This is a genomic window from Kovacikia sp. CALU 1929, from assembly GCF_056784235.1.
Window position 1 is genome coordinate 1 of sequence record NZ_JBXBCF010000090.1, and the last position, 115,343, is coordinate 115,343.

101 protein-coding genes and 1 tRNA gene (1 of these 102 running past the window's edge) are annotated in these 115,343 nt (G+C 49.8%); 45 read left to right on the plus strand and 57 right to left on the minus strand.

The genetic code is table 11. From position 1 onward, the window contains the following. Positions 1 to 269: 269 nt before the first annotated feature. From AC1S52_RS24485 to AC1S52_RS24500, 4 genes are all read right to left on the minus strand, one after another. Entirely contained in the window at positions 270 to 590 is a 321-nt protein-coding gene (locus AC1S52_RS24485; protein WP_482031657.1) for a hypothetical protein, read from the minus strand. A gap of 2 nt (positions 591 to 592) precedes the next feature. Beyond that, entirely contained in the window at positions 593 to 856 is a 264-nt protein-coding gene (locus tag AC1S52_RS24490) for a hypothetical protein (protein WP_482031658.1), read from the minus strand. 180 nt (positions 857 to 1,036) lie between these two features. Then, positions 1,037 to 1,648, minus strand: a complete 612-nt coding sequence (locus tag AC1S52_RS24495) for a cysteine dioxygenase family protein (RefSeq protein WP_482031659.1) — start codon at positions 1,646 to 1,648, stop codon at positions 1,037 to 1,039. 20 nt (positions 1,649 to 1,668) lie between these two features. Beyond that, positions 1,669 to 2,175 (minus strand): hypothetical protein, encoded by a 507-nt coding sequence (locus AC1S52_RS24500; protein ID WP_482031660.1) that lies wholly within the window; start codon positions 2,173 to 2,175, stop codon positions 1,669 to 1,671. A gap of 668 nt (positions 2,176 to 2,843) precedes the next feature. Here AC1S52_RS24500 and AC1S52_RS24505 point away from each other — a divergent pair. Further along, positions 2,844 to 4,451 carry a helix-turn-helix domain-containing protein gene (locus AC1S52_RS24505; protein WP_482031661.1) on the plus strand — a complete coding sequence of 536 codons (1,608 nt, stop codon included), beginning with the start codon at positions 2,844 to 2,846 and terminating at the stop codon, positions 4,449 to 4,451. Positions 4,452 to 4,496: 45 nt separating this feature from the next. Here the strand turns inward: AC1S52_RS24505 and AC1S52_RS24510 are convergent, their stop codons facing one another. Then, positions 4,497 to 5,411 carry a ParB/RepB/Spo0J family partition protein gene (locus AC1S52_RS24510; RefSeq protein WP_482031662.1) on the minus strand — a complete coding sequence of 305 codons (915 nt, stop codon included), beginning with the start codon at positions 5,409 to 5,411 and terminating at the stop codon, positions 4,497 to 4,499. A gap of 1,241 nt (positions 5,412 to 6,652) precedes the next feature. On the opposite strand from AC1S52_RS24510, the gene AC1S52_RS24515 reads away from it, so the two are divergent. Further along, positions 6,653 to 8,104: a helix-turn-helix domain-containing protein gene (locus tag AC1S52_RS24515; protein ID WP_482031663.1), complete on the plus strand. Its 1,452-nt coding sequence runs from the start codon at positions 6,653 to 6,655 to the stop codon at positions 8,102 to 8,104. A gap of 123 nt (positions 8,105 to 8,227) precedes the next feature. Here the strand turns inward: AC1S52_RS24515 and AC1S52_RS24520 are convergent, their stop codons facing one another. The 3 genes from AC1S52_RS24520 to ptsP all read right to left on the minus strand — a co-directional run bounded on the left by AC1S52_RS24520 (position 8,228) and on the right by ptsP (position 13,785). Beyond that, the gene (locus tag AC1S52_RS24520; RefSeq protein ID WP_482031664.1) at positions 8,228 to 10,042 is read right to left on the minus strand and encodes a PTS fructose-like transporter subunit IIB; all 1,815 of its coding nucleotides are present in this window, start codon (positions 10,040 to 10,042) and stop codon (positions 8,228 to 8,230) included. A gap of 314 nt (positions 10,043 to 10,356) precedes the next feature. After that, positions 10,357 to 11,295 carry a 1-phosphofructokinase gene (gene pfkB, locus AC1S52_RS24525; protein ID WP_482031665.1) on the minus strand — a complete coding sequence of 313 codons (939 nt, stop codon included), beginning with the start codon at positions 11,293 to 11,295 and terminating at the stop codon, positions 10,357 to 10,359. A 36-nt stretch (positions 11,296 to 11,331) separates the two neighbouring features. After that, positions 11,332 to 13,785 (minus strand): phosphoenolpyruvate--protein phosphotransferase, encoded by a 2,454-nt coding sequence (gene ptsP, locus AC1S52_RS24530; protein WP_482031666.1) that lies wholly within the window; start codon positions 13,783 to 13,785, stop codon positions 11,332 to 11,334. 605 nt (positions 13,786 to 14,390) lie between these two features. Between ptsP and ppsA the strand changes: the two genes are divergently transcribed. Both ppsA and AC1S52_RS24540 read left to right on the plus strand, forming a co-directional pair. Then, positions 14,391 to 16,910 carry a phosphoenolpyruvate synthase gene (ppsA, locus tag AC1S52_RS24535; protein ID WP_482031667.1) on the plus strand — a complete coding sequence of 840 codons (2,520 nt, stop codon included), beginning with the start codon at positions 14,391 to 14,393 and terminating at the stop codon, positions 16,908 to 16,910. Between the two features lie 187 nt (positions 16,911 to 17,097). Continuing rightward, positions 17,098 to 18,471: a tryptophanase gene (locus tag AC1S52_RS24540; protein WP_482031668.1), complete on the plus strand. Its 1,374-nt coding sequence runs from the start codon at positions 17,098 to 17,100 to the stop codon at positions 18,469 to 18,471. A gap of 203 nt (positions 18,472 to 18,674) precedes the next feature. Here AC1S52_RS24540 and AC1S52_RS24545 read toward each other — a convergent pair whose 3' ends face one another. The 7 genes from AC1S52_RS24545 to AC1S52_RS24575 all read right to left on the minus strand — a co-directional run bounded on the left by AC1S52_RS24545 (position 18,675) and on the right by AC1S52_RS24575 (position 24,166). Further along, positions 18,675 to 19,286 (minus strand): antibiotic biosynthesis monooxygenase, encoded by a 612-nt coding sequence (locus AC1S52_RS24545; protein WP_482031669.1) that lies wholly within the window; start codon positions 19,284 to 19,286, stop codon positions 18,675 to 18,677. 135 nt (positions 19,287 to 19,421) lie between these two features. After that, positions 19,422 to 19,727, minus strand: a complete 306-nt coding sequence (locus AC1S52_RS24550) for a hypothetical protein (protein ID WP_482031670.1) — start codon at positions 19,725 to 19,727, stop codon at positions 19,422 to 19,424. A 238-nt stretch (positions 19,728 to 19,965) separates the two neighbouring features. Continuing rightward, a complete protein-coding gene (locus AC1S52_RS24555) occupies positions 19,966 to 20,613 on the minus strand; it encodes a hypothetical protein (RefSeq protein ID WP_482031671.1) in 648 nt (215 codons plus the stop codon). Then, positions 20,610 to 20,969, minus strand: a complete 360-nt coding sequence (locus AC1S52_RS24560) for a hypothetical protein (RefSeq protein ID WP_482031672.1) — start codon at positions 20,967 to 20,969, stop codon at positions 20,610 to 20,612. Before AC1S52_RS24560 ends, AC1S52_RS24555 begins: the two co-directional genes overlap by 4 nt. Before the next feature lie 144 nt (positions 20,970 to 21,113). Continuing rightward, complete coding sequence (locus AC1S52_RS24565) at positions 21,114 to 22,481, minus strand: DUF4760 domain-containing protein (protein ID WP_482031673.1); 1,368 nt, start codon at positions 22,479 to 22,481, stop codon at positions 21,114 to 21,116. Between the two features lie 1,119 nt (positions 22,482 to 23,600). Beyond that, entirely contained in the window at positions 23,601 to 23,738 is a 138-nt protein-coding gene (locus AC1S52_RS24570; RefSeq protein ID WP_482031674.1) for a hypothetical protein, read from the minus strand. Between the two features lie 20 nt (positions 23,739 to 23,758). After that, entirely contained in the window at positions 23,759 to 24,166 is a 408-nt protein-coding gene (locus AC1S52_RS24575) for a Uma2 family endonuclease (protein ID WP_482031675.1), read from the minus strand. 611 nt (positions 24,167 to 24,777) lie between these two features. On the opposite strand from AC1S52_RS24575, the gene pheT reads away from it, so the two are divergent. Beyond that, on the plus strand, positions 24,778 to 27,216 hold the full coding sequence (pheT, locus tag AC1S52_RS24580) for a phenylalanine--tRNA ligase subunit beta (RefSeq protein WP_482031676.1): 2,439 nt from the start codon (positions 24,778 to 24,780) through the stop codon (positions 27,214 to 27,216). A 760-nt stretch (positions 27,217 to 27,976) separates the two neighbouring features. On the opposite strand, the gene AC1S52_RS24585 is transcribed toward pheT, so the two are convergent. The 8 genes from AC1S52_RS24585 to AC1S52_RS24620 form a co-directional block, all read right to left on the minus strand. Beyond that, on the minus strand, positions 27,977 to 29,101 hold the full coding sequence (locus AC1S52_RS24585; protein WP_482031677.1) for a tetratricopeptide repeat protein: 1,125 nt from the start codon (positions 29,099 to 29,101) through the stop codon (positions 27,977 to 27,979). A 68-nt stretch (positions 29,102 to 29,169) separates the two neighbouring features. Next, complete coding sequence (locus AC1S52_RS24590) at positions 29,170 to 30,504, minus strand: SH3 domain-containing protein (protein WP_482031678.1); 1,335 nt, start codon at positions 30,502 to 30,504, stop codon at positions 29,170 to 29,172. A gap of 48 nt (positions 30,505 to 30,552) precedes the next feature. Next, positions 30,553 to 30,927, minus strand: coding sequence for a phage holin family protein (locus AC1S52_RS24595; RefSeq protein WP_482031679.1), 375 nt, complete (start codon positions 30,925 to 30,927; stop codon positions 30,553 to 30,555). Positions 30,928 to 31,060: 133 nt separating this feature from the next. After that, entirely contained in the window at positions 31,061 to 32,836 is a 1,776-nt protein-coding gene (locus AC1S52_RS24600; RefSeq protein WP_482031680.1) for an adenylate/guanylate cyclase domain-containing protein, read from the minus strand. 189 nt (positions 32,837 to 33,025) lie between these two features. Further along, positions 33,026 to 34,264, minus strand: a complete 1,239-nt coding sequence (locus tag AC1S52_RS24605; RefSeq protein WP_482031681.1) for an HD domain-containing protein — start codon at positions 34,262 to 34,264, stop codon at positions 33,026 to 33,028. Further along, entirely contained in the window at positions 34,254 to 35,513 is a 1,260-nt protein-coding gene (ctpA, locus tag AC1S52_RS24610) for a carboxyl-terminal processing protease CtpA (protein ID WP_482031682.1), read from the minus strand. Before ctpA ends, AC1S52_RS24605 begins: the two co-directional genes overlap by 11 nt. Positions 35,514 to 35,764: 251 nt before the next feature. After that, the gene (locus tag AC1S52_RS24615) at positions 35,765 to 36,337 is read right to left on the minus strand and encodes a GNAT family N-acetyltransferase (RefSeq protein WP_482031683.1); all 573 of its coding nucleotides are present in this window, start codon (positions 36,335 to 36,337) and stop codon (positions 35,765 to 35,767) included. Next, complete coding sequence (locus AC1S52_RS24620; RefSeq protein ID WP_482031684.1) at positions 36,337 to 37,503, minus strand: pyridoxal phosphate-dependent aminotransferase; 1,167 nt, start codon at positions 37,501 to 37,503, stop codon at positions 36,337 to 36,339. The genes AC1S52_RS24615 and AC1S52_RS24620 overlap by 1 nt, the downstream gene beginning before the upstream one ends. Positions 37,504 to 37,649: 146 nt before the next feature. Here AC1S52_RS24620 and AC1S52_RS24625 point away from each other — a divergent pair, with 146 nt between their 5' ends. Beyond that, entirely contained in the window at positions 37,650 to 38,318 is a 669-nt protein-coding gene (locus AC1S52_RS24625) for an SDR family oxidoreductase (RefSeq protein WP_482031685.1), read from the plus strand. Here the strand turns inward: AC1S52_RS24625 and AC1S52_RS24630 are convergent. Then, on the minus strand, positions 38,305 to 38,805 hold the full coding sequence (locus AC1S52_RS24630; RefSeq protein ID WP_482031686.1) for a hypothetical protein: 501 nt from the start codon (positions 38,803 to 38,805) through the stop codon (positions 38,305 to 38,307). The genes AC1S52_RS24625 and AC1S52_RS24630 overlap by 14 nt on opposite strands. Positions 38,806 to 38,973: 168 nt before the next feature. On the opposite strand from AC1S52_RS24630, the gene petN reads away from it, so the two are divergent. From petN to AC1S52_RS24645, 3 genes are all read left to right on the plus strand, one after another. Continuing rightward, positions 38,974 to 39,063: a cytochrome b6-f complex subunit PetN gene (petN, locus tag AC1S52_RS24635; protein ID WP_482031847.1), complete on the plus strand. Its 90-nt coding sequence runs from the start codon at positions 38,974 to 38,976 to the stop codon at positions 39,061 to 39,063. A gap of 17 nt (positions 39,064 to 39,080) precedes the next feature. After that, positions 39,081 to 39,254 (plus strand): hypothetical protein, encoded by a 174-nt coding sequence (locus AC1S52_RS24640; protein ID WP_482031687.1) that lies wholly within the window; start codon positions 39,081 to 39,083, stop codon positions 39,252 to 39,254. A gap of 275 nt (positions 39,255 to 39,529) precedes the next feature. Beyond that, positions 39,530 to 40,000 (plus strand): hypothetical protein, encoded by a 471-nt coding sequence (locus tag AC1S52_RS24645; protein WP_482031688.1) that lies wholly within the window; start codon positions 39,530 to 39,532, stop codon positions 39,998 to 40,000. Between the two features lies 1 nt (position 40,001). Here AC1S52_RS24645 and AC1S52_RS24650 read toward each other — a convergent pair whose 3' ends face one another. After that, a complete protein-coding gene (locus AC1S52_RS24650; RefSeq protein WP_482031689.1) occupies positions 40,002 to 40,364 on the minus strand; it encodes a Lin0512 family protein in 363 nt (120 codons plus the stop codon). A 308-nt stretch (positions 40,365 to 40,672) separates the two neighbouring features. On the opposite strand from AC1S52_RS24650, the gene fba reads away from it, so the two are divergent. Next, positions 40,673 to 41,752 carry a class II fructose-bisphosphate aldolase gene (gene fba / locus AC1S52_RS24655; protein WP_482031690.1) on the plus strand — a complete coding sequence of 360 codons (1,080 nt, stop codon included), beginning with the start codon at positions 40,673 to 40,675 and terminating at the stop codon, positions 41,750 to 41,752. Between the two features lie 268 nt (positions 41,753 to 42,020). After that, on the plus strand, positions 42,021 to 42,587 hold the full coding sequence (locus AC1S52_RS24660; RefSeq protein WP_482031691.1) for a pyridoxamine 5'-phosphate oxidase family protein: 567 nt from the start codon (positions 42,021 to 42,023) through the stop codon (positions 42,585 to 42,587). A 150-nt stretch (positions 42,588 to 42,737) separates the two neighbouring features. Here AC1S52_RS24660 and AC1S52_RS24665 read toward each other — a convergent pair whose 3' ends face one another. Next, positions 42,738 to 43,004 carry a hypothetical protein gene (locus AC1S52_RS24665; protein ID WP_482031692.1) on the minus strand — a complete coding sequence of 89 codons (267 nt, stop codon included), beginning with the start codon at positions 43,002 to 43,004 and terminating at the stop codon, positions 42,738 to 42,740. A 328-nt stretch (positions 43,005 to 43,332) separates the two neighbouring features. Here AC1S52_RS24665 and AC1S52_RS24670 point away from each other — a divergent pair, with 328 nt between their 5' ends. Beyond that, positions 43,333 to 44,325, plus strand: coding sequence for an aromatic ring-hydroxylating dioxygenase subunit alpha (locus AC1S52_RS24670; RefSeq protein ID WP_482031693.1), 993 nt, complete (start codon positions 43,333 to 43,335; stop codon positions 44,323 to 44,325). 243 nt (positions 44,326 to 44,568) lie between these two features. Here the strand turns inward: AC1S52_RS24670 and AC1S52_RS24675 are convergent, their stop codons facing one another. Together AC1S52_RS24675 and AC1S52_RS24680 are read right to left on the minus strand one after the other, a co-directional pair. Further along, on the minus strand, positions 44,569 to 45,108 hold the full coding sequence (locus tag AC1S52_RS24675; RefSeq protein WP_482031694.1) for a PPC domain-containing DNA-binding protein: 540 nt from the start codon (positions 45,106 to 45,108) through the stop codon (positions 44,569 to 44,571). Beyond that, positions 45,056 to 45,604, minus strand: coding sequence for a TetR/AcrR family transcriptional regulator (locus AC1S52_RS24680; RefSeq protein ID WP_482031695.1), 549 nt, complete (start codon positions 45,602 to 45,604; stop codon positions 45,056 to 45,058). The genes AC1S52_RS24675 and AC1S52_RS24680 overlap by 53 nt, the downstream gene beginning before the upstream one ends. Positions 45,605 to 45,649: 45 nt before the next feature. Here AC1S52_RS24680 and AC1S52_RS24685 point away from each other — a divergent pair, with 45 nt between their 5' ends. Beyond that, positions 45,650 to 46,099 carry a DUF5367 domain-containing protein gene (locus tag AC1S52_RS24685; RefSeq protein WP_482031696.1) on the plus strand — a complete coding sequence of 150 codons (450 nt, stop codon included), beginning with the start codon at positions 45,650 to 45,652 and terminating at the stop codon, positions 46,097 to 46,099. A gap of 617 nt (positions 46,100 to 46,716) precedes the next feature. Then, entirely contained in the window at positions 46,717 to 47,679 is a 963-nt protein-coding gene (nadA, locus tag AC1S52_RS24690; protein WP_482031697.1) for a quinolinate synthase NadA, read from the plus strand. Here nadA and AC1S52_RS24695 read toward each other — a convergent pair. Beyond that, positions 47,676 to 48,851 (minus strand): glycosyltransferase family 4 protein, encoded by a 1,176-nt coding sequence (locus tag AC1S52_RS24695; protein WP_482031698.1) that lies wholly within the window; start codon positions 48,849 to 48,851, stop codon positions 47,676 to 47,678. The two genes, nadA and AC1S52_RS24695, sit on opposite strands and share 4 nt — an antisense overlap. Positions 48,852 to 48,861: 10 nt before the next feature. Here AC1S52_RS24695 and AC1S52_RS24700 point away from each other — a divergent pair, with 10 nt between their 5' ends. Then, entirely contained in the window at positions 48,862 to 49,821 is a 960-nt protein-coding gene (locus AC1S52_RS24700; RefSeq protein ID WP_482031699.1) for a glycosyltransferase family 2 protein, read from the plus strand. Positions 49,822 to 50,334: 513 nt separating this feature from the next. Here the strand turns inward: AC1S52_RS24700 and AC1S52_RS24705 are convergent. From AC1S52_RS24705 to AC1S52_RS24730, 6 genes are all read right to left on the minus strand, one after another. Further along, positions 50,335 to 51,591, minus strand: coding sequence for a PAS domain-containing sensor histidine kinase (locus tag AC1S52_RS24705; RefSeq protein ID WP_482031700.1), 1,257 nt, complete (start codon positions 51,589 to 51,591; stop codon positions 50,335 to 50,337). Positions 51,592 to 51,837: 246 nt separating this feature from the next. Continuing rightward, positions 51,838 to 52,230, minus strand: coding sequence for a response regulator (locus tag AC1S52_RS24710; RefSeq protein WP_482031701.1), 393 nt, complete (start codon positions 52,228 to 52,230; stop codon positions 51,838 to 51,840). 121 nt (positions 52,231 to 52,351) lie between these two features. Beyond that, the gene (locus AC1S52_RS24715; RefSeq protein WP_482031702.1) at positions 52,352 to 52,729 is read right to left on the minus strand and encodes a response regulator; all 378 of its coding nucleotides are present in this window, start codon (positions 52,727 to 52,729) and stop codon (positions 52,352 to 52,354) included. 89 nt (positions 52,730 to 52,818) lie between these two features. Further along, on the minus strand, positions 52,819 to 54,798 hold the full coding sequence (locus AC1S52_RS24720) for a PAS domain S-box protein (protein ID WP_482031703.1): 1,980 nt from the start codon (positions 54,796 to 54,798) through the stop codon (positions 52,819 to 52,821). Further along, positions 54,795 to 56,729, minus strand: coding sequence for a response regulator (locus AC1S52_RS24725; protein ID WP_482031704.1), 1,935 nt, complete (start codon positions 56,727 to 56,729; stop codon positions 54,795 to 54,797). The genes AC1S52_RS24720 and AC1S52_RS24725 overlap by 4 nt, the downstream gene beginning before the upstream one ends. A 166-nt stretch (positions 56,730 to 56,895) precedes the next feature. Next, positions 56,896 to 57,033, minus strand: a complete 138-nt coding sequence (locus AC1S52_RS24730) for a hypothetical protein (RefSeq protein ID WP_482031705.1) — start codon at positions 57,031 to 57,033, stop codon at positions 56,896 to 56,898. A 52-nt stretch (positions 57,034 to 57,085) separates the two neighbouring features. Here AC1S52_RS24730 and AC1S52_RS24735 point away from each other — a divergent pair, with 52 nt between their 5' ends. Next, positions 57,086 to 58,813: a GAF domain-containing protein gene (locus tag AC1S52_RS24735; protein ID WP_482031706.1), complete on the plus strand. Its 1,728-nt coding sequence runs from the start codon at positions 57,086 to 57,088 to the stop codon at positions 58,811 to 58,813. On the opposite strand, the gene AC1S52_RS24740 is transcribed toward AC1S52_RS24735, so the two are convergent. Next, complete coding sequence (locus AC1S52_RS24740) at positions 58,786 to 59,079, minus strand: hypothetical protein (RefSeq protein ID WP_482031707.1); 294 nt, start codon at positions 59,077 to 59,079, stop codon at positions 58,786 to 58,788. The two genes, AC1S52_RS24735 and AC1S52_RS24740, sit on opposite strands and share 28 nt — an antisense overlap. 212 nt (positions 59,080 to 59,291) lie before the next feature. Between AC1S52_RS24740 and ilvD the strand changes: the two genes are divergently transcribed. Then, positions 59,292 to 60,980 carry a dihydroxy-acid dehydratase gene (ilvD, locus tag AC1S52_RS24745; RefSeq protein ID WP_482031708.1) on the plus strand — a complete coding sequence of 563 codons (1,689 nt, stop codon included), beginning with the start codon at positions 59,292 to 59,294 and terminating at the stop codon, positions 60,978 to 60,980. A gap of 118 nt (positions 60,981 to 61,098) precedes the next feature. Here the strand turns inward: ilvD and AC1S52_RS24750 are convergent, their stop codons facing one another. The 6 genes from AC1S52_RS24750 to AC1S52_RS24775 form a co-directional block, all read right to left on the minus strand. Next, on the minus strand, positions 61,099 to 63,396 hold the full coding sequence (locus AC1S52_RS24750) for a hybrid sensor histidine kinase/response regulator (protein ID WP_482031709.1): 2,298 nt from the start codon (positions 63,394 to 63,396) through the stop codon (positions 61,099 to 61,101). Positions 63,397 to 63,405: 9 nt separating this feature from the next. Then, positions 63,406 to 63,849, minus strand: coding sequence for a response regulator (locus tag AC1S52_RS24755; protein WP_482031710.1), 444 nt, complete (start codon positions 63,847 to 63,849; stop codon positions 63,406 to 63,408). 34 nt (positions 63,850 to 63,883) lie between these two features. Further along, positions 63,884 to 68,155 (minus strand): PAS domain S-box protein, encoded by a 4,272-nt coding sequence (locus AC1S52_RS24760; RefSeq protein WP_482031711.1) that lies wholly within the window; start codon positions 68,153 to 68,155, stop codon positions 63,884 to 63,886. A gap of 136 nt (positions 68,156 to 68,291) precedes the next feature. Further along, a complete protein-coding gene (locus tag AC1S52_RS24765) occupies positions 68,292 to 69,554 on the minus strand; it encodes a HetZ-related protein (protein WP_482031712.1) in 1,263 nt (420 codons plus the stop codon). A gap of 99 nt (positions 69,555 to 69,653) precedes the next feature. Continuing rightward, positions 69,654 to 69,794: a hypothetical protein gene (locus tag AC1S52_RS24770; RefSeq protein ID WP_482031713.1), complete on the minus strand. Its 141-nt coding sequence runs from the start codon at positions 69,792 to 69,794 to the stop codon at positions 69,654 to 69,656. A gap of 31 nt (positions 69,795 to 69,825) precedes the next feature. Continuing rightward, positions 69,826 to 70,497 (minus strand): L-threonylcarbamoyladenylate synthase, encoded by a 672-nt coding sequence (locus AC1S52_RS24775; protein ID WP_482031714.1) that lies wholly within the window; start codon positions 70,495 to 70,497, stop codon positions 69,826 to 69,828. 280 nt (positions 70,498 to 70,777) lie between these two features. On the opposite strand from AC1S52_RS24775, the gene larC reads away from it, so the two are divergent. After that, positions 70,778 to 72,280 carry a nickel pincer cofactor biosynthesis protein LarC gene (gene larC / locus AC1S52_RS24780; protein WP_482031715.1) on the plus strand — a complete coding sequence of 501 codons (1,503 nt, stop codon included), beginning with the start codon at positions 70,778 to 70,780 and terminating at the stop codon, positions 72,278 to 72,280. 104 nt (positions 72,281 to 72,384) lie between these two features. Here the strand turns inward: larC and AC1S52_RS24785 are convergent, their stop codons facing one another. Both AC1S52_RS24785 and pyrE read right to left on the minus strand, forming a co-directional pair. Further along, complete coding sequence (locus AC1S52_RS24785; protein ID WP_482031848.1) at positions 72,385 to 72,525, minus strand: DUF2887 domain-containing protein; 141 nt, start codon at positions 72,523 to 72,525, stop codon at positions 72,385 to 72,387. 191 nt (positions 72,526 to 72,716) lie between these two features. Continuing rightward, positions 72,717 to 73,349 (minus strand): orotate phosphoribosyltransferase, encoded by a 633-nt coding sequence (gene pyrE, locus AC1S52_RS24790; protein ID WP_482031716.1) that lies wholly within the window; start codon positions 73,347 to 73,349, stop codon positions 72,717 to 72,719. A gap of 158 nt (positions 73,350 to 73,507) precedes the next feature. On the opposite strand from pyrE, the gene AC1S52_RS24795 reads away from it, so the two are divergent. Further along, positions 73,508 to 74,053 (plus strand): hypothetical protein, encoded by a 546-nt coding sequence (locus tag AC1S52_RS24795; RefSeq protein ID WP_482031717.1) that lies wholly within the window; start codon positions 73,508 to 73,510, stop codon positions 74,051 to 74,053. A gap of 26 nt (positions 74,054 to 74,079) precedes the next feature. On the opposite strand, the gene AC1S52_RS24800 is transcribed toward AC1S52_RS24795, so the two are convergent. Then, a tRNA-Ile gene (locus AC1S52_RS24800) sits at positions 74,080 to 74,152 on the minus strand. Between the two features lie 314 nt (positions 74,153 to 74,466). Between AC1S52_RS24800 and AC1S52_RS24805 the strand changes: the two genes are divergently transcribed. After that, a complete protein-coding gene (locus AC1S52_RS24805; RefSeq protein ID WP_482031718.1) occupies positions 74,467 to 75,126 on the plus strand; it encodes a hypothetical protein in 660 nt (219 codons plus the stop codon). A 50-nt stretch (positions 75,127 to 75,176) separates the two neighbouring features. After that, positions 75,177 to 76,658: a hemolysin family protein gene (locus tag AC1S52_RS24810; RefSeq protein WP_482031719.1), complete on the plus strand. Its 1,482-nt coding sequence runs from the start codon at positions 75,177 to 75,179 to the stop codon at positions 76,656 to 76,658. A gap of 50 nt (positions 76,659 to 76,708) precedes the next feature. Here AC1S52_RS24810 and AC1S52_RS24815 read toward each other — a convergent pair whose 3' ends face one another. The 3 genes from AC1S52_RS24815 to mtnA all read right to left on the minus strand — a co-directional run bounded on the left by AC1S52_RS24815 (position 76,709) and on the right by mtnA (position 81,380). Next, positions 76,709 to 77,977 (minus strand): MFS transporter, encoded by a 1,269-nt coding sequence (locus AC1S52_RS24815; RefSeq protein WP_482031720.1) that lies wholly within the window; start codon positions 77,975 to 77,977, stop codon positions 76,709 to 76,711. Between the two features lie 274 nt (positions 77,978 to 78,251). Next, positions 78,252 to 80,165, minus strand: a complete 1,914-nt coding sequence (gene mnmG / locus AC1S52_RS24820; protein WP_482031721.1) for a tRNA uridine-5-carboxymethylaminomethyl(34) synthesis enzyme MnmG — start codon at positions 80,163 to 80,165, stop codon at positions 78,252 to 78,254. 78 nt (positions 80,166 to 80,243) lie between these two features. Next, positions 80,244 to 81,380, minus strand: coding sequence for an S-methyl-5-thioribose-1-phosphate isomerase (gene mtnA, locus AC1S52_RS24825; protein ID WP_482031722.1), 1,137 nt, complete (start codon positions 81,378 to 81,380; stop codon positions 80,244 to 80,246). Between the two features lie 226 nt (positions 81,381 to 81,606). Here mtnA and deoC point away from each other — a divergent pair, with 226 nt between their 5' ends. The 6 genes from deoC to AC1S52_RS24855 all read left to right on the plus strand — a co-directional run bounded on the left by deoC (position 81,607) and on the right by AC1S52_RS24855 (position 90,434). Next, positions 81,607 to 82,290, plus strand: a complete 684-nt coding sequence (gene deoC, locus AC1S52_RS24830; protein WP_482031723.1) for a deoxyribose-phosphate aldolase — start codon at positions 81,607 to 81,609, stop codon at positions 82,288 to 82,290. A gap of 211 nt (positions 82,291 to 82,501) precedes the next feature. Continuing rightward, positions 82,502 to 83,503, plus strand: coding sequence for a DNA repair protein RecO (recO, locus tag AC1S52_RS24835; protein ID WP_482031724.1), 1,002 nt, complete (start codon positions 82,502 to 82,504; stop codon positions 83,501 to 83,503). Positions 83,504 to 83,506: 3 nt separating this feature from the next. After that, a complete protein-coding gene (locus AC1S52_RS24840) occupies positions 83,507 to 85,252 on the plus strand; it encodes an MFS transporter (RefSeq protein WP_482031725.1) in 1,746 nt (581 codons plus the stop codon). 254 nt (positions 85,253 to 85,506) lie between these two features. Beyond that, positions 85,507 to 86,655 carry a glycosyltransferase family 4 protein gene (locus tag AC1S52_RS24845; protein ID WP_482031726.1) on the plus strand — a complete coding sequence of 383 codons (1,149 nt, stop codon included), beginning with the start codon at positions 85,507 to 85,509 and terminating at the stop codon, positions 86,653 to 86,655. 254 nt (positions 86,656 to 86,909) lie between these two features. After that, positions 86,910 to 88,334 carry an amidase gene (locus AC1S52_RS24850; RefSeq protein WP_482031727.1) on the plus strand — a complete coding sequence of 475 codons (1,425 nt, stop codon included), beginning with the start codon at positions 86,910 to 86,912 and terminating at the stop codon, positions 88,332 to 88,334. Between the two features lie 243 nt (positions 88,335 to 88,577). Next, positions 88,578 to 90,434: an iron uptake porin gene (locus AC1S52_RS24855; protein WP_482031728.1), complete on the plus strand. Its 1,857-nt coding sequence runs from the start codon at positions 88,578 to 88,580 to the stop codon at positions 90,432 to 90,434. A gap of 713 nt (positions 90,435 to 91,147) precedes the next feature. Here AC1S52_RS24855 and AC1S52_RS24860 read toward each other — a convergent pair. Next, positions 91,148 to 91,804: a hypothetical protein gene (locus tag AC1S52_RS24860; protein ID WP_482031729.1), complete on the minus strand. Its 657-nt coding sequence runs from the start codon at positions 91,802 to 91,804 to the stop codon at positions 91,148 to 91,150. 278 nt (positions 91,805 to 92,082) lie between these two features. Here AC1S52_RS24860 and AC1S52_RS24865 point away from each other — a divergent pair, with 278 nt between their 5' ends. The 8 genes from AC1S52_RS24865 to ftsE all read left to right on the plus strand — a co-directional run bounded on the left by AC1S52_RS24865 (position 92,083) and on the right by ftsE (position 99,618). Next, positions 92,083 to 92,373 carry a hypothetical protein gene (locus AC1S52_RS24865; RefSeq protein WP_482031730.1) on the plus strand — a complete coding sequence of 97 codons (291 nt, stop codon included), beginning with the start codon at positions 92,083 to 92,085 and terminating at the stop codon, positions 92,371 to 92,373. 271 nt (positions 92,374 to 92,644) lie between these two features. After that, entirely contained in the window at positions 92,645 to 92,878 is a 234-nt protein-coding gene (locus AC1S52_RS24870; RefSeq protein WP_482031731.1) for a Nif11-like leader peptide family natural product precursor, read from the plus strand. A gap of 200 nt (positions 92,879 to 93,078) precedes the next feature. Beyond that, positions 93,079 to 95,040: a S9 family peptidase gene (locus AC1S52_RS24875; protein WP_482031732.1), complete on the plus strand. Its 1,962-nt coding sequence runs from the start codon at positions 93,079 to 93,081 to the stop codon at positions 95,038 to 95,040. A 331-nt stretch (positions 95,041 to 95,371) separates the two neighbouring features. Further along, on the plus strand, positions 95,372 to 95,962 hold the full coding sequence (locus tag AC1S52_RS24880) for a rhomboid family intramembrane serine protease (protein ID WP_482031733.1): 591 nt from the start codon (positions 95,372 to 95,374) through the stop codon (positions 95,960 to 95,962). Positions 95,963 to 96,069: 107 nt separating this feature from the next. Beyond that, the gene (locus tag AC1S52_RS24885; protein WP_482031734.1) at positions 96,070 to 96,888 is read left to right on the plus strand and encodes an NAD-dependent epimerase/dehydratase family protein; all 819 of its coding nucleotides are present in this window, start codon (positions 96,070 to 96,072) and stop codon (positions 96,886 to 96,888) included. 80 nt (positions 96,889 to 96,968) lie between these two features. Continuing rightward, positions 96,969 to 97,919, plus strand: a complete 951-nt coding sequence (gene bioB, locus AC1S52_RS24890) for a biotin synthase BioB (protein ID WP_482031735.1) — start codon at positions 96,969 to 96,971, stop codon at positions 97,917 to 97,919. 93 nt (positions 97,920 to 98,012) lie between these two features. After that, positions 98,013 to 98,789, plus strand: a complete 777-nt coding sequence (locus AC1S52_RS24895) for a WecB/TagA/CpsF family glycosyltransferase (protein WP_482031736.1) — start codon at positions 98,013 to 98,015, stop codon at positions 98,787 to 98,789. Between the two features lie 94 nt (positions 98,790 to 98,883). Beyond that, entirely contained in the window at positions 98,884 to 99,618 is a 735-nt protein-coding gene (gene ftsE / locus AC1S52_RS24900; RefSeq protein WP_482031737.1) for a cell division ATP-binding protein FtsE, read from the plus strand. 8 nt (positions 99,619 to 99,626) lie between these two features. On the opposite strand, the gene AC1S52_RS24905 is transcribed toward ftsE, so the two are convergent. After that, complete coding sequence (locus tag AC1S52_RS24905; protein WP_482031738.1) at positions 99,627 to 100,601, minus strand: retropepsin-like aspartic protease family protein; 975 nt, start codon at positions 100,599 to 100,601, stop codon at positions 99,627 to 99,629. 637 nt (positions 100,602 to 101,238) lie between these two features. Between AC1S52_RS24905 and AC1S52_RS24910 the strand changes: the two genes are divergently transcribed. The 5 genes from AC1S52_RS24910 (at position 101,239) to AC1S52_RS24930 (ending at position 104,159) form a co-directional block, all read left to right on the plus strand. After that, a complete protein-coding gene (locus AC1S52_RS24910; RefSeq protein WP_482031739.1) occupies positions 101,239 to 101,511 on the plus strand; it encodes a BrnT family toxin in 273 nt (90 codons plus the stop codon). 7 nt (positions 101,512 to 101,518) lie between these two features. Then, positions 101,519 to 102,217, plus strand: a complete 699-nt coding sequence (locus AC1S52_RS24915) for a hypothetical protein (protein ID WP_482031740.1) — start codon at positions 101,519 to 101,521, stop codon at positions 102,215 to 102,217. A 45-nt stretch (positions 102,218 to 102,262) separates the two neighbouring features. After that, positions 102,263 to 103,129, plus strand: a complete 867-nt coding sequence (locus tag AC1S52_RS24920; RefSeq protein WP_482031741.1) for an SEC-C domain-containing protein — start codon at positions 102,263 to 102,265, stop codon at positions 103,127 to 103,129. A 218-nt stretch (positions 103,130 to 103,347) separates the two neighbouring features. Then, entirely contained in the window at positions 103,348 to 103,821 is a 474-nt protein-coding gene (locus AC1S52_RS24925; protein WP_482031742.1) for a putative toxin-antitoxin system toxin component, PIN family, read from the plus strand. Beyond that, a complete protein-coding gene (locus AC1S52_RS24930; RefSeq protein WP_482031743.1) occupies positions 103,818 to 104,159 on the plus strand; it encodes a YlcI/YnfO family protein in 342 nt (113 codons plus the stop codon). Before AC1S52_RS24925 ends, AC1S52_RS24930 begins: the two co-directional genes overlap by 4 nt. A gap of 238 nt (positions 104,160 to 104,397) precedes the next feature. Here AC1S52_RS24930 and AC1S52_RS24935 read toward each other — a convergent pair whose 3' ends face one another. Then, positions 104,398 to 104,883, minus strand: coding sequence for a molybdenum cofactor biosynthesis protein MoaE (locus AC1S52_RS24935; protein ID WP_482031744.1), 486 nt, complete (start codon positions 104,881 to 104,883; stop codon positions 104,398 to 104,400). A gap of 36 nt (positions 104,884 to 104,919) precedes the next feature. Here AC1S52_RS24935 and AC1S52_RS24940 point away from each other — a divergent pair, with 36 nt between their 5' ends. After that, complete coding sequence (locus AC1S52_RS24940) at positions 104,920 to 105,054, plus strand: hypothetical protein (RefSeq protein WP_482031745.1); 135 nt, start codon at positions 104,920 to 104,922, stop codon at positions 105,052 to 105,054. A gap of 38 nt (positions 105,055 to 105,092) precedes the next feature. Beyond that, on the plus strand, positions 105,093 to 105,881 hold the full coding sequence (locus AC1S52_RS24945; RefSeq protein WP_482031746.1) for a YdcF family protein: 789 nt from the start codon (positions 105,093 to 105,095) through the stop codon (positions 105,879 to 105,881). 32 nt (positions 105,882 to 105,913) lie between these two features. Here the strand turns inward: AC1S52_RS24945 and AC1S52_RS24950 are convergent, their stop codons facing one another. Both AC1S52_RS24950 and AC1S52_RS24955 read right to left on the minus strand, forming a co-directional pair. Then, complete coding sequence (locus tag AC1S52_RS24950; RefSeq protein ID WP_482031747.1) at positions 105,914 to 106,660, minus strand: class I SAM-dependent methyltransferase; 747 nt, start codon at positions 106,658 to 106,660, stop codon at positions 105,914 to 105,916. Between the two features lie 114 nt (positions 106,661 to 106,774). Continuing rightward, complete coding sequence (locus AC1S52_RS24955) at positions 106,775 to 106,954, minus strand: hypothetical protein (protein WP_482031748.1); 180 nt, start codon at positions 106,952 to 106,954, stop codon at positions 106,775 to 106,777. A gap of 672 nt (positions 106,955 to 107,626) precedes the next feature. Here AC1S52_RS24955 and AC1S52_RS24960 point away from each other — a divergent pair. Continuing rightward, on the plus strand, positions 107,627 to 110,152 hold the full coding sequence (locus AC1S52_RS24960) for a sugar phosphate nucleotidyltransferase (RefSeq protein ID WP_482031849.1): 2,526 nt from the start codon (positions 107,627 to 107,629) through the stop codon (positions 110,150 to 110,152). A 14-nt stretch (positions 110,153 to 110,166) separates the two neighbouring features. Here AC1S52_RS24960 and AC1S52_RS24965 read toward each other — a convergent pair whose 3' ends face one another. From AC1S52_RS24965 to AC1S52_RS24980, 4 genes are all read right to left on the minus strand, one after another. After that, complete coding sequence (locus AC1S52_RS24965) at positions 110,167 to 110,979, minus strand: tetratricopeptide repeat protein (RefSeq protein WP_482031749.1); 813 nt, start codon at positions 110,977 to 110,979, stop codon at positions 110,167 to 110,169. A gap of 123 nt (positions 110,980 to 111,102) precedes the next feature. After that, a complete protein-coding gene (locus tag AC1S52_RS24970; protein WP_482031750.1) occupies positions 111,103 to 111,279 on the minus strand; it encodes a hypothetical protein in 177 nt (58 codons plus the stop codon). Then, entirely contained in the window at positions 111,263 to 112,090 is an 828-nt protein-coding gene (locus tag AC1S52_RS24975) for a tetratricopeptide repeat protein (RefSeq protein ID WP_482031751.1), read from the minus strand. The genes AC1S52_RS24970 and AC1S52_RS24975 overlap by 17 nt, the downstream gene beginning before the upstream one ends. A 241-nt stretch (positions 112,091 to 112,331) precedes the next feature. Beyond that, entirely contained in the window at positions 112,332 to 113,156 is an 825-nt protein-coding gene (locus AC1S52_RS24980; protein ID WP_482031752.1) for a tetratricopeptide repeat protein, read from the minus strand. A gap of 96 nt (positions 113,157 to 113,252) precedes the next feature. On the opposite strand from AC1S52_RS24980, the gene AC1S52_RS24985 reads away from it, so the two are divergent. Both AC1S52_RS24985 and AC1S52_RS24990 read left to right on the plus strand, forming a co-directional pair. Continuing rightward, the gene (locus tag AC1S52_RS24985; protein ID WP_482031753.1) at positions 113,253 to 113,507 is read left to right on the plus strand and encodes a hypothetical protein; all 255 of its coding nucleotides are present in this window, start codon (positions 113,253 to 113,255) and stop codon (positions 113,505 to 113,507) included. Positions 113,508 to 113,756: 249 nt separating this feature from the next. Beyond that, a protein-coding gene (locus tag AC1S52_RS24990) for an NAD(P)H-quinone oxidoreductase subunit F (RefSeq protein ID WP_482031754.1) crosses the window boundary here: on the plus strand, positions 113,757 to 115,343 show its 5' portion. It continues 279 nt past the right edge of the window; the window shows 1,587 of its 1,866 coding nt (coding positions 1–1,587); its start codon is at positions 113,757 to 113,759; the stop codon falls past the right edge of the window.

Genomic DNA, 115,343 nt, shown 5'->3' on the forward strand with positions numbered 1-115,343 from the left:
AGGGACTACGAAACCTTACCCGAAAATCATGAAGGCATGATTTATGTGGTTATGATTCGATTAATGCTCCGCCGCTTAACAAACAACCGCCGAACGAGGAAGCCAAAAACTGCTTAACTAACATTTACAAACAGCTTCTAAACAACAGGATTTGCAGACCTGTCCCCGTAGTCATGCGGACATTCCTTGTACAGTCCATGCATTGGAGTCTGGTTGATGAAAGCGCGTTTCCTCTCAGTTTTTATGGAGCTAGCAGCAAAAGAAGGTAATCAATGCTGGCTGCGTTCGGTGGCTAGAATTTGGGCGATCGCCTCTGGCAGATCCTCTAATCCGGTATCGGCTTCTGACGCATTCACCGGAGAACGAAAGGTATAGCTGGGGTCGCATTCACCCGTGTCGTAAACTTGCAACACCCATTTATCGGGTAATCCCTCTACGCCAATTTCAACGACGCACCAGGTTTCCCCCACGGGGCGCACATTCAACACAGAAAACCATTCTTGATCCTCGGTTGGAATCTCCAGATCATCCATGAGAAACGCGATCGCGAGTTGTCCAACGTCATCGGTCGATCGATTGAGGGTTTCCATCGTTACTCCTTAGCAGTTGCTTCTGGATACAGGTTGAGTTGAATGGCTAGCTCGCGAGCCACATGGAAGAGAAACTTAGCACCGTCTTGATTTTCTTGATGCGCCATCATTGTGCCCACCCTCACAAGCGCTTGCACCAAACCTGCATCAATCAAATCGGGTTGAGCATCGAGAATGTCTGGTTCCTGCCCATTCGGGCAAGCCAGCAAAGCTTCAATCAATTTCAGGTATTGATTCTGGCGTTGTTCTGTTTGTTGTTGAGTCATGGCTGGCTGATGTTGGATGAATGATAAATCTTGGGTGAATGATAAATAGTGGATTCAATAGAGACTCTGCTGCCACAGCTTTTCCAGCGTGGCAACTTGCTGTCTCAGTGACTGAGATCGTTAAACAAGCTGGGAGAAGCTTCAAGAGTTGAGCTTTCATAACCAATACTCAATAGCAATCTAAAAGTTTTTCGCAGTGTGAGCGATCGGATCAAACTCAAAGCGTTTGGAATGGTGAGTTTCACCGTACAGGTTGAGGGCTACAGTTGGCTCAGTGCCAACCGCTTCTATACAGTGAATGGCATCAGGGGTAAAGCTGATAATATCGCCTGGTAACAGGGTCACTTCAGCCGTTGGCTCCACCCAATCGGGAAACTTTGGATTAGGGAGCCGTTTCCAGAGGGTATTTTTTTCTTCCCCCTTCAGGATCGCCACAATGCCCCAATTTCCATGATTGTGAATGGACGATCGCGTGCCCGGTAAGTAGGTAGAAATTTGTACCGTTAACGGGTAGCCAATTTCGTCGTAGAGCATGATCACACCAGAACCCGTATCGGGACTAGGTTGGGTATATTGCGTTTGTATCCAGTAGGAATTTGTAATCAGCCGTCGCACCAGTAACCATAGTTGCGGTAAACAATCGGTCTCATCGATCGCGGCTTCCAGCACATCTTCAACTTCCGTCAGAAAGCGATGAAAGCGGTAGGGCGTGCGGAGCAAATCCCATTCTCTCACCGGTTTACACACCTGCCACTGCCCTGTCTCTGTGACTAATAGATCGCGATGTTTCATGGCTACCTCAACCACTGTGATTAATCCTCCTCATCGTCAGGGTGAGTCAGAATTTGCAACACTGTAGCTGCTCCAAATTCTCGTCCGTCGTCAATTTCGCTCACGCGAGTGGTGATCACGGTTGCTTCTTCGATCGCACCCATCCGTGCCAGCACCAGCCCAGAAGCCCCATAAGCATTGAGATAGAGCCGGATGGTGGGTTCCTCTTTACGATCACTCAGAATCGGTGCCAGCAACTCCCACTGCTCTGGAAGCCTCTCCAACTGTCTGATTCGCTCAAGCACCTGGGTGGCAATTTGGAGGGCAGCCGCATTGTCGTGTTTATAGAAAAAGTAGCGGTAGGCGGCGACCAGTACATCCAGAGATTGATGGGCGATCGCCAGGGCTTGCTGTATACACTCCTGAGACTGTGCCGTGTCTTCCCAGCTATTCGCCGCCGCAATCAGCAAACGTTTAACTTCAACGGGTAAGTTATACCAGGATAGCGTTGGCTCACGGTTAGATTGAGGCTTAAAACAAACTTGCATAGGCTTAGACTGCGGCATGATGTCAATCAAAAACAATCATGGGACTTTTCTTCTTATACCAGGTGTTTTCAGCCAAACAGCAGCACTCATCTCATCCATTAACAACACCCTATTACTACTGTACTCAGATGCTCAAACGGCTGCATTGCAGGAAGTTCAGGGAAATGCCAGAGACAGGGTACAGGTATTTTCCAAGCAGGAAGTGAGTTTTTACTGGTCAGGAGGCTAGTATTTTACCCACGACGTAGTGAGGATATTTTCGACCTATGATTGAGCGCCTGTAGGGGAATAATGTATAACGCCTTTTCCAAACATGGTTTTACTCAGTTTGGAAATTGCTAATAATGATATTAAAAGTGATGGTCTTCTAACATTAATGTTGGTAGCAAGTGCTACTAAACGAAAGCTCAAATTGCTTGTAGTAAACATATTTCAGGCGAAAGCTTAAGAAATCATTTAATCGTTTAGATTGAACAAAATAGCGGGACATTTTGATTAAAAGTAAACACTAATTCGTTCGTAATGAAATACGTTGAGCTTACTATTTTACGACTCACATTCGCTTTCCAATCTCACGTTTCGGTATCATAGGTCGGCTCGAAGCTCTCTCATGATGATTCACTGAGAGGGTTACTTAATCAACCTTATATAGTTAACCACGTTCACCTATGGCATATACCATCACGAACCGCTGTACCCAGTGTGGGGATTGTATTCCCCAATGTCCAAAAGATGCTATCAAGCTTGAGGAAGGTGCGTTCTGGATTGATCCCATGTTGTGCAACGACTGTGAAGGTTATGCCGATGAACCGCAATGTGTGAATGTGTGTTCGATCGCATCCCCACCCATGCCTTTACAGGCAAAGAAAGGGCGTTGCAAGACAACTGCCCGAATGCTGCCTAGCCCAAACCTGTTTGCGAATGGCAAAAGTAACCCGTTTGCGTCCGCAATCACTGTCTGGGAAGGATGTAATGTCCTGGCACAACGTCAATCCCTAGCTTGGAAAAGTGATTCAGATGGAACGCTTTTTTACGAGCGGCAGGTAAACGGTGGACGCGGGACGATCTCCTTCCGCCTTATCAACGCCTTCGACTCAGACTCTCCTGTTCCCCTTGACAGCACCGCAGCCCAGGCTGAACTTGCTACTTGGGACGTGCGCGCTGCGTGCCTGCATTTGATTTATGCCGCTCACGCTATGGCTCTAGAGCAACCCTGGGAGCAGGAGTTTGTGATCAGCGATCGCCAAATTGAAACCTATTTAGGCTTGGAGAAACGCAAAGATCTGAGCAAGCTTGCCAAGTTGACCTTAATTAAAGAGTTAGTTCAACAGCCGTGCAAACTCCAGATTGATATCCAGTGGTTTCAACAAGGACGGGTACGCGGATTTTCGCTAGAACAGAGCCGCCTCTGGCATTTGCTCGACATCCAGCATCACTTTCAAGAAGATGACTTGGGCTGTAAACACCTCATTGGACTCACCTTCAGGGTGAAAGCCGGAGCCTGGTCAAAATACTTTCTCAATCGTCAGGGCGCTAGAGAAAGTACGGCGTTTTACCAATACAGCAGTTTGCCTAAAACCCTCCTGTGGACAGTGACCAGCCTATGGCAACAGCACGAGGGTGCCTGCCGCATGTTGCTGTGGCTCCTGTTCAAAACCAAAATGGGCAGTGAGCAACGCCTGACCATACCAACCCTCATGCGGATCGCGTATGGAGAAATGAAGGTGTTTCAGGCTACCACTCAGCGAGAGGAGCGTAAACGGTTACTGCGATCGTTCGAGAGTGATCTGGAAGTACTCAATCACTATGGGTTGAAACCAGTCTTTGATCCCATCACCTACCCACTGGACATTCAGCCACTGTGGGCAAAACTAGCAGACTTACCTGACGATGCCGAAGCCGCGCTGGAATTTTGGACGAATGATGGTAGCAACGGCCGTCGCCTGACCGATGCTGCACCGCGCCATAAATGGAATCGGTTGATGCAAGCAAGGATTTTGTGCTTCGAGCTGCCTCAAGGGTGGGAGATCCAGGCAGCTCAAGTCACCCAGAAAAAATTGCGTAACGCTCAACGCAAAGAAAACACTCAACCCCGATCGGCGCTTTCGGCTCAGCAGATCATCGCTGCGAGAAAAAGCCTGCAAATTAGCCAACGTGACCTGGCAACCCATGTGGGCAAAAGTCAAAGTTGGGTGCGCGATATTGAGAGTGGCCGTCTTCAGGTTGGCTTCAAAGATCAACAGCTTCTCTTGCAAGTGTTGCGTGTGAACCCATAAAGCTCTTTTGTCGGTCAATTTTCCCTAATGTTCTCTGTTTTGCTTTCACGTTGGACTGTGCGGCAATTCATGATCTAATAGGGCTTCCAGTTTAGAAAACAGTTCTTGGGCTTGTGTCCACCGCTGAGGGTCTTCCCATAATTTCGCCTTCAGCAGTCGTCGATGCAGGGCTGTCAAGATTGCTTTAGGAGATTGAAGCTCTGGCTTTGGTTTAATGACTTTAATGCAATCTCGAATTTGATTGAGCGAAAGATTCTCTTCAACAGCTTGCTTGAGCAAAGCTTGGCGCTGAGTGCTATCTTTAACACGAGCGATCGCTATAGCCTTCGTGTAAGCAATCTTGCCGCAGCGAATGGCATCCAAAATCTCGTTTGGTAAGTTGAGTAGCGGCAGCCGATTACACGTGAAGGAGAGCCAACTCATCAATCCCAACTCTTGAAAAACAGACTGAATTTCTTGTTCTTGCTCTGATCTGGCATTAGGAATAACGTTATTCCTACCCTCACTATCCTTTTCAAGCATATTTTTCATTTGATAAAGCAAGGTTTGCACTGCCTGCACTCGCAGTTTCAGCCTGAAAGCAAGCAATTGTAATACACCTTCTGTTTCTTCGATCGGATTAAGATCTTCTCGTTGCAGATTCTCAATTAAGGCTAATTGAATTGCCTCATCGTCGTTTAGTTGCCGAATGACGACTGGCACTTTAGGTAGACCGAGCTTGAGAGCCGCCCGGTAGCGCCGTTCACCCGCTACCAGTTCATATTGATTAGTTTGCAAAGGGCGTACTAGCAATGGCTCCAAAATGCCATGCCGTGCGATCGATTGCACTAACTGCTCTAGCTTCTCCGGGTCAAAGTAATGACGTGGCTGTTCACGAGTCTTGATAGATGCCAGTGAAACCCATTCAGCAACATTCGTCGTTTCTCGATTCATCGTTTCTTGAATGTGGGATTGCACCATGACTGCCTCCAGCAAGCCGACAAGACTGAATCATGAACGTAGCTTCTCTGTTTATATCAGATCGCTTGAAGCCAGCAAGCAGATCTCACTGTCAAAGAGGCGATGAGACCCAATAGCGATGTACTCATCTACTCAAAACATTATGAAAAGGAAGTTTAGACAGATATTAGGGGTAGGGTACAGGCTTTTTGTTACCTGTAAATGAGTCTTTATGGGTAAGGGATCTAGCATTTCCACAAAACTTCCACATGAGTTGAGCAGAGAAGAGTTTGTTATAGCGTTTCCTTTCTGGGTGAGGTACATCTCATCTGTTTGACTCAAGGATTCTATGGCTATCCATGTACCTCACTGGATTCAAAAACGCTATATCGACATCTCAGATTTAGAAAACGCTTTTTCATCTACAACAGCATTATCTAAGAGACATAAAGTGTTCAATTAAAATTTAGATTTGGAGAAATTGTAGATAAACTTGAGGTTATAAAATTCATAGAAAAAAGCTAAACTAAAAAACAAAATATTTAATATACTGAAATTATTAAAAAACTATTTAATAGCTTCTGCCGAACAAAATGAAGCGTATTTTTAGATTAAAACTAGTATTAAAGAAGCGTTGATTAGAGATTAGAACAATGCCTGTTGAACAAGGCTAAATCAATGTGATTGGGTTCAAAATTTCTGATGATATAGCAATGTGATTTGATTGCGAGAAACGATAGAGCAGGCATTTCATTTACCAAATTTCTGGCAGGGAAACAAGCTAGTTATACCAGCGCTACGGCGTTTTTTAGGTGATTGCTTAGTTGACTGAAAAACTAGAAACCCCTACCAGCTAATTTATTCCGCCAGCAAATAGAATTCACTTCTTTGAAAGCAGAGTCCTCTAATAGGGACTTGCTCGATCAAGGTTTTCGGTGCTCGCACAGGCAGATTTTGCCTTTTTAGCCATAGTTATAACCGCCAAACACAAAAGCTTTTGCAGCTCCCAGGTTACGACACAAAAGCTAACAAGGCTTACGTTTTTAGTTAGTTCACGGCTCACTTTGAGGTAATCACACACAACTATGGCTTATACACTTACAAGCCTGTGCACTCAGTGTAATGACTGCTTGCCCTTGTGTCCTACAGGTGCCATTAAGCAAGAGGGTGAAAAACTTTGGATTGATCCGATGTTATGCAATAACTGTGAAGGTTTTTATGAGAAACCATTATGTACTTCGATCTGTTTAAATGATGTCCCTGTGCCATTGCAGGCAAAGAAAGGTCGATGTAAGGTTGATAGGAAAGTCAACACGAGTCCAAGGCTCTTTTCCAATGGCAAAACTCATACATTTGCGTCTGCGATCGTCGTTTGGGAAGCTTGCAATGTGCTAGCCCAGCGACGGTCGTTACCCTGGCAACCGGATGAGTCGGGTAATCTCTGCCATCGGCGGCAGGTCAGCGGCGGCAGGGGAGAGGTTACACTTTGCCTGACAGATACTTGTACTCCAGATGTGCCTATTGTTCTGGAAGCAGAAGCGGCACAAACAGCGATCGCCGCCTGGGATATACGATCGGCGTGCCTGCACCTGATATACGCCGCATATGCAACGTCTCTGGAGCGCCCCTGGGAGCAGTCTTTTACAGTCAGCGATCAAGAAATTTCCGACTATCTGGGCTTAAACAAGCGCAAAGATCTAAGTAAACTGGCAAAACTAACCTTGATCAAAGATCTGGTTGAACAACCCTGCAAACTGTTGGTGACGGTTGACTGGGCACCGCAGGGTAGATTCAAGAAAATTACGGTTCCTCAAAGTCACTTGTGGCACCTGATCAATACTCAGCACCACTTTCAAGAGGATGATCTAGGATGCAAACACCTGACTGGAATGACTTTTACCATTAAGGCAGGTCAGTGGACACAGTTCTTCCTCAATCGACAGGGCACCCAAGCAGGAACCACGTTTTATCAATACGGCACCTTGCCCAAATCGCTGCTTATGAATGTGATGAGCCTCTGGCAGCAGCATGAAGGGGTTGTCCGGATCATGCTGTGGCTTCTGTTCAAAACTCGTATGGGTATTGAACAACGAATCACTGTACCAATGCTAATGCGGATTGCTTACGGGGAACAAAGGGTGCTTAAAGCAGCCTCTCAGCGAGAAGAGCGCAAACGTTTGGTGCGATCGTTTGAAAGTGATCTCGACGTGCTCAACCGCTACCAGCTTCAACCAGTCTTTGATCCATCAACCTATCCACTTGAAATCCAGCCTTTATGGGTGAAGTTAGCAGACTTACCAGACGATGCTGAAGCTGCTTTAGAGTTTTGGACGAGCGATGGTAGCCGGGATCAACGCCTAACGGATGCCGCTCCACGCAACAAGTGGCAGCGGCTCATGAATGCTCGTTTGCTAAGATTTGAACTGCCAGACGATTGGATGCAGCAGTCACCTAAGTCAGCAAAGAAACCATCAAAAGCACGCAAACCACCTCAACCCAAAGCGTCATTTTCAGGGCAGCAAGTTGCCGCTGTCAGAAAAAGCCTTCAACTGAGCCAGAGAGTGCTGGCAGATAGGCTTGGCAAAAGCCAGAGCTGGATTCGGGATATTGAAAACGGTCGGCTGCAATTAAATGAAAAAGATTGTGCAATGTTGCATGAGTTGCTACAGCGGTTTGCAAGTCAGATAGAGGTTAATAAAGCATTATCAAAGTAAATCAGCATCGTCTCAGTGTAAGATTCCCTTGTCTAAACACAACCAATTCTTCAGCATCAGAATGTTTGAACCGAATCGGCTCAAACAGCGATCGCTCAGTTGCCCTATTTCTGGCAGCCTGCGCTAGATGACTGGATCTGGTTTTGGTTTTGGCTTTGCTTTGGGTTGCCAGCGTTTGAGTTGAACGGCTAGCACCGCAGTGATGAATGTGCCGATCGCGATCGATGCCACATATAGCCCCGCTTGCCCCACGGCATTGGGAATTGCCAGCACAAAGATGCCGCCATGGGGCGCACGCAGCGTACAGTCAAACAGCATGGACAGTGCTCCTGTAACGGCTGACCCTGCAATGCAGGCAGGTAACACCCGAAGTGGATCTTTTGCAGCAAACGGAATCACCCCTTCTGTAATGAAGGACAGACCCAGCACCGCTGCCACTTTGCCCGCCTGGTGTTCATCTTCTGTAAACTGGCGTTTTGCTAGAAACGTTGCCAGTGCCAGACCCAGCGGCGGTGTCATCCCCGCTGCCATCACGGCTGCCATTGGCTGAAAAATGTTGCTGGCAAGCAGCCCGACCGCAAACGTATAGGCAGCTTTATTCACAGGACCACCCATATCCACGGCCATCATGCCGCCCAGTAACAAGCCCAGCAGAATAGCATTGGTCTGCCCCATGCCCTGCAAAAATGTCGTCAGCCCATCCATCAGCGCTTTCACAGGCGCACCAAAGACATAGACCAGCAGTAGCCCAACCGCCAGGGTAGACAGCAAGGGAATCACCAGAACGGGTTTGAGTCCTTCAAAGTTGGGAGGCAGATTCACTTTTTCCCGTACTAACAAGGCGATATATCCAGCCAGGAAGCCGGAGAAGATGCCGCCAAGAAAGCCCATCCCCAAATTCGCTGCCAGCATCCCACCAATTAGACCGGGGGCTAAACCGGGGCGATCGGCAATGGAAAAGGCAATAAACCCGGACAGCACTGGCACAATCAGAGCAAAAGCAGCCGTTCCACCAATTTGATTCAAGGCATAACCAATGGTTCCGGGTTGGGGATCGAGTCCAAAAACAAAGGAAAGGGCAATGATCAGTCCCCCAGCAACGATGACGGGTAGCATATAGGAAACCCCTGTCAGCAGGTGTTTGTAGGGACCCGATCGCCTGACTGCCTGCTCTGTTTTTGCCTGCTTGACCGACTGTAAGTAGTCTCCCTGCCCGTCTGCTGCTCCTGCTGATGCGGGTTCTGGCAGGGTCAGGGCAGTTTCAATTACCGCCTTGCCATCCTTGAGGGCTGCTTTGGTAGAGGTTTGATGAATCCGTTTGCCGTTAAACCGGGACAGATCCACGTAGGTATCGGCGGCAATCACAACGGCATCTGCCGCCGCAATTTCTTCCGGTGTTAACTGGTTTTTTGCCCCCACCGAGCCTTGCGTTTCTACCTTCATCAGGTAGCCCAGTTCATTCGCAGATTTCCGTAACGCTTCGGCTGCCATGAACGTGTGGGCAATGCCCGTGGGGCAGGCGGTGATCGCCACCAGAGATTTGGGAGCGATGGAAACTGCCGCTGGCGGAACCGGCACTGGAGAAACCGCTGGTGCAACAGGAGTCGGTTCATCGTTGTCGGGGAAGGATTCTGCGATCGCTTCTTCAATCACTGCCCTCGTATTCCGAATTGTGCGGCTGGTGGAAGTCGCGTAAACAGGCTTCCCAGCAAAGCGGGACAGATCTACTGAGATGTCTGCCCCCACAATGACCAGATCTGCCTCGTCAATGTCCCGTTCTGCCAGGAGAGACTTGACTCCTTCAGAACCCTGGGTTTCTACCTTGATGTCATAGCCCATCACATCAGCGGTTTTCTTCAGCGCCTCTGCTGCCATCACAGTATGGGCAATTCCCGTAGGACAGGCGGTGACAGCGACAATTTTTTTAATCGGTTTCATGGTTAAGGGGGGATGAAAAGGGGAGGGGGGAGGAGTTGAGAGTTGAGAGTTGAGAGTTAAAAGTTTTGGGTGTTGAGTTGAGGATTAAAAGTGTTGGGTTGAAAGTTTTGAGTGTGGGGTTATGAAGTAGTGCAATGGGCAAGTTGGTAGCCAGGATTCTCAGTGTTTCGTTGAGCTGATGTAAGGTTTTGAATAAACCTCTCAGACATTGGGTATCTGGAGATTTACGCCCATTGTGTTAAGTATTCTTTTCTTCTTTTTTCTTTCTCCATTCCTAACTCTTAACTCTCAACTTTCAATTACTCTCCCAACCTTTAAAGCGGTTGGACAATGACCTGCTCCATTAGGGCTTCAACGGTTTCTTTGGGGGGAAGGCGGGGTCCGACCTGGCTCAGGGCACCGATGGAGAAGGCGGTGGCTAAGCGGGCACAGTCGGGTAGGGAAAGTCCGCGTAGTTTGCTGGTGATCAGTCCTGACACCATTGCATCGCCTGCGCCTACGGTGCTCACGACCTTAACTTTAGGGGGGTGGGCGTAGATGACATCGGTTCCTTCGGCAAAAATGGCTCCTTTAGCGCCCATAGAGACAGCAATCCAGCGAATGCCTTGGGCTAACAGGTCTTGGGCTGCCTGGGCGATCGCCCCTTCACTTTCTAGGGGTCTGCCAAATAGTTCCTGGAGTTCGTCAATGTTCGGTTTGATGGCATCGGGGACAGCGGCGATCGCCTGCCGGAAACTTTCTCCACTGGCATCTAGAACAACCGTTTTGCCTTTCTGCTTTAACCCAGCAATCAGTTGTTGATAAATGCTGGGAGACATCCCTGTTGGCAGACTACCCGACAGCACAAACCAATCGTGGTCGGTTGCCAGGTCATCCACGACTTGATGGAGAGCTTTCACATCAGCGTCTATGGGGGCCTGTCCCGGAAAGTTAATGTCTGTCACCTGGTTTTGCAGCGGGTCAATAACTTTGACGTTGACGCGAGTTTTGCCGTGGATCGGCACGAATCGGTTTTGAATGCCCTTTTGCTGGAAGAAGGTTTGGAATAGTTCAGTGTTATCTTTGCCCAGGAAGCCAGACACCGTTACCGAAAACCCAAAATCAGTCAAGAAGGAAGCCACATTGACTCCCTTACCACCGGGGTCTGCCTGCTCCCACTCGACACGGTTAACCTCACCGGCTTTGAAGTTTGGGACGGATGCCGTCTGGTCAATGGCTGGATTCAGGGTAATCGTGGCAATTTTAGGATTCATGGTTTTCTTCTCTGGGTAACGCACCGACACCGGAAATCACATCAGGGTACGGACTTCCTGGGCACTGCGGCATTTGAGGGCACGGCTGGCTAAATCCTGGGTTTTGGCAAAGGACAGCTTGCGGAGTTTGGCTTTGACGGCTGCAACGCTGGGAATACTGACGCTCAATTCGGTCACACCGAGTCCTGTCAGAATGGCTGCGCCTAAAGGCTCACCGGCAATCCCGCCACAAACCCCGACCCACTTACCAGCCGCGGTGGCTGCCTGCACCGTTTGATGGATCATCCGCAGAACGGCGGGGTGTAAACCATCTGCCTGTTTTGCCAGTACGGGATGTCCCCGATCCATTGCCAGTACGTACTGGGTCAGGTCGTTGGTGCCAACGGAAAAGAACGCGACTTCTTTGGCAAACTCATTTGCCATCATCACCGCAGAGGGCACTTCAATCATCATGCCAATCTCAACCGGATCGGCTCCGACTTCGTGCCGCACTTCCTCCGCGATCGCCGTTGCCCGCTTCAAATCATCCAGAGTGGCAATCATGGGAAACATAATTTTGATTGGACCCGTTTGGGCTGCTCGAAAAATTGCCCGCAGTTGAGGTTTAAACAGGTCTGGGCGTTGCAAACAGAGACGAATTCCACGCACCCCTAAGAAGGGATTATCTTCGCGGGGCAGGTTGAGGTAGGGTACCTCTTTGTCCCCCCCAATATCCAGGGTGCGGATGATCAGAGGCAAGCCATTCAGCGATCGCGTCATCTGGGTGTATGCCTCAAATTGCTCATCTTCAGAAGGGGGTTCAGAGCGATTCAGGAACAGAAACTCGGTACGCAACAGTCCCACGCCTTCGGCACCGGCATTAACTGCCTGCTCGGCTTCAGCCGCCGTGCCAATATTGGCTACCACTTCTACCCGGTGTCCGTCAGTCATGATGGCAGGCTGGTAACACGCCAGCTTTTCGGCTGCTCGGATCTCCTGTAAGTCTTTCTGGGCAGCTTTGGCGGTTGCCAGGTCTACCTGAGAGGGGTGGGGGTAGAGATTGCCACTTTCACCATCCAGGATGCAAAGGGTGCCATCCGTTAGCCCCAGTACCGCCGGACCCGCACCGACGATCGCGGGAATGTCGAGAGATCGGGCAATAATCGCACTGTGGGAGGTCGGACCGCCATAGGCAGTGCAGAACCCCAAGGTCAGTGCCGGGTCTAAACTGGCAGTGTCGGACGGGGTCAAATCTTCTGCCAGCAAAATCACGGGCGAACTGGGAGGAATTGGCTCATCCTCTACCTTGTCTGCCAAAAGTCGTAACACCCGCCGCCCCACATCCCGCAAATCCGTTGCCCGCCCTGCCAACAAAGGGTCGGATAACTTTTCCAGGGAGTGGGCACGCTGTTCATATGCCTGCTGCCAGGACCAGGCAGCACTACGGTGGTCTTGCAGATGGGCGATCGCGTCGTCCACCATTTCCGGGTCTTCCAGAAATTCTTGATGCGCCAGGAAGATCGATGCTTTACCTGCCCCTGAGCGCTCTTTTACGTCCTCATATAGTTCATGAAGCTGGGCTTTTGCCGTTTCTACTGCCTGCCGCAGGTGGGTTTCTTCCGCCACCGGGTCTTTCGCCGTGGCTTCAAATACAATTTTGCCGCGCTTGAACTGCAAAACAGGTCCAATTGCCAGTCCGGGCGATGCGGCAATTCCGGGAACTGCCGCCGACTCAAATGCCAGGGTATGCCCCAGCGTGATAGACGTGGTTTCTTCTTCGTCCTCTAACCCGGCTGAAATGGTTCGCTCCAGGGTTTCCAGAGCCTCTTCTGCATCCGCTCCCTGCGCCATCAGGCGAATGGATTGTCCTCCTTCCACCCCCAGCTTCAGCAGCGATACCAGGCTCTTGGCACTGGCAGTCTGATCACCGTAGCGGACTCGGATTTCTGAGGCAAACTCCTTCGCCAGGTTCACCAGAACAGTAGCCGGACGGGCATGAAGCCCTGCCTTGCCCTGGATGACCACATCGACATAACGGTCAAAATCGGGTTCAGCGGCTTGACTCATCCCCTTTCCATCCGTCTGGCGGTGGGTCAAACAGTCAATAATGTCGTCAGGACTGGTGGTTTGAGAGAGTCGCCGCACGGTCTCATCGTCGTCCAGAATGTGCGTCAGGTTGGACAAAATTTCGATGTGTTCATCCGATTTTGCCGCAATGCCAACCACCAGATGCACCTTTTCACCGGGATTCCACTCCACCCCAGCGGGAAATTGCACGACCGAAATCCCGGTTTGCAAAATCAAATTCCGGTCTTTGGGCAAGCCGTGGGGAATTGCGATGCCATTACCTAAATAGGTGTGGGCAACCTTTTCTCGCTCCATCATGCTGGTGATGTAGTCCGGCTTCATGTTGCCGTTTTCGACCAGCAAAGTACCCGCTTGATGAATCGCGTCAGCTTTGTTAATAGCTTCTGCTTTCAGCTTAATGCTGCCTTGATTGAGATCGATCATGTTATTTCAAAATTAAATTGTTAAAGATTGAAAGTATGTTTTAGCTTTGCATATTTAAGCAAACCAAATTTTCCTCCAGGCCTTAATCCAAGAATGGAGAATGCTTGCCGTTTGAAGTGCCTAATTCCGATGCTAGATCCGATGCTCTAACTTCGACGCTTTCACTCCCATGCAATTACTGATTAAATTTCATGGTAGTTGCTGGCAACAGCGACGGCAGGTTCGTTTAATGATTTGTAAAGGCATTCGTGGCAATGATTGAGATGGAAAATAAAATTTTCAATTCTCCACCTCCTTATCAAGTCCATCTGGCAACCTGTTTAAGAAGAAAACCATCCAAACAGTGGCGATCGCGGCTGCCTTCTGCTTCCAGGTAAAGACATTCTTGTGGCAAACATTCTAAAATCAAATTGACAAACCTCACCTCAACCCGCTTCAGCTTACGAATTGATGGGCGAATCTCCTTGTAAATTCTTGTAACAAACCTTGTTGCAAACCTTGTTACAAACCCTCAAAACCTTTACAGAATTTTCTAAACAAATCTGAGCCTATCAAATCAGACCTATTAGATTTAACGACCTACAAAACTGTCGGAGTAAAAAACCATGTTTACCGTCAAAAAGCCCGATATTACCCCTTTAAATCAAGACCTTAAGGAAACAGCATTTGTTCTTTGGTTTGAGCAGGTCGGTATCGTCGATGTGCCTCTGGTCGGGGGGAAAAATGCGTCTCTGGGGGAAATGATCCGGCAACTGACCCCCAAAGGCGTGAACGTTCCAACGGGCTTTGCCACGACGGCTCATGCTTTCCGCTATTTCATGGAAAAGGCTGGACTGGAAGCCCGTTTACGTCACCTGCTGGCAGATCTGGATGTGGATAACGTCAACAATCTGCGTGAAAAAGGCAGACAGGCACGCACTCTGATTCTGGATACCTCCTTTCCGGCTGAACTGGAGGAAGCCATCATTAATGCCTATGTGCAACTATCCGATCGCTACGGGGTTACCGTCGAAACCTGTGAAACCCTGACGGGCAGCGATCGCGAAGTGTGTCTCAGCCGCTACAGTGGCACCGATGTCGCCGTGCGCTCCAGTGCCACCGCTGAAGATCTACCCGATGCCAGCTTTGCCGGACAACAGGACACCTACCTCAACATCAATGGCATCAACGGGGTGCTGGAAGCCTGCCACATGTGTTTTGCTTCCCTATTTACCGATCGCGCCATTTCCTACCGTACAATCAAAAACTTTGACCATTTTGACGTGGCTTTGTCGGTCGGGGTGCAGAAAATGGTGCGCTCTGACCTGGCAGCATCGGGCGTGATGTTCTCAATCGATACCGAAAGTGGCTTCAAAAACGCCGCCTTGGTCACGGCTGCCTATGGTCTGGGTGAAAACGTGGTGCAGGGAGTCGTCAATCCCGATGAGTACATTGTGTTTAAGCCAACGCTCAAACAGGGATTCCGTCCCATTCTCGAAAAGCGCCTGGGCAGTAAAGAAATCAAAATGATCTACGACATCGGCGGTAGCAGACCGATTACCAATATCCCGGTGTCCAAAGCAGACCAGGCAAAATTTGCCATCACCGACGACGAAATTCTGAAGCTGGCAGAGTGGGCATGCATTATCGAAGACCACTACTCTGGGGTGCGAGGCAGCTACAGCCCGATGGATATTGAATGGGCAAAGGATGGGACGACGGGCGAACTGTTTATCGTCCAGGCACGTCCTGAAACGGTTCATTCTCAGAAAGAAACCAATGTCTTGCTCACCTACCGTCTGAGCGAACCGGGGCACCCCACACCCCTGCTCACGGGTCGCGCGGTGGGCGAAATGATTGGACAGGGCAAGGTTCGGGTGATTCTGGATGTGCGCAAGTTAGAAGAGTTTGAGGAAGGCGAAGTGCTGGTCACGACCCGGACTGACCCAGACTGGGAGCCGATTATGAAAAAAGCCAGTGCGGTGATTACCAACCAGGGTGGCCGCACCTGCCACGCTGCCATCATTGCGCGGGAGTTGGGACTACCGGCGATCGTTGGGTGTGACAACGCCACCGATGTGCTGAAGGATGACCAGGAAGTCACTGTCTCCTGTGCCGAAGGGGAAGAAGGGCAGGTTTACAGCGGTTTACTCCCATTCGAGATTGAAGAACTGAACCTGGGTGACCTGCCCCGGACCCGCACCAAGATCATGATGAATGTGGGCAATCCCCGTGAGGCGTTTCGGCTATCGCTGATTCCCAATGACGGCGTAGGACTGGCACGCACTGAATTCATTATTGCCACCCTGATTAAAGTTCATCCGCTGGCACTGCTGAACTTCGATACGCTGAAAGACAAAGCCGCTAAGTGGGAAATTAGCCAGTTAACCCATCAGTACGAAACCATTTCTGATTACTTTGTGGATAAGCTGGCAGCGGGCATTGGCATGCTGGCAGCGGCGTTCTATCCCAGTCCGGTAATTGTGCGGATGTCAGACCTGAAGAGTAATGAGTACGCCAACCTGATTGGTGGTCAGGAGTTTGAGCCAGAGGAGGAAAACCCGATGATGGGCTGGCGGGGTGCTTCACGCTACTACGATCCGAAGTATCGAGATGCCTTTGGACTGGAATGTCAGGCATTTAAGCGGGTCCGGGAAGGGATGGGGTTGACGAACGTGATTCCGATGATTCCGTTCTGTCGCACGCCAGCGGAAGGGCGAAAAGTGCTGGAGGAAATGGCAAAGCATGGATTGGTGCAGGGTGAAAATGGCTTGCAGGTCTACGTGATGTGCGAACTGCCCAGTAACGTCGAGCTTGCCGATCGCTTCAGTGAGATCTTTGACGGCTTCTCCATTGGCTCCAATGACCTGACCCAACTCACCCTGGGCATCGATCGCGATTCTTCCCTGGTATCCCAACTGTTTGACGAACGGGATGAAGCCGTCCAGCGCAAGATCCAGCGGGTGATTTCCTGTGCCAAACAGTTCAACCGCAAGATTGGCATCTGTGGTCAGGCACCCAGCGACTACCCCGAATTTGCCCAATTTCTGGTAGAGCAGGGTATTGACTCGATCAGCTTGAACCCGGATTCGGTGCTGAAGACGCGGCTGGCGATCGCCAAAACCGAAGCCGCCATTGGCAATTAAGAAACCGGGATTTAACCAGTCCCAGGATTGGAGCGAGGCGGGTTTATCCAGATGGTCTCTCGGTTGATCATTTCATCGCTAAACCCGCCCGTACAGATTGAGACGTGATGAAATCTATCTTCTTAAAGATTTGGTTTGCATGTGGAGTGATGAGTGCTGATATCCATTCCCCACAGGCTCATCCCGTATGAAAACCGTTACTGAACCCTTCCGAATCAAGATGGTTGAACCGATTCAGTTCAGCGATCGCCCTCAGCGTGAGCAATGGTTGCAAGCCACTGGACTGAATTTATTTCTGCTCAAAGCTGAAGATGTGATTATTGACCTGTTAACCGACTCCGGCACGGGAGCCATGTCTGCCGCAGCCTGGGCGGCTTTAATGCAAGGCGACGAGTCCTACGCTGGCGCTAGAAGCTGGTATCGGTTTGAACGGGCTGTTCAAGAAATTTTTGGGTTTCCCCAGGTGATTCCCACCCATCAGGGGCGAGCCGCAGAACGCTTATTTGCCAGTGTCATGGTACAACCGGGAATGGTGATTCCCAACAACACTCACTTTGATACCACCCGTGCCAACCTGGAAGCGGTCGGAGGTCGAGCCGTGGATCTCCCCTGCGCTGATGCCAGCAATTTAGCTCTGGAAGCTCCCTTTAAGGGAGACATGGATATTCCTGCCCTGGAACAACTCATCGCAAAAGTCGGACCAGAGAGAATTCCAGTGATTCTACTGACCGTCACCAATAATTCTGGAGGCGGACAGCCCGTGTCAATGGCAAACATTTGGGCTGTGAGCAAGCTGGCGCATGGGCATGGGATTCCCCTGTACATTGATGCCTGCCGCTTTGCGGAGAATGCTTATTTTATGCAGCAGCGGGAAGCAGGGTATGAACACATGCGGATACCTGAAATTGTGCAGGAAATGTTCAGCTATGCCGATGGATGTTTGATGTCTGCCAAAAAAGATGCCTTTGCCAATATTGGCGGCTTTTTATGTACCCGTGATCAACAACTGGCAGAAGAGTGGCGGCGATTGTTAATTCTGACAGAAGGATTTCCGACCTATGGCGGCTTGGCAGGACGGGATCTGGAGGCGATCGCGGTTGGTTTGCACGAAGTTTTAGATGAAGACTATCTCCATTACCGGATCCGCTCTACCCAGTACGTAGCGGATCAACTGCATGAGCTTGGCATTCCCACGGTTCGTCCCGCTGGCGGACATGCTGTTTACATCGATGCCCGCAGTTTTCTACCCCATATCGAACCTTTACAGTATCCCGGACAGGCTCTCGCCCTCGAACTTTACCTGGAAGCCGGAGTGCGTGGCGTAGAGGTCGGTACCGTTATGTTTGGTCGAGATGCCCATACAGGAATGGAATCTCCGGCAAAATGGGATCTGCTGCGACTCGCGATTCCCCGCCGGGTCTATACCCAATCGCACATGGACTATGTGATTGAGGCGATCGCCCAGGTCTGGCACCGTCGGGAATCAATTCGCGGACTCAAAATGATTAGTGAACCGCCCTATTTAAGGCATTTTAGCGCTCGGTTTGATTGGGTGGGATAGGTGTCACACTATCGTTCCCCCCTAACACCTAAGGGATGTGCCCCAAAATAAAGTACCCGCTAGACAAGCTACTCCACGATGGATTCCCGCCTGCGCGGGAATGACGTTGGGACTTTATTAATTGGCGAGTCCCTAATACCTAACACCTAACACCTAACACCTAACACCTGACACCTGGCACCTGACACCTGGCACCTGCTACCTTAATACGGTTCACTCGACTGGCTGCTGCGTCTGGGATGCCGTTTTGGGGAAGGATAGAGCCAGACATTGAGCAGTTTGGTGAGCCAGGGCATCACCGGGTAGGTCAAGAATACGGATACAAAAATGACTGAAATCAATAAGCCGATCAACGGATGGAATCCTTTGAGTAAGGGATCGAGTAATACATTTGCCAGCAAGATCAAAGGGTAGACCGCCAACACACCCAGAACGACTTTTTTGTAAAAAGCAGGTTGCGAAGTCCGATGGGGAACATTCTTGGGCAAGGTAAACCACATCTCTATGCCGCTGGGCAATTGTTGGCGCGATCGCTCAGCCACCAGATCCTTGGACTTTTCCATCCATTCCCGGTAAGTCTGTGAGGCGGTCCATTCTCGAAAATGGGCGTAGTTGTCAAATTTGACGATCACAACGTATTCAGGATAGATGTGATCACGCGGTCGAATGATTTCAACCCCCAGGAAGCCCTCAAACTGTTGAGCCGCCCGATTAATTCCCTTCGTCCAGGCTTCGTATTCCTGAATATGACGGGGTTCTACAACTTCAGAGATGACAAAGGTAATGGGTCCAGACTGGGGCTGAGGGTCTTGCATAGAAAAGAAGCGTGGAATGAACCATTCTATGCTCAGACAAAATGCTGGTTTAAGCAATCAGGAGCGGCTATTTATGAATTGGCTAAAGTCAGGCAGTTCAAGCAGGTAGTTTTCTGATTTCAAGTACTTTTTGCTTCAAAGGTTTGCCGCTTTTTTGATCTTTTTGCAAATATCGACCCAGACTCGATTTTGGTCTGTGGTTGATAGACTACCTAATGGTTGATTGGGCGGATGGGCGGCTTGATATTTCTCAATTTCGGTTTCCTCATACAGGCAATAGCTCAAGGGTATCCAAATAATCGTCAATCCTTTTGCCTCAGCCGCATCCAGTAATGGTGGCAATTCATTTTCAGCAATGAAGTTAGATGCGAGCAAATCGGGACTGACCATCAATACCGCGACTTTTGCGGCAGCAAGAGCAGTTGCTATTTCATTTGCCACTTTGCGCCAGGTTGAATCTGGATATCATCCCAGACATTCAGAGATTGGTTGCGAATCAACACAAACAAGTTAACTCTCTGTTACGCCCCCACCGACAGCTTGCGGTATAACGGCAAAACGCAGCGGCGGCAGATAACCTTAAATCAGCAGCCCCAGCAGCTTTAGATGTCCGCTGCCGCGTGAAGTGTTAAGCAGATATACTCGTGAACCAGACAAGCATGAAGAGTTGATTTTAGAGTCAATTGAGGTTCCAACGAGCTTCTGAATTCTTTTCAACTACATAAAATTCAGAATCGTTAGTAACTAAACGAAAGTAAAGCTGATTCCCAAAAGAAATGCCGCTGGCCTTCGCTTGTGATAGAAGACTATGTAAATTGCTTCTGACATAGTCTTCTAACTGTCTTACCCTAATCGCATGATCATCAGATGCCATCACAACTCCAACGCTCGTCCCTGAAGTTGTGTAACCACCGCCCGGAGCAATATAAACAACACCATTAGCGAGTTGAATCGGAGCCAACACACCTGATCTCCGAAAGGTAACTCTGTTTTCAATGGGATTTTCAAGTTCAGCTATTCCACGAATGCGAAATTGCCTGATAGAGTCTTGCCAATTGTCATGCAGAATTTGGATAAGACTCTCATTTGTCCAGTTGCCATGATCGAAAACACTTATGAGATAGGCATAATCTTGATCAAAACGTGCAAACAAAAGAGGACCTGTGCTCTCAACTAGGTTTCTATGTCTTCTATGAGAAGATACACCCAAGTGAAGATGGTATATCCCCCAATCATTGAGAAGATTATCGTTATCACTAGGATCAAGCAAAACTTTTGTGCTGAGATGATGCCACAACTCGTCTCCCATCTCGATACGATTTGTCAAAATATCAAGTCCAGCTTGGTGCTCTGGTGGGCACGCAAATTCCTTTGAAAGAAGTAGTTTTCTGGGTTTAAAGGTATACGTCTCCAAAAAACATTAAAAAATTTAAAACTAATTTCTTCTGGCGTTTCACCCGCTTCAACTGTGTATCCCATGTCGGAAAATTTTTGTTTCAGGTGGTTTATCCAATCAGCGTAGAAATCAGCCTTAATTTCGTAGCCTTCATTCATACAAAGCTCCCTAACTGTCAATGGCATACCTGTCTGCCTAACGTTGCCCATCACCCGCCGCAGATAATCTTTGATGCTTACAGACAACTTCTCGGCGGTCGGTGTGCATGGCGTCGTTAGGCGGTTCATTCCTTGGGGTAACGGGCACAATTAAGGGTCTCAGCAAAATATGTTAGTTTTCCTTGGAGTTAACCCAACTGACCAGATCGGCGTTCTCATAACCATTACTAACAGAAAGTTTGATATTCGACCGACTTGACTTAACTATCATAATTACGAATTACAGCTGAACCACTTTTCAGATTGTTTTTCTAAATCTCTATTTTTTCCGGTATCATAGTATACAGCGACAACTTTAGACTCAAAAATTTTATACCTCCTAACCCATTCATCTGTATGAAGATAAACTTCCAGATAAGATAAAGCTCCATCTTCTACAAAGAGAATAGCTCCTCCTCCAAAGCTCACATCCTCTAGATCAAAATACACGTCATCGATCTGGAATTTTTTGGGTTCAACCCTTAAAGGATTTTCTACTTTAAAATTAAGAAAAAAGCCGGCACCAGACTCTTCTCTAAGCTGAACAATGGAATGGCAGTAATATTGATCTCGTAAATTGGCAAGAATCTGATTTTCACCATCCAACAGCTTTTTCATAAGTAGCTCTTCAAATTCTGTCTTTTGAGGAGTTATTTGAATTTCAAGCTTTGAGTCGGCTAACTTCAATGAATGACTTGATCTACGACCTTTAGCTAAAATATGTCCGAAACGTCTGTAAGGAGAAGGTGGTGAACCCTGTTTCATCCATCTTGACGCCAAATACTCAAAGTTGGCAAATAATAAAAAATATTCAGGACTGTTCCTCACCTTTCGCCATCTTGCCATATTCAATAGACACCCAAGATCTGCATAGTTTTGAACCACAATATAGTAAAAAAAATCTCTCAATAAGTATTCATCTGCAATCCCAAACTTGACTTCTTGCCCCATCTGCTCAAAAAAATTAAGAATATTATTAAAACTATCTCGAAGAGGAGGCACTTTTTCTTTCTCTTCCTTATTTTTGCTTGTTATTTTCATGGGATCAACGATTTCTTCGGCTAGCTTTTCTTCATTGATGCCGACAAAAATATCTTCGATTGAATTAAAAATTTTTGCTCTCTCGCTCAGCAACTCATCTCTTCTGTTTAAAGTCTGCTCAATTTGTTTTCCTCGGTTCTCAGCCCAAAAAACTTTAATTTCTTTTTCTATCTCTTGTAGACGAAAATTCTTTTTATTTAAAAAGGACTGTAACAATCTTACGTCTTTCTTAGAGCGTTCTATTTCGCTACTGTGCCATCGCTCAATCAGTGAAGAAGAACGAAGTTTTCTCTGGCGGTGATATTCGCTGTTAACACTAAATGCAGTCTGCAACAAAGCAACTAGTGCAATTTCAGCACCTGCAATTTCCATAAAGTCTTTAATATTTCCTCTCTCGAAGCGTTTGATCTGAGGGATAGACCAGAAGAATACGAAGCCAGTTATAAATATGGGCAATGAGCAGACAAGCAAAAGATTAAGAAGACTTAAACGCAATAAGATATTTCTTGTAAACAGCCAAGTTCGTACTGTAATGTCAGTTTGAATTTCACTTTTGGTCATTTCGTCAACCCTCTAAAGTCATTTTTAAAAAACTGGCTTTTAGGAACTTTAGAAACAAAGCTTAAGGAATGATGATTTGGGGTGAGGTTCAGCCTCTTAAGCGTTTAGTTCTAGGACACACTTTCAATGTCAGTCATCCTCTGATTCTCTCGGTTGCAAAATTAATATTACGGGGGTTTTAGCATGCTCTAGAAATTGAAATGCTGAGTTGTCGTCTGTGCCGCCTACTAAGTAATTCCAAATTCGATGAGTATAAACTCTTGTCTATCTTGATTGGAATTATTTTCATCTTGAAGGTGCGTCAGCACCTGGATTGCTAACTATTAATTGGATTGACGGTGTCTACCTATCTAGCCTCTGAGGGATAATTAGGCTGAAATCTGTCTATCTAAGATCCCAAATCAGCGGATTAGGCTGACTCAGATCTACCTATGATCCCAAATCGGAGGATTAGGTAGACAAACTTCTATATGATAAGCCTCGTTTCCAGGATTAGATAGACGACTTCAGTAAATCTTCAGGTGAGAAAATTTAATATATACTGACACCATTTTATACAAGTATTTCTGGATGCGTAGGGGCATCACCAGACATGGAGTCTCGTCCTGAGAAGGGATTGGAGCAGGTACGTGAAATTATTCGGTTGAACCATTATTCCACCGCACTGAGGAAAGCGATGTTCAACTAGAGTCGCTGTACATTTTGTGACACAACAAGCGCCATCCTTGTGAAATGGGTTGCGTCGAAGTCGAAGCATTTCTTACTCATCTAGCTGTAGAGATTATTCCTGTCAAACGGAAAAGACTTGTATTCAATGGATCAAGCGCGCCATTGTGCGTGTTTCTCGATAATTATCTAGATTGCTGTGGCTATACCTGGCGGAGGAGTCCATCCGTGCTTCTCGATGGATTTTATGATCTCCTGAACGGAGCGCGAATCCTTTCGGTTTGTCGGCTCCTTTTGTAGCTCCTCATTAACGACTTGCCTGATCAGTTGTTTAAGGGCATCCACGGTCATATTCGCAACTTTTTCAGGTTGCATAAGCACCCCTGAAATTGGTTCTGACCTAAGTATAGAGGGATAGCTCAAACCAACTTGTGGAAGGGGGCGATCGCCCTCCTAAACTTTACCCAGACGCAACCAACCAAATAGCTCTCCAACCGTCAGTCGTAATCCACCGGCCATCTCAGGAACAGGCAACAATGCATCTGCCGCTTCTAGAAATTGGGGTTGTTGACCGGCTGGATAGATCAACACTGATCGCTCTTCGGGGTCAATTAACCAACTAAGCGACAGCCACGATTCAGGCAATGCAAAATATTAGTTGTGACTCTGGTTAAACTCTGCTCTGGTGACAGCATCTCAATTGTCCAGTCTGGTGCTGCCTCAAATCCATTGGCAATGTAACCATTTTCGTCAATCGGTATTCGTTCCCAGGCAAACACCGCCACATCCGGTACGATTGAACGTCCACCAAAGGTACACCTCAGCTCTGGGAATACCTGCACCGTAAAAGTTTCCTCCCCAACCGCGTTAATCACCGCGACCAGTTTTCCCTGAAGCTTGCTGGGTTTTCCCTGCGGCATGGGTTTCTGGATCACCTGACCGTTAATATACTCACTGGCAGGTTTTGTCTCCGGCAGTTTGAGAAACTCTTTCAGGGTGATGAGTTGAACGCTCTCCACGGGTTAGCTCTAATTGCTGTTAGTTATACCAATAGTAACCATCAGCAGAGCCTCCCGTTTTAGAATTAATCACATCAACGTGACAACCAGGCTCTCTCCCATACCGCATGCTCCAGGTTGATTGCCTGGTTGGACGATAAAACTGAGCTATCCAGGTACTTCCACTTTCCCCTTTATACCAAACAAGAGCCTTCTCCTCCTTGTACTGCATGACTTTGATAGACTTTGCAGGTTCCGTCAAACATCCCCGATTAACGTCCAATTGAATTGGCTCGAAAAACTCATTTCCATGTCTGAGGGAGAGGTACTCCCATTTGGGGTAAAGCGGCCAATCACATGCTTTCTGAAAAGTACGTCCACTACAGTAGGACCTGGAAAGAAACCACCCGCTGCCCATCATCAACACGAAGAAGCAAAGTCCAATAGAGATTGGTAGAAGAAGGATGAATGATGTCAGTTTTTGCATGGACAACTGGATGATAAATCAAAAGTAGACTACATCATCTATGAAGATAGTCCTGAATCGAGGGGCATCACCTCTCCCTATTTAGATTGAGACGGCTGAACGATAGAATAGTCAGGCTGGCATAGAAAGGGTTTTCAAGTAGCTCATGCGGATCTCTCTGAACTGGCTGAAGGAACTGGTTGACATAAATATGACCCCGGAAGAGTTGGCGGATCTGCTGACGATGGCTGGGTTTGAGGTCGAAGATATTGAAGACCGACGCACCTGGGCAGATGGAGTTGTGGTTGGTAAGGTGCTGACCTGTGAGCCTCACCCCAACGCCGACAAACTGCGGGTTTGCCAGGTAGACATCGGTGCCGAAACCCCTTCTAACATTGTCTGCGGTGCCTCCAACGTCAAAGCCGAACTTTACGTTCCCGTGGCAACTCTGGGCACCTATCTTCCCACGGTTGACCTGAAGATCAAGCCTGCGAAACTGCGGGGAGTGGCTTCCGAAGGCATGATCTGCTCCCTGGCAGAACTGGGACTGGCAAAGGAATCTGCCGGAATTCACAGTTTTACCGGGGATACCCTCAAACCTGGCACGGATGTCCGTCCGCTGCTGGGATTGGATGATGTCATCCTGGATCTGACCTCCACCGCGAATCGGGCAGATGCGCTCAGTATGGTTGGTATTGCACGGGAAATTGCTGCATTGAGGGGAGTAACGCTGAAGCTACCCCAACCGACCAAATTTTCCATTCCCGCAGGCAAAGGTAGCCTCAGCCTGAAAATTTCTGAAACAAAAGCCTGTCCCACCTACATTGGGACGGTGATTGAACAGGTGGCGATCGCCCCCTCGCCCCTCTGGCTACAACAGCGCTTGCAAGCTTTAGGAATTCGCCCAATTAATAACGTAGTGGATGCCACCAACTACATTCTGCTGGAATGGGGGCAACCCCTGCACGCCTTTGACCGCGATCGCCTACTCTCAGTCAGCCAGAAGAAAGGTTCTCTCCAAATTGGGGTCCGGTTTGCGGAAGCAGGGGAGACCCTCAAAACCCTGGATGGGCAGGAGCGCACCCTGACCGATCAGGCATTACTGATTACTGCCCATAACAAACCCGTTGCCCTTGCTGGGGTCATGGGCGGCGAGGAAACGGAAGTGTTTGACGGCACCCAGAACCTGATGCTGGAAGCCGCCTACTTTGATACGGCTGCCATTCGACGCTCTGCCCGCTCCCAGGGACTGCGGACGGAAGCCTCTGCCCGCTATGAGCGGGGAGTCAACCAGGCGGAACTGGAGCTTGCCTGTAGTCGAGCACTGGAACTGATTACGGAACTCGCTGGGGGGACGATCGCCGCTCAGGAAGTTGCCGATGCCGGGAATCAGGCTTCCTTCACCCGTTCAATTGAACTGCGCCTGGATCGGGTGAATCAGATTCTCGGTCCGGTTATGGTGGGGGAAGAAATTGGCGAACTGCAACCCTCGGAGGTGGAGCGAATTTTGATGGCTCTGGGCTGCTCCGTATCGCCCACCGAAAGTGAGCATGTCTGGACAGTCAGCGTTCCACCGTATCGTTACCGCGATCTGGAACGGGAGATTGACCTGATTGAGGAAATTGCCCGCGTCTACGGCTACAACAACTTCTGTGACACCTTACCCGATAAAACAGAACCGGGCTACCTGACGGTGGAGCAGACCTTGACTCGTAAACTGCGAGAAGTCCTGCGGGCGGTGGGCTTAACGGAGGTATCCCACTACTCCCTGGTAAAACCAGAGGGAGACCGTCAGATTGTTCTGTCGAATCCCCTGTTTACCGAGTATTCTGCCCTCCGCACCGATTTAATGTCCGGGTTAATTGATGCCTTTCAGTACAATCTCGAACAGGGGAATGGTCCGCTAAGTGCGTTTGAGATTGGTCGCGTCTTCTGGTCAGAAGAGGATGGATTGACCGAGGCGGAAGCGGTTGGCGGCATTCTGGGGGGCGATCCGACCCAGGGTAAGTGGCGGCAAGCCGGTCGGGAACAGCCGATCACCTGGTTTGATGCCAAAGGCGTATTGGAAAGTGTGTTCACTCGCTTGGGTATCACCGTCGAGTACCAGCCCGATCGCCGCGATTTCCGTCTCCACCCCGGTCGTACCGCTTCGCTGTGGGCGCGGGGCACCCGTCTGGGCACCTTTGGGCAACTCCATCCCCAACTGCGTCAGGAACGGGGATTGCCCGATGAGGTCTATGTGTTTGAACTGGATATGGATGTGCTGTTGAATGAAATGGATCAGGGGGAATCTCTGGTTGCACTTTACAAGCCGTTTTCGACCTACCCCTCTTCAGATCGGGATATTGCCTTCTTCGTGTCTAACCAGGTTTCGGTCGCAGAACTGGAACGGCTGATTACCAAGACGGGTAAGGGCTTGCTGGAGTCGGTTGAACTGTTTGATGAATACCGGGGTGAGAATGTCCCCGATGGGCAGCGGAGTCTGGCATTCCGGCTGGTCTATCGAGCGGGCGATCGCACCCTCACCGATGACGACATTGAACCCATCCATCAAAAAGTCAGAGAGGCACTGGTGGAGAAGTTCCGGGTTGATTTAAGGAGTTAAGCAAGAGGCTTAATTCTCCAAAAATATGAGGGCAAAAATTGCAGGTTGTTAAATCCTTATTCCTTAGTGGAGTATTAGTAAATCTTCTGTGCATTGCCTGACTCTGCCCTCACCCTAGCCCTCTCCCAAGTGGCCTACGGTGTATACATAAGTCCCAAAAGCAGAATCGGCAGGCAATCGCAGCGTTGGCGGTGGGTAGCAGAATCCTGCTTGGGGGGCTGCCCCCCAAACCCCCCGTTGCAGGGGACGGTTGCGTCCCCCGCACCCCCTCCAAAACGATGGACTCTTCTCACCAATGGCAACATTTATCCCTTTTGGTTTGAAAGCAAGAGCAAAAGGGCGGACAGGGGAACGGTTGTTTTTGGAAGATAAAGCCATCTGCGATTGATTCTCGTCGCGCTAGACTTAAAGCCCCAACGCCAGGCACTTTCGGGGGGTTTGGGGGAGTTAGGACCCCAAAAGGCGGGGGACTGGGGGGAAGTCCCCCAGAGCCAGTTTCTAACGAAGCCGAGATCTATATACACCGTAGCCCAACGGGCGAGGGGACAAGATTTCTAGCTTCCTTCTTCCTGGGGAGAAGGGCTGGGGATGTAGCTTGCTTCCCGTAGGGTGGGCGAAATACAGGTCGCAAAAAAGCTTGTCTAAACTTGCATTAGGGACTTACTGATAAATAACATTCCACTACTCATCCACCCATCCACCATCCACCCATCCACTCATAGACCCCCTCAAACTGGCATTTTATTTGCAGGCACATCTCTTAACCACACCCGGCATTCGAGGTTGTGCTGAGATGGCGGGCAGCTCTGGCAAGGTTTTGTTTTGCCCGTTCGTCGTTGGGGCTTATTTCCAGAACTTTTTTGAAGCTGGCGATCGCCGCTTCATACTGTTCCAGGCTCACTAATGCACTGCCCCGGTTATTCCAAGCTTTGTGGTCATCCGGTTGCAGTTGAATTGCCTGGTCGTAGCTGGCGATCGCCGCTTCAAATTGCCCCAGGTTTTTAAACGCAACGCCCCGGTTAAACCAGGCACCGTAGTGGTTGGGTTCAAATTTGAGTGCCTGATCATAACTGGCGATCGCTTGCTGATAATTCTGCTGCTTCATCAAACAGGTGCCACAGTGATACCAGGCACGCCAGTCATTGGGAGCCGTGATGAGAGCCTTGTCAAACCCAAACACCGCCTCCCGATAGCGTCCCAGTTGCTTCATGCAGAATGCCCACTGAAACCAGGAGTCGGCATCGTCAGGTTTGAGTCCCAAAGCTTTGTCGTAGCTAGCGATCGCCGCTTCATAATCCCCCAGTTCTCGCAAAGCATCAGCCCGTCCTCGGTAGGCTTCATAGTAGTCTGGCTGAAGTTCGAGCGTCTTGTTAAAGTTCTTGATTGCACTCTCAAATCGTCCGGTTGCATAGAGTACCAGACCTTCCGTGTACCAGGCATCGGCAAAGTCAGGCTGTAGGCTCAAAGCCCGTTGCAGATTCCCGATTGCATGCTGATAGTCGCCGGTCATGTAGTAAGCCAATCCCAGGCTATAGTGGGCATTGGGGAAATCGGGTTGAAGCACCAGCACTTGTTGCAAACTGGCAATGGACTGTTCATAGTGATGGGTGACATAGGCTGCCCAGCCCAGACTATAGTAAGCCAGGGACAGCGAAGCATCACAGGCGATCGCTTGCTCAAAACAAGCAATTGCTTCTTCGTGGCGACCCAGGCTAATGAGCGCATTCCCTTTCTCAATCCAGACCTCGTGACCATCGAGTTGGGCTTGAATGGCGACATCAAAGTGAAAAACTGCCGCTTCATAGTCTCCAAGTTGGCTCAACTCCAAGCCCTTCTGGAAACTGGTTGCCCCATTGGCACTCTCAGTCTGGACAGTCTGATTCATAGTGTTACGCTACCCTCACCCTGCGGGAACCTGCTCTCAGAGTTCCCAAACTGGTGGAATTTGCGACATTATCGACATCTTCCCCTTGCCCATTCCCGGTCGTAGGCGAGGGAGATTTCAGTACCGGGACGGGGACTGCCACCTGAGCGATCAACAACGGTAATTTCAGCCGAGGGAACGCCTGTGATCCGCCCCCGGTAAATGGGTTGTCCCTGTTCAGTTTCCCCAGCAGTTGTTAAATAGGCGATGGAACGGTAGCCAGTCTGACGGTTTCTGAACTCCGCTCGTCTGAACTGATTATCACGGGCTAAGACGGTGAAAGCAGTATCGCTAAAGATACTCCCAAAACAGCGCGTATCCCCTTGCTCTCCGCCGCCTTTTGAGTAATCAACAAATTCATACAGTTTGCCCCTTGGGTCAACCCGGCAATAACCCTCTGCACCCGTACTGGTAGACCAGATGACCTTGTAATTTTGGCTACGCTCACGGGAGTCGAGATAAACTTCGATTCGGGTACCCGGATATGCCCGTCGGGCGCGATCGCGACAACGATCCAGGGCAATCTGTCTGGGCGAAGGCTGGTCATTGGTAACGAAGGAAAGGATACTCCCATTGCGATTAACCCGACAGAACCCTGACTGTCCCGTGGTTGTCCACCAGTCCACCCCAAAGGTGCCATCCCGATAAGCCGAAGCCTCCCTTACATTAATGTTATACAGGGACAGCCCCAACTCACGGGCAACCCGATTTTCACAACTTCTCAATCCAACGGGAGTAATGGAGGAGTCTGGTGGCCGATCCGCTTCGTAAGTATTAGCGAACGACACCACCCAGCCGTTGATATCGACGGTGCAGGTGCCATAAGCCCCACTACTTGCCGACCACTTAATCACATAGCTACCATCCGAATTAAGCGACCCTGGGGACACCTGAATTCGGGTTCCCGGAAGCTCTGCTTCAGCTTGACTGCGACAGCGGCGGAGGGCTGTATCCGAGTCGATGGGTGGGCTGGTGTCGGGTGCCGGTGTAGAAGAATTATCTAAGAAACGGATCAGGGTTCCATAGACCCAACCCTTTGCATTGGCATTCTCAAACGTAACGTAGTACCAGGTTTTGCCGGTGTTGTCTTGCTGTTGCTGCGTCACTTGGACGCGATCGCCAATTGTCCCGTAATGGATGACAGCCGCCTGCATATTGGGCTGAGAGCGAATGTTGATCTGGCTTCCCTCCGGTAGCCCAGACAAAACCGCTACTCTACCAGAAGGCGTGGGCGTGGGCGTGGCTGGAATGGGCGTAGGCGATTCAGTTACCTCAGGAGTGGTCACAGGAGCGGTCTGAGGACCAAGGCTCCGATTAATTGCCTGGAACAATTCACAGCCACCAGTCCCCAAACTCAAAGCCATGGAGAGAAGCAAACCAGCAGTCCTGAACTTCATTCAAACCATACCGGATCAGTTAACTCGAAACAGCCCAACTGCGCCTAGAAGCCAGAACAGGATGCCATTGACAAAGCTAAGGGCGATCGCTCCCAACACCGCACTTAAAATCCCATTTCGTAGCCGAAAACCCTCTACGATTCGCGCCGATAGACCGAAGATGAGGGTATTCACAATCAGCCAGAGAATACCCAAAGTCAAAAAATTGAGAATAAATGAGCCACCTATCCAACCCAGCAACCCATTCAAAACACCGAAAACCACCCCAGAGATCACAGCCTTACTCAAACCATCGACCTCCACTCCCAGAAAAGGGATCTTAGAAATGATGATCAGACTAATTGCGGTCACTAGTGCCGTGATTAGAAAAGCAATGAGAAAGCCACCCATAGTAAAGATTCCTTCGTAGCTAAACAATTTACCCTCAGTAAACGGGAGGAACCGGGCAGTGTCAACTGGTGGAGCAGAGTTTTCCTAAATCAAAGCCCCCCAGACCTCTGAGGTTTTGCAAAATCTCGCAGGTCTAAGCCTGACGATCCTCTCTCCTCCCCACCAGCCAGTAGGTGACCATCTCCCCCTTGCCTTTGACAAAAATTTGACCCCGCTCTTCCAGAATGTACTGGTCTTTCAAAAGTTCGTAGGTGGTTTCCGTGACCTGGATTTTACCGGGAAGTCCCTGGGATTCCATCCGGGAAGCAACGTTGACCGTATCACCCCAGAGATCATAGCTAAACTTTTTGGTGCCAATCACGCCTGCAACAATGGAGCCACTGCTGATGCCAATGCGGAGTTGAAAAGGTTTTCCATGATCTGCATCAATGTGGGCAATGGCGTGCTGCATCTCTAGCGCCATTTCGGCGATCGCCGCCGCCGCCTTGGGGTTGGGAGAAGGCAATCCCCCAGCCACCATGTAAGCATCTCCAATCGTCTTGATCTTTTCCAATCGGTGTTGTTCCACCAGGTTGTCAAATTCAGAAAAGATTTGTCCCAGAAGTTTGACCAGATCCGTTGCCGGAACCCGGGCAGCAACCTTGGTGAAATCAACCAGGTCAGCAAACATGACGGTTACCTGGTCAAACCGGCTGGCAATCGTCAGGTGTCCTCGTTTCAGACGCTCGGCGATCGTCTGGGGCAAAATATTCAGCAGCAGGCGTTCTGCCCGTACCCGTTGCTGCCGCAGTTCTGCTTCGACCTGGCGACGCTCAGTGATATCCTGCACCGTCCCCTCAAAGTAAAGCAAGTTCCCAGCTTCATCCGGCACAGAGCGGACATTTTCAGAAATCCAGATGGTGCTGCCATCTTTACGAAACACCTGGGATTCAAAATCTGAAACAATGTTAAACATTCGCATGTAGGCAATAAACTCATCCCGTCGTTTAGGTTGGACGTAGATTTGTTTGCCAATACTGCTAACACTGGCGATTAAATCCTCTGGCGAGGCGTAACCGTAGATCCTTGCTAAAGAGGGATTAACGGTAATGTAGCGACCGTCAAGGGTACTTTGAAAAATCCCTTCAACCGAGTTTTCAAAAATACTGTGATAACGCTCCTCTGCTTGGCGCAAAGCACGTTCAGCTTGTTTGAACTCGGTCGTGTCCTTGACCATGGAAAGGATGCAATCCTGTCCCATCAAGTTCACAATCTCGGCAGAGATTAGTCCTGTTCTCGCTTCTCCAACCTTCGTGTAAAACTCAAATTCGCGGTTGTAAACGACTCCCGCATCTATCAACGCCTGGACAATCTTGAGCCGTTCCTCAGGATAGGTCCACAGGTTTAGCGCCTCAGAGGTTTTCCCCACCACTTCATCGGCACTATAACCCGTCATTTCACAAAAACTGTCGTTGACCTCCAGAATGTATCCTTCTGCCAGGGTTGTGATGGTGATGGAGTCAGGGTTGGAGTGAAAAATTTTAGTAAACTTCTTCTCGGACTCAGCCAGTTCTGCCTGTTTTTGAAGCGACTCCTGTAACTGCTGTGTCACCTGGTTGAAGGCATTGGTCAGACCTGCCAGTTCCTGGATCGGGCTATTGGTTAAGGGATGGGCGAAGTTGCCCCCGGCAATCTGCTGGCTATCCTGATTCAGCCTTTGCACTGTACGACAAAGCCAGTAGTAAACCAGGATTCCGAACAGGCTGGTCAACGTCAGCAGCACCAACCAGCCCCCAAGCATAACCGGGTAGGATATTTCAACTCGCCAGTTGGCATAGACAAGCAGCCCTGCGCTCAAACCAAATTGAACCATCAAGGGTAGGCTGAGAACTACCAATAAGGGAATTTTGCCGAATAACTTGGGGTTCACCGCGATCGCGCTCCACCTCAGGAAACGTTTCTCACTAACATGATTCCTCCATTAACCGGCAGACCGAGGAAATAATTCTAAAAAATTGACATCTGAAACTACCAGGCGTTGCTGATTTTGGGTATGAATTAAGAGTTGTATGAATTGAAACTTCGTCCCAATTCATACGGCAATTCAGCACCACCGAACCTACCATCTTCCCTCTGCCTCACGGGGATAAACCAACCATACTCGCTGGTAAGGATTGGTCAAGGTGCGAACCAGGGGGGACAGGTTGCTAATTTCTTCCAGTCCTGTTGTAGTTTGCAGCTTAATGCCCTTCTGGTAAAGGGTGTAACCCCGACTGAAAGAAACCTCAATCCCAGCATAGTAGGGAGCATCCAACCCTGCCGCCGCCAGCCAGTAATGAACTTTGTGTAGCAGTGTCGTCTGGTCTTTTTCAGAGAGATGGGTTATATCGAGGGCTTTGAACAGGTCGCGATCGATGAAGCGGCGGCACAGGTCCGCCAGTACCGGATCGGTGCTGCTTTGCCAGCGCTGCATATGGTAGAAGAACACGCCATCATCGGCAGCGAGATAGTGGTCAAGAGAAAGGTGGTCACATTCCTGACTAAACCAGGCGGTGACTGTCTCATCTGCCTGTAACTGCCCGGTTTTCAATAGCTTGCGGGCGCGGTTCATTGCCTGCCCTAAGATCCAGGAGGCAGCAATATTTTTGGGATGGTTGTAGACCTGGGCATACATGAAGTAGCGGACGATTAGATAATGCTCAACGGCTGCCATTCCCTTACGGGCAACCACCAGTTGTTGACTGACCGGGTCATAGCGCAATGCCATCAGAATCCGATCCAGGTCAATTCTGCCGTAGGAAGCTCCGGTGAAGTAGCTATCACGCATCAGATAGTCGAGGCGATCGCAGTCAAGCTGGCTGGAAACTAACTGCCAGACAAGGGGGACCGGGTGCTTTTTCAGGTAAACCTGCACGATCTGTTCTAGCAAGTCTGACTGAAAGCCATCCAGCGCGTGTCGGATGGGCGTGTGTTCTTGCAGAATGCGGCGCGTCCAGTGCTCGTGATTGCTGCCAAATACGTCTTCCCCAGTGTGGCTGAAGGGTCCATGCCCCAGATCGTGTAGCAGGGCGGAACAAAGCACCACCGGGCGATAGGGCTGAATCTGAGGATACTGGGTAGCAATCCGGTCAAAGGCACGTCGGGCGATCGCCATCACACCCAGGGAATGGGTAAACCGGGAACTTTCAGCCCCATGAAACGTGAGGCTGGCAGGTCCCAATTGCCGTACTCGTCGTAGCCGTTGGAAGGCTGGGGTATCAATCAGGTGGATGAGAAGTGCCTCGGTGGGGTCACTATTGTTGAGGGCGATCGCTCCGTGCAGAGGATCGTGATAGATTCGCTCGGTATTAGGGAGCACCGGCAGCCACCATTGAATCTGTGGTTAAAAGTTCTACAGCGGTGGCATACTGGCGGTCTTCGTTGGTTCCCACCTGGTCACTCCGGATTGGATCGAGGGTGACTGCAACATCTGGAGTGATTCCCAGCTTATTAATGTCCGTGTGGTTGGGCGTTTCGTACTTAGCAACCGTCACTGCCAATCCAGAGCCATCAGATAGGTCAAAGAGGGACTGGATCAGCCCTTTGCCAAAGGTTTTCTCACCCAGGATGGTGGCACGTCCATTGTCCTTCAGGGCACCTGCCAGAATTTCACTGGCGCTGGCGGTTCCCTGGTTGACCAGCACCACCATCGGATCGTCGGTTAATGCTTGTCCCAGTGCCTCAAAACTGCCCAGAACACCCTGGCGGTTCACAGTAAAAACAATCGGACCCTGCTCCAGCCAGAAACGCGCAATCTCAATGCCGGACTGCAAAAGTCCCCCCGGATTGCCGCGCAGATCGAGAATGTATGCCTCTGCCCCCTGCTTTTCCAGGCGATTAATGGCATGGGCAACTTCAGCGGTTGCGTTGGCATTGAACTGGCTCAGCCGGATGTAGCCAAGTTTTTTAGGCTCGTTGCTCCCAGCCATTGTCTCAGTCCGTAAATCGGCAATGACTGGATTGAGGGCAATGCGATCGCGCACCACTTCAAAATCCGCAGGCTCTTTGCCTTCGCGTTCTATGGTCAGCGTCACCCGACTCCCCATCGCTCCCCGCATTCGATCCGCTGCCTCATCCAGAGACAAGCCTTCCGTGGGCACGCCATCGATTTTAGAAATCGTATCTGCCGGTTGAATACCGGCTTTGTCGGCGGGAGAATCGGCGATCGGAGCAATAACTCGTAGTTTGCCTTTCTCTCCATCCAGGGCAATTTGCAAGCCCACCCCGGTCAGCTCTCCGGATGTGCTGGTCTGCAAGCTGCGGTACTGGTCTGGCTTCAGCAGGCGAGTAAAGGGATCATCCAGGCTTGCCAGCATTTGCTGAATTGCCTCGTAGGTTTGCTCCCGATTTTCCAGCGGTTTTTTCAAGAGCCGCTCTCGCACCAACCACCAGTTCTGATGGTTGAAGCTGTCATCGACATAGGCGCGATCGACAACCCGCCAAACTTCGGATAAAAATTTCTGCTCATCGGTAAGTGCCAGTGCTGGAGACGCAAAAGTCCCCAGTCCGACCACGATCAATACGAGTAAAAGGATTATTTGCTTGAGCCAAAAATGCTGTCTTTTCATAGAAACTAATCTTAACGCCAGTTTATCGATGTATGCCAGAAGAGTTAAGACAATAGGGAAGATGATCGCCTTGCTTTCCTGCCTCCATGACACAGATCCCCTTTGATCAACTGGCAAAGCAATAGCTGAAAGGTTTTCTAGAGCCGATTGGAGTAGTCCAACGCCATTTGGAAGTCCCTGGGGAACCTAAGCTTGTAGACATTTGGTTTACTCCCACAACTTCGATCTCTCGAATGACGAATGATTTGGGTTTACTTAGCCGAATTCACAGCTTCAGACCCGTAGAATTGCTCTGCTCTTAATTCAAACAGTTCTGCTTCAACGCCATAGTATTGATTCGTTGAACCCAGAGGTTTCATTCCCAGCCTTTGAGTCACCCGGATGGAAGCCAAATTTTCAGCGTATGCCACAGCATAGATGACCGGCAACTTCAGCTCCTTGAATCCGTAGGCGATCGCTGCCCGTGCGGCTTCCGTTGCATACCCTTTGCCCCAGGAAGCCTGTCGCAAATGCCAGCCTACCTCATAGTCCTGGGTCAGTTGCCCCTGGTTATCGGGTAATTGCTTGAGCAGGACGGCACCCGCGATCGCTCCAGTTGATTTTTCAACAATTGCCCACGCTCCAGTCCCATTATTTAATGCCGCATAGCGGGCAACCAATTCATCCAGTGCTGCCTGCTGAGTGGCAACACTTTCCTGGGTATTGCCTCTGCCAACGAAACGCATCACTTTCGGATCGCCATAGATCTGAAAAGCCTGTTCTGCGTCTGCTTCCGGCACCCACTCCCGGATCCTTAAGCGCTCGGTTTCCCAAAGAATTGCCATCAAATCTTTGACCGCACAAACTTATCCAGCAAATCCATCCCTTTCTTAATCGTGTCCATGTCGGTAGCGTAGGAAAGGCGGATGCAATCATCCGCACCAAAGGCAATCCCAGGAACGACCGCCACCTGGAATTCAGCCAGTAATGCTTCACTAAATTCCAGGGAGGTTAGTCCGGTCTGCTGAATACTGGGGAACACGTAAAATGCCCCATCTGGCTTGGGAAAGGATAGTCCTGGAATGGAACTGACGGCATCCATCATGTACTGACGCCGCTGGGCAAATGCCTGCCGCATTTCTTCTACCGGCTCCTGGGAACCTTGCAGGGCTGCGATCGCGCCATACTGGGCAAAGGTACAGACATTCGAGGTGCTATGGCCCTGAATCGTGGTACAGGCGCGAATTAAATCGGTTGGACCTGCCAGGAACCCAACCCGCCAACCCGTCATAGAGTAGGCTTTAGCAAATCCACTACTAACGATGGTGCGTTCATAAATTTCTGGACTGGCTGCCCCGATACTGAAATGCTCGGCTCCGTCGTAGAGAAGTTTTTCGTAGATCTCATCTGAAACGACATAAATATCCTTCTCAACGATCACCTCCACTAAGGCTTTGATCTCATCCGGCGTGTAGACCATGCCCGTAGGATTGGAGGGCGAGTTCAACACAAATAGTCGCGTTTGGGGTGTAATTGCCTGTCGCAACTGATCAGGGGTAATCTTAAATCCACTTTCTACGGTGGTTTTAACAATCACAGGTTTCCCTTCCGCCAGTTTCACCATCTCCGGGTAGCTGACCCAGTAAGGAGCCGGAATAATCACTTCATCCCCCGGCTCAATCGTTGCCAGGAAGAGGTTGAACAGGGAATGCTTGCCGCCGTTGGTGACAATAATATTTTCTGCGCCATAGCAAAGCAGGTTTTCTTTCTGAAGCTTTTGGGCGATCGCTTCCCGTAATTTGGGTTCTCCTGCCGCTGGACCGTACTTTGTTTTCCCCTCTGCCAGGGCTTTCTGTGCCGCTTCTACAATATGGGCTGGAGTCGGAAAATCGGGTTCGCCGACACTGAAACTACAGACGCTCAACCCGTCTGCTTTCATCGCTTTGGCTTTGGTATCGACTGCCAGTGTTAATGAAGGGGTAACCTGTCCAACCCGTGCTGCCAGTTTCATTGCAACCTCAATTTCTATCGCTGCTTCGCCACTAGTTCAGGATACCCCAGGCTTGAGGGCGCGGCATGGTTTTTCTGAGTATGTCAGCTTGGTATAACATCATCAGCAGAGAACAGCCCATTGCCCCATTCAGTAAAAAGGTAGTTATGGCATCATCCATTTTTTTAGCAGGAGCAAGTCGAGGTGTTGGGCGAGAAATTGCCAGACTTCTGATTGCTCAGAACCAATCTGTGAAAGCCATGCTGCGCTCAGAGAGTGCCCGTGGCGACCTGGAAGCGATCAACGTGACGGTTGCAATTGGGGATGCGCTGAAGCCGGAGGAAGTTGAACAGGCAATGGTAGGCGAACCCATTGAAGTAGTCATCAGCACGATTGGGGGCAAACCCACCGATGGAGAGCGGGCAGACTTCAAAGGCAACCGCAACCTGATTGATGCGGCTGTCAAAGCCGGCGTAAAGCGATTTATTCTGGTTACCTCTATTGGCTCTGGGGATAGCGCCCCTGCCCTACCGCCACAAGCCCTGGAATCGTTGGGTCCTGTCCTGGCAGAAAAGGAGCAGGCAGAGAATCATCTGATCGCTAGCGGGTTGACCTATACGATCATTCGACCGGGCGGACTGCGGTCTGAACCGCCTCTAGGAGAAGGGGTTTTGACGGAAAATCCTTTAATCGCTGGAACCATTCACCGGGCAGATGTGGCACAACTGGTTTGCCAATGCCTCAACTCCGATCGCGCCAACAACAAAATTCTTTCAGCCGTGGGACGTAACACTATTTTCGGTACACCAGAGTTTGAAGTTTTCAGCTTGACTTAAATGGTTTCAGCCAACCCTGGTTCAGCGCCCAGTCTAAAACAATCCGGGCGATCGCAAACACTAGCAGGCTTTCCATCAAAGTCAGAAGGGCAGGCAATGGCGCTCCCGGGGCGAATGCCTGCCCTTCCACCTGTGCCAATCCCCGTACCAGCCCAAACGCCAGCACAGCCCCCGATTTCAAATGAGGGTTACGATCCTGACGAATGATATAGCGGTAGGTAATGGCAAACAGAAAGCCGGACAAGACCATAATTCCCCCACTTACCAAATTCTGCCAAAGCTCAGGTTGGTTCTGGAAACCTGCCAAGGCGGCAAGGTGGAAAGTCGATAACCAGGTTCTTCCCAGAGCAGCCAATCCAAACGCCAACCCTGCGCCCCCAGCCCCCATGACACCCGCTTTGACTGACTCTACCCGTTCAGCCAGCGGCGTTCTTCCCAATTCCTCCACCGAATTCACCTGCTCATCCCGCTCAATAGAAACCGCCATAGACTTCTACACCTACCACCCGTTGTTCACTGACCACTGACCACCTTCTAACCACTAGCAACCAACTACTAACAACCTCACCCCTCCTCTCCCCCCCTTCATCCCGTGCCAACTTTGAATTATGATGGATTTTGGATTTATTCTGTAATACTCGCTTTACATACAGTCATGGATATTTTGTCGCTGGGTTGGGTTGGGCTTCTAGTAGTGTTTACGTTCTCCATTTCCCTGGTGATCTGGGGACGTAACGGTTTCTAAATTAAGAATTAACGACAGTGGAATCTACGGCTCTTAGTGTTCTTGCTCTCGCAGCATTTGGTTTATTAGTTGTCTTAACTGGAGGCATTGTTTACCTGACTCTGGCAGATTGGCGCGATCGCCGTCGCCGTGACCAGGATGCACGGGGCGATCGCCCCAGTCGCCGCAAGTCTGAAAAGGCAAAGCGGTAACTTTCCAATACTGATCAAAAATCTATCTAACGTATCGGGCAGCTTGATAGCGATGATCGCCGGTTTCTCGTTGAACTTGGTTGAATTCAACGAGTCATTCCGCAGGAAACCGGGGAGCTACAAGTTGTTGCCCGCTTAACTATTCCAGTAGTCCAGGGAAGATATTTCCCAAAGCGTATGACCTGTACTTGAATCTCTTCTAAGATCTAAGGCATTCTATAGAACATCTATATTTGGTGGTCATAGTTTGCTGGTTCTAGCTAAGGAGAATCGTCATGGTACAGGGAACTCAGGAACAAGTCTTTCTAGATGGATTCGCAGTAGGAGAGTTGACTGGACGTTTGACCCATCAAGTTCCAGGTCAGTTTAAGGAATGGATCTCCCTATCCCAGCTCAATGACTTCAAAGGAGTTCTACGGAAACATAACTATAGTCTCACTGGGTTAACGGCTGATCCTGAGGATCCCACCCGTGTGCTGATGGTGGCAGAGAAAACGGCTGAAGGCACCAATCAAAATCTGGTACAGGCATTTACCCACAGCGATCGCTTTATGGACGGGTGGGAAGCCGGTTGTCTCCATAGCCAGTTACGCTACGGGCAACCTGAACAGGTTGAACAGTGGGTCAAGATCAACAACCTTGATGCGATCCAGCAGGTTCTGGATGAACACGGCTACGCCATTAGCTCCATGCGGATTCATCCCGAAGACAAGCGCTGGACCATGATGAGTGCTCGGAAGCGTTAAATCAAACTTCAACCAGAACTGTCACAGCAGCAACGGCGATCAGCATGTCATCATTGCGATCGCCCAGTTCTGGGATTGCCCGCCCCTGGACGACCATTCCACCTTGCTCCACCAGTAGTGACTTACGACCAAAGGGCAGGACTGCCAGCACCTCCTCCTGGTGCACCTGCTCTGGATAGGGAACCGCAACCTTGACCTCCACCACCATTTCATCTGGGTGGTTTAATCCCGCCACTTCCCACACCCCAGGAAGAGCATTGTGGGCGATCGCATTGCGAACTGCCCTGGCAGCCGCCACCGTGGGTTCTTGACCATGCTGGTCAATACCCATACCCATTTCGATAATCAGTCGTTTGAGCGCCATAGTTGAGAGAGGGGGATGGGTGGATGGCTTGTTAGTGAAGGGCGAAGGGGGTAAGAGGCAAGAGGTAAGAGGAAATTTGCGACAGCCTAAGAACTACGAACTCAAAACTATAAATTATGGACTTGCTCGTTATCCGACTACCCCGCATTCGATCACATAAGTAAATTAAATAGTAATTTTTGCCTATTATTTTGTCTAACCCTGCCTGACCCCCTGCCTCTAATTGGCAAAGTATCTTAAGATTATCGTAAGGATTAATCTTGTCTATAACTAGCTGATCACATTTAACCTAACCAGGAGGACTGTTTATGGCGCTCGTACCTATGCGACTGCTGCTGGATCATGCGGCGGAGAATGGCTACGGCATCCCTGCATTTAACGTCAATAACATGGAGCAGATTCAGGCAATTATGCAGGCTGCCCATGAAACCGATAGCCCGGTGATCCTGCAAGCATCCCGTGGTGCCCGAAAGTATGCAGGTGAAAACTTCCTCCGTCACCTGATTCTGGCAGCGATCGAAACCTATCCCCACATTCCCATTGTGATGCACCAGGATCACGGTAACGAGCCTGCCACTTGCTACTCCGCCATCAAAAACGGCTTCACCAGTGTCATGATGGACGGCTCCCTGGAAGCAGATGCAAAAACTCCTGCCAGCTTTGATTACAACGTTCGTGTCACCAGCGAAGTCGTTAAGGTTGCCCACGCGATCGGTGCCAGTGTTGAAGGCGAACTCGGCTGTTTGGGTTCTTTGGAAACCGGACAGGGCGACAAGGAAGATGGTCATGGATTCGAGGGTACTCTGTCCCATGATCAACTCCTGACTGACCCTGATGAAGCGGTTCAGTTTGTTGAAGCCACTCAAGTGGATGCGCTGGCAGTTGCGATTGGTACCAGCCACGGGGCTTACAAGTTCACCCGCAAACCGACTGGCGAAATTCTGGCAATCAGCCGGATTGAAGAAATTCACCGCCGCCTACCAAATACCCACTTGGTGATGCACGGTTCCTCTTCCGTGCCTGAGGATCTGATTGCGCTGATCAACCAGTATGGTGGTGCTATTCCTGAAACCTACGGGGTGCCCGTTGAGGAAATTCAGAAAGGCATCAAGAGTGGTGTGCGTAAGGTCAACATCGACACGGACAACCGTCTGGCGATTACGGCTGCGGTTCGTGAAGCTCTGGCTGCGAATCCGAAAGAGTTTGACCCCCGTCACTTCCTGAAGCCCTCCATCAAGTACATGCAAAAGGTCTGTGCTGACCGTTATCAGCAGTTTGATACCGCTGGAAATGCCAGCAAGATCAAGCAAATCTCTCTAGAAGAGTTTGCAGCCAAGTACGCCAAGGGTGATCTGGCTCAAGTGACCAAGAAAGCGGTTGGAGTGTAGGGAGTTGTTGGTTGTTAGTTGTTAGTTGTTAGAGACTGAGTTGTAATTAAGCAGTTTCTAATGATTAACAGCCAATAACGATGATTTCTAAATTCCTGGTCTTTGCCTTCATTGTGAATCTCTGAGTTAACCGGGTAGTTTTCGGACTACCCGTTTTTTTTAGGATGAAGTTCGGAGTTCGAAGTTCGGAGTTGAAAATGACTAATGACTAATGCCTACCAACCCCTCATCCCCATATTCCTGACCACTGACCAAGCTTTTTCCGTCTATGGCAAAATTATTCGATCGCATTACGGATGAACTGCAACGCTTTATTGCTGAACAACAAATCTTCTTTGTTGGGACTGCGCCTCTGAGTCAAACGGGGCATGTCAATCTTTCCCCTAAAGGGTTGGATAGTTTTCGGATTCTGTCACCGACTCAGGTAGCCTACCTAGATCTGACGGGGAGTGGTAACGAAACCTCGGCTCATTTGCTAGAGAATGGGCGGATCACGTTTATGTTCTGTGCGTTTCAGGGTGCGCCTCTGATTTTGCGTTTGTATGGGCATGGCTCTACCGTTTTGCCCAATAGTGACCCGTGGGATGAGCTATATCCTCTATTTACCCCAATCCCCGGTACGCGCCAGATCATCGTTGCCGATATTGAACGGATACAGACCTCCTGTGGCAATGGGGTGCCCCTATATCAATATCAGGAGCAACGAGAAGTAATGGTAAATTGGGCGGCAAAAAAAGGGGAACAGGACTTACGAGACTACCGCCAACAAAAGAACTTAGTTAGTATTGATGGTTTACCTACGCCCCTAGCCAGCACCACCATGTCTTCTGACTGATAGAGCCATCCAGCTAGATGCCATACAGACCACTAGTACAGTAAACAAAAAGTTTCGAAGGGGTGAAGGGGTGGAACCCCTTCTTGGGGGCTTTGCCCCCAAAATCCCATGTTGCAAAATTTAGTGTTTGCAACACTAGTGGGTCATTTGTCACGAACATCGCCATTGGTCAAAGAGGGAAAGATGTCTACGGGTAGGATATCGGGTACAAGCGCCAGAAGCACTCAAGCGATGCCGTTTTTGTAAGCGTGCCTGCTGTCGTCGCTGATCTCGTTTACGGACCCATTCAAAAGGCTGCGTCGGTATAACTGCCCCAGCTTCTACCGCTAAGAGCAGTTGGGCACGCACCACATGCACAGCAGATTCACGACGAGATCGACTGAGTTGCTCAATGATCTGACATTCTTCCACACTCACGGAGCGAAGAGCGGCTTTTTGCCGACGAGTTATTTGACTTACCCTAATACTAGGTATTGAGTTCTATACCTCTAGTCTGGAACTCTCAAATGGCGATAGCCATTACAAATGACCCACTAGTGGTTGGTCTATTTTGAAATTATGCGTCTGGCAATGAAAGGGGTTATTATTTTGGGGTTTTTGACCCACAAAATCATCTTGACAGACCACTGGGCTACCCGTGTTTCTGATTACAGAAATTGTTGTCATCGTTGGAGAAAATTGAGAAATTGCGATCGCAGTTTCATTCGGCAGACATTGAAACTATTCCAATAGCCTGTAATCTTCTATGCTCGTCACTCAACAGCCTGTCCTCAAACGGTTCTGGTATCCCGTAATGCCAATCTCAGCGCTTCAAGCGGGTCCCCAATCCTTTGAGTTGTTGAGTCAGAAACTCGTATTGTGGCTGGATGGGGATGAAAACCCAGCGGCGGTGCGCGATCGCTGCTGCCACCGCTCTGCCCGGCTGTCCCAGGGCAAAGTCGTGGATGGGTGTATTCGCTGTCCCTACCACGGCTGGTCGTTTAATCGTCTGGGAACCTGTGTTCAAGTGCCCCAACTCACCCATGACCAGATCCCTCGTACCTATCAGGTTGAGGGCTACCCGTGTCAGGAACGCTATGGCTATGTCTGGGTCTGCATGGATCAGCCATTACTCCCCATCCCGGAAATCCCTGAAGCAAATGATCCTGACTTCCGCCAGATTCCAGAATTTTATGAAGTGTGGCACTGTGCCGGACTGCGGCTGATGGAAAACTCGTTTGACAATGCCCATCCTCACTTTGTCCACTCCAGCACCTTTGGGGTTGAGCAGGAACCCGTTCCTCCCGCGCCTGATTCTTTTCAGGAAACGGAATTTGGGTTCTGGATGACCTATGTGCTGCCGGTCTTTAACTCCGATCTGCAACAGCAAAATTTACAAATGGCAGACACCAGAACCGTCCGCATCAGCGAAGGAACCTGGTTTATGCCCTTCATTCGCACGCTCAAAATCACCTATCCAAATGGATTGATTCACCTTATTTTTACTGCCGCTACCCCGATTAACGATTCCTCTTCCCAGATTGTTCAGTTCTGCCTGCGAAATGACACCGAGGCAGAAGCCAGTGCAGAGAGTGTGATTGCCTTTGACCGCACTGTAACCCTGGAAGATCGCGCTATTTTGGAAGGCACTGACTATGATGTACCCCTCAGCGTTAGTCAAGAGCAACACATGGCATCGGATAAACCAGGGATTGTCATGCGGCACAGGTTAGCAGCCTTGCTGAAAGTTGAGAGTTGAGAGTTAGTCTGGGTAATTGGTAATTGGTCGGCGATTCGTCCTTTGTCACCTGTAAATACCAATAACGCGGGTGCGACAATCCCCAGATCTTCGGTGTCTGGGGAGGTTAGTCGGTCAACTCAATTGGAGCCAATGAGATACCGGGGATCTTGGCTTCCAAGTCGCCCATTGCGTCAATGACTACTGACTACTGACCACTGACCACTGACCATTCACCACCTTCTAACAACTAACAACCAACAACTAACAACTCTTACTCCCTTTCATCTCCTCTATTTGCAACTCCTGATAACCTGTCTGCTCATCGAATACTCTGGAGAAGCGATGGTTCTGGCTCTCACCGATCACAATTTCGGCAGTGGTGTAAATGAGACTACCGCTGGACAGGTGACCACCAAGGGTTTTGCCTTCACTGTCTGAGATGGAAAGGTGGAGGTGAACACCATTGGGGCAAAGGGTACCGATTAAGGAGACAATCTCAAATTTCCCTACAAAAACCTGGCTGGCGGATTGTCCGGCAAAGCGGAGGGATGCCTGTTTGAGGCTACCCACGGTGGTTAGAATAAAGCCTGCTTGAATGTGGTTGGACTGGGTAAATTTCCATAGGCTTTCCTTCAAGTCCATATTTGGCTTCAATCGCAGGGCAAAGACTTCCATTGACATGTTGGGTTGCTTGAGTTGTCGGTGGAGACAGTAACCGAGAAATTGTCTGTAGATGTCCAGGTTCAAGCTACCGAAGTGTTCCCGTAAAAGCCTGAATGGTTTGTTGTCCGCGTTGTGCATTTCCCGTAGTCAAAAAGTCTAAGATTGCCCCTTGAAATAAATGAAATAGCGATAAAGCAGTAGTTTTGTCATGTGTAAGTTTAAATAGAGAATCTACCCATTTTTGACTCTCTTGCTCTAAGAAACGTTGTGTTTCTGAGTCGCCTTGGATGGCACGTTGATTTAGCTCCATCGTCAGTTTCAGCAAACCGTGCATCTCTGGTGAAGTCAAATGCCTCCACATTCCAAGCAGGGGTTGTGCTAGACAATCTGCCCCTTCAAGCGGCACGCCTTGAAATGACCATAATTTTTCACGCAAGCGAGTCTCCAAAAGACCGATGATTTGTCGCTCTAATTCGTGTTTAGAGCCAAAGTGGTAAACGAGCATTCGTCCACTAGTCCCTATTCTCTTAGCGATCGCGTTGATACTGGAGTCCAATGCTCCTACTTCGATCGCAGCAGCTAGACATCGTTCTAGAAGCTCTTCCTTCTTCTGAGGCTCAGTGGGTCGGCTCATGGGTTGACAGTTAACGTAACATCTATTACATTAATAATTAGCGTAATGAATGTTACATTAACACCGTTTAATAGAGAAATCACCATGAACGCAAAAGACCGAATTGGCTTCGTCTTACTTGGTTTCGTCATCTGGATAGTAGGAACTTCCGTTTATCGCATGGCTGGTTCGTATTTCTTTGAAGGTTCTTCTGCCCAATACTGGCTCAATGTCATTGTCACAGGTGTTTTGTATTCTGGGGTATCTTTGGGGCTTATGAAGTGGCGGCGGATTGAGAAAAAAGATTGGTTGCAGGGTGCGATTTGTATTGCTTTGCCTGGGATGCTAGGTGAGATTCCGATTCTCGCTGGCTTCTCTGAGTTAATGAGCAATATGCAACCTGAAACAGCAGGGCGCTATGCAGCCTTTCTGTTTGGCGGTTATGCATCATTAATTGGTTTTGCTTGGCTAATGTCCACAAAAGTAGATTCACTGCTTATACCTGATAGCAAATAGTCAGCCGAGAGCAGTGAAGAGTAGCCGATAGTGACCCAATCTAATCAGTTGATGAAAGCGGACGGTATAAAATCTTGGTGGTGATGCCGAGGTTGTTTGCCGCCGCTTATCTTGATTGATGGGGTTACTGTCTCATCAGGTAGATTGTGTAGCCACCTACGATTCCAAAAAAGATGATGAGAACTACGAAGAGAACGTAGGCGATCGGGGGTGGTTTCATACTCATAGTGATTCTCCTACTGGTTAAGTGAATTGACCAGGTAATTAGTATGGGGAATTCCGATGCAGGGTAGTGTCATGTTTATGACTACAGATCTTGCACCACTGGCAATACCCGCCCAGAATTCAAATTTCGGGCTGATAGCCGAAGTCCGTTGAAATGGACTGAAATAGCCAGGTGACAGGCTTTCAACCTATTTTAATGGGTTTGAGCCGTTAGCTCCGAACCGATTTGAGGGCAGGTTATGGGGCAAGGGGCAAGCTCTCAGGTTTAGGAAATTTGGCATCCAGCTTTTCTATCACAACTTTTAGTGAAACTGAGTGGAATATCCTTTTCATATTTTGGTAATTAACACTATAATTAAAGAGTCCAAGATTGCACTTTTGTGGTTGATGCTGTGTTTTTAACAACGCTTCCTGCACCTGAGACTCAATTACCGCGTGACCTGTTTGGGGCGATCGCTGACCTGAAGCGTGAACTCAATGCCGTCATCCTGGCACACTACTATCAGGAACCAGATATTCAGGATATTGCAGACTACATCGGCGATTCGCTGGGTCTATCGCAGCAGGCAGCCCAGACGGATGCAGATGTGATTGTATTTGCGGGGGTTCATTTCATGGCGGAAACTGCCAAGATTTTGAACCCCAACAAGCTGGTCTTGTTGCCTGACCTGGCAGCCGGATGTTCTCTGGCGGATAGCTGTCCCCCTGAAGAGTTTGCCAAATTTAAAGCCGCCCATCCTGGACATTTGGTAATTTCCTACATAAATTGCACGGCAGAAATTAAGGCGATGAGTGATATCATTTGCACCAGCGCCAATGCAGTCAAAATTGTGCAGCAGGTTGCACCTGACCAGCCGATTATTTTTGCTCCCGATCGCAATTTGGGCAGGTATGTGATGCAGCAGACTGGACGGGAGATGGTGCTGTGGCAGGGAAGTTGCATCGTGCATGAGACGTTTTCCGAGAAGAAAATGGTGCAGTTGCAGATTCAGCATCCTGAAGCAGAGGCGATCGCCCACCCGGAATGTGAACCGTCTGTTCTACGCCATGCCAGCTACATTGGCTCGACGACTGCTTTACTCAAGTACATTCAGCAGAGTTCCAGCCAGTCCTTTATTGTGGCAACGGAACCGGGCATCATTCACCAGATGCAGAAGGTGGCACCGAATAAACAATTTATTCCCGCGCCCCCACTCAATAACTGTGCTTGTAATGAGTGCCCCTACATGCGGCTAAATACCCTGGAAAAACTTTACTGGTGTATGAAAAACCGTACCCCAGAGGTGACTTTGCCAGAAGCAACTCGGCTTGCTGCCCTGAAGCCAATTCAACGAATGCTAGAGATGAGTCACTAAAGCGATTGAATCAGCGCGATCGTTTCCTCCACCATGCGCTCCTCTCGGAATAATGCCTCTGCTCGCTGTTTACACGCCTGTCCTACCTGTTGCCGTAAAGTTGAGTCCCCTGCCCAAACTTGCAGCGTCTGTACCAGTTCTCGAATGGTTGCCTGGGAGTCCCCAAATATTGGAGAAGTCAACAATTTTCCGGTGTCTCCCAGCCCTTCGGGAACGCCACTGACGGCAGCAGCAGCAACGGGCAATCCCTTTGCCATTGCCTCCATCATTGCCAGGGGCAGCCCTTCGGATTCGGATGGCAGCACAAAGATATCACTGGCATCCAGCCATTCGTCGATCGCCTCCAGTTCACCAAGAAACTTGACGCGATCGGCAACGCCTGCCTGTTTAATGGTTTGCTTGAACTGGTCTTCCAAGGTGCCAGTGCCCGCCCAGGCAAAGTAAAGGTTTGACCAGATGGGAGTCTGCTTCAGTTGCTTGATTGCTCCAATCTGGTACTGATAGCCTTTGATAATGTCCATCCGGGCTGCGGTGAAGCAGAGGACGGCATCAGCAGGAATGTCCCACTGCTGGCGCAGGCGCGATCGCACGTCCAAATCCGGCGGTTCAAAGTAAACGGCTGGTCGTCCACAGTAGATCACCTGTCCCTTATCCTCTGCCAGCCCAAACAGTTTCCGCAGCAGCCGCAGATTGTCCTGAGAAACCGCAATCACCGCCTTAGCTTCCACATACTGCTGTGCCAGTTCAGCATAGGCTTCTGGAACTTCCTTTGGTTTCACAGGATGCACCAGATGTTCCACGATGATGTAGGGAATGCCCGACTGAATCGCGACCCGTTTTGGGAAAAAGTTGGCGACGGGTCCGCCATTGCTCATGATGATCACATCGGGTTTGAATTCTGCAATGACCTGTTCGGCATCGCTGGCTTTAGCTGACTCCAGCCAGCGATGTTGCTGAATCCCCTGCTGTTTCTGCTGCTGCACAAACCACTCCGCCCGCTGGCGAGTCCGTTCCATCCCTTCAGTCCCAAATAGCTGAACCAGACCATCCGGAATGTCTTGCACATAGGTTACCTGGTAACCTAAATTAGCCAGGGCACACAGGATAGAGTGGTTATACTGCAACAGTCCCCCAATCGCGGGGGAGGCATAGAGCAAAATATGTTGAGCCACTGTTTAATTGATGGGAAACGCCGTGTTTTTTAGCGTAGTCATTCCAACTTACAACCGTAAACCAATTTTAGAAAAATGTCTGAAGGCGTTGGAGCAACAACAATCTGACCCCACCCAGGTTGATCAGTATGAAGTGGTGGTTGTGGATGATGGCTCAACGGATGGCACCGTAGACTGGCTAAACACTTCAGCCGCTCAGTTTCCCCATGTGAAGTTATTTCATCAGGATCATCAGGGACCCGCCGCCGCCCGTAACCTGGGAGTTGAAAAGGCAGCAGGCGACACAATCATTTTCATTGACAGTGACCTGGTGGTAACGGAGACGTTTTTGCAATCCCATGCCACTGGATTACTTCAAGGGACAAAGGAACTGGAGAGCGATCGCCTCTTCACCTATGGGCGGGTGATCAACACCTGTAATTTTGACAATCCCACTTCAGAGCCATTTAAGGTGACAGACTTTTCCCAGGCGTTTTTTGCGACGGGGAATGTGGCGATCGCCCGCATTTGGCTGGAAAAAGCGGGACTTTTTGACACACGCTTTCAACTCTATGGCTGGGAAGACCTGGAACTGGGTGTACGCCTGAAGCAACTGGGGTTAAAACTGGTCAAATGTCCAGAAGCGGTTGGTTACCACTGGCACCCGCCTTTTAACCTGACGCAGATCCCCAACCTGATCGAGAAAGAATACCAGCGGGGCAGAATGGGCGTTCTGTTTTATCAGAAACACCCCACCTGGGAAGTGCGCATGATGATTCAGATGACCTGGCTGCATCGCCTGCTGTGGGGTATCCTGTCCCTCGGTGGCAGGCTGAATGAACGCACGATGGCACCCTTTCTTCAGTGGCTAATTGACCAGGGCAAACCTCAGCTTGCCCTGGAAACTGCCCGTATTTTCCTCAACTGGTATAACGTCCAGGGGGTCTATGCCGCTTATGCTGAGTTGCGGCAAAATCATAGGGTTCCATAGGTGCATTACAGCCTCCTATACTGTTTCGCCTGACTGTACTGTCCCCGCAGGAACTTGAATGCCAGACTTTGGAAAATTCGGGGGACTGAACACCAGTAAGCGATTTTGGTTGGTGATGTAAGCGAAAACTTTAGAGATGTTAATCCTTTCAGACACTTTCAGGCATTTTGTGTAGAGGTTGAAATATGCATTGCATTACGTAGAAATACTGAGTTTAATCCGTTTTTTCAAATGAGTGTAAAAAAACGAACAAGAAACCAGCGTGGGATGATTCAAAACTAAAAGTGAGGGGAACACTAGGTTCAACATAATCTAACTCCACAATTACTTAAAAACCCCGGCAGTCTCGCTGGGGTTTTTACTTTTTAAACCCACAACAGCGGGGGGATGAGTGTGCTTGTGGCTTATGTCAGGGGAAAGGCTCTAAACAAATTGACCGTCAGATTCGGATATCAGGAGCGCAATGGAATGGAGAGAATGTACCTCAGGTATGAGCCTATCGCTGTGCCCAGCTCAACCGAATGATTGGGAAGGCAGTTGAACGATAGAAGGTAGTCGAACGGTAAACGTTGTTCCGCGACCCACCTTACTACGGACTTCAATCTTTCCTTGCTGAAGATCGACAAGCTTTTTCACAATACTCAACCCCAGTCCTGTTCCAGGAATATTGCTCACATTGCGTCCGCGATGGAAGGGTTCAAACAGGTGGGGAAGATCTTCAGCGGGAATGCCAATTCCATAATCTTTGATCTGAAAAATAATCTGGTTGTCTTGAGCTAAGAGTTTGAAGTGTACTTTCTTTTCAGGAGGGGAATAGTGAATGGAATTAAACAGAATATTCGTTAAAATCGATCGCAATAAACGCTCATCTATCTGAGCTGAAAACGTTTGGCGTTGACTGGTAAAATCGATTCGGCTTTGGGGTGCAGTTGCCTGGATCTCTGCTGTCAGGCTACGGCAGAACGCGGCTAAATCCAGTTCAATTGGTTGAATTTCAATTTTCTTTGCTTCTACTTTTCCGATCACTAAGATGTCATCAATCATCGTAGTCATACGTTCTACATTTGCCTGGATATCATTCAGATATTTGCCTTTCTGGTCCCCCGAAAGCTGGTTGTTGTAACGATCCAGATATGAAACCGAAAGCGAAATGTTGTTGAGCGGATTGCGAAACTCATGGCACACCATAGAAACCATGCGAGATTTGAGATCGCTGAGTTCCTTTAATTGCTCATTCAGTTGTTGCAACTCGGCAGTGCGTTCTTGAACTTTCTGTTCCAATTCCTCATTTGCCTGCTGCAAAATGGCTTCTGCCCATTTACGCTGGGTAATATCCCGAAAGGCAACCACGGCACCGACCAGGTTACCCCGCTCGTCATGCATGGGGGTACTGATGTATTCAACGGGGAAGTGGGTGCCATCTTTGCGCCAGAACACTTCTTGATTAACCCGATGAACAATGCCGTCTTGAAATGCGGCATAGATGGGGCAGTCCTCAACCGGGTAGAGAGATCCATCTAGCCGGGAATGATGCATGACATGATGCATAGATTTGCCAATCAGATCTTCCGCTTCCCAACCAATCATCCTGGCAGCGGCTGGATTGACAAAGGTGACCTTCCCTTCAAAATCGACTCCGTAAACGCCATCTCCAACAGAATTAAGAATGAGTTGATGCTGACGGCGCAGTTTTTCCAGGTCGTGATGGGTGGGATCGGGTTGAGGCAAATCGCAGGTTGGTTTGTCAGATAACCAGAAGTACTGGCGCATAGGAAGGTGTTAGGTGTTAGGTGTCAGGTGTCGGATAAATACTACCTTACTGCCTTCTGCTTTCTGCCTTCTGCCTTAAACCCACATATAGCAATTCTCAGCTTTGTGAGGTACATTTTTGGTCATTGGTCATTGGTCATTGGTCGCCACAAAGGACTAATGACTAATGACTCATAAAAAACCACCAGCTTGTACCACATCAGCATGAGAACCGCTGAAAAGTGGCAGCTTATTGAGTTGTGATTCCTAAACAGTTGCAGAGAAATCCCAGCCCAGGATAGCGGCTATTTGCTCTGGTAGTTCGACGGAGTTAAAAGGTTTGGCGATCGCTCCCTGAATGTCCCACCGGCTGTAATCCTCTAATTGCAGCCAGGGTGTTCTCACACTGAGTAGAATCACGGGGATAGACTGAAGCTCCGGGTCTGCCCGCAGGGCTGATAAAAACTGCAATCCATCCATTTTGGGCATGACCATATCTAGCAGAATGGCATCGGGCTTGTGGGCAGCGGCGATCGCCAATCCCGCCTGACCCGAACCAGCTTCCCAAACTTCCCACCCACCCAAATCTCTCAGGCAAGCCTGCACAATCTCTCGAATGTGGTCATCATCATCAATCACTAAAACGCGCCTGACAGACATAAAACTTACCTTTGGCGGTTAATCTCTAGACCGCCAAATCAGGAGACGGCTGTTACTGCAAGCTATCTCACAAAAATGAGGAACTGATAAAGATTACGGTCCTGTGTCAAATTGGGCACAGCTAGTCAAGCCAACCCAGTACTTCAGCAACCTGATCAGAAATTGTTAGCGGGTTGAACGGTTTGGTAATCAATCCTGCAATCCCCATTTGGGCAAACTGGGCTTTGTCACTGGGTAAGACTTTGGCAGTCAACAAAATGACTGGGATGGATTGGGTAGTTGCATTATCCTGAAGTGCTTCAAATACAGCAAATCCGTCCATATCTGGCATGGAGACATCTAACAGAATGGCATCAAACGGCTCCGCCGCTGCCTTCAGTAAGCCTTCCCATCCCGATGCTGCTGTCTCAGTCTGCCATTCGCCAATGTCTTCTAAACAGGCACAAACGATTTCTCGAATCCGGTCTTCGTCATCAATGATCAGGATACGGCGGGTCATGGATTCTCAAAACCTACTTTTTCAGACATTTCCCTAAAAAATCTAGGCGAATTTATGATTGTCTGTCACCGAGTAATTACTTAACCGCATTAGTTTTCAGGAAGTGTGAAATAAAATGTGCTGCCTTCTCCTGGAACGCTGGTTGCCCAGATCTGTCCGCCGTGCTGCTGAATAATGCTACGGCAGATTGCCAGTCCCAGTCCTGTTCCCCCTTTTTGGCGCGAGTCAGAAGCATCCACCTGCTGAAATCGCCCAAAAATTACCTCTAGTTTATCGGGAGGAATCCCACGCCCCTGGTCTTTGACGGTGAAAAGGATATAGGGAGTAGGGAGTGGGGAGTGGGGAGTGGGAGTTACAGGGTGAAAGGGCGGTAAGCTGGTCACCCCAGACTCTCCATTCTCCACCTGGGCATCTAACCAAATCATTCCCCCAGGTGGCGAGAACTTAATTGCGTTACTGAGCAGGTTGGTCAGGGTTTGGATAATCGAGTCAGGGGCTGCCAGGACTTTAGCGGTTGTAGGTTGGATCACTATCGTCACCCCAGCGGCATCTGCATTTGCCTGCATGGCTTCGGCTGAACGGTGCAACAGCACTTCTACCTGACAAACTTCCTTGACCAGATTTATCCTGCCAGATTCGAGCCGTTCCAGATCGAGGATATCGTTAACCAGGCGGTAGAGGCGTTCGGTGTCGGTCTGGGCAATTTCAATCATGCGGCGGGCTTTGGCGGGTTTGTGGTTGTAAATCCCGGTTGCCAATAGCCCCAGGGAACCCCGAATCGAAGTGAGCGGGGTACGCAGTTCGTGGCTGACGACCGAGATGAACTCATTTTTCATCTGTTCAATCACCCGGCGTTCGGTAATGTCTTGAATATGGGAGATCAAATACTGTGCCTCTCCCTGGCGATCGCGAATTAAGGATGTACTGAGGAGTACCCAGATGATGTGTCCCTGGCTATGGATGTACCGTTTTTGCATTTCATAGGAGCGAATCTGCCCGTTGAGAAGCTGGTGGATATAGCTCATGGCTGTTTCCAAATCATCGGGGTGGGTGATGGCTTGAAAGGTTTGAGCCAGCAGTTCAGCCTCGGAATAACCAACAATTTCACAGAGGGGTGGGTTCACTTTGAGCCAGCGACCATCTAACCCCACCAGCGCAATCCCAATCGGGGCATTGTCAAAGGCATTGCGGAATTTGGCTTCGCTTGCCTGGAGTTGCTGATTGGTTTGACTGAGTTCAACAGTGCGGGCTGCGACCCGTTGTTCTAGCTCTGCTTTAGTTTGCCAGAGTTCTGCTTCCGTCCGTTCGCGTTCCAGCACTTCCGCCAGTAGAGAGGTATTACTCTGGGACAATTGGGCAGTACGTTCCTGAACCCGTTGCTCTAGACTGGCGTTCAATTGTTGCAGGTTTTTTTCTGCCTGCCTCCGACGATCCACTTCGTTTCGTAGCATCCAGTAAACACCTAGCAGCAAGCCAACTCCCAAGAGAGAGCCTGCCAGCACCATAGACTGGGTTGTTTGGGCACCGTCCTGGGCTGCCTGAAAGCGTTCACTCAGCAGGGTTCGTTCGGTAGAATCCAGGTGGCTCAGTTCTTTTTGGATAATATCTTGCAGGTTTTCGCCCTGGATAGTGAGGGCAATCTGCGTTGCCTCATCACCAGGGTTCTGTTTGATTCGGTCTATCGACTGTTGTAATCCTTCTAACCTGCGCTTAACCAGGGGCTTGAGTGCCTGGAGCCGCTGATATTGGTTAGGGTTATCGATGGTTAGCTGCTCTAAAGTTTCGAGGGCAGTCTGCGTCCGACGAACCCCATCTCCATAGGTCAAGAGATAGCTTTGATCTTGGGCAATGACAAAGCCCCGTCTTGCCAGGGTGGCTTCGCTGATCCCATAATTGGTTTCTCCGATCGCCTCCAGCACCTGATAGGTATGGTCTACCCACTGCTGATTCTGCTTTAGCCTCTGGATGCTGAGGTAGGAGGCGGCTCCGACTGAACCAAATAGGAATAAGGCGATCGCTAAGCCACTGTCTACCAATCGACGGTGAAGAGTCCAGTTACCTCGACTCATCGCGCCGCCTCTTTGGTCGCACGCCTGGCGGCTTCTAGCTTGCGTTGAAGTTGAAGCCGCTCAATCCGACTGACAATGCGGGTCACCAGTTCGGGTCCAACGACGGGTTTACCCACGAAATCATCGGCTCCGGTAGCGAAGACTTGCTGAACGGTTTCCAGGTCGGTGTGAGCGGTAAAAATTAAAATCGGTAGATCTCCCCAACAGGGGTCTTGCCGTACTACCTGACAGAGGTCAAAGCCGCTAAAGGTGGGCATTTCCAGGTCTAGCACCAGTAAATCGGGCTTCTCTGTCGTGAGGACATCCCAAAACTGTTGAGGGTCTTGCAGGGTAATGACGTATAACCCCCAGGGACGCAACAAACTTTCCAGCCGTTTCAGAATCAGGGGGTCATCATCGACAATCATGACTCTGGCTTCGATCGCCTGGGGTTGAAACAAGTGGTGGGTAACCACCTTCAGAATCTGGTCAGCAGGCATCGTTTTGTGCAACACGCCCTGTCCACCCAGGCGAGAAATGCGAACCCGCTCTGCCAAATTATTTTCCCCATTTTCGCTCGTAAAGACCAGTACAGGGGCACTGGAGGGTTGAATGGTGAGTTCTGCCAGCAGGGTGAGTCCAGCTTCGACGGTGTCGGGTGCGGTCAGATCTAGCAGGATCAGATCGGGTGGGGTATGGGCGATCGCCTCCCTGGCTGCCACCAAGCCCGTGATTACCTGCACCCGCAGGCTCCAATTTTTGGCTGCTAATTGGAGGTTTTCTGCCAGGGGGAACCCAGCCTGATTATGGGCAGTCTCAATCAACCACACCAAGGGATAGGATTTGTCCACTTCTGGTTCCAGAAGGGCATCTTCTGGCAATAGAGGTTTGCCTGGTTTTTCCAGGGTTTGCTTCAGCGAGAGAATCAGTTGGGCGAATTGTTGCGCATCGGTTTCTGTCTGCTTGGTTTCATCGATGAGCAGGTGTTCAATCTGGCGGGCAATGTCGGTGCCTGCTGGCATGCCAAAGATGCCCAGGGAGCCAGCTAATTTATGGGCCTCACGGGTAGCTTGCTGCCGCAAATCCTGGCTCAGATCGCCTGCAAACCATGCTTTTTGCGCCTCTTCTAGGACCACAACCTGGGCATCAAAGGTTCTCCGATGGCGGTTTAATACTTCCTGGAGACTGGCACTCCTTTGCGGCGGATTCAAGCGATCTGCTGACTTTTTCTTTGCTTCGGTAGTGAGTTCAGGAGCATCTATTGAGAGGGGTGAGATGGGGGGTGGTTTGAGTCGGTAACCCAATCCATACACAGTTTCGATCGGGTCAATGGTTGCACCTGCTGCCCTGAGCCGCTGACGCAGGTCTTTGATATGGGTTGTGACCGTACTTTCCGTAGGAAACTCATCCAGTGTCCAGAGGCGATCGAGGATGCTGCTCCGACTGAAAACCCTGAGCGGGTGTTGCAAAAACAGTTCTAACAGGCGAAATTCTTTGGGAGTGAGAGAAACGGGGCACTCCTGAAAATACACTTCACCCGTGGCTGGGTGAAGCTGAATCTCTCCCCAGGTCAAAACCGGAGAAAACGATCGCCCCCTGCGCCGCAGCAATGCCCGCACCCGCGCCAGTAGTTCTGGCACATCAAAGGGCTTGGTCATATAGTCATCGGCTCCAGCATCCAGTCCGGCAATTTTGTCCGTGCTGGAATCTTTTGCGGTCAGTAGCAGAATTGGATTTTGATACCCCCCTGCTCGCAACTGCCGACACACGCCAATCCCATCAATTCCGGGTAGCAACACATCCAGCATGATCAGGTCATACTCAAAGGATTGTGCCATTTCTAAGCCCGTTTGCCCGTTAATGGCAAGGTTGACCAGGTAGCGATCGCCCAGCAGCGCCTTTGACAGCGTATTTCCAAGTCGCTCATCATCATCAACCAGAAGAATTTTCATAGGCAGCGTTCTTCAGTGGTTGGGTTCGTGAGAATAGTTACAGACTGCATGGATTTTCTACATTGTGTCTGCTCAGTTGGACTTAGTCAGCCAGCTTTAGGATATTTGCTGATTGCGGATGGTATGGCATTGACATCACCCAGAATAGCCTGCGAGGCGATCAAATTTAATCTATCGCTAGATCTGATGAAGCAGCTTTTTTGGCGTATCCAGAGGCATCTTTAGAAGTTCCCCATTTTTGCCCTTTAAGCTTGTCCATAGATTCCAGACACCCTGCGCCTGCCCCATCTAAAGAGCCAATCATGGTGAGCACTTTCCCTTCACACAGACAATCTTTCAATTTTCAGGAACCCTCCATGCAGACCGTTTCCTCCTGCATTTTGCTAGTCCACCACGATCCACTCATGGGCGGTTTGGTACATAGGTTGATGGAAACTGAGCGCTACCAGGTGATAGAAGCAACCAGTGAAAAACAGGCGCTAGAAGCATTTGATCATTGCCCCCCTGATCTGGTGCTGCTGGATATAGACCTGCCCCTTAAGGAGGATGGCTTATCGTACCAGCAGGTCAGTCGGGTTGCCCGTAGGTTGCAGGTTCCGATTCTGGTATTGACCGCAGACCAGGATGGAGAATCGATTGAGCGGGTGTTTGCAGGGGGTGCCAGTGACTGTCTGATCAAACCGATTAATCCATTTCTGCTGATCCAAACGGTCAGGCGATTGTTGGCATCCAGGCGAATGCTGACAGAGTTGCGCAACCAGCTAGAGCGAGAACAGTTCCTGAAGGGCATGGTTCAGCGGATGCGAAATTCCCTTGATCTGGACAATATTCTGAATCGGGCAGTTGAGGAGGTCCGCCAGTTCTTGCAGGTAGATCGGGTGCTGGTCTATCGCTTTCAGCCAGATGGGAGTGGCATTGTGGTAGCAGAATCAGTGAGTGCCCAATTCCTGGCGATCCAGGGGCAGGCAATCTACGATTTTTGCCTGGAAGACTACTGGCATGAACTCTATCTGGGTGGGCGGATCAGCATGGTTGAAGATACCCATCTTGACCCGATCGCCCCCTGCTATGCCCGGTTACTCCCCAGTCTCCAGGTGGGAGCCAATCTGGTGGTACCGATCGCCTGGGGGGACACCCTCTGGGGACTGTTGATTGTGCAACACTGTGCGGCACCACGCCAATGGCACCATTGGGAAGTCAACCTGTTACGCCAGGTGGTGGCTGAGCTGGCGATCGCAATCCAGCAAGCAACCCTATATCAAGCAGCTCAAACTCAGATAACCGAGTCAAATCGACTGCAAAGTCTGAAGGATGACCTGCTCAGTACGGCATCCCATGAATTACGCGGTCCCCTTGCCAATATACGGCTGGCAATCCAAATGCTGGAGCACACCGTTAGCCAATACCGAAATCATGGAAATTTGCTAGAGAACCAGAGTGCCCAAACAAGAATTATCAGCTATTTGCAAATTTTGAAGCAGGAGTGTGACAGTGAAATTGCCTTGATTAATGACCTGTTGGACTTACAGCGGATGGAGTCAGGTCAGCACACATTGGAACTAAGTACCATTGGACTGCAAACCTGGCTCCCAGAAATCGCTGCACCCTTTATCCGACGTACTCAAAAGCGTCAGCAAACACTTGCGATTGACCTGTCTCCTGATTTGCCCTCTCTCACCTCTGATGCAGCCTGTCTGAAGCGAATTTTGGCAGAACTGCTCAACAATGCCTGTAAGTACACACCGGACAGTGAGACGATTACGCTAACGGTGAAACCAGTCAACAAAGCTGAAGAATGGGGGATGAAGGTTGAAAAAAGCAACCCATCAACCTTGCAAATCTCTGTTTCCAACACAGGAGTTGAGATTCCAGCCAACTCTCTTTGCCGGATTTTTGATCATTTTTACCGCGTACCAGGGGGCGATCGCTGGAAACAGGGCGGCAGCGGTTTAGGATTGGCACTGGTGAAAAATCTGGTTATCTGTTTAGGGGGTACTATCAGGGCTGACAGTGGGGCGGGTGCAACTCACTTCATCATGGAACTACCCTTTCAGCTTCAGACAGATTCTTCCTCGTCTTCCTGAATCTCGTCACGCCTGGGGGGTAGGGATAAAATGACTGAACTCGATGATTGATGGGTGGTACTCATCTGAGACGAGATTGCCCCAGGCGCATGACTGCTGGAATGGAATGATTGCAGCGCATTGGCAACGGGGTGATAGATTACGGTTAATAAGCAGGAGCAACCCGCCAGCAACATCAAATCCAACTCTTTGCTAGTTGGTGTTTGCAAACGAATTTTGCGGAAACGGTTTAATGACTTGATTTGGGGCTTACGGGTGCGTGGCATCAGTTCAATTTACTCCTGACAAACTCTGGACATCGCTAAGGCTCGGTTCGCAGCCTATACAGTATACCCAGGCTGGTTTAAAACGTGTCTAATCGTGCGGATTGATACAAGATCCAACATTCTGTATAGACTGAAGTAACCTGAGGCGGGTTCCATCCGCATTCAAGTTTCGACACATTCAATTTTTGACAGATGCAAGAGGCTAAGGAGACATGGCAGAGAACTTGAGAAGCCGGGTTGTGACACAGGGTGTGCAGCGATCGCCAAACCGCGCCATGCTGCGGGCAGTGGGTTTTAGGGACGAGGACTTCACTAAACCCATCGTGGGTATTGCCAATGGACATAGCACCATTACGCCCTGCAACATGGGAATCATGCCCCTGGCGCAACGGGCAGAGAGCGGCATTCGGGAAGCGGGTGGAATGCCTCAGATGTTTGGCACTATTACCATCAGCGACGGCATTTCGATGGGAACAGAAGGGATGAAATATTCCCTGGTGTCACGGGATGTGATTGCCGATTCGATTGAAACTGCCTGCATGGGGCAGAGTATGGACGGTGTGATTGCCATTGGTGGCTGTGATAAAAATATGCCGGGGGCAATGATTGCGATCGCCCGCATGAACATTCCTGGGATCTTTGTCTATGGCGGTACGATTAAGCCTGGAAATCTGAATGGGCAAGACTTGACGGTGGTGAGTTCCTTTGAAGCGGTCGGTCAATACAGTGCCGGAAAAATCAGCCATGAGCAGATGATGGATGTGGAACGCCACGCCTGCCCCGGTGCCGGTTCCTGTGGTGGGATGTTTACAGCAAATACAATGTCCTCTGCGTTTGAAGCGATGGGCATGAGTCTGATGTACTCTTCCACAATGGCAGCCGAGGATGCTGAAAAAACTGACAGTGCGGAGAAGTCGGCGGTGGTGTTGCTGGATGCGATTCGGAATCAGCGCTTGCCCCGTCACATCATCACCCGCCAGTCGATTGAAAATGCCATTTCGGTGATTATGGCGATTGGCGGCTCCACCAACGCAGTGCTGCACTTCCTGGCGATCGCCCATGCGGCTGGCGTGGAACTCACCTTGGATGATTTTGAAACGATTCGCGGGCGCGTCCCGGTTCTCTGCGACCTCAAGCCCTCCGGTCGTTATGTTGCCACCGATTTACACAAAGCAGGCGGCATTCCCCAGGTGATGAAAATGCTACTGGCTCATGGTTTGCTGCATGGTGATGCCCTGACCATCTCCGGGCAAACCGTGGAGGAACTGCTGCAAGATATTCCCGCTGAACCCCGCCCAGACCAGGATGTGATTCGCCCCTGGAACAATCCCATGTATGCCAGCGGGCACCTGGCAATTTTGAAGGGTAACCTGGCGACGGAAGGAGCCGTTGCCAAAATTACCGGCGTTAAGAAACCCCAAATTACCGGGACTGCCCGCGTGTTTGAATCGGAAGAAGCCTGTTTGGAAGCCGTTCTGGCGAATCAGATTAATCCCGGTGATATTCTGGTTATTCGCTATGAAGGACCCAAAGGGGGACCCGGTATGCGCGAGATGCTGGCTCCCACATCAGCAATTATTGGTGCCGGTCTGGGGGATGCGGTTGGGTTAATTACCGATGGGCGCTTCTCTGGGGGCACCTATGGCATGGTGGTGGGTCATGTGGCACCAGAAGCTTATGTGGGTGGGGCGATCGCCCTCGTCCAGGAAGGCGACTCCATCACGATTGATGCTCCCGCCCGTTTACTGCAACTGAATGTAACCGATGAGGAATTAGAGCGTCGCCGTGCCAGTTGGGTACCCCCCAAACCCCGCTATACCAGCGGTGTACTGGCAAAGTATGCAACCCTGGTCGCTTCCAGCAGCCTGGGTGCCGTCACCGATCTACAGGTGAAACCGTAGGAAGGCAGAGAACAGAAGGCAGAAGGCTATTGACCAATGACCAATGACTGCTGACTGCCTACAACCAACCAACAACTAACAACTAATCCCTCGGTACCCTATATTCGGTACCCATCTTTCACTTGGGCAAATGGAGTGCAAAACAACTACCACGCCCAAGTTCAGAGGTAACCGTGATATCGCCTCCATGCAGGTGGGCGAGTTTGCGTGCCAGAACTAACCCCAAACCCGTTCCCTGATATCTTCTGTCCAGTCCGCCATCCAGTTGCTGGAAGGGTTGAAACAGTTGGGAAAGCCCATCTTGGGAGATGCCGATGCCAGTGTCGATGACTTTGAAAGTGAGGAAGGAAGAGGGAGAGTGAAGGGAGGAACGGGTGGAGGGGTGAAGGAGTAGTCTTCCTTTTCCCGTTGGCTGGTCGCCCCCTTCCTCTTCAACCGTCAGCTTGACGGAGCCTACTTCGGTAAATTTGACGGCATTGGAAAGGAGATTGAATAGAATTTGCTTAAGGCGGCGACGGTCGGCGGTGCAGCTATCGATAGTCGGGGCGATCGCCAGAGAAACCTGTAATTTCTGGGCTTCTGCCTGTTCTTGAATCATCGCAATACAGGTGGCACAGAGTTCACGGACATCGACCGCTTCCAAAGTGAGTTCTTCCCGTCCGGCTTCAATTTTGGACAGGTCCAGCAGATCATTGATCAGTGCCAGCAGGTGCTCACCACAGGAGGAAATATTTTCGATGTACTGTTGTTGCTTTTCGTTCAGGGGTCCAAAGATTTGTTTCAGCAGCACGCTGGAAAATCCCAGGATGCCCGTGAGGGGAGTGCGCAGTTCATGACTCATGTTTGCCAGAAACTCGCTCTTAGACCGATTGGCGGCATCAGACAGCAATTTTTCTGCTTCCAACTCGCGGGTGCGGGCTTGGATGAGGTCTTCTAATCGTTCATAGCTTTGGGCGTTGTATAGGGCGATCGCTGCCTGATCGGCAATCCGACGTAACAGATGGATCTCATCTTCCCGGAAAGTACGGTAAGAGGTGGTGGTATAAAGATCTAACCCGCCGAAAAACTGTTCATGAATAAAAACAGGAACACTCAGCAGAGAGCGAGTCTGCCGCTGGTGAAACATCTCTAACCGGGTTGGGGTTTGAGGCAGGGTTGAGTAATCAGGAACATGGAAAATATGGCGGGCTTCTGCATATTGGGGCACATCAACCACATCAAACCAGCCCAACACGGGGGCGGTAAAGTCCAACATGGAGGCAACTTGTTTAGTAGCCAGCCACTCAGTCATCACCCGAATTTGCCTGGACTCAATCGCAAAGATGAGTGCCCGATCTACCCCAAAGCCTTCGCCAATTAGACGGACAATTTCCTGCAAAATAAAGTCAGGATCCAGACTGGAGTTAAGTACCTGCCCAATCTGATTGAGCAGTTGCTCTTGTTTTGCCTGCTGCTGCACCTGGCTAAACAGTTGCGCCTGGTGAATAGCGATCGCACACTGATCGGCGATCGCCCGCACCATAGAGATTTCATCAATAGTCCATGCTCGTTCGCGATCTTGCTGGTAGAGGCAGAGGCATCCCAGATGCTCTTGCTGGTACATCAGTGGCACCATCAGTAAAGCGCCTAACCTGTAGTGGGCGGCGATTTCCTGAAACCCCGCTTGCGTCATTTGCTCAACCGATCCCACAACCACCAGTTCTCCCTGGAGTAATGGCTCCTGATAATGGGAAAACGCTTCACAGGGTTGATCTAACAATGGCTGCCAGTCGTGGGAGGTGCGACTCACATTACGAACCACCATACTGTCGTTGGCACCGGGGCGAATAATGAGGCAACAACTGAGGTTAAGGGCATCATTCACCATATCCGTTGTCGTTTGCAGGACTTCGTCCAGAATCAGCGTTTCTCGCATTGCCTGCACAATCCGATTAATGATGACCTCGCGCTGTGCCTGCTGGTGAATCTGGGCGGTTGCCAGTCGTTGTTGGCGGCTGAGTTCAAATTCTCGCAGCGATCGCTCCAGCACCATTGGTAGGCGAAACAAGCGATCCTTCAGCACATAGTCCGTCATGCCTGCCTTGATGCAGTCTACCGCCGCTTCTTCTCCCAGACTACCCGTGACTAAAATCAGGGGAATCTGCTGCTCTGATTGTTGCAATATCTCCAGCACCTTATAAGCCGTAAACCCTTTCAGCCGAAAATCAGCAAGAACCACATCCCAGGGTTGTGCCTGCAACAAATGCCTGTAAGCCTCCAGGGTATCCACGACCTCCCAGATCACAGGAATATTTGCCGTTTCCAGGGTGAGAATCACTAATTCGGCATCGGCTGGCACATCTTCCACAATCAGCACACGCAAATGGTCCGACTGTAGCGATTCAGATTGTGACAGTGGCTCAGAACACCCACGCATAGAAAGTCGTCAGGCTAGGAATAAGGGGGGCTTATTTAGCTGCATCCAATACAAGCCAACTTGTTGAGCAACTTCGAGAAACTGCTGAAAATCCAGGGGCTTGACGATATAGCTATTAATTCCTAGATCGTAGCAAGCGTTCAGGTCGCTGTCTTCCTGGGAAGAGGTCATCGCGACGATAACCAACTTTCGAGTTCTGGGATGGGCACGGAGGGTTTGTAAAACTCGAATACCACTTATCTTAGGCAGTTTCAGGTCCAGCAACACCAGACGGGGGAGCGGACGGGTTGGGATTTCACCCTCTTGCCCTAGCAGGTAATTAAGTGCTTGCTCGCCATCAGAAACGACATCCATTTGGCTCAGGAAATGGTAGTCTCTGAGGGCAATCTGGACTAGCTCTACATCGTTGGGGTCATCTTCGATTAGTAGGATTTTGGCTGCTTCAGTATTCAACGCATCTTCACTCTTGACTGAGTTGATCCAACATTTAAGGTTCCCCACTCTTAAGATTTTCTTTAAATTTGAAATAAAAAGTTGCACCGCGATCGGGTTCACTCTCTGCCCAGATCATACCTCCATGTCGATGAATAATTCTCTGGACGATCGCCAAACCAATGCCCGTTCCTTCAAACTCTGATGAGGGGTGTAAGCGCTGGAAGGCTCCAAACAACTGATCGGCATAGTCCATCGAAAAGCCAACCCCGTTATCTCGGACAAACAGGCTGCCATCCGGCAGGGTGCCGACTTCAACTCTGGCAGGACAACGACCCCGGCTAAACTTGACGGCGTTTTCAAGCAGATTGGCAAAAACCTGTTGCAGCAGGGTGACATCTCCCATGACGGTGGGTAATTCGCCAATGATAAACTGAACCGATTGGGAGCAGGGTTTGGTAGGACACTCTGGTGTAAGGTTGCTTTCTGGTAAGCGTTCCAGGACAGACTGCACGAGAGGATTTAGATCAACCGGCAATTCTACCATTTGCCGTCGCCCCACCCGTGACAGGGTAAGTAGCCCGTCAATTAACTGCCCCATCTTAAAACTGCTGTCCTGAATCACGTTCAGGTAATGGGTAATTTGAGGATCATTGAGGCTGTTGTTTTGCTCCAATCGATTGTGGAGGGCGTTGACAAATCCACTGATGTGGCGCAGGGGAGCGCGTAAATCGTGGGAAACCGAGTAAGAAAAAGCATTCAATTCCCGATTTGAGGCCTCTAGTTGGGTTGTTCGTTCCGAAAGGGCGTGTTGGGTTTCGATCAGTTCCGTGTAGTCACGGGACATGCCCAACAGCGCATAGACTTGACCATTGGATTTTCGGATAGGAATTTTGAAGGTTTCAAAGTGATGGGATCCCTCGGTTAACAAGATAGTTTCCTGAGTATGCAAGATTTGCCCAGAGTCAAACACCTGCTGGTTCTGCTGGTAAAAGTAGGCAGTGTCTGTTTCAGAAAAACAGTCGGAAACGAGTTTGCCCTGAACCTGATCGCGATCGCGCTGCCCAATGCCCTCAACGAATGCCTGATTGCACAGGAGAATCCGCATCGTATCCCGTTCAATCACATAGATGTAGTCGGGCATGATGTTAATCAGACTGTCTAATTCGGCAGTTCGTTGAGCCAGCGCTTCCTGTGCCTGCTTGCGTTCGTCTTCGATGCGCTTGCGTTCCGTGATGTCCTCCACAATGCCCAGGATATAGAGAATTTCCCCAGTCTGGCTGCGAATGGATCGGGTGGTGAGGCTCCCCCAGATAATTTCCTGATTCTTTTTGATGTACCGTTTGACAAACTGGTAGCCAGGAATATCACCCTTGAGTAGGCTTTCCGCGTAGGGCTTTTCGGCATCCGCATCCTCTGGGTAGCTCATGGAGGGACAAGAACCTGCCATCAGTTCCGCTTCCGAGTAACCCAGCATGGTGCAAAAGAGGGGGTTGACCATTTTGAACCGATAATCTTCTGTGTTGGCAAGGGCAATGCCGACTGGCGCGCTTTCAAAAATTTGGCGAAACAGTTCTTCACTCTGTCTGAGGGCAACTTCAGTCCGTTGTCGTTCATGAATTTCAGCCTGCAACCGGGTATTTGCCCGATGTAGCTCCTGGGTGCGGGCTTCGACTCGCTGCTCTAGCTGTTCGTTGAGTTGTCTCAGGGCGGTTTCTGCCTGTTTGCGATCGCTGATGTCGCGATCGATCCCAATCAAACCAAAGGATTTTCCTTGAGGATCTTTCACCAGGGAAATGACCGTATCTGCCCAAAATGAAGTACCGTCTCGACGGCGTTGTTCATACTCCCCTTTCCAATATCCAGCCGCAAGCACCTGCCGAATCCGCTCTTTTTCCTGAGGCTGTGCCTGGGACTCCACAACAAAAGAGATAAAGGTGCCGATCGCTTCTTCAGCCGAATAGCCATACAATGCCTCTGCCCCCTTGCCCCAGTAAATGATGCGCCCCTCCAGATCCGTGGCTACAATCGACTCACGCACACTGTCGAGCAATTGTGCCTGGAAGCGGAGTTGTTCTTCGGCTCGTTTGCGATCAGTAATATCGGTGCTGGTGCCAATCCATTCCCGCACCTGCCCGTTGGGCGATCGCACCGGAACTCCCCGCGCCACGATGTAACGTTCTTCACCCTGAGGGTTCAAAATCCGATATTCCGCCTCGTAGGCTACCTCGTCGGCAACTGCCTGACTCCAGGCTTGCCAGACCCATGCCTGATCATCAGGATGAATCGTGTTGAGCCAACCATCATTTTTTTGGTCTGCATCCTTCTGCCCGGTAATGGCTAACCAGGTAGGAGTAACGGCTTTGGCTTTACCTTTGGCATCGGTCAGCCAGACTGCCTGCGAGGTTGCCACGACGAGCGATCGATACCGCTCTTCACTCTCACGCAAGGCTTCTTCTACCTGCTTACGTTCGGTGATATCCTGCACAATGCCAATCATCTTGACAGGAACGCCTGCTGCATCCCGAATCACATCCGCCTGTTCCTGGACCCAACGAATGCTGCCATCCGGGCGAATAATCCGATGATCAAGACTGTAAGGTTCGTTCCGCAGCACCGCTGCCTGACTGGCTTGCTCAACGGCTGCTCGGTCTTCTGGATGCACTCTTTCAAGGAAAGTTGCCACTTGACCATCAAATGTAGTGTCATCTAGCCCAAAAATGCGATAAACCTCGCTAGACCAGGACAATTGACCACTGCCCCCAGTATTGCTAATATCAACTGCCCAACTACCGATGTGGGCAACTTCCTGAGCTTTTTCCAGAAATGCCTGACTATTTTGTAGTGCCTCTTCAGTCCGCTTCCGTTCTGTCATGTCAATTGCCACCCCCCCAACCAACGGTTGGTCGTCGGGTGAGCCAGGAAGCGGGAATTTGTAAACTAAAAAGTGACCCAGGGTGCCATCTACGCGAGGAGTCACTTCGGTCGTTTCTAAAAATTGCCCTGTCTGGGCAACCCATCGATTATCAGCTATAAATTTTTGAGCCATTGCAGTCGGATAAACGTCAAGCAAATTTTTCCCAATCAGGTCCTGCTTGGGCAACTGGAACATGGAGAAATAGGTTTGATTGAGATAGAAAATATGACCCTGGGTATCCGTGATCCAACCGGAGGTGGGGCTGTTATCCATAAAGGCTTGAAAGCGGGCTTCGCTGGTGAGGAGGTCAGCCTCAATTTGCTTCAGTTTGCTGACATCAATGATGACCCCAATCATGCGGGTGGCTTTGCCACTGCCATCATAAATTCCCCGTCCTCGCCCCAACAGCCAGTGGATGCTGCGATCGGGGTAAATCACCCGGTATTCGGTTTCAAAGTCAGTATGGGTTTCCAGGGCATGGGCGACGGCTTGCTCGACCCGTTCTAGATCTTCGGGATGGACTTGCTGACGCCAGGTCTGATAGCTGACTTCTGCCGCTCCAGGCGATAAACCCAGCAAGCGAAGATGGTTCTCGTTCCAGGTCACGTCTCCGGTTTCAATGTTCCAGTCCCAACTGCCAATATGGTTAAATTCCAGGGTCAATTGCCGTTGCTCTTCGCTGTAGCGCAGGGCTGCCTCGGCTTGTTCCCGTTCCCGTCGTGCCGCTTGCTGGCTGCTGACATCTCGGACAATTGCCAGGACTTCATCTCCACCACAGGAAACAATGCGGGACTCATAGTCTCGTAAGCCTCCCGGTCTTAGCAGTTGATAATTATGGGTTTGTACCTCTCCAGTCGCCAGTGCCTGCTGAATCTTGTCCATAGCAGGGTTGGCAATATCGACTGGAAAGACTTCGGCGATCGCCTTTCCCAAAAAGGCTACGGGCGGCAATGCAGCATCAAAATCCTTTGCGACTTTGAAATCTAAGAACACCCCATCCCGGTTTATCCGAAAGATCATGTCCGGGATTGCATTCAGCAGAGCGCGGGTGGTGGCTTCGCTATAGCAGAGGGCATCTTCCACGGTTTGGCGATCGGCAGTGTCCTGGGCATCCCCAGCGATCGGCTCAACTTGCGGCTGGGTTAAGTACCTGTACAGTAATCCGGTAGTAACCAGCACTAGACTGAGACAGCTCAGGCTGTGCAGGTGAAGCGTCTGGGCTGGACTATACCCAAAAACCGGCATCAGCCCGATTGGAATAAGAGTCCACAGCGTGCCCACCAGACAATAAACACCGGCAAATCTAACCACCGGTGAATTGAGATAGCGGTGCTCAACTTTTGTAGGAAGGCATGAGTTGGGTAGGGGCTTTTCCATAAGGGCTGCCAAATCCTGAGTTGGTTTCTGCATTCATTATCTGTACCCCGATTGTATGGGGGAGATAACTGCAACACTAGTAAACTGCGGCGAAAGTTTGACACCCTCGTTCAGTGAGTGCAGAGTGCGGAATACATCCCAGATTCAGCACGCCCAAATTGGATGAGGTTTAGTTCTGATTTCTGGTTTGCCGTGCCAATTCCAGGAGTTGCCCCCAACGCTTTTGCAATTGTTTAAGCGTACATTTGAGCGTCTGCACAATCTCCTGGTCGGACGTGTGGGCTTGCTTTAGTTGCAGCAGGTGATGTTGTTCTGGGGAAAGCCGATCCAGAAAAATCTGCCATTGCTGAGTAGACAGCCCCAGGTTTTGATCCAGGTCTGCACCCAGCCATTGGTGAACTAACTTCCAGTTTTTGGAAAGGGTAAATTTTTCAACGTGATATTTGAAGCGTTGTTGCAGGTAGTCGCGCTGGCGAGGAGAAAGTCGCAAAATATCATCAATCTCTGGCGCTGAGAGATCTTGGAGCTTCAATACCAGGTAGTCAACGCAGTCATTTTGTCCTTGGGACTCCAAATAGCTGATCAGTTCCGAAATGACGCGATCGCGCAGGACGGCTTCCGATGGGGTATCGACCGTATCCATCACCATGTGTTCTCGCAACTGTTGAGCCAGGGGCGATCGGTTGTGGGATTCTGCCTCCTCACTCTTAGGAGACTCCAATGCCTGCTCAATGTCTACCGAAACTTCCAGGGGTTGACGCTTGCCAAACCGCTGGGAGCGTAGCACCACCAACTGCTGATTTTGTCCATTGGGCAGGGTAATGCGACGCTTCGCATACTGTTCAGTAAATGCCATGTACTCTGCCAGTTCCAGGCGGGTGCGGGGCTGATAACCGTCTGGCAGCTCATTTTCCCGTCGAAACGCTTTCAACGACTCGCTGTAAAACCCCTGGAGAAAATCTTCAATCAAGTTGTAGCGGGCTTGAAACCCTAGCTGCATTCGGCTAGGAGCGACATAGCGATAAACCATTGAACCCAGGGTGCTGTGCAGTTCTGAGCGCCCCCGACGGGAACCAAGCTGGTAGTAGGTCAGGCACTTTTGCAACCGGTGCCGTGCGAGAGACAGTTGCCAGGATCGAACCTTTCCGGATGTTTGAATGCGTCCACTCTTCTGACAGATGCGATCGACTTCAGCAGCAATGCGGGTTGCCAGGGTTTCTACGTTACTGGCAGAGGCTTTGACCTCAGAACTGAGTTCCCGTGAGAGAAGCTGGGTCAATGTTTCCAGATCGAGAAATTCGTCTGAGCTGGTTGCCAAGATGGACTCAGGCTCATAGGAAAACCCATTATCTGCAAGAGTATCCGCCGAGTCATCAAAGGACTGGTGGATGGGAGTGGTTGCTTTAGAACGGAAGGTAGATTCAATATTCATGGCTGGCAGTGCACTCAATGGAACCGTAGGACTTGCTGGTATCTCTCAGTGTCTACACGAAGAACTTCGTCCGCTACGGTTAGACCGGTGCTTGCTATGTCACTTTTTCAGGTGGTCACATAACCTGATGAGCACCATTGCCTGAGAATCACTCGACCAGGCGGGCTGATCCGGGTCAAATCCAATCAAATCAATGGCGTAGAAGCAGGCGATCGCCTCTCCCGAATAGCAACAACCCATTTCTCAGGCAGTGGACAGTTGGCAGGCTGGTTCAACCGATTTCAACACCCCAGGTAGATGCCTCCTCCCATCCTAGACCCCTCCGAACCAAAATGGGTTCCTCCGCCGTTAAATCGAGGATTGTAGAAACCTGAAACCCAGGCTCAGCACCGCTATCAACAATAATGTCTACCATTTTTTCTAGACAGTCAAATAGCTCATAACGGGTGGTATTGTGATGCGGTTTTCCCCCATTGCCCAATTCCTGGTCTTCATCAGCCAACAGGGGGGCGGAGGTCGAAATGATGGGATTGCCCAAGGCTTCCAATAACGACAGACAGATGGGATGATCGGGCACCCGGATTCCTGTACTTCGTCGTTTAGGACTCATCACTAGTCGAGGAACCAATTTGGTCGCTGGCAGCAAAAAGGTGTAGGGACCCGGAATCAGTCGCCGCATAATCCGATAAGCAGAATCACCCACAACGGCATATTGAGCAATATTGGATAGGGACTGACACAAAAAAGTCAGCGGCTTATCATTCGATAATTGCTTAATCTGACGCACTCGTTCCACAGCATTTTTGGAATAAAGATCACACCCGATCGCATAAACCGTATCAGTCGGGTACAACATGACCGCTCCACCCCGGAGCGCATCCCGGATTTGGTCTACGGTTCTAGCTTGAGGAGTATCTGGGTGAAGGGTGTAGAGAGTTGCCATGAGGTGAGGAGTAAGGAGTAAAGGGTGAGGGAATAGGTTATAGACAGGGGATAGTTGATATTGCTCTTTCTCAGAATTCAAGACCAGGAATGTTAGAAGAGGGTATCGAGAAAAAGCCTTCACTTAAAGTTCAGGAATGGGAAGATTGAAGTAACAGGAAAAGTTCTTCATTCATAAAGAATTTTTTGTCTATTTTCATCCTTTAGCCCTCATCCCTCATCCTTATAGCCTTCATCCCTCATCCTTTAGCCTTCAGCTTTTAGCCTTCTCTATTACGATCATGACTAAAATTGCCTACCTGGATTGCCCAACTGGAATTGCTGGTGATATGTGTCTGGGGGCACTTGTGGATGCAGGAGTCCCTTTCGATTACCTGGCTGAGGCTTTAGGGCGTCTGGGTATTTCAAAGGAGTATCGGCTGCGGGCAGAGCGCGTTCACCGGAATGGTCAGCAAGCAACCAAAGTTTATGTGGATTTGGTGCTTTCAGGTTCATCCGAGGATAGCTCTGAGGCTAAGGACACCGCTACAACAGCCTACCATCTCAGCCATCATGCTCACTCTGATACAGAGGTTCCTTCCGCATCGGATAACCTTCATCCGGCCCCTTTTTATGCACATAGCGATGATCCTAGCCATCATCCTGATGCCGCTTCCGCTGTTAATGGGCACACCCACCCTTCATCCACCCGGCACCTACCAGAAATTGAGCAGATGATTTTGGCGGCGGGGTTTCCCTTAAGGGCTGAGGTCTGGAGTTTGGCAGTGTTTCGCCAATTGGCAGAGGCAGAAGGGGCAGTACATGGCATTCCACCCGAACAGGTGCATTTCCATGAGGTGGGGGCGACGGATGCAATTGTCGATATTGCAGGCACCTGCCTGGGACTGGACTGGTTAGGTGTGGAGCGGATTTACTGTTCGGCGTTGCCAGTCGGGGGTGGAACTATTCGGGCAGCCCATGGTCGTTTACCAGTCCCGGCTCCGGCTGTACTCAAGTTATTTGAATTACGCCAAATCCCCCTCTACAGCAACGGGATTGAGCGAGAATTGGTAACCCCTACCGGGGCAGCGATCGCCACCACCCTGGCAATTCAATTTGGACCTCCTCCTTCAATGACCTTACTGCGAGTTGGCTTAGGCGCAGGTTCGATTGATCTGCCGATTCCCAATCTTCTGCGTCTGTGGATTGGGGAAAGGGGGCAGGGCGCAAAGGAGCAGAGGAGCAGAGGAGTAGAGGCGCAAAGGAGCAGAGGTGAGCAATCCGCCATACCCCACATCCCACACCCCGCCCACTCTCCACAAGAAACGATCGCCGTTCTCGAAACCCAAATTGATGATCTCAACCCCCAGGCAATTGGATATTTGTATGAAGTGTTGTTTGCGGCGGGAGCAGTAGATGTGTTTACGCAGGCGATCGCGATGAAAAAATCACGACCGGGCACGTTGCTAACGGTGATTTGCCATCCTGAGGATGCGATCGCTTGCGAAGCTGTGATCTTTCGAGAAACAACGACATTGGGCATCCGACGCTCCACCCAGCAGCGGCAGGTCTTACAGCGTGAACTGCAACCAGTCCAAATCGAGTATGGCAGCGTTCGGGTAAAAATTGCCTGGGCAGAAGACAGCAACAAACAGCAGCCCCTCAATGTGCAGCCAGAATATGAGGACTGTGCTCAAATTGCCCGCCAGTACGCTATTCCCTGGCGAGAAGTCTATCGACTGGCATTACAGGCGTGGTATGGCAGGCAACAGGGGGCAGGAGTGAGCGGTCAGGTTGGAAAATGATAGACTCCCGTTTTCTGAAGCGTAACTCCCAGCATTGCTTTGCCAATCGGCATATCGCGTTTTTGAATCCAGTGAGGTACGTGGATAGCTGTAGAATCCTTGAGTCAAACAGATGAGATTATCTCACCCAGAAAGGAAACGCTAAGTATTTCCGGTTGCGGTAAAAATACCCCATCAATTTCAAATCTGGATTTTTTGATCGCTACAGAGTCAAATCGGTAGTCAGCAGCATTGGCAGGTGCGATCGCATAAACTCAAACAGCAAAGTCTTGGAGTTTAGACTAATTCCAAAAAGCACTGCCAGTAGCGTCTAATCCACAGAAATTTCTGTGAAAAAGCACTAGCCATAACATTAGTCTAAACAAAAAAAAGTCGGCAACGGCTGAAAAATTCTGTAGCAAATGGAGTCTCGCCCTATGGCGAAATAGTCCGTTTTCTAAAGTGATTTGGCATTTTCAATTTCTCGCCAGCGGTGCTGGATGTCCTGAATTGAAAAGATTGCTTGAAATGGAATTCCTGCCTGCTGATAAAGTGCTGCCCCACCCTGGTGGCGATCAACGAGCGCAACAATTCCATTGACGCAATAACCAGCCTGCTGCAAGCGTTCAACAGCTTTCATGGCTGAACCTCCAGTGGTCACAACATCTTCCAGAACCGTGATAGTACTTCCCTCAGGCAACATTGGACCCTCAATATAAGCGCGGGTTCCATGCCCTTTTGCCTCTTTGCGAATAATCAGCGCAGGCAGCGATCGCCCTTCATAAGCCGCCACCACATTCACAGCAGTTACCAGGGGGTCTGCACCCAGAGTTAACCCGGCAACTGCTTGGGTTTCTAAGGGCAAAAGTGACAACAAAATACGACCCATCGCCAACCCTCCCCAGGCATGCAGAGTGACTTGCTTACCATTGATATAGTAGGAACTCTGCTGACCAGAGGAGAGTAAAAAATCTCCCTCTTGATAAGCAACCTGACAGAATAGATCTAAAAGTTTCTGTCGTAAGGTGGCTAAATCTAAGCTTGCAATTGAATCAGAAAAGTGAGTTGACGATTGACGAATTTCTGTCATTTTTTTGGGTAGACTCAGTACAATTGTTAAAGGCTAAAATCTAAGGTTTGGGTAGACGTTAGCAGGTAGTCAAAGATTTTTAGTCCAATATTCTACCAGTCCCAATCTTAGTCTTAAAAAGAGACAACTATTTAATCCAAAAAATGAGGAGTGATCCCATGAAAGTAAGCTGCAAAAATGCGATCGCCGGACTGGCTATTTCTTTATTGTCTACCCTGGGTGCTGCTACCGCGATCGCCCAAGAGATTTTAATCAGCCCAGCCCCGGTACCTGTTAGAAGAGGTGCCCCCTTAGAGTATCAGAACGACATCTTGGAAAGGTTTTATGATTCCTACTTCGAGAACGATCGCGATTTTTTCAAAAACCGTACTTTTCCTAGACAGGTGGATTGGCTAATCGGAGTCGGTGGCTTTCCTGAGATTGAAATAACCCGTGACGGCAAGGAAGTCAACGATACCTATCGCAGAATTTTATCGCGGCAAATGGCGAGTGGTCCCATTATTCGAGTTTTTGATTTACCCACTCCCTTCTGCCAGAGTTTGAGAACCATCCCCGATTCACCAAGTTGTTTAATCGATGGTTGTTCCAGAGCAGGCTGCCCCGTGACAGCCCAACCCATTGCTCCTCCAGCAACGGTTCCTCCATTTGTTGACCGGGTACCCCCTGAACCGCCTGTACGGCAGCAGGTTCCTGCTCTGTGGTAATCCTCCCGAAAAATATTATTCAAAAATCCAGGGTGCAGGAGTTGAACCTGCCTGAGGCGAATTATGAGTTCGCTGCCTAAACCGCTCGGCCAACCCTGGCTGTTGTGACCATCATTGTATCCTGATTCCTTGCAGAAGACCTTGTATCTATCTGTAAAGGTAATGGTAGGGCATGGTGGTTTAATTCGGATGTCGATCGCTTGGCAAAATTGGGTCCAAAAGGCAAAACGGCTGAGCAGCAGGCAATTCATGTTTGTTTCCAGCAGAACTATCCAGCCTTCATACATCTAGAGCTTCAAGATTTTTCAGGAAGCGTAAATTTTGTGTTGAATCGGGAGTATTCTGTCTAAAATTGGAGCAAATCAAATTTACCAAGCCTCAAACCTTTGAAAACAGCTATCCCTAAACGATCCATGAAAGTGAATTCCACTGTAGCGCTTACCCTGATGCTATTAGCGTTGATGGTTGGGGCAGGAATGGTCAGCGCTATGTGGGGGGTCGCGCTGGGACGGGAAGCACTTAAGGGTGTGACTCAGCCGGATACCCGCCCGACAAACAATCTGGCAAAACGAGGAGCGAATAGCCGTCGGGAAGAGTTCACAATTTTGCGAGAGGACGATATTATCGCTGGAGCCAAGTCCCGCATTAGCGGGAAAGCAAAAGATGGCAAGGTGAGTGAATCCACCACTGCAACCAATGCTTCTGCTAAAACAGATTCCAGTAAAGCGGCGTTCCCAATGGTCAGCGAAAGTGAGGGCGTTGTGCTTGAGATTAGCGATGTCCGTCGGCAGGAAGACTCGTTGGTGATGCAGGTCAGCCTGCGCAATGGTGGAAACCAACCCGTCCGGTTTCTTTATAGCTTTTTGAGTGTTACGGATGACAAAGGGCAAGAACTGAGCGTTACGGCGAATGGTTTACCCTCGGATTTGCCTTCATCCAGTGAAACCTACTCTGGCACGGTTAAAGTTCCTGTCACGCTTTTGGAAGGGGTTGAAAAGGTTTCACTCTCCCTGACCGACTACCCTGATCAAAATCTTGATTTGGCTCTGACTGATATTCCGGTTCCTCGTTAAAGCACTGCAATGCAGCACTTTATCAGTTCTGCCACTAACAGGTGCCCCGAATGATAATCTTTTCTCTGGGGTTTCTGGTAACGAGCGTGGAGTTGGGAGCGTACCCTCAGCACTTTACCTGGTCAGAGGTTGTGCTGCGGATCTTTTCATTGCTGCTGCTGATTACGATCAATGCTTTTTTTGTAGCAGCAGAGTTTTCGATTGTTTCGGTCAGGCGATCGCGGATTAATCAGTTAGTCGATGCGGGAGATACCCAGGCACGGACGGTGCAGGACTTGCAGCAAAGTATTGATCGCCTGCTCTCCACAACCCAGTTAGGCATTACCCTATCCAGTCTGGCATTGGGCTGGATAGGGGAAAGCGCGCTGGCGGTTCTGATTGCAGATGGAATCAGCCAGTTACCCCTGGCACCGGGTTACCGACTGGCAATTTCCCATACCCTGGCAATCCCAATTGCGTTTTTTCTGATTGCCTATCTACAAATTGTTTTAGGTGAACTGTGTCCAAAAGCGGTGGCGCTGATTTACTCAGAGCAGTTGGCACGGGTGTTGGCGGCTCCCAGTCTGGCGATCGCCCGAATCTTCAACCCTTTTATTTGGATTCTAAACCGATCCACCCGTTGCCTGCTGCGATCGATTGGTGTCCAGTACACCAGTGAAGGTTGGTGGTACAACCAGGTGACCCCAGAAGAACTCCAGCGGATTATTACGACCACCAGCGAATCGACTGGACTTGAAGCGGAAGAACGGGAACTGCTGCGAAACGTATTTGAATTTGGTGAAGTGACCGCAGGCGAAGTGATGGTGCCTCGGACTAGCATTGCCGCGGTTGCTAGTGATGCCACCTTTAAAGTGCTACTAGAGGAAGTAGCCCAGTCACAGCATTCCCGCTATCCCGCCATTGGAGAATCCCTGGATGATATTAGAGGCATTATTCATTTTCGGGAACTGGCAGAACCTCTAGTTGAGGATTCACTATCTTTGGATGACCCGATCCAGGCTTGGATTCGCCCCGCCCGATTTGTGCCTGAGCATATGCCCCTGAGTGAACTGCTGCCTCTGATGCAGCGATCTCGTCAATCGATGGTGATGGTTTTTGACGAATATGGCGGCACCGCAGGACTGGTAACCATGCAGGATTTGATTGCTGAAATTTTGGGGGATGCCGCCGAACCTACTAGCACCGAAGAGTTGAGTATTCAAATCCTGGATGATCAGACATTTCTCGTGCAAGCACAGATGGATCTGGAAGAAGTCAATGAAATGCTGAACCTGGAGCTACCACTCACTGATGATTACCAAACCCTGGGGGGGTTTATTCTATTTCATCTGCAAAAGATCCCGCAGTTGGGCGAAACTCTGCGCTATCGAGACTATGAATTTACCGTCATCGCTGCCGAAGGACCTCGGCTTGACCAGATCCAGATGCACCGTCTGGAAATCCCCGAAACGATTTCTGAAGATGAAGGAGAACTAGCCCTTGAAAATGGTGAAGGCGATCGACCTCCCTTTCAGGATGGAGCAGAGCTTTAGGGAGTAGGGGGTAGAGGGGTTCTCATCCACTCATCTACTCATCCACTCCCTCACTTACCCCCTCCTGCATGAAGGGCATACCGATCTTCCTCCTTGCCTAGAGCAAACTTGAGGGAGCAGGCAAAATCTTTGCTGCCCAGGCTGATGAAAATAAGCAACGCCAGAAATGATAGGCTGCTTGCCAGTCCAAACAATCCTCGATAGCCAATCTCGTCAGCAAAGTAGCCCAGAATGGGAGCGGCGATCGCAATTCCCAGGTCAAACCCTGCCATGACTAACCCAAATATGCGCCCCCGCTCTTCAGGTTTAGAGCGGTCAGCCATTAGCGCAATCATCATGGGAATGAGAATGCCAGCCCCTGCGCCCTCAATCAAGCCAGCCAACAGAAAAATAGCTGGAGTTCGAGCGCTCCAGATGAGTAACATGGCGATCGCATAAAAGCTCAGACTGACTGTGATAAACAATCCTCGTCCATAACGGTCAGAAGCTCGTCCTGTAGGCAAACGGACTAAAAAACTCGAAACCGCCGCTGCTGTATAAAAAAAACCAGCATTAAAATCTACTTTTGTTTCCTGAATCAAAAGTGGGGCAAAGGTGCTGAGTGTGCCAAATCCCAGCCCAACGAGCAGCATGACAGTAGCAGGAACTCGCAATCGAGGGCTGTTTATCAACTGCCAAAACGGCTCATTATTTGACCGATTCCCCTGCTCTGGCATCAGGTTGTTGCCCCCAGGTTGCCGTTTGACCGAAGGAGCGACAACCTGATACGCACAAATCAGCCCCACTGCGCCCAGTCCCGCTGCCAGCAAAAACAGGGGCGTATACCCTGCCCATTCCAGCAAAAAACCTCCCAGAGCAGGACCAATCGCCATCCCAACCGGGTTTACCAGGCTCATAAATCCAATCAACTCACCCCGTTGGTGCTCCGGCGAAAGATCCACAACCAGAGCGCTGTAGCCCGTGGAAAACGCCGCAATGCTGAGACCATGAAACACCCGGACTCCTATTAGCAAAGGAAGTGACTGGGTTAGCATGTAGCCAATCGGGGCGATCGCCACTGCCAGCAGCCCAATTATCAACACAACCCTGCGCCCCTGCTGGTCTGCTAACTTTCCTACCCAGGGACGAAACAACACCAGCCCAATCGCAAAGGACCCCATGACAATACCGATTTGAGCATTCGTCGCTCCAATATGTTTGATGTAGAGCGTCAGAGTCGGTAGTAAAGCTGCCAAACTTGCCCAAAACAGTAACCCTGAGGCAAATAGAACCCACAAATTGCGCCGACAGGCTGGTTCTAAACCGCTAAAGCTATTCAATGCAGAAATCCTAAATCATAAAAAGCCCCTTTCTATGATGAAGACTTCTTACCTGATCTGGCTATGCGGTGAGATTGACTTTATCCAATGACGCGGCATAGCAGAGTAATCGCAATGGTTGTTATCGTGACACCATCTTTCGTCAGGCTGTATTGCTTATTCGCCGGGTATTTTAGAGAACAGGGCAGCGGGCATTACAGCAGGCTCAACTGGCACCCTGTCTGATAAATTTTCAGACAGGGTGCCAGTCTTATCGTCTCTGGTATTAGGCAGCCTAGACATTGGTTGGCAACTGGCTATGAAGACGGGATTGAATCTCTAAATAAATTAGCAGTGCATTCACATCCGCAGGATTGACCCCACCAATGCGGGAAGCTTGCCCAACCGTCAGCGGGCGAACTTTAGAGAGCTTTTCGCGAGCTTCTTTGGACAGGGTTTCAATAGTGTGGTAATCCAGATCCACGGGCAGTTTGCGATGTTCCTGACGGGCAATCTGGTCAATCTGATTTTGTTGCCGCTGAATGTAGCCAGAGTACTTAATATCAATTTCAGCCCCTTCTTTTTCGGCACGGTCTAGTTCCCCATTCTCCAAACCAAACCGCTCCAGATCGGCATAGTGGAAACCGGGTCGTCGCAACAGATCTGCCAGGGTAATTGAACCTTTGATTGCCTGCTGAGTATAGGCAGCGATTTCCTGACCCAGGGGATCCAGTTCTTTCACACGGTTTTCGTGCAACCGCTCCTTCTCAGCCACAATTTGTTTTTGTTTATGGATAAACAAGTTCCAGCGCCGCTCATCAATTAGCCCAATTTCCCGCCCTAGTGGTGTCAGGCGTTGATCAGCATTGTCCGATCGCAACAGTAACCGATACTCCGATCTCGAGGTCAGCATCCGGTAGGGTTCGCGCAAATCTTTGGTACACAGGTCATCAATCAGCGTACCCATATAACTCTGCTCACGCAGGAAGGTAATCATTTCTTGCCCCCGCACAAATCTGGCGGCATTGACACCCGCTACAAACCCTTGCGCTGCCGCTTCTTCATAGCCAGTCGTGCCGTTGATCTGTCCAGCACAAAATAGTCCTTCAATCTTTTTGGTCATGAGGGTGGGGTAGCACTGGGTTGCCGGGAGAAAGTCATACTCCACTGCATAAGCAGGGCGCAGCATGATACAGTTTTCCAGACCGGGGAGCGATCGCAGCATCTGCAACTGAACGGGTTCTGGTAGTCCGGTGGAAAAGCCCTGGACATAAATTTCTGGAATCTCTCGCCCTTCTGGTTCCAAGAAGATCTGGTGGCTTTCTTTATCGGCAAAGCGCACAATTTTGTCCTCAATACTGGGGCAGTAGCGGGGACCTTTGGCATCGACCCAACCGCCATAGACTGGCGACAGGTGCAAGTTTTCTCGAATGATGCGATGGGTTTCGGCAGTCGTGCGGGTGATATGACAGTCCATCGATTCCCGTTCGACCCAGACTGCCGGATCAAAACTGAACCAGCGAGTTTCTGGATCACTGGGTTGGGGTTCCAAAATGTCAAAGTTAATCGAGCGGCGATCAACCCGTGCGGGAGTTCCCGTTTTTAGCCGTCCTGTTTCAAATCCCAGACGCTTGAGTGTATCCGTCAGCCCTTCCGCTGCAAACTCGCCTGCCCGCCCTGCTGCCATTGACTTGTTGCCAACCCAGATGCGGCCACCCAGAAAGGTTCCGGTTGTGAGGATAGCTGCTTTGCACTGAAACGCCACACCAAAATAGGTCTGAACCCCAATTACCTCATCATTTTTGCCCAGAACCAGATCAGTCGCCATGCCTTCGCGAACAGACAAATTCTCCTGGTTGTCCACAATGCTTTTCATTACAGCCGCATACTCGCGCTTGTCCGTCTGTGCTCGTAATGCCCATACTGCGGGACCTCTGGAAGAATTAAGCACACGCTTTTGCAGATAAGTACGGTCAGCCATTTTGCCAATTTCGCCACCTAGCGCATCCACCTCATGCACTAGTTGGGACTTGGCTGGACCGCCCACAGCCGGATTGCAAGGTTGCCATGCAATCTTGTCTAAGTTAAGCGTTAGTAAGAGGGTACGACAGCCCAGTCGAGCCGTTGCCAGGGCAGCTTCGCAACCGGAGTGACCGGCTCCAATCACCACCACATCAAAGGAATCAAGAAATTCAACAGGCACGTTCATAGCTGAGGCTGTTCAGGGAAACCCAAGCCTTTATTTTAGCCGGTTAGAGCGGTTAGGAAGGGCAGATCAGGCGATCTATCAACCCCCTTGAATTTTAAGCGACCTGTCTAAAGGTGAAATCTCCCGGACTGGAAGGCTACTTTTGGAAGCTAGTTGATTCTGTAAATCGGCTGGTGCGATCGCGCCATACTCCGTGATGATGGCTGTGATTAAGTTTGCGGGCGTTACGTCGAAGGCAGGATTGTAGAAATCGGCACCCGTGGGACAGATGACTGTTTCGCCGATCGCGTAAATTTCGCTGGGGTGACGTTCTTCAATCGGGATCTGGCTACCGTTTGCGATCGCGAAGTCGATGGTTGACAAAGGGGCGGCAACGAAAAATGGAATGTTGTGCGCTCTGGCAACTAGCGCCACACTATAGGTGCCAATTTTATTAGCCGTATCACCGTTGGCAGCGATGCGATCGGCACCCACCACCACTGCATCAATCATGCCTCGCTGCATACAGTGAGCCGCCATGTTGTCTGTGATCACCGTAACTGGAATTCCCTCTTGAACGCATTCCCAAGCAGTCAGCTTGGCTCCCTGTAAACGGGGACGGGTTTCATCAGCAAACACTCGTTCTAGCCGACCCGCTGCCCAGGTAGAACGAACAACACCTAGGGCGGTTCCGTAGCCTGCGGTTGCCAGTGCGCCTGCATTACAGTGAGTCAGAATTCGGAGCTTTTCAGGATTGGCGGGTAATGCATCCAGACCATAATCCCCAATCTGCTGGCAGGTGCGTAAATCGGCGGCATTAATGGCTTTAGCAGTTTCCAGCAGGGTAGCTTTTAAGTGTTCGACCGATCCCAGCGTTTGCTGGGCAGTTTTCATCATCCGGTCGATCGCCCAAAACAAATTCACGGCGGTTGGACGGGTCGATCGCAACCGCTGTGCCACCTGGTCCAATTGGGTCAAAAACTCGCTGCGATCGATCGTTTTAATTTCCCTTGCACCCAGGTATATCCCATAGGCAGCCGCTACTCCGATCGCTGGAGCACCCCGCACAATCATCGTTTCAATTGCCCAAGCCATATCTTCATAGCGATGGATATCAACCACGGCATACTCATTGGGCAAGCGGGTTTGGTCAATCAACAGGACACGCCCATGTAGCGTATCCTGCGAAGACTCATCATTCCAGATAACCGGATAAACGTGGTTCGTTGAAGCCATAATAAGGAGGGCGCTTAATTCCCTGAAACTCTAGAGTTGCATTCCATTCCAGGTTACAACTATCTGGGTAATATTCGTTGTTAGTTGTTAGTGGTTGGTTACTAGCTGTTAATACCCAGGAGCCATAGAGTTACTCGACTCCCTTTTCAAAGTTTCCAAAAAACTCAAAACTCTCAACTCCAAACCCTTCCCCTGCGCCCCACCTTCCCCATCTCCCCCCTTCCCAATGCCCGGATCCCAGCCAGAAATCAACATTGCTACCTTTATTGACCATGCTCTCCTGATCCCAACGGCTATTCCCGAACAGGTAGAGCAATGGTGTGCAGATGCCGATCAGTACGGCTTTGCGTCTGTCTGTATGCAACCAACCTATGTCAAATTGGCAGCTAACCTGTTGCATGGCAAACGGCCACGGGTCTGTGCTGTGATTGGCTTTCCCTACGGTGCAACCACCTCGGCTGTGAAACTCTATGAGGCGCAGGAGGCTGCCGAGAATGGCGCTACAGAACTAGATGTGGTAATCAACCTGGGCTGGCTGAAAGCGGGTAAAACGGATGAAGTTTACCGAGAAATTGCTGAGATTCGCGAAGAAACCGGGCAAATGGTAAAAGCGATTTTAGAAATGGCCCTGTTAACTGAGGCTGAAAAGCGCCTGGCAGCAGAACTTTGTATGGATGCTGGAGCCGCCTTTCTCAAAACTAGTACGGGGTTATACGGAGGTGCTACGATCGCAGACATCCGTCTTTTGAAGGAAATTACCAAAGACCGATTGGGTATCAAAGCTTCCGGCGGTATCCGCACGCTTGAACAAGCCATTGATTTAATTATTGCAGGCGCAACCCGCCTGGGTACCTCCCGTGGTGTTGAACTCATTCATCAGCACAGTAGCCCAGAGAAGGATGAAGGATGAGGGAGAAGAGGTTAAAGATAGGAGAGAAGAAAATAAATTAAGTGAAGAAGTTAAGAGTTAAGAGTTGTTTGTCATTTGTTATTTGTTATCTGTAGATGCCAATGACCAATGACTCCTAACTCCTCTACTCCTCCTCTCCTCTCTAACAACCAACAACTTAATCCCCCCTGCTCCGGCTTACAATAAGCTGTCTAATCAAATCCCTGTTTTAATGAGTCGCACCTATAAAGCTACAGGAATCAATCTCAAAAGCATGCCAATGGGTGAAACCGATCGGCTGCTGACGGTTTTGACCCGTGAGTTTGGTCTACTGCGCATTATTGCGATGGGATCTCGGAAACACAACTCCAGTTTGGCTGGACGAAGTAGTTTGTTTGTCGTCAATAATTTACTAATTGCTAAGGGGCGATCGCTTGACAAGCTTACCCAGGCAGAAACGCTGGAATCCTACCCAGGACTCAGCCAGGATTTAAAGAAGCTAACGGCAAGCCAATATTTGGCAGAACTCTGCCTTTACCAGGCGTTAAGCGACCAGCCCCAGGAAGAACTTTTTTGCTTACTAAGTGAACATCTCAAGCGATTAGAGCGTGCTCCCCTTTCCCTTGTACTACCCCACCTGACTCACGCGATTTTTCAACTGCTGATTCTGGCAGGCATTGCCCCACAAGTACATCTCTGCTGCGTTACCCGCCAACCCCTGATCCCTGACATTGCAGATTCCTCCTGGAGAATTGGTTTCAGCATTCCATCTGGAGGGACGGTCACCCTGGAATCCTTGGAGAAACTGAAGGCAGAAAAAAAGCCAAAGCCAGTTCAGAAAAGTTCTGGTGTACCTGGTTCAGGGAGTACCTACACAGCGAATAGGGGCACCTCTGTTTCTCAAACTCCCATGAGAGTGGCAGAGGGGCAACCAGCCAAGCCTTTTTTAGGGACTTCGGCGGAACGAACCATTCGCCACTCATCCCCGCTGTTGCTGCATACTCAAATCACTGCCCCAGAGCTGGCTCTATTGCAACAGTTGGCTCAGGCAGAATTGCCCCAGACCGCCAGCCTGGGATTTAACAGCACTGAATTTGCTCAATCTGAAGGCGTATGGCAATTAATCGAGCGTGTCTTGCGCTACTATGCCCAGTATCATTTTGATCGTCCCATCCGCTCCGCTACTCTAGTAGATGCCTGCTTTGCCTCCACTGAATACTCTTTGACATCCTGAGCCATGATGCAACTGTCCAACTCGGATTTAGAAGCATCAATGATGCGATCGCTAAATCACCCAGACCTGAGCGACAATATTAAGGGGCTGGGTAAATCACCCCCTGCTTCAAAAGTCTGCAACGAATTGCAGACATCATCCGGTCCCCTAATTCATCGGATGTCAGATGAGAGTGCAAACAAGCCAGTCATGGCAGGGGATATGCTTGATGGGGAGAGTTCTTTACCCATGTTTCGTGCAGAAGAAGATTTCCTTGAAACCGACAGTGCTTCCCCGCGGTCGTCTGTAGCCGAGTCTCGGCACGAGGGTAACGGTGGTTCACCGGCTCCGCTGGCGGTTTCTACAGCAGAGCCAGAAGCAATTTTGCCGGAGGAGGATGAGCTAGAGCGCGGCTTCCTCCCGGTTCTGAGGAACCGTAACTTTTTAATTCTGTGGAGCGGTCAGGTCTTTTCTCAATTGGCAGATAAGGTTTATCTGGTGCTGATGATTGCGCTGATTGCCAGTCGGTTTCAGAGCGGCGATCAAACCATCAGTGGTTGGGTTTCCTCGATTATGATTGCGTTCACAATTCCCGCCGTTCTGTTTGGCTCTGTGGCTGGGGTATTTGTCGATCGGTGGTCCAAGAAAACCGTATTGGTGCTGACCAATCTGCTGCGGGGAGGGTTAGTCTTTATGCTGTTGCCCCTGCTCTGGCTGTCTAAGGGGTGGGCACCCCTGGCAGGTTTACCCGTTGGCTTCTGCATTCTACTGGGGATTACTTTCCTGGTTTCTACCTTGACCCAGTTCTTCGCTCCGGCAGAGCAGTCTGCCATCCCACTTGTAGTCGAGCGTCGTCATCTCCTATCGGCAAATTCCCTTTATACCACGACGATGATGGCTTCGGTCATCATTGGTTTTGCCGTGGGTGAGCCACTGCTGGCGCTGGCAGACAACCTGATGACTCATCTGGGCTGGACTGCGATCGGGCTGGGTAAGGAACTGGTGGTGGGTAGCGGTTACGCGATCGCCGGACTCATTCTGCTTTTACTTAAAACCCGCGAAAAAACCTGGAGCTTTTCTCTGTTAAATGGGTTAAATGGCACCACAAATGGTAGTCATGATTGGGAAGATTCGGAAGATTCGGAAGCAACTACGGAAACCCCCCACGTTTTCCAGGATATTCGCGACGGCATTCGCTATCTGAAGCAGCAACAGCGGGTTCGTAGTGCCATGCTGCAATTGGTAATCCTATTCTCAGTCTTTGCTGCATTGGCAGTGCTCTCGGTTCGACTGGCAGAGATCATGCCTGCCATCAAAGCCTCTCAATTTGGCTTTTTATTGGCAGCAGGCGGTGTAGGAATGGCGATCGGAGCAACTTTTATTGGACAGTTTGGACAACGCTTTCCCCATTACCAGCTCAGCATTGTCGGTTCTGCTGGAATGGCAGCTTCCCTACTAGGCTTATCTGTCTTTTCAGAGCAACTTGTTCCTGCACTGGCACTGATTACTCTCCTAGGAGCCTTTGCGGCAGTGGTTGGCGTACCCATGCAAACCACTATTCAAGAAGAAACCCCTGAAGAAATGCGGGGCAAGGTTTTTGGGCTGCAAAACAACGCTATTAATATTGCCTTGAGTCTGCCCCTAGCGCTGGCAGGTTTGGCAGAAACCTTTTTGGGCTTACGGGTTGTGTTCATAGGTCTTGCCGTGCTTGTGGTCACAGGCGGGGTATTTACCTGGTATATTTCGCGTACAGGATCAACTCAAAAATAACCCTTCAGGAAGTTTATAAAGAATCGGTCTTCGTCTGTACAGTTGGGTTTACTTCAGTCAGATTGTCTGGTGCATAGCCATTCATCGACCGAACCCCCTACCTCCAGGCAACCGATACTTTTATGAAAGTCCCTTCAAGTTGCTAAAACCCCAGATTGTTGAGATTTGCTGGCGATCTTGGGACTTAGTTCGCTAAAGACGGGTTGTTTGATTGCTGTGCATTGAACTTAACCCCACCATTGCAACAAACCCGAATGCATATTGCCTGGCTTGGAAAAAAAACACCTTTTTGTGGCAACGTTACCTACGGTCGAGAGGTTACCAACGCCCTTTTAGATCGAAGCTACCAGGTTAGTTTCTTCCACTTCACCCAGGACGAGCCACCCCCTGATACCTGGCCCGACTGTCAAGAAATCCCGATTCCTTTTCTCTATAAATCCCAGGTTTACACCATTCCAACCCTCCGATCCAGCAAAATTCTGCGCCACTCGCTAGAAGATCTCAAGCCCGATTTGGTCCATGCGTCGTTGACCCTTTCTCCGCTTGACTTTCTGTTGCCAGAAATCTGCGCCGATCTGAAAGTTCCCCTGATTGCCACCTTTCACCCAGCCTTCGATCGCAAATTGCGTAACCTGACCTCTGGTACCCAGCACCTGACTTACCAGCTCTATGCTCCATTTCTGGCAAGATATGACCGGGTGATTGTTTTTTCCCACATCCAACGAGAATTGTTGATTCGGCTGGGCGTTCCCCCGGCTAAAGTAGCGGTCATTCCGAATGGAGTTGACGTAAAGAAATATTCTCCTGGCTTCTCTCGCCTGAAGACCCAACTGGATGCCGATCGCCTATTTGTCTACCAGGGACGGATTGCCCCCGAAAAGAATGTTGAGTCGCTGCTAAAAGCCTGGAAACAGGCACGTCTGGATCCCCGCGCCAAACTTTTAATTGTAGGCAATCACGGTCCCCTGGCAGCATCCCTGATTCCTTTTTATGGTCCTGAACACGGCATTATTTGGATGGGCTTTATTGCGGATGAGAATCAGCGCATCGAAATCCTGCGTGGGTGTGATGTCTTTGTTTTGCCCTCTCTCGTCGAAGGGCTTTCCCTCTCTCTCCTGGAAGCAATGGCGTGTGGGCTTGCCTGTGTTGCCACCGATGCCGGGGCAGATGGAGAAGTGCTGGAACAGGAAGCCGGTGTTATCCTCAAAACCCAGGGAGTATCAGCCCAACTGAGAACCCTGTTACCTCAGCTAAGTGACCATACCGCATGGACAACCTTGCTGGGTCAAAACGCTCGTCGTCGGGTAAAAGAACGCTATACCCTGAGCAATAACATTACTCAGCTAGAAACTCTTTACAGAGAGGTACTGCAAAGACAACCTGCTCAGATGACCCATGTTTAAGCCTGACTTAGCTGGGATCTTTGAAAGGAGCCCCTTGAAACCAGGGCAGAGATCTTCATCCAAACCGGAACGTACAGCCATTTTCATTTGTGTATGCCACACCAATCCCTTGTTTCGCATTAATCTAAAAGCATCGCCTGTGTGGCACTCGCCTGAAGAGTGCTGTAAAAAGCTTGAATAAAATGGTGGTTGCGGCTTGAAACTCAGCATTTCTGGCTAATGTCGCAGCAATGTGTTTCCCTGACGTTAAAAGCATGAACTCAACCGATTTAGCTTTCACCCCGGCGTTAGAACAGGCGCGACTGATTCGTGAAAAAGAAATTTCGCCGCTGGAACTGGTCGAGCTTTATCTGCAACGGATTGAGCGCTTGAATCCTAGCTTGGGCAGCTATGTGACGATCGCCGCAGAGCAGGCGATCGCCGATGCCAAAACCAAAACTGAACAATTGACTGGCGATACCACCACCCTTCCACCCTTCTTTGGCGTTCCGATTTCAATTAAGGACTTGAATGCGGTTGCCGGAATGCCCTGCACCTATGGACTGCGTGTCCTCAAAAAGCGGATTGTGGCTGAAGACGATGGCATGGTCACCCGCATTCGGCAAGCCGGATTTGTCATTCTTGGCAAAACGACCACCTCAGAAATGGGGATGTTTCCCTACAGCGAACCTCCAGGCTTCCCACCCGCCCGTAACCCCTGGAACCTGGACTACACCCCTGGCGGTTCCAGCGGTGGTGCAGCGGCGGCACTGGCAGCGGGGTTATGCCCAATTGCCCAAGGTTCTGATGGAGGCGGTTCAATTCGGGGTCCCGCTTCCTGTTGTGGCTTGGTGGGGATCAAGCCTTCACGGGGGCGGGTCAGCATGGCTCCCTTCGGCGATCGCCTGAGCGGCATTGCCACCAATGGTCCCCTCGGCCGCACCGTTGCCGATGCCGCCGCCCTACTGGATGTTATGTCTGGCTATACTCCCGGTGATCCCTACTGGTTACCCGATCCGGTTCCCTCCTTTCAAGCCTCGACAGAAAAACCCCCAGAACGCCTGCGTATCGCGTTTGTCAATGCTTTACAACCCTTAGGCGGAGCAGATCCCGCCTGCCAGCAGGCAGTTCTTGATACTGCCCACCTGCTGGCAGACCTGGGGCATTCTGTCGAATCAGGAAGCTTGCCTGACCTGAGCGACCTGATTGACCCGTTCACCATCATCTGGCAAGCAATTCTTGACGAAGCCAAAATTCCAGAGTTTGTCCTAAGCAGAACGTGTCGCTGGCTACGGATCCGTTCCCGCTTTGCTTCCTGTGGTAAATACCTGCGGGCGGTTGACCAAATGCAGATCACGTCCAGGCGGATTGTGGAAAGCTTCAGCCCTATTGATGTCATGGTCATGCCCGTTTACATGCATCCCACCATTCGGATTGGCGAATGGGCAAAACTCAGCCCTGCCAAAACCCTGAAGCATATCGTCTATTGGGTTGGTCCTTGCCCCCCCTTTAATGCCTCAGGGCAGCCTGCGATCGCCCTTCCAACAGGATTTGCCCCGAACGGTCTTCCCATCGGCGTACAACTCGTTGGTGCCCCCGCTTCCGAGTCCACTTTAATTGCCCTTGCCGCCCAGCTAGAAGCGGCAAAACCCTGGAACCACCAACGTCCTCCCTTCGCGATTCAGGAAATTGAAGCATAGTTCCGATTCAGCCCTTACTTTGTCATATCTTTAAGGTCTTTTCTAATTGGCTGAATATCCTGGAAACTTTGGTATACCTTAGATAGAGATTGGGTATTATTAAGAGAAGTGTTACAAATCACACAATTCACTCTTGATCCAAAAACTATTCTGGATTACGCTAAAGCTTGAATGTCGTGAGATCAATGTAACTAGCTATAGATGGCCTCAACAGTCGCTCTATATCCGGTGTGAGGAGGAAAAATGTCAAAATTTCTGTTGAAATCTCTGCTGTTCAGCCCTGCTATGTTGGGTGCTGCTTTAGCAGTTTCGTCTTCTGCAATGGCGGCGGATGCAAAGCTTACTGAAGCGTCATCCGTCGATTTGGGTAGTGTTTCAGAGCTCGTTCAGTTACCTGAAAGCAATTTTGCTCCCGTCAGCAATGAGTTTTCTGCAACTGAGCTTTCTGCAACCGAGCTTTCTACCATCAAACCTGAACCAATTTCAGTGGCACAGGCTGCACCTGAAACGGTTTCTCCTGCGAGTGTCAACACCCTGGATCAGCTCAACCGTTATGGGCGTGAAGGTCGTGCTTCAGCAAACCAAATGGGGCAGGTCACCTCAGTTTCTCAGTTGACTGACGTGCGACCCACTGACTGGGCATTCCAGGCATTGCAATCCTTGGTTGAACGGTACGGATGTATTGTAGGTTATCCCGACAGAACCTACCGTGGTAACCAGGCAATGACTCGTTACGAGTTTGCCGCTGGTTTGAATGCCTGTATGGATCGAGTCAACGAGCTGATTGCTGCGGGTACCGCTGATCTGGTCAAGAAAGAAGACCTGGCAGTGCTGCAAAGACTTCAAGAAGAGTTCGCGGCTGAACTGGCAGTTTTACGTGGTCGCGTGGATGCCCTGGAAGCTCGGACAGCCACTCTTGAGAGACAGCAATTCTCTACCACCACCAAGCTGGCTGGGGAAGTCATCTTTGCTGTCACCGATGAATTCCTCGATAATGGCGCAAACTCAAACAATACTGTTTTCCAGAACAGGGTTCGTCTGGCGTTGAACACCAGCTTCACAGGTAAGGATCTGTTGGTTACCCGTCTTGCAGCCGGTAATGCCGATCTGTTTTCCATCCCTGGTGGTGGCGCTGAAGGGATTCAAACTTTCAACTTTGGCAATACCGGTGGAAACCAGGTCTTTGCTGATTGGGTTGCCTACTTCTTCCCAATTGGAGAGAACCTGCAATTCTACGTCCCAGCGATCGGGGGTCTCCACTATGACTATGCCCCTACCTTCTCTGGCTACTTTGAAGCATTTGATGGTGGAACCGGACCACTTTCTATCTTTGCTCAACGTAACCCCATCTACCTGATTGGTGGTGGTTCAGGTATTGGAACTTCATTCAACTTCGGTAACATCAAGGTCAGCGGTGGTTACCTGGCTGATGGTTCAGATGGTTCTGGAACGGCGGGTACTTTTGCTGCTAACGTTCCCTCTGCCAAGTTTGGTCTGTTTGATGGCAGCTATGCAGCCCTTGGTCAGGTCGGCTTTGATACCGGAAACTTTGGTGTGGGTCTAACCTATGTCAATGCTTACCGTCGTGGAGCTATTTTCGATGCGGGCAGCGGTCTTCCTTCTTCCGGCACTATCTTTTCTAATGGATTCTTTGGGTTTGACCCCATCACTGGTGGATTGCTGGGTAAATTCCCCACTCAAGTTAACGCCTATGGTGCATCTGGCTACTTCAAGCTAGGTCCTAACATTTCCATCAATGCATTTGGAACCTATGTCAACGCTGATGACATTGGTGATGGCTTTGGTTCAGCCGAGATCTGGAGCTTTGGTGGTGGTGTTGCCTTTGCTGACTTTGGCAAGAAGGGTAACCTCCTTGGCTTGTTTGCTGGAATTGAGCCTTATGTGGGTAATCCTGCCCAGTATGGCTTAGGCAACCTGCAAAACAAAATGCCTATTCACCTGGAAGGCTTCTACAAGTGGCAGTTGACGGATAACATTTCCATCACACCTGGCATTATTTACATCATCAATGCGGGTCAAAGCGATATTGGTGATACGAATGCTCTGATTGGAACGCTGAGAACAACCTTTACGTTCTAAGTTTCTTGGAGTTGGTTTTACCTGCTCCTGATACTCTAAATCTTTGGGAAAGCCCTGCTAAAGCAGGGCTTTTTTTATACATTGATGATTGAAAAATGGGCATTGCTGATTTTGGGTATGAATTAGAGGTTGTATGAATTGGACCTTTGTTCTATAGCTATCGCCAGGTTGCTTAGTACGTTGGGGTTAAAGGGGGTGTGGGGCGCTGCCCCCAGCCAGGGGTTCCACCCCTGTACCCCGTCCTAAATCAGTTGGCTATAGCTATATTTCATACTGCTATTCAGCCCCACATGCTTTTTTGCCTGCGATCGCATGTGACTTTAATCAGTCTTTGGAGGGATATTCCATCACTCGATAACAAATGGTTAAGTCACGACTTCTCCGGATAAAGGTCATTCTTATACCCTGCTACCACTCACTTCGGGTTGAAGGAAATTTAGCGACCATAGGAAGGTAAGCATTACCAGATTGTTGCTCTATACCTATGTCATCTACACGCTATCAACACCAAATTATTTGCCTCAACGGTTCCAATCAGCAGGTTGGCAAGTATCAATTACAGATTTCGGAAATTAACCCGGATGGACGGCTATTGCAGCGGGCAAGATGGCACTTTCGCACATTCAAAGGGCTGATCCAGTTTCTACAACGGCATTTCCCCGATAGCGAGCTGTTACGGCAGGAAGCCAGCCAGTGCATCCAGTTCCGGGTCGTTAAGACCTTGAATGATTGGCACCCATTGGAAGGAAACGTCGGCTCTGCTCCAGATATGCCCAAGCAACCCCATCTGGATCGCGGTTCCTGGTCCATTCTGCCAGATCTGGCGCAAGCTTCTTGCGGCTGACCACACCGGCAGAGACCCCTAACCGCCTTGCCAGTTGTGCCTGGGTGAGTGCTTCAGCCGTTAAGGACTTTTCATTGCCCTGGGGGTCTGCTTTGGGATGGATGCTGAATGGATTGGAAGATTGAGAACCCCATGCCTTCAAAGTGGGAAACAGATAAAATACATCCCCTCGCTCCGTGACTTCAAAATGGGCAGCAAATTCCTTTGCCCGATCATCCAAATACTCGCGGGCGGCGATCGCGGGTAACTTGGTATTCATCGCAAAATCCAGCACCGTAATTCGTCCCTGGTGCTCCCGAATTAGTTGATAGAAAACATCATTCAAGTGTTCTTGCTGATTTCTCTGGGCTTTTTGCCAGCGCCGCCAGATCCATCCTCCAACTATCACCGGGATCAACACCCGTAGCACTGGCAGCAACATCCGCAGTAGGGTAAACGTGATCCCAACCGTAACTAAACCACCGATGACATAACCCAGATAACGGGCTGAACTGCTCTCGCGATCGAGATTGTCTGGCTTAGACATACCAGGGATTGAAAGTAGAGTGGAACAAAGGATGGATCATAAACTGAAGCAATTTTCCCAGGCTTTTGGGGAAATCGGGAATCGATGAATGGGGAATCAGCAAGGCTACATTAGCCTGTTAGCCATTGCCAGATTCTGATATGAACGGGAATACATTAACTAGCGTAGGAATTCATCTAACCATCCCAGAATATCAAGGTTAATATTTTAATACAAGTGTACTATTTTATTCGCAATCGAGCTACACTGATGGAAACAAGATTTATGAGGATAGTCAGATGCCTGCTCAAGTTCAGTTCTGTGTAGTTGAAACGGATGATGGTTCCCGGATTGGTAAGCTCAGCCTCCCCAATCGCAAGCTAGCAGACTGGATTAATTTTTTAGTATCTCCCCGACAACAAGTTCAAATTGTCCTTGCAGAAGAGCGGCGAGGTGGTTTAACCCTTTACTTTCAGGCAGATGAGCGCCTGTACAGTTACTTATTGAATCGGCTAAATACTCCAGTGGCACAGACCTCTTCTAGTAAGGTGGCGGTTCATGAGCCTTTACAGGAGGCGATCGCAAATTAAGTCAGAAATTTAGTAGTCAGTAATGATCAGTAATGAATAGTCAGGTTTAACCCCTCTCCATCACTTATCCCTCCCCTCCTCAACCCTTCTCTCAAATTGTTCCGAAAGCTCCCCCAGTCCTTGCGAACCTATGCGATCTTAAACAACAGAATACCCTCTTTATCACTTGAAGCGATTCTTCGGCTAACCTTCGCTAAACTCAGGTTGATTTAGGGCAGTATAACGGTAGAAGAATGATCCAGGGATACGCATACCAGAAGGAGATTTCGGGATGTCTATTGAGAGTGCCAATCGCTTTCTAGAAGCGGTTGCCGATGATGAAGCGTTGCGGAGTAAATTTGAGGGGGTTTCCAGCCCGGAAGATTTTTTAAGAGTGACCGAGCAATTAGGCTATAGCTTTACGACGGATGAGCTGATGGCGATCGCCAAAGAACAGAGCCAAGGAGTGATGGTTCGCCGGGGCACGGGGGTTTGGAAATGGCTACGGACTATCAAATGGGTGTGAGATTGCTGTTATGTTCTCATTTAATAGTTACAGTGCTCGTCCCTTCAATTACAGCGGTTTCATTTGGTTAATCCACACGATTCCCTACTCCCCGTCTTTACTGTGGTCTACGCATCTGAAAACTGCTGTAAGACGCTCCTTTGGGTTGCTGATTAACCCCAGCTCAGGTTAGAGTCTGGTGCAGTGTTGTCTGAAGGGGAATGATGCAACGTTGTCGAGCCATTCTGGCTGTAATCCTGACTTTACTTTTGAGCGTAGTCGGTATGGGACCTGTACAAGCTGAGACACTTTCTCCCGCTGAAAATCTTGTGGTACAAGGAATTCCTCCAATTCCTTTGACGCTGGTTGAGCAAGTGAATCGCTACACAGAGTTTCGGGGGGCACGCCTGTCAAGCTGGCATCCTACTCAGCGCGAGATGTTGATTTCAACCCGGTTCGGGAATACTGCCCAGGTTCATCAGGTGAGATTTCCCCTGGGCGCACGTAGACAGCTTACCTTCTTTGCCGATGCCCCATCTGGGGCAAGCTACTCCCCCACCGAAGCAAACTACTTCGTTTTCAGTAAGGACATTGGGGGTAGCGAGTTTAACCAGAACTATCGTTATGACCTGGCAACCGGGGATATCACGCTGTTGACTGATGGCAAGTCCAAAAATAGCCGGGGGGTCTGGTCAACAGCAGGCGATCGGATGATTTATACCTCTACTCGCCGCACAGGTAAAGACAATGATTTCTACATCATCAACCCTCAAAAGCCAGACTCAAACCGTCTCTTGACCCAACTTGAGGGGGGTGGCTGGTATCCTCTAGATTGGTCGCCGGACGATCGCCAGCTTTTAGGGATTGAATTTATCTCTGCCAATGAAAGCTACCTCTGGCTGTTCAATACGGAAACAGGAGAACGAACTCAGCTAACGCCTAAAGGGAAAGAGCCAGTTTCCTACCAGGGAGCGGTGTTTAGCAAGGACGGTCAGGGCATGTTTGTCGTCAGCGATCGCGAGTCCGAATTCCAGCATCTCGATTATTTTGATTTTGCGACCAAAACCTACACCAATCTCACGAGTCAGATTAACTGGGATGTGGAGGATTTCGACCTTACCCGTGACGGTAAGCTGCTTGCTTTTGTCACTAACGAAGATGGAATTGCCGTGCTGCATGTGCTGGATACTGCGACCCGGAAAGAAATCCCCCTGCCCCAGCTTCCCATCGGACAGATCTTTGGTATTAACTGGCGACCCAACAGCCAGGAGCTTGGATTTACCCTCGTTTCTGCCCGGTCCACAGCGGATATTTACTCCCTGGATCTGGCGACCAGTAAACTCGATCGTTGGACAGAAAGCGAGACAGGCGGCATCAATACGGAAAACTTCTCAGAACCAGAATTGTTACGCTGGAAGAGTTTTGATGGACGCACGATTTCTGGATTCCTCTATCGTCCACCGGCTCGTTTCACGGGCAAACGTCCCGTCATGATCGATATCCACGGTGGACCGGAAAGCCAGTCTCGCCCAGGTTTTCTGGGGCGCTACAACTTCTACCTGAATGAATTGGGTGTAGCACTGCTGTTTCCCAATGTGCGGGGTTCCTCCGGCTATGGCAAAACCTTCCTCAAATTGGATAATGGCTACCTGCGGGAAGACTCGGTAAAAGACATTGGCGCATTGCTAGACTGGATTGCGACCCAACCCGAACTGGATACGGATCGAATTTTGGTCACAGGTGGGAGCTACGGTGGCTATATGTCTCTAGCAGTATCGACGCTGTACAGCGATCGCATCCGTGCCGCGATCGACGTTGTTGGTATCTCTAACTTTGTCACCTTTTTGGAGCGTACCGAAGAATACCGCCGTGACCTGCGTCGGGTGGAGTATGGCGACGAGCGCGACCCAAAAATGCGGGAATTTCTGCTCAAAATATCACCCCTCAACAACGCCGACAAAATTCGGAATCCCCTGTTTGTCGTCCATGGTAAAAACGATCCCCGTGTGCCTTTGAATGAAGCAGAGCAAATTGTCGAAACTATCCGCAAAAATAACACTCCGGTCTGGTATCTGATGGCGAAAGATGAGGGGCACGGCTTTGCCAAAAAAGCCAATGCCGATTTTCAGTTCTACGCCACAGTAATGTTTGTCAAGGAGTTTTTACTCGGTGATGGGAAATAGGGAAGAGAGTTTTGAGTTGAGAGTTTTGAGTTGAGAGCTGGAAGGTGGCTGATAGGTAAAAGCAGCCAGCGTAGGATGGGCAAAGCGTGCGTGCCCATCACCAAACGTTGAGCGGATGGGCGCGGGTAAAGCCCTTTGCCCATCCCACAATCATTAGGTGGTTTCTTCCCTGGAAATCACCTAACCACCGAGCACCGAATTACTGAACTAACAACTAACAACTACCAACCAACAACTAATCACTCCTCACCCCTCACCTACAGGATGACCTTCCGGCATTCGTCGATTATGGTAGAGAAAGCGCTTTCATCCCAGAGACAGCAGAGGCAGCATGAGCAAGGAAGAAGGAAGGGCGATCGCCCATGAGTTGAAGACCCAGGTTGTGATTCTGGTCGGTCTGGTGGGGTTGATGTGGACACTGGAGATTTTTGACCAGGTAATCCTCCGCCCTTTCTTTCAAACCACACTGGATTTTTATGGAATCATTCCCCGTAACCTGATTGGGCTGCGGGGTGTTTTGTTTGCGCCTTTTCTCCACGGCAGCATTCCCCATTTGATCGGAAACACAATTCCCTTTATCATCCTGGGCTGGCTGATTATGCTGCGGGAAATCAGAGACTTCCTTTGGGTCACGCTGATTGCCGGGTTGATTAGCGGCTTGGGTACCTGGCTGTTTGGCTCTCCTGGGGTTCACATTGGAGCCAGCGGCGTGATTTTTGGTTACTTGGGTTACTTGCTACTACGGGGATTTTTTGAGCGGAGTGCTATCTCGATTGCAGTTTCGTTGGGGGTGGGGACGCTGTACGGGAGCCTCCTGTGGGGGGTACTTCCCATGCAATATGGGATTTCCTGGGAGGGGCATTTGTTTGGCTTTATTGGGGGTGTAGTTGCAGCAAGGCTGTTAACAGGCAGTAAGACTTAAATTCAGCACAGAAGCAACAAGAGACCCCGCACCCCACCCTGCGGGAACGCCAAAGGCGAACACCCCTCACCCTTCTTCGTCATGATTGAATTCCTGGAGAGAGTCCGTTGACATCGGCGGTAATCATTGGCTGTGGATATGTCGGTAAAGCAGTGGCTCAACGTTGGCAGCCAACGCTGCAAGTCACCGCTACGACCACAACAATCACGCGGGTATCTGAACTGGAAGGCATCGCCCAACGGGTAGTGCTGTTAAAGGGGACAGATCTGGCAAAGATGCGATCGCTCCTGCAAGACCAAACGACTGTTTTGCTGAGCCTGGGAGCACGTAATGCGGATGCTTATGAAGATACCTATCTGGGGACTGCCAGAACGCTGGTAGAAGCACTCAAAGATGCTCCGACGGTGCAACAGGTCATCTATACGGGCAGCTATGCGGTGTATGGCGATCAGGGTGGGGCATGGGTGGACGAGGCATCGGCAATTTCCCCTGCCAACCGCAATGGTGAAATTCTGGCAGAGACAGAGCAAGTTTTACTTTCTGCCCATGGAAAAGTTTGTGTTTTTAGACTGGGCGGGATTTACGGTCCCGGTCGAGAACTGGTCAAAATCTTTGGGCGGGCAGCGGGCACTATCCGTCCGGGAAGTGGAGATGAGCCTTCCAACTGGGTTCATCTGGACGATATCGTGGGAGCGATTGAGTTTGCCCGTCAACAGCAGCTAGAGGGGGTTTATAACCTGGTTGGCAATGTTCCGCTTCCAGTACGGCAGCTTTTGGACAGGGTTTGTACTCAGAACGACTTACCGGCAGTTTCCTGGGATCCGTCCCAACCCAGCACCCGTCCTTACAATGCCAGCGTTTCCAACCAAAAGCTGAGGGCGGCAGGCTACCAATTTGTTCATCCAGAAGTCCTGGAAACGGGGTAATCTAGCGAAACGACCTTTGAATCTGTAAGGAGATGATCGCTAGTGCCCTTACAGAAATTGGCTCTATTGGAAACCCCATAATGTCTAAAACGCTGACCAGAACGATTGAACGCATCACTCAGATTTATCATCAACCCTTACCAGATTTGCTGTTTGAGGCGCAGCGTGTCCATCGCGAACACCATGATCCTCATGCCGTGCAGCTTTGCACCTTATGCAGCATCAAGACGGGGGCATGTCCAGAGGACTGTGCTTACTGTTCTCAAAGCGTTCATAACCCTACGGATCTGACTCCTCAACCGTTGATGGATTTGGGGGAAGTCGTGGCTCAGGCAAAGGTGGCAAAAGCGAATGGGGCGACCCGTTTCTGTATGGGAGCCGCCTGGAGGGAGGTCAAGGATGGTCCCCAGTTTGAGCGGGTTCTGGAGATGGTGCGTCAGGTTGCTGCTCTGGATCTGGAGGTGTGCTGCACCTTGGGGATGCTCAAATCAGACCAGGCGCAGCGCTTAAAGCAGGCTGGACTGACTGCCTACAACCACAATCTGGATACCTCCCCTGCTCACTATGGCAAGGTTATTACCACCCGGACTTATCAAGATCGGTTGGAAACGATTCGCGTAGTCAGTGAAGCCGGAATCTCGGTTTGCTGTGGGGGAATTTTGGGAATGGGGGAATCGGTGCAAGATCGGTTGGAACTGCTGGAAGCACTATCTGGACTGGATGCAACCCCTGAATCTATCCCGATCAACTGTTTGGTGCCAGTGGCAGGTACTCCGCTGCAAGATGCTCCACCCGTCGAACCGATTGAATTGGTAAGAATGATTGCGACAACCCGCATCCTGTTTCCAAAGGCAATGGTACGTTTATCAGCGGGTCGGCTATGCATGAGTGATGAGCTGCAAGCGCTGTGTTTAATGGCAGGTGCAAACTCCATCTTTATGGGACCTGTTTTACTCACTACGGCAAATCCTGATAGCACGGAGGACAGAAAGCTGTTGGAACGATTGGGGATGAAGCCACGCTCGATATAATTGGACTGTAAAGAGTTATGTTTTTGCGATCGCTCCCACACGGTTGAAATAGGGTAGAATCTATTGCTTGATAGGGAGGCGTGAGGAGGCGTTGTGAAAAATAGGGTTCAACCGGAATCACCCAAAATATTTCCTGTCTTGGGGGTGCCCGTTCATCTACTGCAAAATTATTCAAGCTGGCTAACATCACGGGCGCAACAGCAGTTGGGGACTCATGTAGTCACCCTGAATGCCGAGATGACCATGCAAGCAGAGGAAAATCCCCGTCTGGCAAGTGTAATTCATCAGGCAGATCTGGTGATTCCAGATGGTTCGGGGATTGTTCTGTATTTGATGCTGCAAGGTCAGCAAATGCAGCGCTGTCCCGGAATTGAACTGGCGGAATCCCTACTCTGCGAGTTTGGAGCTTCTCCGGAGTTGGGTTCAGTCTTTTTCTTTGGCAGTGCGCCCGATGTGGCTGAACAGGCGGCTGAAGTCTGGCAAAAGCAAGCGCCAGGGTTAGCGATCGCCGGAACCCATCACGGCTACCTCACCCCTGAACTGGATCTGGCACTTCAGCAAACCTTGAAAGATCGGCAACCCCGACTGATTTTGGTCGGTTTGGGGGTACCCCGTCAGGAATTTTGGATTGCCGAACATCGCCATCTTTGCCCCCATGCCATCTGGATTGGGGTGGGTGGCAGTTTAGATATCTGGGCAGGTGTGAAAACTCGCGCCCCTGAATGGTTGCGAAATAACCATCTGGAGTGGGTTTACCGTCTCTACAAAGAACCCTGGCGCTGGCGACGAATGATGGCATTACCTAAGTTTGCATGGCGAGCCTTGGTCTATCGGCTAACGCAGCGAGAACCCGTCAGCAGTCAGGGGTAATGTCACGCTTCCTAGTTACCTGGTTAACCAGATATCGGGTATCAGGTGTCGGGTATCGAGTGTCCGGGTGAGAAATGCAATTGAGAACGGCTGTATGAACATGACGAGTCCATCCTCAACAGCTAAGGAACCGGCAACACCGCCGCCTGATACCCAGGCAATGGTGAGTTTGAGGGGAGTGAACAAGACCTATACCAACGGCAGTAAGGCACTGATAAACGTCAGCCTGGAGGTTAAGCGGGGGGACTTTCTGTTTATTACAGGTCCCTCTGGTTCTGGAAAATCGACGTTGTTGAAGCTGCTTTATGGGGAAGAGTATGCCGATGCAGGCGACGTGATTGTAGATGGCTGCAATCTGTCAGCTTTGAAGGGCGATCGCCTCTCTCAACTACGTCGCCGAATTGGCATCGTCTTCCAGGATTACAAACTCATCCCGCGTCGTACCGTGACAGAAAATGTTGCTTTTGTCCTCTGGGCGCAGGGGTTCACCCGTAAGGAAATTCAGCGCCGCTTGCAACCTGCCCTCAAGATGGTGGGTTTGCTGCCGAAGGCAAACTGCTTCCCCGATGAGCTATCGGGAGGGGAGCAGCAACGGGTCAGTATTGCCCGGGCGATCGTCGGTACGCCGCCGCTGCTGCTGGCAGATGAGCCAACGGGCAACCTGGATGCCGACAACTCCTGGCAGGTGATCAAAATTTTGAAGAAACTCAATACAGTTGGTATCACCGTAATTGTCACAACCCACGATGAAAGCCTGATTCGGTTATCCAATCATCCCGCAATTCAGTTGCGGAGTGGTCATTTGTATCGCCAGATCGCCCAACGGTAGCCTACTTATCACTCCTGCTCAGCCTTGCCTGCTCGGGGACGGAACTCCACAGTGGTTTCCCGAACGGTGACATCAAAGGTGCCAAAAAAATCGTGTCCCAGTAATCCAATACTCATATCACCCAGTCCGATCGCGACCGGCACCTGGTTGATCCTTACCCCTTCTACCTCAATCGACTTCACATAGCCCACATCAAACGTGGTATACCCATTGGCGGTTTGAGCGATCGACTGCCCAATCGGTACAATCCCTAATTTAGCAGCGCTGGACTGAGTCACTACCGTACCGCTTGCGCCCGTGTCTACAATCATCGGGGTTGCGTGGATACCATTAAAGGTCACCATAATCACAGGCACCCCTCCAATCCGATTAATAATTCGTGCTTGATAAACTCCCTTTGAGGTATTAGTCAGTTCTACTGTCTGAGTAGATTGTTTTGGTTTTGAGATCAGCCTATGGAGCGATCGCAGGTTGGCTCCGATCAGAATCAGAACGAGCGCTACCACCCCTGAAAGGATGGTTTGATAAAGCGGCTGAGATTTGCCAACGGGTGAGATTGCCCGAATGTGGTCAGTAATTGGGAAGGAGGAAGGATTGGTTGCTTTTGCCTTTGGCTGGACCAGCGCGTCTTCTCTGTCCAGGTAGGATGGTTGTGGCTGGCTGGGCTGGGAAGCAGTCGCGGTTTGAGTACCCAGAGATAGACTTTGCCGCCATGCTGGGGTCGCAGCACAGGCTTGTTTGCCATATAGCTCAATAGTCTTGATCGGTGCAATGCCGAGCTTGACCAGATTTTTCTGGAGATAGGGGACGATCGCCGCCTGGTCAGGAATCTGAGCGGCTTCCAGCATGACCTTGAGGGAGGTCCCTGTGCGGGTGACTCTGGCAGTGATGCCCTTTGGTTGTAAGGCACGATTAATCAGTTGGGCGATCGCGGCTGGATCACCCTGCTTTGCCAGGTCAACGGGGTTCTGAGGAATTTCCATTGCGGTAAAAAATCGTCCGCTTCAATCCTAAACTCAGGGTTCCCTCCTATGCCAGAGTAACGACAGTAAGTTTGGTACGCCCAACTACTTCTATGGCAACCGACTCCGCTATTTCTGCGGGTCCTGGTGCAGTGAGTATTTAATTTTGCCACACCCGACCGTTGAAACTGTTGGGTTTCGCTACAAGGTGGGCGATCGCACTAAATATTACCCACAAGTACTTCGTACAAAACATGAAGATTTGCTGAGACGTATCAGATAAAATGCTCTGGCGAGGATAATATACGGCTCAAATGCTGGATAAAAAGCGGTTCAGGCATATTACCCAGCACCAAAGCTGTCTAATCCCCCAGTTTGGGTAAATAGCCTGCACGGGTGCCGGATAATATACCAATCCGGGTGCTTATACAGCATTTTTGCAGGCTATCTATCTACTGGGAAATCGATAGCTAACTTGGACGTTGGATAAATTCCCTCTAAGGAGTGTTAGCCTGCTTAGAAGGGGTAAATGCTGCTCAAATAATAGTTAGGTTGCTCACACTTCTGGTGAAGGCTAAGGTTGCCATGTGACGACGAGTAGCAAAAGATACATCTCTCAGCTATGATCCACTCAGATAGCAAGTGTTAAAATAGCTGTATGCAGTTTGAGTGGGATGAGGATAAAGCCAAAAAGAACATACTGAAACATCAAGTTTTTTTCAACGAGGCTAAAACTGTTTTCGATGATCCTTTCTACATCGACTTCTATGATCCAGACCATTCTACGGATGAAGACCGTTATCTAATTGTTGGTCAATCAAATCGAGGGCGTATATTAATTGTTTCATACACAGAGAGAGCAAATTCAATTCGCCTGATTAGTGCAAGAGAAGTAACTCGTCAGGAACGGAAAGTATATGAAGAAGGTTAACTCCAAGATGGAAGATGATTTACGTCCAGAATATGACCTACGAAGTTTACAAGTCAGGCGGGTTGGTGCTGGGCGTAAAAGCTTTGTAGGTGTCAATGGCGACAACATTTTTATTGAAGTGAAAGAAGATGTAGCTCATGGATTGGGCTACTGGAAGCACAATGAAGAGTTGTCTATTGATGTTAGGCAAGAGATAGTAGATGCAAATATCCTATTTGTTCCTTTAGAAAGTGATCAATACGTTAATGAAGGCTCTTCTCATGGAAAGATATTTGCCTCTGGTGCAGAAGGCTTTTTTAAGTATTTAATCAGTTCTAAAAGAGAAGGGGTAAAAGCAGATATCTGCGTCAATGATGGTGAATATCGAACATCGGCTTTGTATTCTGAACCAATTACGCTTACTGTAATTGGAACGATAGTTATATCGTCTATTATTGCGCCAATTGTCAAAGATTTAATTCTTGACTATGTCCGGGCAAATAGGGCTAAATCGGGTAAGGACTCAGAGTTCCGTATTACTCTCGTTATTGATAATGAAAATGGATACATTCGTGAAATTCAGTGTTCTGGCTCTTCAACCGAAATTGAAAGAAATCTACCTAGAGTGATAGATAAAGTTTTAACTCACGCAGAGTTTCCTAATGGTTCTCGAATGGAAGAGCTTGAGAAGAGCCAATTTACTTTAGATGCAGATGCTCTTGATTGAGTAAAACCTTTATTTGCATATTCGCTTAATTCTTGGAGAACTTTGGTGAGTAGCAGTAATGTTTCACTTGAGAAAATTGTTAATTGTATTGCCAGAGTTGCTGAGTGTAGATATGATGAAAACCAAATAACGGGATTACTTACAACCCTGAAAGGAAAAGCTTTAAAGCTTCAACAGGAAGAATTAGCTGCTCATATTTGGTGTCTACAAGAAGCTGTTTCTGTTCACAGTAGCTACTTTCTTTCATTCTCGTTGCTAAAGAAATGTTCATTTTATGATGCTTGGTGTGAGCTTGAGAATACAGAGAAGGGCTTATGGTCTATTAAGCCACCAAAAAAATATCTGCCAGATTACTGGGAAGATTTCTGGATTCTTGGGAAATTTGATTTCATTGAAGAGCATGTGGCAAAGTGGCAAAAGCTATTTCCTTATAAATGGTTCATAAGCCCTGGCATGACATATAAAGAATATTGTAGTGTCTGTGATAAGGAAATTAATCCACGCAAGCCATGTGGTCATAATGATGGCGAAATATACAATGGTGAAATGCGTGCGAGAGTTATTAGAGATATCAGATGTGATCATCTAGCTATGGTGGAAAACCCTGCAAACAAATTTGCCGTCTTATTTTTAGTAGACCCTGAAACTGGAGAACAAGTTGATCAATATGATTACACTCTCGTAGAAGGGCTAGCTTCAGTTTTAACTAATCCTTTTCAAGGTTGGAATTATGAAGTTCAACAGATTGAAAGGGATTATGCCTACTTCAAAGAACGTGGTTATGAAGAGCAAGATCTCTGCCCATGTGGTTCCGAGAAAAAATATAGTGATTGCTGTATTAACTTAACTGTACCTATGCCACACTTTCAATTTACCTGTGCTATGCCGCCATATACGAATCCTGGATTTTGAAGTACTAATATAGCCTGTTCAAGATCTACTCTTGTTCCCAATGTTTTTAACAGCAACACAACCTAACAATCCGGTTGGAGCGGACTTTTGAAAGTTGTTGGCATGAATGCAAAGGTGCTTTACAGCCGCTCAGCCGGAACGTTATCTCGCTTCGTTTCAATTGTTGGGGCGTTCTTTCAAAGCTATCTGTCGGTCTTCTGAATTGCTATGGCAAACCCATGTCTCGGCACTGCCTGTGGTGCTATAGTGGTGTCATGCCTGGTTCAGCTTTACTTCGGATTGTTCTCGATACCAATGTCGTATTTGAAGGTCTGACCAAGAAAGGCGGGGCTTCAAGTCTGATTATCGATGCCTGGTTGGCTGGGCTGATGTTAGTTTGTATCTCCAATGCGCTTGCCTATGAATATGATGACGTGCTGTCTCGCAAGCTCTCAGAAGAACGTTTGAGTAAACTGCAACCTGTGTTGGGGCAACTTCTGAGTATTGCTCAATACACAAATATTTATTTCTCGTGGCGACCGACTTCCCCAGACGCAGGTGACGATCTCGTGATCGATTGCGCGATGAATGCAGGTGCAATCGTGGTTACGTCTAATATTCGAGATTTTCAGAGTGCGAAAAAGTCGTTGGGACTGCGAATTTTAACACCTGTGCAGTTTGTGGGCATATTAGTATCAGGAGAAAAGTTATGAGCCGATTAACCTTACGATTACCTGAAACCTTGCATCAACAGCTTGCTCATCTCGCTGAAACTGAAGGTGTATCGCTGAATCAGTATATTGTCTATGCATTAACTCGTCAGGCAGCCTTAGCTCATGTGATTCAGGGCATCCCAAAAGCGGAAGTTGAACAGCAACAGCAGGCATTCCAGTCATTGATAAAGCAATTAGGGCAAGCTTCGTCAGCTGAGATTGAGTCTGTTTTAGCGACACGTGAGCAAACTGAGCCAGAAGCAAATCTGAGTGCAGATGTCGTTGCGCGTCTCAAAGAACAAATCCAGGCGGGTATGAATAGATCAGATCGGAGTTAGCGTCAGCCAGATAACAAGTCGTTGGAGCGGCGAACAGAGTTTCCTCGCCCCACTCAAGTTGATAGATCGCCGCTCAACTTGGTCGTTAGCCTGCCAAAACCCCTTTCAAAAAGAAGCCTACAGTTTTTATCATTTTGTGAAAAACGATTACATTCATAGTCTTTGACTGTATATCCAAAGGGTGGATGAGAAGCGCATTGTTTTTTTACAGAAATGCTCCTTTCCTCGACAGATACGTTCAGAGAGACTGTTCACAAGCACCGATACTAACCCAACTACTCGATCCATCACTCCAATGTTCTTTTTTCCAGATGGGCGCATTGTGTTTTAGCGTATCGATCGCGTACTTGCACGCCTCAAATGCCTCCGTCCGATGGGGACAGCCCACAGCAACCAGAACGCTAATTTCCCCAATCTGCAACTGACCAATGCGATGGTGAATCACCACATGGGTTGCCTCTGTCCAGGTCAGACGAATCTCGGCGGCAATTTGCTGAAACACCCGTATTGCCATTGGTTCATACGCCTGGTATTCCAGGGCAACAACAGGTTTACCATCCGTGCTGTTGCGAACCATACCACTCATCACAACAACGGCTCCATTTGCCGGATCATCTGCCCGTGTGTAAACGTCTTCTAACGACAATGGTGCAAAAGTAATGGCGAAATGATCACCTGTATGGGGCTGAGCCAACTTTGCAGGAGAGATTTTTGTCAAATTCATGGAGTTTTGGATAGAGCGTTGCTTCTATTCTGACGGATGCAGTCTGTTGATGGACGATTTCGGCAACAAGCCCCATCAACCCATCCCTTCTTTCTACTGCTACCTCCTGCCTTCTATCACCCGCCATCTCTAGCGGACGCGATCGCCTGGACAGAGCCATTAAAATGGTAGGGGTTTTGCCGTCAATCGGGTTTTAACGAGGTAGGCAGATGTTAGAGTCCAGTCTTTGCCCTCGCACATACAGTCGATGGGTGGCGTTCACCTCCCTAATTTCCCATACCTTTGCCACAACAGCGATCCCCTGGTCTGTACGGATAGCCGCGATCGCCCTTTTAGTTCTGGGGCTTGGCTGTCTGGTAGGGCTGATTTGGCGACATCAGGGGCAGCATAAATCTCGTGGATTCCGGTGGAATCGGCGGCTGACTCGGTTGGTGATCGCATGCACCACCATTTGCCTGCTGGTAACTTCACCCCCCGGTATTCACCTGGCAACCCAAGCGCTGGTGAGCAGCGTCCCACTCCTGACTGCCCCGAAGACATCCGATTCCAGTGTAGATGCCATTGTAGTCTTAGGCAGGGGACCGAAAATGTTAGCCGACCGGGTTGCCGTAGCAGCTACCCTATGGCAAACAGGACAGGCACCCCGAATCTTTATCAGTGGTCATGGGGATGCTTTTGCAATCAAGCACCAGCTTAAGGAAAAAGGTGTGGCTGAACAGGCAGTTGATGGAGAGGATTGTTCCATGACCACTCAAGAAAATGGAAAATTCACCGCCGATGTTTTGCGCCCTCAAGGTATCCAGAAAATTTTACTGGTCACCGATCCGCCCCACATGCTGCGATCACTCCTGACCTTCCGGCGGTTTGGCTTTGAGGTATTTCCATCCGCCACCCCAATGTCAACTGAGCTGGGGTACCGCGAGAAAGCCGCGATCGTCTTTCGGGAGTACGGAGGTTTAATAAGTTACGTCTTTCAAGGCAGATTGTTTAGCAAGTGAGGAACCGGATCAGTGGTTAGTTGCTGGTTGTCTCACACCCTCACCTTATAAAGTTGAAACAACTCACCCGGCAACGTTTTCACAATTTGTCCGCCCGATGCTTGAATCATCTTTTTCCAGTCTGCTGCCGATTCCAGAAACACTTCGGCACCGAGATAGGTTTCTAAAATTGCCCAGTTTTCCGCCACAGGTATTTCTGCATCCAATACATCAAAGACAAAGAAGCCACCAGATTTTAACACCTTTTTGACAGCGGCAAGCACCTCTGCCCAGTAATCGACAGGATAATAGCAACTGACACCTGTCGCGATCGCCAGGTCAAAGGGTTGGCTCGTATCGTACTCTAACTGGTGCGCCGGAGCCAGGGTTACACCCTTAAATAGCTTCGAGTTTAGTTGGGGACCTCTAGCGTTCAGGGTATCGCGTGCGACCGTACTCACTTCCTGTCCATAGAACAGAGCGCCCCAATCGCGCCAGGGATAAATTAGAAAACTGACCCCACAGCCAATATCTAAACAGCGCTGGTTTTTTTGAGGTTGAGCCAGTTGCCAAAAAGGAGAAGCCAGCTTTGCCTGGAGGATTCCGGCTGCGCGCTCTTGGGCAACGGGCATTGACTTGACCTCCTCTGGCAAATCGAAGGGTTCGCCCCGATATTCCCGATTAAAACGGTGAGCCACGGTGGCGATGAGATCATCCCAGTTTTGAGATTTTTTTAGCTCTCCAAAATAGCTGCCACTAGAAAAGGCTGACTGGGATCCAGAATTTTGCTTCTTTGCCATATAAAACCTCTACCAAGCCCCCCGAAATCTTCAAGATTTCGGGGGGCTGAAACTTGTTAATTCAGTGCCATTCAATACTGAGACAGGCTTACGCCAAGCTTTACTAGATTCTGCTTATCCTTTCAGTGCCCGATTGAAGTTTTGGCGGTAAGACTTGTTAAAGATCAGGACGGGCCACATCAGAGAAAGGTAAAGCTTCCCCTCGCTGAAATTGGTTCGTCTGAAGCCAGTCCAGAACTTCCAGATTCCACCCGTGTAAATTCCTGCTAGCACAATGCCAATTAGGACTTCCATTCATTTATCCTCAGTTGACTGAAACTCGAATTTTAAGACCAGGGCAATTTTTAATTCGGTATGGTACCTCTGAAAGCCTATCCGAAAAGCCTTAATTGCTAGGCTCAGGACTGATCCCAGACATTTATCGGATCGGCTTTTGGTCAGGTTAGAGGTTGAGCTTAGGAAAAACTACACTTTAAAGCGCTGTCATCCCGGATAGCGCTAAGGTGTAGACAGACCTTTTTGAATCATAGTTCACAAGCTCCAAAACCTTTTGAATAGCCCTTGTAGTTCTATCCTACTCACAGGCGATTGGTATCTGGCAACTCAAGTCAAAACTGGAGTGGCGATCGCGTTAAAAAGTATTACAGCGCGGTGATGGATTCAAGGAGTTTGACTTGCTAAAAGCCTGAGAGCTATTGCTTTGAGAGTCTTTGGCAGGAACAGCGAAAGGTTGAAAAGGTATGGGCGATCGCGACCTTTGGGTAGATACCTAAATCATTATTCCGTTAGAAACTATAGATCCGGGCAAAATTTGATGATAGGAACCTGGTGGTCTGTCAAGAATTATTTTGTGGGTTGAAAACCCAAAAGTAATAACCCCCTTCCTATCCAGACTGACAAACACAAAGTTGACAAACCACTAGTTGACAGGGCAAACAGCACGGAGGTTTTATGCGGGCAGTGTTAATGGCAGGGGGATCGGGGACACGGCTCAGACCGCTCACCTGTGATTTACCAAAACCAATGGTCCCAGTACTGAACCGCCCAATTGCTGAACATATTCTCAATCTCTTAAGACGGCATTACATCACCGAAATCATTGCCACGTTGCACTACCTACCAGATGTGATGCGGGACTATTTTCAGGATGGTAGCGATTTTGGGGTACAAATGACCTACGCGGTTGAAGAAGACCAACCCCTTGGTACCGCAGGCTGTGTCAAAAATATCGCGGAATTGCTGGATGGCACATTTCTGGTCATTAGTGGAGACAGCATCACAGACTTTGACCTCAGCGCAGCCATTCGGTTTCACCGCCAGAATAAGTCCAAAGCAACGCTAGTGTTGACCCGAGTTCCCAACCCAATTGAGTTTGGGGTCGTGATTACCGACGAAAACCACCTCATTTGCCGGTTTCTGGAAAAACCATCTACCAGCGAAATCTTTTCGGATACGGTGAACACCGGCATGTATATCCTGGAACCCGAAGTATTGGATTATCTGCCAGCGAATCAGGAAACCGACTTTTCCAAAGACCTTTTTCCTCTGTTGCTGGAAAAAGGTGAACCCATGTATGGCTTCATTGCAGAGGGCTACTGGTGTGATGTCGGGCACCTGGATGCTTACCGGGATGCTCAGTACGATGGTTTGCAGCGCAAAGTAAAGCTGGAATTTACCTACGAGGAGCGATCGCCGGGTATATGGGTCGGTCAAAATACTCATATTGATCAGAGTGCAAAGCTAGAAGCTCCTGTCCTGATAGGCAGCAATTGCCGCATTGGTCAACGGGTACAGCTCGATGCTGGGACAGTGATTGGCGATAATGTCACCATTGGAGCCGATGCTGACCTTAAGCGTCCCATTATTTGGAATGGGGCAATTATCGGAGAAGAAGCTCATTTGCGAGCCTGTGTCATTGCTCGGGGCGCACGGGTGGATCGGCGTGCTCATGTTCTAGAAGGAGCAGTCGTTGGTCCCCTTTCCACGATTGGGGAAGAAGCACAGGTTAGTCCCGGTGTGCGGATATGGCCCAGCAAGCGGGTAGAACCAGGGGCAACCCTCAATCTCAATTTGATCTGGGGGCATACGGCACAGCGCAATTTGTTTGGTCAGCGGGGTGTATCGGGACTGGCGAATATTGATATCACCCCAGAGTTTGCCGTCAAGTTAGGCGCTGCCTATGGCTCTACCCTCAAATCTGGTTCCCATGTGGCGGTCTCCCGTGACCAGCGTAGTATTTCACGGATGGTTTCGCGATCGCTAATTTCGGGGCTAATGTCGGTAGGCGTGAACGTACAAAACCTGGAAGCCACTGCCATTCCCCTTGCCCGCTCGATTGTGCCGACCCTTTCCATCGCAGGCGGTATCCATGTGCGGGTACACCCCGATCGCACAGACTACATCCTAATTGAGTTCTTTGACCACAAGGGTATCAATATATCCAAAGCCCGCGAGAAGAAAATTGAAGGAGCTTACTTCAAAGAAGACTTCCGCCGTGCCCAAATCCACGAAATTGGTAATGTGGTCTATGCCAATCAAGTCGTAGACATTTATGGCACCTGTTTTGAGAAACATCTGAATATTGAAGCCATCCGTCACAGCAGTTCTAAAGTCGTGATTGACTACGCCTATGCGGTGTCAGGGGCAGTGTTACCCCAACTGCTGGCAAAATTTGGCTGCGATGCTGTTGTTCTAAACGCCAGCCTGACCCAAACAGCCCCCACCATTGCCGATCGCGAAACTTTGCTGACTCAGCTCGGACATGTCGTTGAGGCATTAAAAGCTACTTTTGGGGTCCAGGTGTCGGCAAATGGAGAGCAACTCATTCTGGTGGATGAAACGGGTAGCCCCATTCGGAGCGAAACTCTGACCGCGTTGATGGTTGAAACGATTCTGACACACCATCCCAGAAGTACTGTGGTAGTGCCCGTTCATGCCTGTAGCGCAGTAGAGCAAATTGCCCTTCGTCATGATGGCAGAGTCATTCGCACGAAGGCAAGTCCGACTGCTCTGATGGAAGCTTGTCACACCAACCCAAATGTGGTGCTGGGTGGTAGTGGTGATATGGGCTTCATCTTCCCCCAACTGCATCCGGGGTTTGATGCCATGTTCTGCATTGCCAAATTGATTGAGATGCTGACCATCCAGGAACGATCCCTGGGAAATATTCGCTCAGAACTGCCCCGGATTAGCCACAAGAGTTGCTCGGTCCGCTGTCCCTGGACTGCGAAGGGCGCGTTGATGCGTCATCTGGTTGAAACCCATCCGGTTGAGCGTCTGGAACTGGTGGATGGGGTAAAAATCTTTAACTATCGGCAGGACAACTGGGTGCTAATTCTACCGGATGCGGGAGAACCGCTGGTTCATATTTACGCCAACGGTAGCGATCGCAGTTGGGTAGATGAAACCTTACGTGAGTATCGCCTGCGGGTGCAAGAGTTCGTAGATGAGAGTGAGCAGCGAGAGGAAGCCAGAAGTGAAAGCGCATATTAGACCTTATATCGCCTTTAACCTTCCAGAAGTTCTATAAAACGAGCATCTTGCCGAATCCGTTGAAAGTTCGCATCAGTGTTTGCCATGACACGACAAAGGTAAGGACTGAACTCAATTGCCTGGTTTAAGTTTTCAATTGCCTGATCAGCATTGCCCTGAAGCGCAAAACAGCAGGCTCTACCGTACCAGGCATTAGCATTCTTGGATTTGACTTTTAACGATTTGTCAAAACACCCCAATGCCTCATCAAACCGACCTAGCTTTGCCAGTACCATGCCCCGGTAGTTCCAGGCATAGTGACAGGTTCGCTTAATCAGCAGGGCATTTTCCAGGCTGGTCAAGGCATCATTGAGACGGTTCAGGCAGGTCAGCGCAACTGCCCGGTTGTACCAGGCTTTGTAACTGTCAGATTTGAGTTCTAACACTTTATCAAAGCTAGCGATCGCTTCCTTGTAGCGACACAGACTGATCAACGCCTTACCCTGGTTTTGCCATGCCCGGTAGTCATCAGGCTGGAGTTTTAATGCCCGGTTAAAGCTGGATATGGCTTCTTCGTAGTGGGTTAGCTTGGCTAAAGCAATTCCTTTTCCCTGCCATGCAGGTCCATATTTTGGAAAAATTGCCAGTGCCCGTTCAAAGCTTTTAACCGCTTCCTCATATTGCCCTGAACTCTCCAACGCATAACCCCGACAGCTCCAGGCTTTGTAGTCTTCTGGTTTAACCGCTAGCACCTTGTCATACCGGGCAACTGCCCCTTCATAGTGCCCCAACTCGCGGAGCACATGTCCCTGGCTATAAAAAATCTCCGAATCGTCGCTCTGGCTCATAGGACTGCTGGATTAGCATCGCTGATTTCAGGATGACTGTATTATGCCCTGATCATTCAGCTTTGCCATCGCAAGAAAAGGAGTGGTGCTGATTAGCAGTATGAATTGGAACGAAGTTTCAATTCATACAACTCTCCATTCATACCCAAAATCAGCAACGCCAGAAAAGGAGATAGGGGTTAGGAAGGCAGCGGCGCAGAGGGCAGCGGCAGAACTAGCAATGGCGAATTTGTCGTAGGTGAGCAACGACTGATTCCTGACTTCTGACTCCTGGCTATTGCCCCTACTTCCCTCTTTCATCTAGCAAAGCGACAAACCGCTTATCTCGACGCAGAGCATCAAAGTCGGAGTTGGTTTTAGCAATTTCACGATACTCGTCCGGGCTGATTTCAACTGCCCGTTGCAGATTTTCAAATGCCAGGTCAAAGTCTCCCTGGAGAGCGTAACAGCACGCCTTATTGTAGAGGGTATTCGGATTGTTGGGCTTTAGTTCTAGCGCTTTATCGTAGCTGGAGAGCGCAGCTTCTAAATGGCCCAGATGATACAGAGCATTGCCCCGGTTTGTCCAGGCTTCTTCAAAGTAGGGGTTAAACTCCAGGGCTTTATCGTAGCTGGCAACGACTTTCTCTAGCTGGTTGAGCTTTCGTAACGCTAGCGCCCGGTTATACCATGCCCAGTAGTAGTCCGGCTTGAACTCAATTGCCCGATCATAACTGCTAATAGAGTCTTCAAACCGTCCCTGGTTTCGCAGAGAAATACCCCGGTTGTACCACGCCCAATAATAGCTGGGTCTAAACTTAATTGCCTGGTCGTAGCTAGCGATCGCTTCTTCGTAGCGGCAGAGATCGTCAAGAGCGCTGCCCCGATTATTCCATGCTTCTGGAAAACCCGGCTCATACTCAAGCGCGTGATTATAGCTAACAATGGCTTCCTCGTATCGTCCTAAATGATACAAAGCATTCCCCCGGTTATACCAGGCATCGGGGTAGTCTGATTGCAATTCCAAAGCGCGATCGTAGCTGGCGATAGCAGTGCTGTATTCCTTCTGCTTATTCAGATATAGCCCTTTCTGAAAGAAAAAGGTTACTTCAATATCTTGAGCGTGGCTCATAAACTCTAGATTCTCAGTACAGTGCTTTAGTTAACATGCCCAAAATCGGTGCTAGATAAACAGAAAAATGGAATGGGTGGTAGGGGTCAGGTGCCTATGAACTTCCAAGCTATCCTTTTCCCTTTCAACACTTAACTCCCAACTCCCAACTCTTCACTCTTTACTCTTCACATCTCCACCCTCTCCTCCGCCTGTTCTTTACTCTCGACGCTCCCCTCTTGACTCCTCACTCCTCCCCTCATCATCTTTCCGCTGTCTCATATGCACTGCATGCTAAATGCTGTTTTTTTAAGATTTGACTAAAATGGCAGTCAATCCTTGCAAGGCTGCGGTACAGATCGGGGTTAATTTTCATGGCGTACTGCAAAAAGTTGAGCGCCAGTCCAGTTTCACCCTGAATCGCATAACAACGAGCTTTACCATACCAGGCATCGGGGTTATTAGGTTTACATTCAAGGGAGCGATCGAAGCTATCGATGGCTTCGCTATAACGTTCCAGCTTTGTCAAGATCACACCCCGGTAGTTCCAGGCATAGTAGCAGTTGGGTTTGAGAATCAGTACTTTTTCAAGACTAATTAGGGCTGCTGTTTGATCGCCCAGGTTTGACTGAGCTTTGCTTTGGCTATACCAGGCTTTATAGTCATTTGGCTCGATTTCCAATACCCGTATGAAGCAAGCTAAGGCTTCCTGATGACGGTTTAGATGTGCCAGTGCACTGCCCCGGTTATAGCGAGCTTTGACATCATTGGGGGCAAGCTTTAGCGTTTTGTCAAAGCAAATTAGTGCTTCTTCATAGCAGCCCATTTTTGCCAGGGTGACCCCTTTGCCGTGCCATGCCAGAGAAAATTCAGGATGAATTTTGAGTGCCTGGTCAAAGCTGGAGGTCGCTTCTTGATAGCGTCCGAGATTCTCCAAAGCATAGCCTCGATAGCTCCAGACCTCATAAAGGTCAGACTGTAGAGCTAAAACTTTGTCATATCCTGCGATCGCGGCATCATAGTGTCCCAAATTATACAGGGTATTTCCGTGGCTACACCACGCAGCAGAGTCCAAACGGTTGTCCATGAGATTTTGAAGGAGTCTTGCCTGATCTGTTACATCAAAGGGGCTTGACCAGTTGACGCTTGCAAGAGGTCCTATCTCTAGGATTGCCAAAAAACTTTGCAACTATCTAAAGGTAGATTGAACTTTTTTCAAAGAGTGTATGAAAAGCAAGAGCGAGAGAAAAACGGATGGCTGTTTGCTAAATACGGGATGCCCGATGGGGAAATTTCTAAACAGGCAAATTGGTGTTCAGCGCGGGATAACGTCAAGATCAGTTTTGCGGGTGGAATCGGAATGCAACAGATGTCTAATACTTTGCTTAATTCCAACTTATCTGACCTGGTTACCGCCCCTAAGGTTAGGACGGGTTGAAAGGCTGAAACGACCTTATACTGGGAATAACGCCTTTACCCTTCAATTTTGCCATAGGTTTCAATCTATATCTTTGCATGAAAAAGATTGATTTATGGTTATAAATATTTAGCTTTATGCTTTTGATATAGAAGGGTTGCAACAAGCAACTCACCCGTTTATACAAACGGTTCTCTCATCGTTTGAGAAGAGATAGATTTCCTTCCTTCTGACTAACCCTATCCCTTTCAAGTCCTACAGGTAAACTGCATGGCTTCATTTTTGCTTGAAACCGTTTGGCTCATTCCCTGCTACGCACTTGTTGGTGTAATTGCCTCTGCCCTCTGGTCACCAGCACTGATTCGTCGGAGTGGTCCCCGTCCGGCAGGTTATGTCAACCTGTTGATGACCTTGCTTGCCTTTTTGCATAGTCTGGCTGTCTTCCCGTTTGTGTGGCAGCACCCAGCTCAGCAGCTTTCTGTCTCGTGGTTACAAGTGGCAGGATTAGATTTAAATTTACCAATTGAATTTTCTGGCGTGACCGTGGGTGCCAGTTTAGTCGTGACGGGTTTAAATTTGCTGGCACAGGTGTATGCAATTGGTTACCTGGAGATGGACTGGGGTTGGTCACGGTTTTTCGCGCTCCTGGCTCTATTTGAAGCCGGAATGTGTAGCCTGGTGTTTTGCAATTCCCTGTTCTTCGCCTACATCATTCTGGAAATTCTGACCCTGGGTACGTACCTGCTGGTTGGCATCTGGTTCAATCAATCCCTCGTAGTGACGGGTGCCCGCGATGCCTTTTTGACCAAACGGGTGGGCGACCTGTTCCTGCTCATGGGGGTACTGGCAATTTATCCATTGGCAGGCACCTGGGACTTCAATGAACTGGCAAGGTGGTCAGAAACCGCTACGGTTAATCCAACCATCGCCGCCCTGGTTGGACTGGCACTGTTAGCCGGTCCGATGGGTAAGTGTGCTCAATTTCCCCTGCACCTGTGGCTGGATGAGGCGATGGAAGGTCCGGTTCCCAGCACCATTTTGCGTAACTCAGTGGTGGTGGCAACGGGAGCCTGGGTGTTGATTAAGCTTGAACCTGTACTGGCTTTGTCGCCCGTGGTGGTGACCGCAATGATTGTGATCGGGTCTCTAACAGCAGTGGGGGGCACCTTGATCGCGATCGCCCAGATTGATGTTAAACGCTCCCTGTCCTACTCAGTCAGCGCTTACATGGGATTGGTGTTCATCGCCGTGGGCACTGGGCAAACCGAAGCGGCATTATTGCTTATCCTCAGCCATGCTTTAGCGCAGGGACTGTTGGTGATGAGTACTGGGTCGATCGTGTTGAACAACCTGACTCAGGACTTGACCCAGCTAGGCGGATTGTGGAGCCGTCGTCCGATTTCAGGGCTGTGTTGCTTAGTGGGTGTGGCAGGGTTGATTGGGTTGCCGCCCCTGGGTGGATTTTGGGCATTGCTCAAACTGGCAGATGGATTATGGACAACCCAGCCCTGGCTGGTCCCGGTGTTGCTGCTGGTCAATGGGTTAACGGCGTTCAGCATGATCCGTGAGTTTGGGTTAATTTTTGCTGGTTCTCCCAAACAGATGACCGAGCGCTCCCCCGAAAACTTCTGGCTGATTATCCTGCCAATGACGGTTCTGATGGGCATGACTCTGCACCTGCCGCTGATTTTGCAGAGCCTTTCGCTGCTTCCCAGTTGGGCAATGCTCAACAAAGACATGGCGCTACTGCTGTCATGGTCGAGCCTGGTTGGTGGCGGAATTGGAGCAGTCGTCTACGTTGGACAAAGCATTCCCAAACCGATTCAACTGCCCTGGAAACGCATTCAAACCTTATTT

Bases quoted from the DNA above. Each gene is read 5' to 3' on its own strand.
- AC1S52_RS24485 (WP_482031657.1), bottom strand. From the start codon at position 590: ATGGAAACCCTCAATCGATCGACCGATGACGTTGGACAACTCGCGATC.
- AC1S52_RS24490 (WP_482031658.1), bottom strand. From the start codon at position 856: ATGACTCAACAACAAACAGAACAACGCCAGAATCAATACCTGAAATTG.
- AC1S52_RS24495 (WP_482031659.1), bottom strand. From the start codon at position 1,648: ATGAAACATCGCGATCTATTAGTCACAGAGACAGGGCAGTGGCAGGTG.
- AC1S52_RS24500 (WP_482031660.1), bottom strand. From the start codon at position 2,175: ATGCAAGTTTGTTTTAAGCCTCAATCTAACCGTGAGCCAACGCTATCC.
- AC1S52_RS24505 (WP_482031661.1), top strand. From the start codon at position 2,844: ATGGCATATACCATCACGAACCGCTGTACCCAGTGTGGGGATTGTATT.
- AC1S52_RS24510 (WP_482031662.1), bottom strand. From the start codon at position 5,411: ATGGTGCAATCCCACATTCAAGAAACGATGAATCGAGAAACGACGAAT.
- AC1S52_RS24520 (WP_482031664.1), bottom strand. From the start codon at position 10,042: ATGAAACCGATTAAAAAAATTGTCGCTGTCACCGCCTGTCCTACGGGA.
- pfkB (WP_482031665.1), bottom strand. From the start codon at position 11,295: ATGAATCCTAAAATTGCCACGATTACCCTGAATCCAGCCATTGACCAG.
- ptsP (WP_482031666.1), bottom strand. From the start codon at position 13,785: ATGATCGATCTCAATCAAGGCAGCATTAAGCTGAAAGCAGAAGCTATT.
- ppsA (WP_482031667.1), top strand. From the start codon at position 14,391: ATGTTTACCGTCAAAAAGCCCGATATTACCCCTTTAAATCAAGACCTT.
- AC1S52_RS24540 (WP_482031668.1), top strand. From the start codon at position 17,098: ATGAAAACCGTTACTGAACCCTTCCGAATCAAGATGGTTGAACCGATT.
- AC1S52_RS24545 (WP_482031669.1), bottom strand. From the start codon at position 19,286: ATGCAAGACCCTCAGCCCCAGTCTGGACCCATTACCTTTGTCATCTCT.
- AC1S52_RS24560 (WP_482031672.1), bottom strand. From the start codon at position 20,969: ATGAACCGCCTAACGACGCCATGCACACCGACCGCCGAGAAGTTGTCT.
- AC1S52_RS24565 (WP_482031673.1), bottom strand. From the start codon at position 22,481: ATGACCAAAAGTGAAATTCAAACTGACATTACAGTACGAACTTGGCTG.
- pheT (WP_482031676.1), top strand. From the start codon at position 24,778: ATGCGGATCTCTCTGAACTGGCTGAAGGAACTGGTTGACATAAATATG.
- AC1S52_RS24585 (WP_482031677.1), bottom strand. From the start codon at position 29,101: ATGAATCAGACTGTCCAGACTGAGAGTGCCAATGGGGCAACCAGTTTC.
- AC1S52_RS24590 (WP_482031678.1), bottom strand. From the start codon at position 30,504: ATGGCTTTGAGTTTGGGGACTGGTGGCTGTGAATTGTTCCAGGCAATT.
- AC1S52_RS24595 (WP_482031679.1), bottom strand. From the start codon at position 30,927: ATGGGTGGCTTTCTCATTGCTTTTCTAATCACGGCACTAGTGACCGCA.
- ctpA (WP_482031682.1), bottom strand. From the start codon at position 35,513: ATGAAAAGACAGCATTTTTGGCTCAAGCAAATAATCCTTTTACTCGTA.
- AC1S52_RS24615 (WP_482031683.1), bottom strand. From the start codon at position 36,337: ATGGCAATTCTTTGGGAAACCGAGCGCTTAAGGATCCGGGAGTGGGTG.
- AC1S52_RS24620 (WP_482031684.1), bottom strand. From the start codon at position 37,503: ATGAAACTGGCAGCACGGGTTGGACAGGTTACCCCTTCATTAACACTG.
- AC1S52_RS24625 (WP_482031685.1), top strand. From the start codon at position 37,650: ATGGCATCATCCATTTTTTTAGCAGGAGCAAGTCGAGGTGTTGGGCGA.
- AC1S52_RS24630 (WP_482031686.1), bottom strand. From the start codon at position 38,805: ATGGCGGTTTCTATTGAGCGGGATGAGCAGGTGAATTCGGTGGAGGAA.
- petN (WP_482031847.1), top strand. From the start codon at position 38,974: ATGGATATTTTGTCGCTGGGTTGGGTTGGGCTTCTAGTAGTGTTTACG.
- AC1S52_RS24645 (WP_482031688.1), top strand. From the start codon at position 39,530: ATGGTACAGGGAACTCAGGAACAAGTCTTTCTAGATGGATTCGCAGTA.
- AC1S52_RS24650 (WP_482031689.1), bottom strand. From the start codon at position 40,364: ATGGCGCTCAAACGACTGATTATCGAAATGGGTATGGGTATTGACCAG.
- fba (WP_482031690.1), top strand. From the start codon at position 40,673: ATGGCGCTCGTACCTATGCGACTGCTGCTGGATCATGCGGCGGAGAAT.
- AC1S52_RS24660 (WP_482031691.1), top strand. From the start codon at position 42,021: ATGGCAAAATTATTCGATCGCATTACGGATGAACTGCAACGCTTTATT.
- AC1S52_RS24670 (WP_482031693.1), top strand. From the start codon at position 43,333: ATGCTCGTCACTCAACAGCCTGTCCTCAAACGGTTCTGGTATCCCGTA.
- AC1S52_RS24675 (WP_482031694.1), bottom strand. From the start codon at position 45,108: ATGCACAACGCGGACAACAAACCATTCAGGCTTTTACGGGAACACTTC.
- AC1S52_RS24680 (WP_482031695.1), bottom strand. From the start codon at position 45,604: ATGAGCCGACCCACTGAGCCTCAGAAGAAGGAAGAGCTTCTAGAACGA.
- AC1S52_RS24685 (WP_482031696.1), top strand. From the start codon at position 45,650: ATGAATGTTACATTAACACCGTTTAATAGAGAAATCACCATGAACGCA.
- AC1S52_RS24700 (WP_482031699.1), top strand. From the start codon at position 48,862: ATGGGAAACGCCGTGTTTTTTAGCGTAGTCATTCCAACTTACAACCGT.
- AC1S52_RS24705 (WP_482031700.1), bottom strand. From the start codon at position 51,591: ATGCGCCAGTACTTCTGGTTATCTGACAAACCAACCTGCGATTTGCCT.
- AC1S52_RS24710 (WP_482031701.1), bottom strand. From the start codon at position 52,230: ATGTCTGTCAGGCGCGTTTTAGTGATTGATGATGATGACCACATTCGA.
- AC1S52_RS24715 (WP_482031702.1), bottom strand. From the start codon at position 52,729: ATGACCCGCCGTATCCTGATCATTGATGACGAAGACCGGATTCGAGAA.
- AC1S52_RS24720 (WP_482031703.1), bottom strand. From the start codon at position 54,798: ATGAGTCGAGGTAACTGGACTCTTCACCGTCGATTGGTAGACAGTGGC.
- AC1S52_RS24725 (WP_482031704.1), bottom strand. From the start codon at position 56,729: ATGAAAATTCTTCTGGTTGATGATGATGAGCGACTTGGAAATACGCTG.
- AC1S52_RS24730 (WP_482031705.1), bottom strand. From the start codon at position 57,033: ATGATTGGCTCTTTAGATGGGGCAGGCGCAGGGTGTCTGGAATCTATG.
- AC1S52_RS24735 (WP_482031706.1), top strand. From the start codon at position 57,086: ATGCAGACCGTTTCCTCCTGCATTTTGCTAGTCCACCACGATCCACTC.
- AC1S52_RS24740 (WP_482031707.1), bottom strand. From the start codon at position 59,079: ATGCCACGCACCCGTAAGCCCCAAATCAAGTCATTAAACCGTTTCCGC.
- ilvD (WP_482031708.1), top strand. From the start codon at position 59,292: ATGGCAGAGAACTTGAGAAGCCGGGTTGTGACACAGGGTGTGCAGCGA.
- AC1S52_RS24750 (WP_482031709.1), bottom strand. From the start codon at position 63,396: ATGCGTGGGTGTTCTGAGCCACTGTCACAATCTGAATCGCTACAGTCG.
- AC1S52_RS24760 (WP_482031711.1), bottom strand. From the start codon at position 68,155: ATGCAGAAACCAACTCAGGATTTGGCAGCCCTTATGGAAAAGCCCCTA.
- AC1S52_RS24765 (WP_482031712.1), bottom strand. From the start codon at position 69,554: ATGAATATTGAATCTACCTTCCGTTCTAAAGCAACCACTCCCATCCAC.
- AC1S52_RS24770 (WP_482031713.1), bottom strand. From the start codon at position 69,794: ATGGGTTGTTGCTATTCGGGAGAGGCGATCGCCTGCTTCTACGCCATT.
- AC1S52_RS24775 (WP_482031714.1), bottom strand. From the start codon at position 70,497: ATGGCAACTCTCTACACCCTTCACCCAGATACTCCTCAAGCTAGAACC.
- larC (WP_482031715.1), top strand. From the start codon at position 70,778: ATGACTAAAATTGCCTACCTGGATTGCCCAACTGGAATTGCTGGTGAT.
- pyrE (WP_482031716.1), bottom strand. From the start codon at position 73,349: ATGACAGAAATTCGTCAATCGTCAACTCACTTTTCTGATTCAATTGCA.
- AC1S52_RS24795 (WP_482031717.1), top strand. From the start codon at position 73,508: ATGAAAGTAAGCTGCAAAAATGCGATCGCCGGACTGGCTATTTCTTTA.
- AC1S52_RS24805 (WP_482031718.1), top strand. From the start codon at position 74,467: ATGAAAGTGAATTCCACTGTAGCGCTTACCCTGATGCTATTAGCGTTG.
- AC1S52_RS24810 (WP_482031719.1), top strand. From the start codon at position 75,177: ATGATAATCTTTTCTCTGGGGTTTCTGGTAACGAGCGTGGAGTTGGGA.
- mnmG (WP_482031721.1), bottom strand. From the start codon at position 80,165: ATGAACGTGCCTGTTGAATTTCTTGATTCCTTTGATGTGGTGGTGATT.
- mtnA (WP_482031722.1), bottom strand. From the start codon at position 81,380: ATGGCTTCAACGAACCACGTTTATCCGGTTATCTGGAATGATGAGTCT.
- deoC (WP_482031723.1), top strand. From the start codon at position 81,607: ATGCCCGGATCCCAGCCAGAAATCAACATTGCTACCTTTATTGACCAT.
- recO (WP_482031724.1), top strand. From the start codon at position 82,502: ATGAGTCGCACCTATAAAGCTACAGGAATCAATCTCAAAAGCATGCCA.
- AC1S52_RS24840 (WP_482031725.1), top strand. From the start codon at position 83,507: ATGATGCAACTGTCCAACTCGGATTTAGAAGCATCAATGATGCGATCG.
- AC1S52_RS24845 (WP_482031726.1), top strand. From the start codon at position 85,507: ATGCATATTGCCTGGCTTGGAAAAAAAACACCTTTTTGTGGCAACGTT.
- AC1S52_RS24850 (WP_482031727.1), top strand. From the start codon at position 86,910: ATGAACTCAACCGATTTAGCTTTCACCCCGGCGTTAGAACAGGCGCGA.
- AC1S52_RS24855 (WP_482031728.1), top strand. From the start codon at position 88,578: ATGTCAAAATTTCTGTTGAAATCTCTGCTGTTCAGCCCTGCTATGTTG.
- AC1S52_RS24860 (WP_482031729.1), bottom strand. From the start codon at position 91,804: ATGTCTAAGCCAGACAATCTCGATCGCGAGAGCAGTTCAGCCCGTTAT.
- AC1S52_RS24865 (WP_482031730.1), top strand. From the start codon at position 92,083: ATGCCTGCTCAAGTTCAGTTCTGTGTAGTTGAAACGGATGATGGTTCC.
- AC1S52_RS24870 (WP_482031731.1), top strand. From the start codon at position 92,645: ATGTCTATTGAGAGTGCCAATCGCTTTCTAGAAGCGGTTGCCGATGAT.
- AC1S52_RS24875 (WP_482031732.1), top strand. From the start codon at position 93,079: ATGATGCAACGTTGTCGAGCCATTCTGGCTGTAATCCTGACTTTACTT.
- AC1S52_RS24880 (WP_482031733.1), top strand. From the start codon at position 95,372: ATGAGCAAGGAAGAAGGAAGGGCGATCGCCCATGAGTTGAAGACCCAG.
- bioB (WP_482031735.1), top strand. From the start codon at position 96,969: ATGTCTAAAACGCTGACCAGAACGATTGAACGCATCACTCAGATTTAT.
- ftsE (WP_482031737.1), top strand. From the start codon at position 98,884: ATGAACATGACGAGTCCATCCTCAACAGCTAAGGAACCGGCAACACCG.
- AC1S52_RS24905 (WP_482031738.1), bottom strand. From the start codon at position 100,601: ATGGAAATTCCTCAGAACCCCGTTGACCTGGCAAAGCAGGGTGATCCA.
- AC1S52_RS24910 (WP_482031739.1), top strand. From the start codon at position 101,239: ATGCAGTTTGAGTGGGATGAGGATAAAGCCAAAAAGAACATACTGAAA.
- AC1S52_RS24915 (WP_482031740.1), top strand. From the start codon at position 101,519: ATGGAAGATGATTTACGTCCAGAATATGACCTACGAAGTTTACAAGTC.
- AC1S52_RS24925 (WP_482031742.1), top strand. From the start codon at position 103,348: ATGTCTCGGCACTGCCTGTGGTGCTATAGTGGTGTCATGCCTGGTTCA.
- AC1S52_RS24930 (WP_482031743.1), top strand. From the start codon at position 103,818: ATGAGCCGATTAACCTTACGATTACCTGAAACCTTGCATCAACAGCTT.
- AC1S52_RS24935 (WP_482031744.1), bottom strand. From the start codon at position 104,883: ATGAATTTGACAAAAATCTCTCCTGCAAAGTTGGCTCAGCCCCATACA.
- AC1S52_RS24940 (WP_482031745.1), top strand. From the start codon at position 104,920: ATGCAGTCTGTTGATGGACGATTTCGGCAACAAGCCCCATCAACCCAT.
- AC1S52_RS24945 (WP_482031746.1), top strand. From the start codon at position 105,093: ATGTTAGAGTCCAGTCTTTGCCCTCGCACATACAGTCGATGGGTGGCG.
- AC1S52_RS24950 (WP_482031747.1), bottom strand. From the start codon at position 106,660: ATGGCAAAGAAGCAAAATTCTGGATCCCAGTCAGCCTTTTCTAGTGGC.
- AC1S52_RS24955 (WP_482031748.1), bottom strand. From the start codon at position 106,954: ATGGAAGTCCTAATTGGCATTGTGCTAGCAGGAATTTACACGGGTGGA.
- AC1S52_RS24960 (WP_482031849.1), top strand. From the start codon at position 107,627: ATGGCAGGGGGATCGGGGACACGGCTCAGACCGCTCACCTGTGATTTA.
- AC1S52_RS24965 (WP_482031749.1), bottom strand. From the start codon at position 110,979: ATGAGCCAGAGCGACGATTCGGAGATTTTTTATAGCCAGGGACATGTG.
- AC1S52_RS24970 (WP_482031750.1), bottom strand. From the start codon at position 111,279: ATGAAAGAGGGAAGTAGGGGCAATAGCCAGGAGTCAGAAGTCAGGAAT.
- AC1S52_RS24975 (WP_482031751.1), bottom strand. From the start codon at position 112,090: ATGAGCCACGCTCAAGATATTGAAGTAACCTTTTTCTTTCAGAAAGGG.
- AC1S52_RS24980 (WP_482031752.1), bottom strand. From the start codon at position 113,156: ATGGACAACCGTTTGGACTCTGCTGCGTGGTGTAGCCACGGAAATACC.